Genomic DNA, 115,343 nt, shown 5'->3' with positions numbered 1-115,343 from the left:
CTGCCTTTGCAGGTGCTTCTTCGGATGCCTTCTCCACCTGTATAGCTTCTTTCTTCACCGGCTTCTTCTCCTCTGCAGGAGCTGCTTTCGGTGCAGATTCTTTCTTTACATTCGGAGTAAAAGGCTTTTCTAATTTCTTCTCTTCTTTGATAGCGTCCAGTTTCACGGACTCTACCAGTTCATCGATCTCCTGCATATCAGAAACTGGCTCGATTCTGCGAACTTTGATCACGGCAGGTTTGCTGCCGATTCCGAAGAATCCGGAGCTGCCTTCACTGATAACCTGAATATCAAGCTGGTCACTGGAAGTTCCAAGCTCAAGACACGCTTTTGTGATAGCTTCATTCTTTGTTTTTGCTGAAAACTGAATGTAATCCTCCATTACGAACCCCTCCGTTCCTGATTATTTCTTCTTATTTCTCTCATCAAAGTCTCTTACGAGATTTGCTTTGGCTGTGATGCTGCCCGGTTTTGCACTTCTTGCCTTCTCATAAGCAGTATCAACCTTCTGTGCTCTGTCTGAAGCACCGTTGTTTCCGCTGTTACCCTTATTGATCACAGGTTTATTGATATTCTTGGCGGACTGATGAGCCTGATTGGTGATCTTCTGCGGCGGAAGTCCTTCCTTCGCACGCTTCGCTTCGATCTTCTTCATATTCTCATTAACCAGATCATCAATGTTCATCTTATCAAGATGACGATTGATCGCAAACTGCTGGGCACTTCGAACGACAGCACTGGCGATCCAGTAGATACCAAGACCAACCGGGAATGTGAAACAGAAGAATGCAGACATCAGAGGCATGACCATGTTCATGGTTTTCATGGAGTTTGCCATTGCGCCGGCCTGATCATTTCCGTCTGCCGGCTGTGTTGCAGCCTGTGGCATAAGCTTCAGGTTCAGCATCTGAGTTGCCCATGCAAGAACCGGGATCAGAAGTGCTACGATTGCAAGTAACAGAGAACCATGATTTTTGAAGAATTCCATGATATAATACAGCGGCTGGTCTGCGATATTCAGGCCACAGAAGCCCTGCATCTTGGAAATATTGCCGGATGTTTTTGCGATCGCATCAGAAAATCCTGAAAACTGATCCATCTGTGCCAGCTCTTTCCACTGGGAAGGAGAAAGTGCATACAGAAAATCAACAATAGAGTTACTTGTAGCATTTCCGGCACTGTCCATAACGAGACGTACTCGTGTCATGGAATGGTCTGTGATAAACTGCTGCAGGATATCTGTGTATCCGTTTACAGCTACCAGGTTGTCAACTACACCAGTAAAAATGTTCTTTACACTTCCAACGTAAGCAGGAATCCGGTAGATAACCTGATACAGAGCAAACAGAATAGGCATCTGAATGGCTAACTGTACACAGCTACCGGTTGGAGAAACACCATATTTCTGATAAACAGCCTGGGTTTCTTCGTTCATTTTCATCATGGAGTCCTGATCCTTTTTACCCTGATATTTCTTCTGGATCTTCTGGATCTCGGGCTGCATGATCGCACTTAACTTGGAGAATTTCTGCTGCTTGATCTGCAGCGGTGTCATAAAGGCAAAGATAAGAATACTGAAGATAATGATACAAAGACCAATGTTCTGGATTCCGAACAGGCCGTCAAGCATCTTATATATGCCATCCATGATCCATCCCATCACAGACGCGATCTGTCCGATAATAGGAGTTCCGGTTTTTGTTGCTAAAAACAGTTCCAAATTCATTTCCTCCTAGACTTCTTATTCAATTGTAAAAGTCCGGTAACTGCTCTGCCCGGGAAAAGGCTGAACAGTCACAAAATAATTCATGGCACAGGGTCATAGCCTCCGTGGGAAAAAGGATTGCATCGCAGAATCCTCCATGCCGCAAGAAGACTGCCCTTAAACGCGCCATATTTTTCGATTGCTTCCAAACCATATTGAGAACATGTGGGAATATAAGGACATTTCGTTCTCTTCATCGGCGATATATATTTTTGATAGAGCCTTATCATCTTAATCAGAAATTTCTTTATCATGTTCGTTCCCTGTTATATGATGCTTTCTTGCAAGATGCAGAAAAGCACTCTCGATTTCGTGAAAGCTCTTGCCCTTGGCTGCGGCTCTCGCTACTACTACAATATCAAGGTTACTGTCAAAATCTGTTTCGTTGAGACGATAGCTTTCTCTGATCAATCTGGTGAGTCTGTGGCGAACCACACTGTTCCCTACTTTTTTGCTTACTGATATTCCCAGACGATTCTTCATGTGCTGATTCTTCAGCACGTACATCACCAGAAGCCGATTTGCGTACGATGTTCCGTTCTGATATACAACTTTAAAATCTTGATTTTTCTTTAAGGACTCTGATCTGATCAAACGAATCCTCCTTAATTAAATTCCGCCTGCGCGGATATTTCTCCGGATAGAAGAAAAGACCACATAAATGCGGTCTTGCAGCTTATGCTGATAACTGTTTTCTTCCTTTTAATCTTCTTGCAGCTAATACTTTACGTCCGCCCTTTGTGCTCATGCGAGCTCTGAAGCCGTGAACCTTAGCTCTGGATCTCTTTTTTGGCTGAAATGTCATCTTCATAGGTAAAGCACCTCCTTTATCTATTTTTAATTGTTATGAAATAACTTATCATTCAGAACATCGTTTCAATTATATAAATAAACCTCCTTTTCGTCAAGTAAAAATTGCAAAAAACCCGATAAAATCAAGGGTTCTGTAAAATACCCCCACCTTACGGTATTTATTTTTTTCTCTTATGTGGAAAGCGCTTATGGTTTACGTAACATTATCCACATTTTGTGGATAACTTGTGGATAACTTGTGGATTGACCGGAAATCTATCCACTTTTTCGGAGGGTTTGTTCACATCGTTTTCAAAAAAAACCTTTATTTGCGGTATTTTTAAGGTGGATTTTTTTATACACATAATTCTTCCACATTTTCCACCAATTCTCGACTTATGGAAACCTACAGGACTCTTATCCACAATAATCCACCCTAATCCACAGTAATTTCCCCACATTATCCACATTCTTTTCCCCAAAATCTCAAGGATTTTCCATTGCGAAAACCCCATTTTCATTGTAATATATAAAAGGATATTTATCTCCAGTCGCAGACTGGGGTTATTATAATACTCATGGGAGGAAAAAATGGACGCTGTTATTGAAAAATGGGAGGAGATCCTGCAAACTGTCAAATCTGAATATGAGGTGACTGATGTCCCTTTTAATACCTGGCTCAAGCCGCTGAAAGTTTATGAGGTTGACGGAAAGCTGATAACAGTGGTTGTTCCCTCTGAGCAGGCAGCGATCGGAGTCAATTACATCAGTAAACGCTACAAAATACCTCTCCAGGTTACTATCTGTGTACTGACAGGCATGGAAGAATGCGAGGTTCGCTTCGTTCTGGAAAAAGATCTCCCCAAAAAAACAGAAAAAAACACTTCTTATGATAAACAGGTTCAGGATACACGTTACGAAGAGGCGCATTTAAATCCAAAATACACCTTCGACACCTTCGTTGTAGGAAGTAATAACAAATTCGCCCAGGCCGCAGCTCTTGCAGTTGCCGAATCACCGGGAGATACCTACAATCCACTGTTTATCTATGGCGGAGCCGGTCTTGGTAAGACGCATCTTATGCATTCCATCGCTCATTTCATTCTGGAACACGACGAAAACAGCCGTGTTTTGTATGTAACCAGTGAGGAATTTACCAACGAGCTGATCGAAACCATCCGAAACGGAAATAACACGGCAATGAGTAAATTCCGTGAAAAATACAGAAATATCGACGTTCTTCTCGTCGATGATATTCAGTTTATTATAGGAAAAGAATCCACACAGGAGGAATTTTTCCATACATTTAATAGTCTTCACAGTGCCAAAAAGCAGATCATCATATCCTCTGATAAACCACCAAAGGATATGGAAATCCTGGAAGAGCGCTTCCGTTCCCGGTTCGAGTGGGGTCTGATCGCAGATATCACGCTGCCTGACTACGAAACCCGAATGGCGATCCTTCATAAAAATGAAGAAATGAACGGCTACAGCATCAGTGAAGATGTTATCAAATATATCGCTACCAATATCAAATCCAATATCCGTGAGCTGGAAGGTGCCTTCAACAAGGTCATGGCCGGAGCCAAGCTTGAAAAAAAGGAAGTAACTCTGGAGCTGGCAGAGCAGGCACTGAAGGATATTATTTCTCCGGATGAGAAAAAAGTGATCACACCGGAATACATCATCTCCGTTGTTGCAGAGCATTACGGAGTCACACCTGCGGACTTAAGCGGAAACAAACGAAACTCCAAAATCGTCATGCCCCGCCAGGTTTCCATGTATCTCTGCCGTGAGATCATATCCACACCTTTGAAAAATATCGGAAAAGCTCTCGGAAACCGTGACCATACCACCGTTATGCACGGTATTGAAAAGATCGAAAACGAATTGCAGAACGACGATAACTTAAAAAATACCATTGATATATTGAAAAAGAAGATTAATCCACAAGGTTAGGGAAGTTTTCCACATTACTGGTGTATAACGTGTTGATTGTATGTGGAGAGATGTGTACAACTTTTTTGCCAAAACGCGGCGGTAATTTTATCCCCGGTTTATTCACATGCGAAACTACCACTTTTACACAAAGTTATCCCAACGGAAAACCCCTGAAAACATCAGGCCTGCGGGAGTTTTTCACAAAATCTGGCCCCCTACGGCTGTTACGGCGGATTTTTTCTATAAATATATTTATAAAAACCACAATTTGTTCAGAAAGGGAGTTATACACACTATGAAAATCATCTGCTCCAAATCAAGTCTGTTAAAAAGTGTAAGTATCGCACTCAAAGCAGTTCCATCAAAAACCACAATGCCGATCCTGGAATGTATTCTTATGGATGCAACCACAAACCAGATCAAATTTACCACCAACGATATGGAGCTGGGAATTGAAACTATCGTTGAGGGTATTATTGAAGAAAAAGGTAAAGTTGCTCTTGATGCAAAAATCTTCTATGAAATCATCAGACGACTTCCGGATAATGATATTACCATTAAAACTGATGATAAATATGCAGCAACCATTACCTGTGAAAAAGCAAAATTCAATATCCCCGGAAAATCAGGAGAAGATTTTGCTTATTTACCGATGATCGAAAAGGATGAACCACTGACGATCTCTCAGTACACACTGAAAGAAATGATCCGCCAGACTATTTTTTCTATTGCTGTAAATGAGAACAATAAGCTTATGACCGGTGAACTTTTTGAGATCAAAAATAACTGTCTGAAGGTAGTTTCTCTGGATGGACACCGTATCGCTATCCGAAAAATGCCCCTTAAGAAAGATTATTCTGACCGTAAGGTGGTAGTTCCGGGCAAAACTTTAAGCGAGGTCAGCAAGATCCTTTCCGGAGAGGTGAATGATCAGGTCAGCATTTACTTCACAAAAAACCATATTTTATTTGAATTTGATCAGACTATGGTAGTTTCCAGACTGATCGAGGGAGAATATTTCAGAATTGACCAGATGCTTTCCAGTGATTATGAGACAAAACTGAAGATCAACAAAAAAGAGTTCCTGGATTGTATCGACCGTGCCACACTTCTGGTACGTGAGGTTGACAAAAAACCGATCATCATCAACATCACAGATGATGATATGGAGCTGCGCATTGATTCTGCAATGGGTTCCATGAATGAGGAGATCGATATTGAAAAAGAGGGTAAGGATATCATGATCGGCTTCAACCCGAAATTCCTGATCGATGCTCTTCGTGTTATTGATGATGAAACCGTGACGATCTATCTTGTAAATCCGAAGGCCCCGTGCTTTATCCGTGACGATGAGGAGAACTATACTTACCTGATCCTTCCTGTAAATATCAACCAGAATCAGGCCAGATAAAACCTGGGTATATAAGAAATAAGGGACAAGAGGTGGCGCGGCAGCTTCGGGAGTGCGGGTGTACGTGTGAGACGCACATACTTGAAGCTGTGAACAGAATTGATATCGATAGCCAGGATATGTAAGTGTCCGTATGGTGCGTACAGCCTGACGGCTGGTATCAGGATTGACAGAAACAGGTACACCTAAAATGAGTGACCGTTTTTGACCGATTTTATATGGGAATGCGATCGTGTTCTGAGAAGTGTTTCGTGTGTAAACTACTGGAAGGGGGTATTTAAATTACCACCTTCCGGTGAAATTTGTATTGGGGGATTTTCAAACGGATATCCACGATTGAAGCAGAGGACTTACCTGATGCGGTTAAATACCGCCAGGAGATCAGAAAAGATTGATCTGACGGAGAAAATATCCCCGGAGATAAGAGGAGAAAAAATTGGAGATCAGAATTAAAGACGAATTTATCAAGCTTGGCCAGGCGCTGAAGCTGGCCGGTGTTGTGGAGGACGGCGTTGAGGCGAAATATGCCATCAATGATGGTCTGGTACTGGTGAACGGTGAGGTGGAGAACCGCCGTGGCCGCAAGATCCATCCTGGAGATACCATTTCCTACGATGGAAAAGATATTTATGTGATTGGGTGAAGGAATGTACATTGAATCCATCAGACTGAATAATTTCAGGAATTATGAGTCGCTGGAGATGAATTTTGATCAGGGCACCAATATTCTCTACGGCGACAATGCCCAGGGAAAGACCAATATCCTGGAGGCGGTTTATCTGGCAGGTACCAGCAAATCCCACAAGGGAAGCAAGGACCGGGAGATGATCCGCTTTAAGAATGAGGAATCCCATATCCGAATGATGGTGAAGAAGGGCGAGCTTTCATACAAAATAGACATGCACCTCCGGAAAAACAAAGCAAAGGGAGTTGCCATCAACGGGCTGCCGATCCGCAAGGCAAGGGAGCTGCTGGGGGTGGTGAATCTGGTGTTTTTTTCTCCGGAGGATCTTAATATTATCAAGGATGGACCGGGAGAGAGAAGACGTTTTCTGGATTCGGAGCTTTGTCAGCTGGATGGTGTTTATATCACGGAGCTGGCCGGCTACAACCATATCGTGAACCAGAGAAACCGTCTTCTCAAAGACTGTTATATGAACCCCGGGCTGAAAAGTACCCTGGATGTCTGGGATATGCAGATGGTCGATTACGGAAAGAAGATCATCGGGAAGCGGGAAGCCTTTGTGGAGGAGCTTAACGAGATCGCAAGGGGGCTCCATAAAGGCCTTACCGGCGGGATCGAGGAGCTGGAGATCCTGTACGAGCCAAGTGTTACGGCGGCGGAGTTTGAGGATAAGCTTTCCAGGAACCGGGAGCGGGATCTTCGGATGAAGCTGACCTCTGTGGGACCGCACAGAGATGATTTCTGCGTAAAAGTCAACGGGATCGACATCCGGAGGTATGGTTCCCAGGGGCAGCAGAGGACTGCAGCTCTTTCTCTGAAGCTTTCGGAGATCTATCTGGTGAAGAAAAAGATCCGGGATACACCGGTGCTTCTGCTGGATGATGTTCTTTCAGAGCTGGATAGCAGCAGGCAGACATATCTGCTGGAAAGCATCCACGATATACAGACTCTGATCACCTGTACAGGACTGGATGATTTTGTCAGCCATCAGTTCAAGATCAACAGGGTTTTTCAGGTGGTAAAGGGGCATGTTTATATGCCTAAAGGGTTTTGACAAGCCCGTATGCATATGGTAAACTGATTCTGATTATGGAAAGTTGGTGAATATTTTGGATAAAGAGGAGTTTCGCGTTAAGCTGGGACAGATCAATAAGCTGGTCGAGACCCAGGATTACAAAGGCGCCATGCAGATTGTTGACAGTATTGACTGGCGTCGTGTGAAAAACGTCCGTACCCTTTGTGTAGTGGGCGAGATCTACGCGGCCAACAAGCGTTATGAAGAGAGCAAGGAAATTTTTCTTCTTGCCTACCACAGAGCGCCGATCGGCAAGAACATACTTTACCGTCTGATCGAGGTTTCCCTGAAAATGGGACAGATCAGTGAAGCCACAGAATTCTTTGATGAATACAGAGAAGTGGCAGGTAATGATAACAGCCAGTATATACTGAAATATAAGATCGCCAGAGCGAAGAATGCATCTCTGAATGAACAGATCCGTATTCTTGAGGAATATAAGGAGAAGGAATTTACGGAGCGCTGGTCCTATGAGCTAGCCAAGCTCTATTACAAGGCAGGAGACAAGCAGAAGTGCCTGGATCTCTGCAATGAGATGATCCTTTGGTTCAATGACGGAACTTATGTGATAAAGGCCCTTGACCTGAAACAGCGGATGGGTGTTCTCACTGGCGAAGAGAAAGAGAAATACGAGCAGCGTTTTATCCCGAAGCTGATCCCGCCGGAAAAGGCGCAGGAGATCAGGGAGAGCAAGGAAGCATCCGGCGAGTATGAGGAGGCAAAACCGGTCACAGATACCATCCAGGTAGATGATGAGCGGGATCTGAACAGTGCGGAGACATTCCAGGAGAAGCTTTCCAAGGGATTCCGTGATATCTTTGGCGGACATAAGAAATCCGCGGAAGAGGATATGGAGGAAAAAGAAGCTGCGCAGGATGAAGAGCAGGAAGAGGTTTCCACAGGCTCTGAGGATGTGACGGAACAGGCTGAAGTGCCGGAGGCTGAGACTGCTGCGGCAGCAGAACTGTCAGAGGAGTTTACAGATTCTGAGGAGATCGAAGCAGCAGAAGGAAGTGAGGAAGCTTCTGATGAGCCTTCTGAAGAGCAGGAAGAGTTTTCCGGACAGGAAGTGGATGAGATCCCACTGGCATCAGGTGTTGAGAACCTGTCATCCGGAAGTATGAAGCTGCAGGCTCAGGAAAAGCAGGATAAAGAGGAAGAAGAGGCTTATCAGGAAGCGGAAGAAGCTGAGGCTGAGAAATCTACAGAGATGTCTTTGTCCCAGAGTGTTGCAGAGATCATGAAGGAGAAGGCTGCCGGAAATGAGGAAAGTGAGGAGAAGCCTGCAGGGGTTCCGCTCAATGAGGAAGGCAAGCCTGATTTTTCCGCAACGATCCGTATGCCGGAGCTGAAGATCCCGAAATCCATGATCAATGTGGACCCGGAGAATGCAAGCAGTTCCGCGGAGATGCCGGATGCGTCCGGAATTTTCGGAAGTATCGAGGATATTGCGGCATCTGTAGGTGACAGGTCCGAGAAGGATAAGGATAAAGACTTTAACCTGGAGGATACCATTCTGGTAGCAGCTACACAGCAGGGAATCGATATCCCGGAGGAAGAGAAATCTCCGGATGTCCAGCAGTCCGACGTAACGGAAGAGCCGGCTGGTATTGAGGATCTGGATATTGCGGCTGATGAATTTGTTCCGGAGGAGCCGGATGCGGCAGATATCGAGGATATCATGGCGCAGATCTCCGCTCAGCAGGAGGAAGAGGTAACGGAGACTTCCGATACCAGAATTCCGGATATCGTATTTGATGAAGATGAGGAGCCGGTTACTGAGGAGGATCTTCAGGCTGCAGAAGCAGAGTTCCTGAATGGTCCGTCAGGAGTACAGAAGCCGGTGGAAGAAGATGATGTGCTTCCGGAGATTCCTTCACTGGAATCTGAGGCGCAGGTGCAGAAGTCGGCAGCAGAGCCTTCTGCGAAGCTTCATCATGAGGAACCGGTGGCTGCAGCGGAAGAGGAAAATCTTCTTGATGAGGAAGAAGAATACAGTGATGACGCCTTTGACTTCCAGGAAGAGGATAACGAGGATGACTTTATCAGCAGTCCCATCGGTGATGATTCTGATGAACCCATGGAAGAGGACGATGAGGAAGAGGAGCTCAGCGAGGAAGAGCAGCTTGAGAAATTTATCGCTACGATCCATCCGGAGAAGGATCCTACAAAGATCGTTTCCAGAAAGAAAGAGCTCACAGAGGAAGAGAAGAAGCTTTTCACCTATTTTGTTACAGTTCCCGGAATGAAGGAACAGCTGCTTGATGTACTCTGCAATGTGCAGATGGGCGCAGCAGACAAGACCTCCCAGACCGGAAATGTGATCGTTATGGGCGGCAGAGAAACAGGTAAGACGAGACTGATCTCAAGTCTGATCCCGGCAATCTGTAAAGAGCTGAATATCGAGGCTTCCAAGGTTGCCTATATATTTGCGGATGATCTCAACGGAAAGGATATTCCGGAGATCGTATCCAAGCTTGCCGGCGGTTTCCTTGTTATCGAGGATGCAAACCAGCTTTCCCAGGAAACAGCAGATGAGCTTGAGGAAGCTATGACCGGAAACACAAAGGGAATGATCGTGATCCTGGAGGATGAAAAGATTGGTATGCGTAAGCTGATCGCAAGATATCCGAAGCTTGCGAAGAAGTTTACATCCATGATCAACATTCCTGTATTTACAAACGATGAACTTGTTAATTTCGCCAAGGTCTATACCATGGAGAATGGATTCCGTATCGACCAGATGGGCATGCTTGCTCTGTATAATCTGATCGGGATCAACCAGAAGGAGGATCAGCCGATGTGCATCGGTACTGTGAAGACCATGCTGGATAAGGCTATGGAGAGAGCTCAGAGCGGATTGTTCAAGCGTTCCAAGAAGCGTGTGGACCGTGATGGCTACACGGTACTTTTTGAAAAGGATTTCAGCTGAAAATAAGAAAAAGCAGAGGTAAAAAATATGGCCAGACCTTATCTTGGTAACCCGAAATATACCATTGAAGTCCTTCAAAAGTATCATTTTGTTTTCCAGAAAAGGTTTGGTCAGAATTTTCTGATCGATGAGCATGTTCTGGAAAAGATCATTGAGTCTTCGGGTATCACGAAGGATGATTTTATACTGGAGATCGGTCCGGGTATCGGAACTATGACCCAGTATCTTGCGGAGGCTGCCAGAGAGGTGGCTGCTGTGGAGATCGACAGTTCGCTGATCCCGATCCTTAAGGATACGTTGAAGGACTGGGATAATGTTTCCGTGATCAATAACGATATCCTGAAAACGGATATCAAAAAGATCGCAGATGAGAAAAACGGCGGTAAGCCTGTGAAGGTGGTTGCGAATCTGCCGTATTACATTACGACTCCGATCATCATGGGGCTTTTTGAGAAGAATGTTCCTGTGGATTCGATCACTGTCATGGTGCAGAAGGAGGTTGCAGACCGTATGCAGGTTGGTCCCGGTACCAAGGATTACGGTGCGCTTTCCCTGGCTGTGCAGTATTATGCGAAGCCGGAGATCGTTGCGAATGTACCGCCGAACTGTTTTATGCCGCGGCCGAAGGTTGGAAGTGCGGTGATCAAGCTGACGCGTTATGAGAAGCCGCCGGTGGATGTGAAGGATGAGGGGCTTATGTTCCGTCTGATCCGTGCATCTTTTAACCAGAGGAGAAAGACGCTTGTGAACGGTATCAGAAATTCCGGAGATTTTTCCCTGAGTAAGGATGAGATCGAGGATGTGTTCAACAGGTGTGACCTTCCGCTGAATATCAGAGGTGAGGCGCTGACACTGGAGCAGTTTGCGATGCTTGCCAACTGTATTTATGATGAGAAAAATTAATATATGATAAACGCAAAAAGAGCCCGGGCAGCTGTTCCGGGTTCTTTTTGCGTTTCCGGACGGGAATGTTGGAGAGGTTTCCTGTCCGGATCTATATATCGTCATAGAAAGGAGGTTATGTCTGAGGTGTCAGACATAAGTAAGTAATGAAAAATTTACATTTTCTATTTTACTGATGAGATGTTAGGAAAGTTTGTTTAAAATATGAAAATATTGTGAATATATTTTTGATGATATGTATATAGTCTGAATGGCGTGGATGGGAGTGGGGAAAATTACGGTTTACAGAGGGGTGGGGGTGTGTGGTATACTGAGGGGCGTTGAAGAGGTAATAAAAAGGCCGTAAATGGCAATGTGAAGTCGATGAGGCTGATGGAAGTTTTTTGATAAGGGCTGGTGCCCGTATGGAGGTTGAATATTATGAGAAGATTGAACAAGTTTACAGCTTTGATTGTTGCGGGTGTTATTTCATGTACATCTCCGATGATGGTTATGGCGTCTGATTCCGGTTCTGTTATGAGTCAGGCGGAGGAGATCCTGAAGGATAATGAGGTTGGGTCTCTTGCTTCTGATCCGGATAAGGTTGGGGATATCATTGTTTATGTGAAGGGACTTTTTGATTCTAACCAGATCACGGATGATGAGATTTCTCAGGGGATCGATGAGGCTGCGGATCATTTTGGGGTGAGTCTTAATGAGGATGATAAGAGTTCTCTGGTCAATATTATCAGTAAGTTCCGTGGAATCGAGATGAGTGATGATCAGATCAAGGGGTATGTGAGTGATGCTTATAGTACTTTGAAGGATATGGGTGTTACGAAGTCTGATGTGAAGAATATTTTTGAGAAGGCAATTGAGTTTATTAAGGGGATGCTTTCACGGCGGTGATGGCTGGTTCCTTGGCTGGTGTTTTTGATGGAGTTTGAGTTAGAGGGTGAGGGTTGTGGTTCTTTTGTTGGGGTTATTGTTGGTTTGTTTGTGTGAGATGTACAATATGTACAATATTTAGGACTTTGGTTTTGTTTGTGAATGTGGTGTTTTTATAAATTGTTGGAGGTTGTTTTGGAAAAAATTGTGCAAATGCGCTAATTGTTTACGGGATGTTCATTGTTTGTTCATATTTGTCTGGTAGTATAGGGATAGTTCGAAAGAACGTTACGAAAGACGCTGTAATGGTGTGTATCTGTATCATTACACATACAATTTTTTTCATAATAATCGCCCCGGTAAGCCACTACCGGGGCACTCCTCGTTTTTGGGCCTTTTTTGGGGCTCTTTTTTTTGTGGGAGGGGAGGGAGGGACGGACGGACTGCCGGAGGGGCGGCTGCATGGTCGTGCCTGGTGCGGTCGTTTCGCCGGGTCATACTAAGCACCTGAGTCTTCTGCCGTGCAGGGCGCCCCATAACTCGCCATGTACGCTGATGCGTACCTGGCTCAGACAGATGGGGCTTACTCTGCGGCTTGTGGCCGCAGAGTACCTTCCCGTCAGAAGCCTCAGGCGCTAAGTATGACCAGCGGCTTACTCCGACGCACCGGGTCCCGACCATGCAGCCGCCCCTCCGGCAGTCCGTCCTGTGCGTTGGTTGTGGGAGTGATAAGTCTGTGTGTGGATTTGAGTGGTCTGACGTGAGGTGGTGGGCCATCAGCGCTGCGCTGGATGGCTGCAAGGGCTGAGTTTCCTTGTGGTCTGACGGGGGGATGTGTGGCATCGACGCTGCGCTGGATGCCTGTGAGGTGTGTGTGTCGGTGGTGTGTTGGAGGTGAGTGATGTATGTGTGGCATCGGCGCGTGCTGGATGCCTGTGATGTCTGGGGCTTGTGGAAAAAAATATAGCGCGGGTGGGGTGTGCATGCTATAATGATTAGGATTATAGTGCTGTCGGCTGTTTTGGGGGCGGCGGTGGTTGGTTTTTTGTTTGAATGGGAGGTCTGGATATGGCGGAGTCTATGAAGGATTTTGAGAGGGAGCTGGAGGCTTCTTTTAAGAGGATCGATGAGGGTGATATTATCTCAGGGACTGTTGTGAGTGTGGATGAGTCGGGGGTTGTTCTTGACCTTAAGTTTTATGCCGAGGGTTTTATTCCGGTGGAGGAGTTTTCCCGGGTGCCGGGGTTTAATATTAAAGAGGCTGTTCAGCCGGGGGATGAGGTTCAGGCGATGGTTCTTCGCAGGGATGATGGTCAGGGGAATATTCTTCTTTCCAGAGCGGATGCTGCGGATGTGCTTGCCTGGGACAGGCTGAAGGAGCTTCAGGATTCGGGTGAGGTGCTGGATGTTGTTGTGAAGGGAATCGTTAACGGGGGTGCCATTGCTTATGTTGAGGGTGTCCGTGGGTTTATTCCGGCATCCAGGCTTGATCTGGAGTTTGTTGAGGATACTGAGGTGTTTCTGAATAAGCCGATCCAGGTGCGGGTTATCGAGGCTGATAAGGCGAAGAAGAGGCTGGTGCTTTCGGCCAGGGAGATTCTTCGTGAGAGGGCTGAGGTGGAGAGACGGAATAAGATTTCCAATATCCAGGTTGGTTTTGTGACTGAGGGTACGGTTGAGAGTTTGCAGCCGTATGGTGCTTTTGTGGATCTTGGGAACGGGGTTTCCGGGCTGGTGCATATTTCTCAGATCTGTGAGAAGAGGATCCGGAAGCCTTCTGAGGTTTTGAATGTTGGGGATAAGGTTAAGGTGAAGGTTATCGCGATCAAGGATGGTAAGCTGAGCCTGAGTATTAAAGAGGCATCGGATCTGATGGCTAAGGAGGTTGAGGAGGAGTCTTTTGAGCTTCCGGAGTCGGGGGAAGAGGCTACTACTTCCCTGGGTGCTTTGTTTGCAAATATTAAATTATAATTATTTTGGATGAAAAAGGATGGATGTGTATGAAAAAACCGGAGAGAATATTTGTAATCGGACATAAGAATCCGGATACGGATTCCATCTGTTCGGCTATTGCTTATGCGGATATTAAAAACAGAACTACGCAGAATAAAAAATATATCCCGAAGAGAGCGGGGCAGATCAATGAGGAGACCAGGTATGTGCTGAACCGTTTTGGCGTACAGCCGCCGGCTTATCTGGGGAATATCGGTACGCAGGTCAAGGATATGGATATCCGGACCAGTCCGCAGGCGGATAAGAATATGTCGCTGAAGAATATCTGGGATCTGATGCAGGAGAACGGGATCGTTTCTCTTCCAATCCGGGATAAGGATGGGTGTCTGGAGGGGCTTGTGACGATTGGTGATATCGCAAAGACCTATATGGATACTACAGACAGTTATCTTCTTTCCAATGCGAGGACGCAGTATCAGAGAATTGCCGAGACTGTTGGCGGTGAAGTGGTGGAAGGTAACGGACACGGATATTTTGTGAAGGGGCGTGTGCTTGTCGGTACTGCCAACCCTAAGATGCTGGAGGGCTACGTTGAGGAGAATGATATGATCATCATGGGTGACCGTGAGGAGGATCATCTTCAGGCGATCAGCCAGAATGTAAGCTGTATCATCGTGGGGCTGAATATCGTGGTTTCCGAGAAGGTTGTGAAGCTTGCTCATGAGAAGAATATCGTGATCATCCGGTCTCCGTATGATACGTTTAATATTGCGCGTCTGATCAACCAGAGTATTCCGGTCAGCTTTGTTATGAAGCGGGATGACATGGTTACGTTTAATACCGAGGATTTTACGGATGATATCCAGGATGTGATGATCAAAAACCGTCACAGGGCGTTTCCGGTGATCAATCCTCATGGTAAGTGTATCGGTACGATCTCCAGACGTAATTTTCTGGATATGCATAAAAAGAAAGTGGTTCTTGTGGATCATAATGAGGTGGATCAGGCTGTTGATAATATCGAGAAGGCGGAGATCCTTGAGATCATTGATCATCATAAGCTGGGTACCTTGCAGACCATGACGCCGGTTGCTTTTCGTAATGAGCCGGTGGGATGTACGGGCACGATCCTTTATGAGATCTACGGAGAGCAGAGACTGGAGATCCCGGAAAAAATCGCGGGGCTTCTCTGTGCGGCTATTATTTCGGATACATTGATGTTCCGTTCACCGACCTGTACGCAGACGGATAAGATCGCTGCCAGTGCTCTTGCGCTGATCGCGGGAATCAAGATCGAGGAGTTTGCCCGAGAGATGTTTTCTGCGGGAAGTAATCTGAAGGATAAGTCTCCGGAGGAGATTTTTTATCAGGATTACAAGAAGTTTATCGGTGAGGGTAATGTTTCCTTTGGTGTGGGTCAGATCAGTTCCATGGACAGCGAGGAGCTTAAGGAGATCAAGGAGAAGCTGATGCCGTTTATGGTGAGTGAGTGTGGCCGTCATGATATCACGAGAGTTTATTTTATGCTGACGAATATCCTGGAGGAGTCTACAGAGCTTCTGTTTTACGGGGAGGGCAGCCAGCAGATGGCGGAGATCGCTTTTGAGCGGAAACCGGATGGAGATACCTTCAGTCTGCCGGGTGTGGTTTCCAGAAAGAAGCAGCTGATCCCGGCTATGATGGAGGCTGCTCAGCTGATGAACAGCGATTATGCATAAGAGGTGACGGAAAATGGCGAAACAGTTATGGAAGCCGGGGAACATGATCTATCCGCTGCCGGCTGTAATGGTGAGTGTTACCGATGGTGAGGGTAACGATAATATCATAACGGTTGCGTGGACGGGTACGGTGTGTACCAATCCGGCGATGGCTTATATTTCTGTCCGACCTTCCCGTTATTCCTATGATATGATCCGGAAAACGGGTGAGTTTGTGATCAATCTGACAACGGAGGAGCTGGCGTTTGCAACGGATTTCTGCGGGGTCCGTTCGGGACGTGATGTGGACAAGTTCCGGAAGCTGAACCTTACGAAAGAGAAAGCGCAGTTTGTTTCTGCACCGATGATCGGGGAGGCTCCGGTTTCAATCGAGTGCAGGGTGCGTGAGGTGAAGGAGCTGGGGTCTCATGACATGTTTCTTGCTGATGTGCTTGCGGTCCATGCGGATGAAGCTTATATGGATAAAAATAACAGGTTTCGTCTCAATGATGCAGGTCTTCTGGTCTATTCCCATGGGGAGTATCTGGCGGGTGGCCGGAAAGTGGGAACCTTTGGTTATAGTGTAAAGAAGAAGCAGCAGAAATCAGAGATGGCAGAGATGGCGGGAAAGTTAAAGACGTCGGGAAAGTCAGAGATGTCAGGGAAGTTAAAGACGTCGGGAAAGTCAGGGACGTCAGGGAAGTTAAAGACGTCGGGTAAGCCAGGGATGTCAGGGAAGTTAAAGATGTCGGGTAAGCCAGGGATGTCAGGGAAGTTGAAGACGTCGGGAAAGCCGGGGACGTCAGGGAAGTTAAAGATGTCGGGGAAGGCAGGAACGTCAGGGAAGTTAAAGACGTCGGGAAAGTCCGGGAGAGAGAAACGGTAGGTTCTGCGGAGCTGTAACGTTTGTTGAGATTTGGCAGCTGTTATGCTAAAATGAAAGGGTACAGTATGAATAATATTACACTGATAGGGATGCCTGGTGCGGGGAAGAGCAGCATCGGTGTCGTACTTGCGAAGGTACTTGGGTACCAGTTTATTGACTCAGATCTTCTGATCCAGAAGGCGGAGAAGAGGACTTTGAGTAAGATCATCGAGGATGAGGGTACGGAGGGCTTCAAGGCGATCGAGAATCGTGTGAATGCTTCGATCCAGGTGGAGAATACGGTGATCGCTACCGGTGGAAGTGTGGTTTACTGCGATGAGGCTATGCAGCATCTGAAGTCTGAGGGTGTTGTGGTGTATCTTAAGATCTCGCTGGAGCTTCTTTCCAGGCGTCTTGGTAATCTTAAGGGACGTGGAGTCGTGCTCAAGGAGGGACAGACGCTGGCGAGTCTTTATGATGAGCGTGTTCCTTTGTATGAGAAATATGCGGATATTGTGGTGGATGAAGAGGATAAGGATCTGGAGGGGAGTCTCCAGGTTGTGCTTGAGGCATTGAAGAACAGGGGAGATAAGGCGTAACTGTTGGCTTGTGGAAACGGTTTGCTGGAGTGTTTCGGGTCATGGGTTGTGACAGGTTTTCGTCATAAATTGTTTACAAATCTGAAATATGTGTTATAATATACAACTGACCTAAAAAACGGTATTGCGGAACGTTTGTTCCTGCAGTAAATTCAGAGAAAGTTTCTGCTCATAGAGGAGTAAATAATAGAGGTGTGTTATGGAACAGTATGTGATTAAAGGCGGCAATCCTCTGGTTGGAGAAGTGGATATTGCGGGTGCGAAGAATGCGGCGCTTGCGATATTGTCAGCAGCCATTATGACTGATGAAACTATATTGATCGAGAATCTGCCAGATGTAAGGGACATCAATGTTCTGCTTGAGGCAATCTCCGAGATCGGGGCTCAGGTTGAGCGTATTGATAAGTCTACTGTAAAGATCAACGGTTCTACTATCGGCAATCTCAGCGTGGATTATGAGTTTATCAAGAAGATCCGTGCTTCTTATTATCTTCTGGGTGCTTTGCTTGGTAAGTATAAGCATGCGGAGGTTCCGCTTCCGGGTGGATGTAATATCGGCAGCAGGCCGATCGACCAGCATCTGAAGGGTTTCCGTGCTCTTGGTGCGGATGTTGATATCTGTCATGGTGCTATTGTTGCCAAGGCGGAGAATCTGCATGGAAGCCATATTTTCCTGGATGTGGTTTCTGTTGGTGCTACTATTAATATCATGATGGCTGCTTCTATGGCGGCTGGTCGTACGATCATTGAGAATGCTGCGAGGGAGCCGCATGTTGTTGATGTGGCGAATTTCCTGAACAGTATGGGGGCGAATATCAAGGGTGCCGGTACGGATGTGATCCGTATCCGTGGTGTTGAGACGCTTCATCGTACGGAGTATTCGATCATTCCGGACCAGATCGAGGCTGGTACTTTTATGTTTGCTGCTGCGGCTACTCGTGGCGATGTTACTGTTCGTAATGTTATTCCCAAGCATCTTGAGGCTACTACGGCTAAGCTTGAGGAGATCGGGTGTGAGGTTGAGGAGTTTGATGATGCGGTTCGTGTCCGTGCGCCGCATGTGCTTCATCGTACGCATGTGAAGACGTTGCCTTATCCTGGTTATCCTACGGATATGCAGCCGCAGATCGCGGTTACTTTGGCTTTGGCTGAGGGTACGAGTATTGTTACTGAGAGTATTTTTGAGAACCGGTTTAAGTATGCGGATGAGCTTTCACGGATGGGTGCCAATATTAAGGTGGAGGGGAACTCTGCTATTATTGATGGTGTGAGGAAGCTTACGGGGGCGCGTGTGAGTGCGCCGGATCTTCGTGCGGGGGCTGCGCTTGTTATTGCGGGGCTGGCTGCTGAGGGTGTTACGGTTGTTGATGATATTGTTTATATCCAGCGTGGGTATGAGAATTTTGAGGAGAAGCTCAGGAGTCTTGGGGCTGAGATTGAGAGGGTTTCCAGTGAGAAGGAGATTCAGAAGTTTCGGCTGCGCGTTGGGTGATGGTTGGTGACAACTGGTAACGATTGATGATAATTGGATATTTGAGTTTTGGGAGAGTTCCTGGGTGTTTGGGCCTGGGGGCTCTTTTTTTGTGTGGGTGGGAGGAATGGGGGGGGGAGGGGAGGGGCATCGGCGCTGTGGTGGATGCAGTGGAATGAGGTTTTGGCGGTTTTTGTCGAAGGGTTTTTGTTGACTTTTGCTGGTGGGGTGGTTATACTGAAAGTACATATCTGGGAACATTCTGGGCCGTTCGGCTATCTGATCCCCATATGGTTGGTTGTATAAATATGGCGGGGAGGAGCCGGTTGGTTGTGTGAGGTTTTTTCTTTTGCCATCATAGTGAAAGGAGGAGGCTTATGCAGAGGAAGCGGCTTGAGGATATGAATCTTCTGGATGATTTTTTGTTTAACGCGGTGATGACGTTTCCTGGTATTGGTGAGAGGTTTTGCAGGTTGCTGCTGCAGGTGGTGCTGGGGCGTGAGATCGGGAGGCTGCGGGTTGTTGCGCAGAGGGCTTTTGGTGGCCGGGATGAGGGCTTTCGCGGGGCGCGGCTTGATGTTCTGGCTGAGGAGGAGCTGATGGATGTTTTGGCGGATCCTTCTGTTTTTGATATTGAGCCGGATAATAATGGTGATGTTGTGAGTCTGAAGGATCTGCCGAAGCGGGTGAGGTTTTATCATGCGATCATTGACAGCCGGTGTTTGAAGAAGGGTGAGGGTTTCGGGAAGCTTAAGAGGGTTTTTGTTATTTTTGTCTGTTCGTATGATCCGTTTGATCGGGGTAGGATGGTGTATACGATCCGGAATATGTGTGAGGAGATTCCGGAGATGGAGTATGATGATGGGCTGAGGACGGTTTTTCTGAATACGAAGGGAGATGGTGCGGGTGTGCCTGAGGAGCTGGTGGCGCTGCTTCGTTTTTTGGAGGATACCAGGGAAGTGAATGCGGTAAATGATGTTTTGAGGGAGTTGCTGGAGATGGTCAGGGTTGTTAAAGATGATGGAAAGGTTACGGTGGCGTATATGAAGAGTTTTGAGATTGAGCAGATGTGGATTAATAAGGGGATCGAACAGGGGATCAGTCAAGGAATTGAACAGGGTCGGAGTGAAGAGAGGGCGAATACGTTGAGGGAGAAGGCGCGTGCGGATCGGTTGGAGAGGGAACTGAGGAAGCTGCGGAGAGGTAGAAGAGATGTTTGAGGCGGAAAGGTTATGGTGGCGTATATGAAGAGTTTTGAGATTGAGCAGATGTGGATTAATAAGGGGATTGAACAGGGAATCAGTCAAGGAATCGCCCAAGGAATCAGCCAGGGAATCACTCAAGGGATTGAACAGGGGCGGAGTGAAGAGTGGGCGAATACGTTGAGGGAGAAGGCGCGTGCGGATCGGTTGGAGAGGGAGCTGAGGAAGTTGCGGAGTGGGAGATGATGTTGTTTGGTTTTGGGAGAGTTCCTGGGTGTTTGGGCCTGGGGGCTCTTTTTTTGTGTGGGTGGGAGGAATGGGGGGGGGAGGGACGAACGGACAGGCTGCCAGCGGGGCGGCTGCAGGGGCTGAGTTTTTTTGTGGTGTGTTGGGAGATGGTGTGGCATCGGCGCTGCGCTGGATGTGGGTGGGGTGAGTTTTTTTGGGGGGTGTCGTGAGGGGATTGGGGATAGAGGCTGTTTTGGATAGGGTGTGGTGTTTTTGTGTAATATTTAAATTTATTTTTGGAGTATTTTGGATTATAATTATGGAAAAAGATGGTTGGCCTGATTGGTTGACTGATTGACTGATTGACTGGTTGATTGATATCCGGAGTTTTGGTGACTGTTTTGTGGGACTTGAGAGAAGAGCTTCGGATGTGTGCTGATGAGGGTTGAGAGATGAGCTTCGGATGTATGTTGATGTGGCTTGAGAGATGAGCTTCGGATGTGTGTTGATGAGGGGTGTGTGATGGGCTTCGGATGTGTGTTGATGTGGCTTGTGTGAGGGCTTCGGAGGTTTGTTGGTTTGGTTTTGAGGGTGGTCTTTTGGGGGCTGCCTGGGTTTTGGAGGGAGAGGGTTGTATGTGTGATTATGTGGTTTTGCCGCTTTTGAATTCGTCTTTTGAGCCTGGGAGGGCTCGGGAGGTTGTTGAGGGGTTTGTGGATGTGGATTTGAGGAATATTGCGCGGGCTGAGCTTTTTTATTTTATGGGGCAGGCGGAGGAGTGTTGTGAGATCACGAGGGGGTATCTGTCCAGCAGGGTTATTGAGCTGAAGCTTTCGGCGTGTATTTTGTATGGGTATTCTAATCTGACGCTGGGGAATGTGGCGGCGGCTAAGCGGGGGATGGAGGGAATCCAGTCCTGTGTGAAGCTGGCTATGAAGAAGAAGGTTCCTAAGGATGTTTATGCGTCCTGTCTTCTGGCGGGGTATGTGGGGGCGGTTTTGCTTCATCTGCCTACGGATGGGATGCCTGCTTTTGGGGAGTACAGCAGGATGCTTCCTGAGGGGCTGAGGCTTTTTGCCACGTATGTGATGGCGCACCATACTTATCTTAACGGGGAGATATGGAGTGCTTATGGGATGGGGAAGGCTGCTTTGTTTATGGCGGAGAGGTCGTATCCGATCAGTATGACGTATATCCATTGTATGATGGCGGTGTGTGCGATCAACCGGAAGCATAAGCAGGAGGCACAGGAGGAGATGCTCCGGAGCTGGGAGCTGGCGAAGATGGATGGGTTTCTGGAGCCTTTTATTGAGCATCATGGGCTTTTGCGGGGGCTGATCGAGGCATGTATCCGGAACCGGGATCCGGAGGCGTATCAGCGGATCACGAAAGGGGTGCTTTCTTTCAGCAGGGGCTGGATGGCGCTTCATAATCCTGAAAACCGGAGAAAGGTTACGGGGGAGCTGTCGACGATGGAGTTTTCTATTGCCATGCTGGCAAGTGGGGGATGGACCAATAAGGAGATCGGAGAGCATCTGGGGATTTCCATTAATACTGTTAAGCATTACCTTACGGATATCTTTTGCAAGCTGAATGTCAAGAAGCGGGATGAGCTGAAGAAATTCATGTTAAAATAGTGACAGAGGCACTTTTTTTTGAAAAAACGTGCCTTACAAAACAACTGGTAGTGTTGTATAATAAATACCACAAATAGTCAGATTTTATTGGGAAATCAGACGAAAAGAACCAGTGAACGAGTAAGTTAAGAAGGAGGAGTTGAAGACTGATTCTCGATAGCATCTGATAATGTCAATATCCTTACCAAAAATGCCTGGTATATTGATATTACAATCACATAAGGGTAAAATATTGAAAAGGTGTAACCTGTTTACTCACCGGCTAAAAACATGAAGCTTTTTTAAGAGAAAGGAATATAAACAGAAGTAAAGTAATAAGAAATACAGTACACGTTAATGCACACACAGGAAAGCGGGAAAGGTATGAAAAAATTAAGGAATAATAAGATCAGAAAACTCCTGGCATTTATGGTGGCTTTGGCGTTGATGGTATCCTGTATGCCGAGTGCATATACGATCTCCGCGAGTGAAGCGTTCGGAGATGGAACGGAGGATATATTTACAGATGGCGAAATTACATCTGAACCAGCGGCCGAAGAATCGACACCGGATGTAAGCAGCGCAGACCAGGAGGAAACGGAACAGGCGCAGCAATCGACGCTTACATATGAAAATGATTCTGTTAAAGTAACAGCAGAGGCACTGGAGGACGGAGCTCTTCCGCAGAATACAGCATTGAAGGCTGACGGCGTAAACGAGAATTCATCCGTATCTTATGATACAGTTTCTCAGAAGCTTTCAGCAACAGCTACAGACAAGGGCAGCAGCCTGAGAGGTTTTTTTGCGTATGATGTGTATTTTGCTGATGGCGACGGAAACAGAGTCGAGCCGAACGGCAGAGTCAGAGTAACTTTTGAGTACAAGACACCGGCAGCACCGGAGCTTACCGATGCAGCCAGCACGAGTGTAACCGTTGAGAAGCTTCATTATAACAGCAGTACCGGTGATACTGATGTTAACACCTTACAGGCCAACGAGGATCTGAAGGTTCTGAATGTCAACGAGGGCAAACAGATCCAGACACTTCAGGTTGAGACTGGCAACGCAGCTGTTTTTGCCGTTATGTGGGATTCTCCTGAGACAGCAGATGTCGAGGCGGAAGCTGTTTCCGGTAATGAGGACGAGGTGTCTATCGCATCAGAGGAGCTTACGGACGGAATGGATATTTCGGACGAGCCTGAGCAGGATGCAGCTGAGACACCGGCAGCAGAGAATCCGGAGGTAACTCCTGATGCAGAGCCTTCTGAGGCTCCGGCGGAGAATCCGGATGCTGAACCTACCGAAGCGCCGACAGAGGATCCGGATGTGGTGGAAGAACCGGCAGAGGATATTGCGAGCCCGGAGGATGTTCCGGCAGCAGATGAGAATGGTGAGACAAGCCTGATCGAGGTTCTGGGAGACGATACGAATCTTCGTGTCAGTCCATCTGTCGAGGCAGAGGTTCTGGCAACTGTAAACGCAGGAACACAGCTCACACTTCTGGATACCGTAACAGCAGAGGACGGAGCAACCTGGTACAAGGTTTCCTGGGAAGGAACCGAGGCTTACATAAGAAGTGATATGGCACAGGTTGTTGACAGCAGCGATGAGGCAGAAGAAGTCGAGGATGTTCTGGAAAGCGAAGAAGTTTCTTATTCCCAGGAAGTTGGTAATGTAGTTGTAACTGCAACAGCAGTGAAGGGCGTTATTCCGGAAGGTGCACAGTTTGTTGTGACTCCGATCGAGAAAGGTTCTGACCAGTATGCAGATATCGAGAAACAGCTTCACGAGGGTGCAAAAAATGAGAGTTATACAGTAGCAGGTTTTCTTGCATACGATATTAGTTTTCTGAATGACGATGGAACTAAGATCGAACCGCAGAACGGAAGTGTCAGGGTATCTATAGCCTACAAAGAAGCAGAAATCCCAGAAGATGTAGCTGAAACAGATACAGCACAGGAAAACATGAATGTATCTCTGGTACATTTTGTGGAGGATGCAAATGGTAATGTCACAGAAGTTGTTAATATGAGCAACGATGGACAGGCTAAAGTAAGTACAACCGACAATGGAGAAATTGAAAGTGCAAACTTTGAAACAGAGAGTTTTTCTACTTTCTCAGTTGTATGGTTGGCAGATGATTTCACTTCTGTACAGACAACTAGTAGTTATGATAAGGAGACAACTGTTGATAGTGCTGAAAGAGGTATTACTATCAATATGTTTGATTACGATACTGATAAAATAAATGCAGGTCATTCTTTGCAGTTTAGTGATGGAACGCATGGAGTAAGCGAGGATTATAATAAGTATAGAGGGCCAGCTGATCTCTCTACTGGCATTATGCAAAAGAAATTGGGACAAGATTCATATCCGATAGTAGATAAGGGTAATAATAAAGAGAGTAGTTCGTATTTATTCTCAACGAAGAAAGGTACGGGCAAGGAGTTTTATTCTGGTGCAAATTACTTATTTAAACAAGATGCAAATGGTTACTATGAATATGATAGTGCTAAAAATTTTGCACAGTTTAATAAAAATACAAAAAAGTTTACTGTATATAATGTACCAGGAAGTAGTAAAGATCCAATAGACCTACAACAACCAGGTCCGTACCATGGAAGTTTCTTTCCATTCAATACATTAGGTGGTAGTAAATACTATGATATTCCTCAAATTGCAGAAACATCTCCAGATTTCCATTTTGGTATGACAATGTCAGCTAAATTCATTCAGCCAAAAGACGGAAAAATTAATGATAATAATATGGTATTTGAGTTTTCTGGAGATGATGATGTATGGGTTTACATCGATGGCGTTTTGGTGTTGGATATTGGTGGTATTCATAATGTAGTGTCTGGTTCTATTAATTTTGCTGATGGTACAGTTAAAGTTGGTAGTAACAATTATACTTTAAAAAATTTATTTAAAGAGGCAGGAGCAGAAAAAGAAGGAGATTTTGTTAGCGGAAAGGATATTTTCAAAGATTACACAGTGCATACAATTAATTTCTATTATCTCGAAAGAGGTAAGGGTGATTCCAACTGTAAGCTTAAGTTCAATCTTCCAACAGTTCCGAAGCAGTCGGTTACGGTTGAAAAACAGTTGAGTAATACGGATAAGGAGAAGTATGCAAATGTAGAGTTTAAATTTCAGTTACTTCTTCAGGATGACAAAGGGGAGTATGTTCCATCAAATACTGCAGGTACTTTAAGCGATGATAGCAAAGTTGAGTTCAATCGTGAAGAAATAAATGGCGTTTCCTACGATAATGTGTTTACGTTGAAACCTGGTCAGAAGGCAATTTTCTCTGGACTTGAGGAAAATAAGAATTATAAGGTTCGAGAACTTGATGTATCAGATGACAAATATGCTCAGGTTTTAATCAATGGGAAAGATGATGCAACAAAGCAGAGTGGAAATGTTACTTCTAGTGAAGCTACAGTTAGCAGTAGACCAGTGGTAGTGGTTACCAATGTACTTGCCAGTGTTGCAGAACTTGATCTCAAAAAAGTCAATACAAAAGGTGAGGTTTTATCCGGAGCAAGATTTACTCTTACTTCTCTGGATGACAATTCTAAAACTTATACAGCAGAGTCAGGTGACGATGGAAGCATAAAATTTGAGAATCTTCCTTTAGGAACTTATACTTTAACAGAGGCAGTAGCACCTGATGGATATGTAGCATCTAAAGAAGCTTATGAGGTGAAAGTAACAGTCAGTGGAGATAAGGCAACTGCTAAACTTTATAAAGCAGATGATAAAACTGAAGTTGAGGGAAATAAAATTGTCAACTATACAGAAAAGGAGGAGGCAGAAAAGAGTCTTTCCAGTAATAAAAAAGCAGAAGTAGATGAGTATGATTCCAGGACTTATAAGATTAAACTGCATGCGGAGACAACAGGAGAGACAGAGGGAGTTGCTGCACAGGGAGCCAGTATTGTACTTGTAATGGATGCCAGTGAGTCAATGAAAGGAACGGCGTTAGCGAAAATAAAAGAAGCGGCGGCTAATTTTGTTGATACTGCAGCTGGGCAATCTTCAATCAGTCAAATTTCTGTGATATGGTATAAAGGATATGATAGCAGCGGGACAAATGTTGTTACTGCAAGCAGCGAGTTCATTAATCTAGATAGCCAAGAGAATATTAATAGGTTGAAGAGGATCATAAACATTGAAACTGCCGCTGGTGCAACTCCAATGGGAGCAGCTTTGGAAGCTGCAAATGAAAAATTAGGTTCAGCAAAACATTCGAATAAATATGTTATCTTCTTCACAGATGGAATGCCTGGATATATTGATAACGATTCATATAACTGTCGTGTGGCAAATCGTGCAGTAGATAACGCTTCGAAAATAAAAGAAAAAGCTATTATATATACTGTGAGATATGGTAATGTAAAAGATTCATTTAGGTGGAGCAGGGATCACTCAGGGATTACAGATTATTATCACCATCGGTATTATGATTCTTACCATGTCCATGGCCCCATGTCAGCCAATTCGTTTCTTGAAACTTATATTGCTTCGAAGGGCTGTGCTTATGCTACAGAGAATATATCTGGTTTAAACGGCATTTTTGAGAAAATCGCAGGTCAGGTTGGAAAACTTTTTAGGACTCAGCCTCAACGTATCGTAGATACGATTGACTCAAGATTCAAACTTACAGATGATGGTTTAAATGCTCTGGCAAATAACTGTAATCTGGGACAAGGAAAAATTAATAAGCAGGACGGATCGAAGGAAATTATCTGGAAAGATGAGACTACAAATTCAGAACTGGGAAAAGTAACGATTGTTGAAAACAAAAATGGTACAACTACAATTACCTGGACGGACCAGGCGGCTTTGATTGGTAATTCGAAGGATGAGAATGGTGGATGGAATACAGAATTCCAGATTCAGGCGAAAGATGATTTCATTGGTGGAAATATGATTCCTACTAATGGTGCAGATTCCGGCATTTATCTGGATAGTGGTGGTATTAAAAAGTTTGAGCAACCATCTGTTAATGTTAAGCTTCTTAGTCTGAGCATTAACGATAAAGAAAAGACATTATTTAAAGGCGACAGCATTAATACTCAGAATTTTGAAAATGAGCTTGCTGAAACGATACGTGTTGTAGAACTTGATAATACGACAAAAACATTAACAGCTGTGACTCCCCAGGAGCAGAATTTAGTGAAATTACCGGTTCTGACACCTCAGCAGATTGAAACATTGTCAACAGAGAAATCATTAACTATTGGTGGTGATAAGTCATATGGGTATACCTATCCAGGTTCTAATGAAGCTGTAGGATATTTCACTTATACTTATACATTGGCTAAAGGCGATAATGCTGATAATCATGTTGCTACAGCGGTTGGAAATGAAGTGGAAAAGTATCAACTGACTGTCACTTATCATCCGTACTCCCAATCTGATAGAAGCACTATATTGTCTGGAACAGAAGTTCAGCAGCCAGATGCAGAAAAGGGTGGAACACAGGTTAATTCAAATCTGAAAGCAACTGGTAATTATGTAGTAAATGTAGTAGCCGGTAATATTCAGATTATTAAAAAACTGGACGTAGAGGCTGAGCAGAACGAAACATTTAATTTCACAATTACAGATGAAAATGATCAAACAGTTGCAACTGCAACTGCAGTGATTAAAAAAGACAAAAAAGAAGCAAAAGCGGTATTTACGCTTACAAAGGGAGTCAATGCAAAACTTGAATCTGATAATACAAAATTAAGTGAGTTATCCAGAGGTGATTATAAGGTTGTAGAATCTCTTGGCGCAAATGTTCATTATGAATTGCAGGAGATTGCAACAGTTGATGAAACAAACTGCCACAGTGTAATTGCAAGAAATCAACAGCAGAAGGCTACAGATATTACGTTTACCATGGGAACAGATACTGATAATAAAGTAGTTCTCAAAAATGGAAATAAAGACAAAATTAATGGACAGATTGGAATTGCCAAATTTACAAATAAGAAAACAGTTGTGAATATTAATCTTGAGAAGGTTGATAGTCAGACAGCCGATACAAAATTGTCTGGTGCTAAATTTGATTTATATAAGGCAGATGCAAATGGCGAAAAAACAGGCCAAGTAATTCGTTCTTATACGTCAGGTCAGCATGGAGCGATTTCTATAGAGAATCTTCCAATTGGGCAGTATGTATTGATTGAAACAGAAGCACCAACAGGTTATATGGTATCTGCAAAACCGTGGAATATTGTAGTGGAAAATAACAGAACAGTAACGGTAACTTATAATGGTGAGGATGTAACATTAAGACAAGATAATGATACAATTTATTATCAGATTACCAACGCGAAGGTATATTCATTACCAGAATCCGGTGGTCCGGGAACCTATGGATTTACAATCAGTGGTGTAGCGATTCTTGCAACTGCACTCCTGTTGTTTATAAATAATAAACGAAGGGAGGAAGAAGCAAAGAGATCGTAACACATTAATTGTAAATGGCCGATGAAGGGCGAAAAAGAAAAATGCAGAGAAAGAAAGGAGCAAACCTTATGAAAAATTTATTTAAAAAGATTGGTGCATTATTAGTGGCAGCGGTTATGGTACTGTCTATGTGCACAGCGGTTTTTGCAGATGATGCAACAACGAAAGCAACCATTACAGTGAAAACGTCAGACGGTGCTTTAGGTCTTGGTGGGAGCGATAATACAACAATATGGTGCGTACAGGTTATTGAACCAGATACGACAACAGAGACTGGATGGAAGTTCTCAAATGGTGTAGAGTCAGCTTTTACATCTAAATTTGGTAATAATGTAGAGGCTCAGACAGCAATTAAGATGTTAGCTAATAAAGCAGCACAGGATAACGGACAGAAGTTGAAATATGATGGTGTAGAGGTTGCAACAAGTGCACAGTTTGAAAAGGCATTAGCAGCAGTTAATGTTACAGATGCTAATAAAGTTACGAAAAACCCAATTGATGTAGATAAAGCAGGTGTTTATGCTATTAAAGTAGCGCAGAATGGGTATACTTACAAAGAAATGGCTGCATATGTTGGTTTTAGTGACAACATGGTTGTTGAGGGTAATGTTGATGTTGATGCTAAACGTAGTTCTAAAGTTATAAATAAAGGTGTTAAAGAAGATTCAGATCATGTAGTTGCTATTGGTGATATTAAAACATATACTGTAGAGACTGAAGTTCCAGCATTTACTCCTACAGATGCAAATAAATATTTTGCAGTAAAAGATATCATTAGTGGTGCTGAGTATGTAAAAGCAGAAAATAGTAATGATGTTGCAGTGGATGTAAAGGTTGATGGTAGAGAAGTTTCTGATTACAAGATTGAAATGGGAAAAGGAACTTTTACAATTATCTTAAAAGATAATAGAGCTGATCATACAGCAGTTGATGCTAAAGTAAATAATGAGTTGGTAATTAATGAGTCAAATAGCTACTATGCAAAAAAATTAGTAGTAACTTATCAGGCAAAAATTACAGATGTTACAGCAACAAACAAAGCTTTGGGAAATGTAGGTGAGGCTGAAAACTCCAGTACTCCAGTTAATCTGTACACAGGTACAATCAAAGTTATTAAGAAGGAAACTAACAGTGAGAAGTTACTTCCAAATGCTAAATTTGTAGTATACAGAGAGAATAATGGTAAAAAAGAATATGCGAAATTGACAGACGATGGTAAACTTGCTGGTTGGACAGAGGCTGTTAATTCAGATGTAAAGACAGATATTAAAAATGGTAATACAAAGGGTATTGGAATTATTGTAACTGATGGGAAGGGTGAGGCAACAGTATCAGGCTTAGATTTAGGAGACTATTACTTTGAAGAGGTAGAAGCGCCTACAGGATATAGCCTGGATGCAACTCCAAATAAAGTCACAGTAACACTTAATGAAAAAGTGACTGAAGCAAAAGCTTCAACAGATGTTATTTCAGATCCAATAAATAAATATAACACAAAACTCAACTCCCTTCCATCCACAGGTGGCATGGGAACATACCTCTTCACTATCATCGGTGTTGTAGTTATGGCTGGCGCTGCTGGTGCTTTCTTCATCAGCCGCAGAAAAGGATCTGAGGAGTAATCGTTTGATTGCCGGATCGATTCAATTCAAAAATTATTTATAAGCAACGACAAAGCAAGTATTAAGACAGAATAGTTTCTGATTATTCTGTTGAAGAAATCATTACCGCCCGGCCCCTTCGGGGGCCGGAATGGTAATACAACAGTATGGAGAAACCTATGAGAAAGAATAAGAAGAAAAATTATATTGGACTTGGTTTGCTGTTTCTGATAGGGTTGTCCATACTGCTGTATCCAATGGTCAGTGATGCCTGGAACCGGTACAGGGACAGCCTGCTGATCAGTAATTATAGCAGCAGTGTTTCTTCGGATGATAATTCGGAGAAGATTGACAGCATGTGGAAGGCAGCACAGGAGTATAACGAACAGATCAAGCAGGAAAGTGTGCCGGATGCTTTTTCCGTGAGGGATGGCCAGACGGACAGTACATATGAGTCTCTTCTGAACCTGAATGGTGATGGAATGATGGGGTATGTGGAGATTCCTGTGATCGATGTGAGCATTCCAATCTATCATTACACGACAGATGAGTCTCTGGAGAAGGGCGCCGGTCATTTGTTCGGCAGCAGTCTTCCGGTTGGCGGCAAGAGTACCCATTGTATTTTGTCGGCACACAGAGGTCTTCCAAGTGCGAAACTTTTTACAGATCTGAATCTTGTGGAAGAGGGAGATGTTTTTTACCTGCATGTGCTAGGTAAGACGCTTGCCTACGAGGTGGATCAGATTCTTACCGTTCTTCCGGAGCAGACAGAGTCTCTGGGTATCACGGCTGGGGATGATTATGTAACGCTGGTTACGTGTACGCCTTATGCGGTGAATACGCACAGACTTCTGGTGAGGGGACACAGAGTTCCGATGAAGGCTGCGAAGGCGGTTCAGAAAGCAGAGAAGAAGGTTACCGGAATCACCAATCCGACGCTTCCGATGCTTGCTCTCTGTGTTGTGATCGGAATTGTGATCGCGGTGATCCTGGTTGCCGGTATCAATTCTGTTCAGAACAAAAAACGACGCAGGAAATAGTTTATGGCTAAAAAGAAAAAAAAGAAAAAGAGTAATGTTGTCCTGAACATCATTATTGCCCTGGTGTTTCTGGCAGGGGCGGGTGTGTTCCTTTATCCTACGATCAGTGATATGTGGAACCAGTACCGTAATGCACAGCTGGTCAGTAAGTACGAGGAAGCGGTAACGGAGCTTTCGGACAACGACTATGACAGGCTGTGGAAAGAGGCGAAGGAGTATAATGCCGAGCATCCGGTGAATGCCATTGTAGATGCTTTTGAGGAAGAGGATACTTATGAGCTGAGTCATCCTTATGACAGGGTTCTGGATCCTAACGGTGATGGTCTGATGGGGAGTATCGAGATCCCGAAGATCAAAGCGAAGCTGGCTATCTATCACGGACTGAGCAAGACCGTGCTGGAAAAGGGTGTGGGCCACGTGGAGGGTACCAGCCTTCCTATCGGAGGCAAGAGCACCCATGCGGTTCTGGCGGCGCATCGAGGTCTTCCGAATGCGAAACTTTTTACAGATCTGGATCAGATGGAAAAGGGAGATATTTTTATCCTGCACATTCTTGGCAAGCATCTGGCCTACAAGGTGGATCAGATCAAGACGGTGCTTCCGGATGAGACCAGTGACCTGGATATTATCGAGGGTGAAGATCATGTGACTCTGATCACGTGTACCCCTTATGGAGTTAACACCCACAGGCTTCTTGTCCGGGGAGTGCGGACGAAATATGTGGTGGAAGATACAAAGAATGACGAAACGATACCGCAGAAGCTTGCTGTTGTGGATCCGAAGAGGGTTCTGGCCGGCGGCGCTGCAGTGCTTGTTGTTCTGATCCTGCTGATTTATCTGATCGTCCGTCATAGGGACAAAAAACGGAAAAAGAAGCAGCTTTCAGAAAGGAAAGAGGAGGCAGAGAGCGATGAAAAATAGAAGAAAGCAAGGGAAAATATTCCGGAGCCTTCTGGCTGTTCTGATGCTGACGGCTATGCTGGTCACGAGTGTTTTGCAGCCGGTTTTCGCCGGGGATTATGAAGCTGGAAAAACAGGTAATCTGACGTTGACGGTTCAGCAGGCGGATGAGGAGGGAAACCAGACTCCGCTGCCGGATGTAGGGCTGACGATCTACAAGGTTGGCAGTGTGAATTTTGATGGCAATGTGCATTTCGTGCTGGATGAGGCACTGGCTGCCGCAGCAATCGATTTTGGTTCCATCACGACGGCTGACGGCTGGTATGAAGCAGCAGGGCAGCTGGCAGATATGATCAGCAGCGGAAGCGTGGATGTGTGGGGGCTGTCCAGAACCTCTGATGCAGAGGGTAATATTACTGTTACCGATCTGGCTGAGGGCATGTATCTGGTGGTGCAGACAGATGCGAACAGCAGTGTTGCGGTTTCACCGATGCTGATCTCCGTTCCTTTTGCAGATCAGGAGCAGGGCTGGATGTATGATGTACAGGCATATCCGAAGACTTCAACGAAACAGCATACACAGATCCAGGTTACGAAGAGAATCTATAATGTTGATGAGAACGACAATGTGATTCCTCTGGAAACGAAAGAGGATGTAACTTATAAGGTTGGCGTTTTTTCGGATCAGGAAGGTACGATCCCGTTCCGTGATGATTATTTAAAGGATATCCATATCCAGAATGCTTCCAGTGGTACAGCTACATGGACGGATGTTCCGGATGGCACCTATTATGTATTTGAGCTGGATGAGGATGGAAATCTTCTTCAGCAGAATACGAAGATCGAGGTGGATGAGGAGAATCTTTACTACTACAATGTAACGAAGCTGAATGGCGAGAGTGAAGAGAAGTCCAATCAGGTTGTGATCGGTGGAGATAGTGGTGCTACTGAGGCAGCGGCTTATGTAAATAACTATTATACAAAGATTTCCGATATATTCAGCCGTAACGGATATATCAACATTAAGAAGAATGTGATGATCGATGGTGTTGCTTCTACTGTGGATGATACGTTCTATGCAGGTTTGTTCTCCACTGAAAGTAACGGTGAGCTGACGCTTGAGAAGGTAGTGACTCTGAAACAGAATGATAGTGTTCAGGTAATGGTGGATCTTCCAATGGATCAGGAGATCAACAGTGTTACTTATACTGTTCTGGAGACGGATAAGGATGGAAATCCGGTTGATGATGATACCTTTAAGTATACAGTTACCGGTCAGGGTGAGGTTACACTGAATAATGATAACCGATATACTGTAACAAAGGAGATCACCAACAGTCTTTCTTCCGAGCCGACACCGATTCCGACTGCTACACCTGGAGCAAATCATGGTGGAAATGATCGGATCACTCCGATCCCGAATAATGGTACAGCGGGCGGAACTGCTCCGAACGATACCAGCGGTACAGCAAGACGTTCTGTAAAGACCGGCGATGATACACCGATCGGCGTATGGGTTGGAATCCTTGCAGCAGCGATCATTGTTGGCGGTGGTGCAGCTTATGGAGTTAAGAGAAAGAAGAAAAAATAAATAACGGATCGTTCTGAAGGATGATCAATGGAAGAACCGGGCGATGTGGATGCCCGGTTCTTTTTTTGGAATATTTACGTATTGGGGATGAAAAAGCAGCGGGTGATATTTTTTATCGAAAATTGCTCTTGACATTTTGGTATGATAAGTATATTGTATGTGTTGCAGTAAATTTCATAAAAGATAGCCTTTTATTCAGAGTGGTGGAGATACAAAGGATCTATGAAGCCACGGCAACCCCGGATAACCCAGGAAGGTGCCAACCTGAGCGAGCAATCGAACAATAAGAGGATTGTTTACAGAATTTAAACAGTCCGGATTGTACGGGCTGTTTTTTATGTATATAACCATTGTTTTATTACAAAAGGAGAAGATCATGGAGAAAATTTTATTTACATCTGAATCTGTAACTGAGGGTCATCCTGACAAGGTCTGCGACTCTATTTCCGATGCGATCCTTGATGCTATGATGGCACAGGATCCGATGAGCCGTGTTGCCTGCGAGACTGCTACTACAACAGGTCTTGTACTTGTTATGGGCGAGATCACAACCAAGGCTAATGTTGATATCCAGAAGATCGTTCGCGATACTATCCGTGAGATCGGATATGACAATGCGGATTATGGCTTTGACGCAGATACCTGTGCGGTTATCACATCACTTGACAAGCAGTCCACAGATATCGCTATGGGTGTTGACAAGGCTCTTGAGCAGAAAGAGGACGATATGAATGAGGACGAGCTGGATTCCATCGGTGCCGGTGACCAGGGTCTTCAGTTTGGTTATGCTTCCAATGAGACTGAGGAGTATATGCCATATGCCATCAACATGGCTCACAAGCTTGCTCAGCAGCTGACAAAGGTTCGTAAGGACGGCACTCTGAAATATTTAAGACCAGATGGAAAGACTCAGGTTACTGTTGAGTATGATGAGGCTGGCAAGCCGAAGAGAATCGATGCTGTTGTATGCTCTACACAGCATGATCCGGATGTTACTCAGGAGCAGATCCATGAGGATATTAAGAAGTATGTTTTTGATGCGATCATTCCGGCTGATATGGTTGATGCGGATACGAAGTATTTCATCAATCCGACAGGTCGTTTTGTTATCGGCGGACCTCACGGTGACAGTGGTCTGACAGGTCGTAAGATCATCGTTGATACCTACGGCGGAACAGGACGTCACGGCGGCGGTGCTTTTTCCGGTAAGGATTGCACAAAGGTTGACCGTTCTGCTGCTTATGCTGCACGTTATGTTGCAAAGAACATTGTTGCAGCCGGTCTTGCTGACAAGTGTGAGATTCAGCTTTCCTATGCGATCGGTGTTGCGCATCCGACTTCTGTCAGTGTGAATACCTTCGGAACAGGTAAGCTTTCTGAGACCAAGCTTGTTGAGATCGTTCGTGAGAATTTTGATCTTCGTCCGGCTGGTATCATCAAGATGCTTGACCTTCGCCGTCCGATCTACAAGCAGACTGCTGCTTATGGTCATTTCGGCCGTACAGATGTTGATCTTCCATGGGAGCATCTGGACAAGGTTGAGACTCTGAAGAAGTATCTTTGCAACAGCTACGAATAATCGTTTCAGAAGAATAAAGAGTGAAGCCCCCGGTAGTATCAGTACCGGGGGCTTTTTTATAGAAAATTTAGAGATAGGGAATATAGTTTATGTTATAATACGTGTATGTGAATGTGTGAATTTATAAAGGACGGAGATACAGATGAAGTTAAAAACACGTATTATTGTGGGCTTCGTTGCGATCATCTTGCTGCCGTTGCTTCTTTTTTCCGCAAGTCTGTACGGGTTCAGCCAGACGCAGGCGAGGCATGTGCAGGAGAGCAGCAGCCAGGCTTCGGACTCCAGCCAGATGGTCTATGATATTTCTCTGGCGCAGTCTTCCAGTAACCAGGTGAAGCTGATGGCCAAGGATATGATCCTGACCGCAACGATCATCCTTGTTTTTACTGCTTTGTCAGTGGGGCTGTGGATCTACAGGAGTATTGCGGTTCCGCTGGTGAAGCTTAAGAAGGCTACCAAGAACATCAAGGAGGGGAATCTGGATTTTGTGCTGGAGGTTGAGGGGAATGATGAATTTTCCCAGCTTTGCCAGGATTTTGAGGAGATGCGTAAGCGTCTGAAGGAGTCCACGGAAGAGAAGATCCTGATGGATAAGGAGAATAAGGAGCTGATCAGCAATATTTCCCATGACCTGAAGACGCCGATCACTGCGGTGAAGGGTTATGTGGAGGGAATCATGGATGGTGTGGCGGATACGCCGGAGAAGATGGACCGGTATGTGCGTACCATTTATAATAAGACCAATGAGATGGATCATCTGATCAATGAGCTGACCTTTTATTCCAAGATCGATACCAACCGTATTCCGTATACGTTCAGCAAGCTGAATGTGGAGGATTATTTTTCGGATTGTGCGGAGGAGCTTGGGCTTGAGATGGAGACCAGGGGGATCGAGCTTGTGTATGCCAATTATGTGGAGAAGGGTGTGCAGGTTATTGCGGATGGTGAGCAGATCCGCCGTGTGATCCATAATATTGTGAGTAATGCCATTAAGTATATGGAGAAGCCAAGGGGGATCATCCAGCTCCGGGTGAAGGATGTGGGTGATTTTATCCAGGTGGAGATCGAGGATAACGGCAAGGGTATTGCCGCCAAGGATCTGCCGTATATTTTTGACCGTTTTTACCGTACCGATGTTTCCAGGAATTCTTCCAAGGGAGGAAGCGGTATCGGACTTTCCATCGTAAAGAAGATCATGGAGGATCATGGTGGAAAGGTCTGGGCCACAAGCCGGCTGGGAATCGGAACGATCATGTATTTTGTTCTCAGAAAATATCAGGAGGTACCGATGAATGAGTAGGATTTTGATCATAGAGGATGAGGAAGCGATCGCGGATCTGGAGAAGGATTACCTGGAGCTTTCGGGTTTTGAGGTGGAGATCGAGAATCGTGGTGATACGGGGCTTGTACGTGCCATGAAGGAGGAGTTTGATCTGATCATCCTGGATCTGATGCTTCCGGAGGTGGATGGCTTTGATATCTGCCGGCAGGTCCGTGAGGAGAAGAATACGCCGATCATTATGGTTTCGGCCAAGAAGGATGATATCGATAAGATCCGGGGACTGGGTCTTGGCGCGGATGATTATATGACCAAGCCGTTCAGCCCAAGTGAGCTGGTTGCACGTGTGAAGGCGCATATGGAGCGTTATAACCGGCTGGTTGGTTCCAATGTGCATAAGAATGATGTGATCGAGATCCGTGGTATTAAGATCGATAAGACGGCCAGGCGTGTGTGGGTCAATGGTGAGGAGACTACGTTTACTACCAAGGAGTTTGATCTTTTGACTTTTCTGGCTGAGAATCCGAACAGGGTTTTTACCAAGGAGGAGCTTTTCCGGGAGATCTGGGATATGGAGTCTGTGGGTGATATCGCTACAGTTACGGTGCATATCAAGAAGATCCGTGAGAAGATCGAGTTTAATACGGCCAAGCCGCAGTATATTGAGACGATCTGGGGTGTGGGGTACCGGTTTAAGGTGTGACAGAAATGTGATAAAAATGGAGGGGAATATCGTATGGTGATAGCCCCTCCTTGTTTTTAAGATGAAAAGGACGAACTATGGAAGACAGATTATACAAGAAACTGGAAGCGTATGGTAAGAGTGATTTTTATCCGTTTCATATGCCGGGGCATAAGAGGAATCCGCTGGCTGTGGAGGGGGATTTTCCGGTGGAGAGGGATATTACGGAGATTGACGGGTTTGATAACCTGCATCATGCTGAGGATATTTTGAAAAGGGCCCAGGAGGATGCTGCACGGCTTTATGGTGTGCCGGAGAGTTTTTACAGTATTAATGGAAGCTCCGGGGCGATTCTGGCGGCGGTGTCTGCGGCTGTGGATAAGGGGGGACAGATCCTGGTGGCAAGGAACTGCCATAAGGCGGTTTACCATGCGATTTATCTGCGGGAGCTGAGTGCTACGTATATTTATCCACATGAAGATCCGAAATTGGGGATAAACGGAGGGATTTCACCCGGCCGTGTGGAAATGTATCTGGCGGAAAATCCGGATATCCAGGCGGTGCTGATCACTTCGCCGACTTATGACGGGATCGTGTCGGATGTGGCGAGGATCGCGGAGATCGCGCATCACTATGGTGTGCCGTTGATCGTTGATGAGGCTCACGGGGCGCATTTTCGGTTTTCGGATTATTTTCCGGTGTCTGCGGCGCAGCTTGGTGCGGATGTGGTGATCAACAGTGTGCATAAGACGCTGCCCTGTTTGACTCAGACGGGGGTGCTCCATCTGTGCAGTGATCGGGTGAGCCGGCAAAAACTGAAGCGTTTTCTGGGAATCTATCAGAGCAGCAGTCCTTCTTATATTCTTATGAGCAGCATTGATGCGTGCATGGATAAGCTGGAGCGTGAGGGGGATGAGATGTTCCGTGTGTTTACGGAGAATCTGGAAAAAGCACGCAGGCGTCTTTCCGAGTGTAAGTATATCCGGCTGGTGACGCCGCAGGCCTGTGAGTGCCAGAGAGTTTTTGATTTTGACAGATCCAAGATATTGCTTTCTACTGTGAACAGTTCGCTGAACGGTCGGGAGCTGCATCAGATCCTCCGGAGGGAGTTTCATCTGGAAATGGAGATGGAAGCGGAGAATTATGTGCTGGCGCTGGCGGCTGTGGGTGATACTGCGGAGGGTTTTGAGCGGCTTTGTGATGCTATTGAAGAGATCGACCGTCGTGAATCGTTAAAATACAGAGAAGAGGCTGTGGAGAGGGTGCCCTTGAAAAACGGAAAAATGAAGCAGGTCATGCGGATCTCCCAGGCTATGGATGCGGAGAGTGAGCGGTGTCCGCTGGATGAGTGTATCGGACGGACGTCCGGGGAGTTTGCGTATCTTTATCCGCCGGGGATCCCGCTGATTGTTCCGGGGGAACAGATTTCTGGACATTTCGTAAAAAATGTGAGAAGATACCTGGAACAGGGCTTTGAGGTCCAGGGCCTGAGCGACCAGACCAGTGAGACGGTGTGTGTTGTGAGAAATGAGTGAGGTGCGTGGCAGCAGACTGCTCTGTGTATTACGGAGCAGAGCGTGTATAGTAACGCATATGCAGCAGAGGAGACATATGGGAAAGATTTTTTACATTATGGGAAAAAGCTCTTCCGGTAAGGACAGTATTTACAGACAGCTGGAGGGGGATCAGGAGCTGGGGCTTAAGCGGCTTGTGATCTATACTACCCGTCCGATCCGGGATGGAGAGGTGAATGGGAGAGAATATTTTTTTGCGGATGAGAATAAACTGAAGGAGTTCCGAAGAAACGGGAAGCTGATCGAGGCGCGTACTTATCAGACGGTTTACGGGCCATGGACATATTTTACTGCGGATGACGGGCAGGTGTCTGTGGGAAATGACAGCTATCTGGGGATCGGTACACTGGAGTCTTTTGTGAGGCTCCGGGAGTATTACGGTAATGAAGTGATGTGGCCGGTTTATATAGAGGTGGAAGACGGAGAGCGTCTGGAGCGTGCGCTTGCCAGGGAGAAGACCCAGGAGGTGCCGAAGTACGAGGAGATGTGCAGGCGTTTTCTGGCAGACCAGAATGATTTTTCCGAGGAAAATATTCTTAAAGCAGGTATATGGAAGCGTTTTGAGAATCATAATCTGGATGAATGTGTGAAGGAGATCGTAAATTATATAAAATCTGTGCAATAAGGAAAAATAGTTTTTTTTATACAGAAGATTATGTTATAATTAGTTGAAAGATGTCCGCCGGGTATAACGGAGGGCACAAAAGGCAGAAAGAGGTGATTCTTATGGCAGGATTTCATGACATCATCGGCCATGACGATATAATCAGGCATTTGAAGAATGCGATAGAGACAGGGAAGGTATCCCACTCTTATATTTTTACAGGGGAACCGGGATCCGGCAAGAAGCTTCTTGCGGGGACTTTTGCGGCAGCACTGCAGTGTGAATCGGGAGAGTCTGAACCGTGTATGACTTGTGATTCCTGTAAGAAGGTGATCGGCAAGAATCATCCGGATATCATTACAGTAACTCATGAGAAGCCTGGAAGCATCAGCATTGACGAGGTGCGTGACCAGGTTGTGCGTGATGTGGATATCAAGCCGTACTGCAGTCCGTATAAGATCTACATCATTCCGGATGCGGAGATGATGACGGTGCAGGCGCAGAATGCCATTTTGAAAACTATCGAGGAACCGCCGGAATATGCGGTGATCATGCTGCTGACAAGCAATATCGACAGTCTTCTTCCTACGATCCGTTCCAGATGTGTGCGTCTGGATCTGAAGGTGGTGGATGACAGTCTTGTGAAGGAATATCTGATGGAGCATCTTCAGGTGCCGGATTATCAGGCTGAGATCGATGCGTCTTATGCGCAGGGCAGTATCGGCAAGGCGAAGGAGGCTGCTACTTCTCAGGAGTTTGCGGATATGACTGCCAATGCCCTGAAGATTTTGAAATATGCCAATTCCATGGAGGTTTATGAGCTGACAGAGGCGATCAAGACTTTGACTGCTGATAAGAATAATATCAATGATTATCTGGATATTTTCCAGTTCTGGTTCCGCGATGTTCTGATGTTTAAGGCAACAAGGGAAATTGACAACCTGGTTTTTAAACAGGAGATTAATTTTATCAGAGAGCAGGCCAGCGAGCGTTCTTATGAGAATATCGAAAAAATCCTTGAGGCACTGGAGAAGACGAAGGTGCGTCTCCGTGCCAATGTTAATCTCGAACTTGCCCTGGAGCTCCTGTTCCTGACAATTAGGGAGAAATAGAATGGAAAAGGTAGTTGGAGTCAGATTTCGTAACGTTGGTAAGATTTATTATTTTAATCCTAAGAATTATAAGGTGAAGGTCGGCGATCATGTGATCGTGGAGACTGCCCGTGGTGTGGAGTATGGCCGTGTTGTCCTGGAGCCGCGCAGCGTGAAGGAGGACGAGGTGGTCCATCCGCTGAAGGAGGTTCTCCGTGTTGCAACGAAGGAGGACGAGGACCATGAGGCTGAGAACCGCCGGAAGGAGAAAGAGGCTTTTAAGATCTGCAAGAAGAAGATCCGTGAGCATGGGCTTGAGATGAAGCTGATCGATGCGGAGTATACCTTTGATAATAACAAGGTGCTGTTTTATTTTACAGCGGATGGCCGTATTGATTTCAGACAGCTGGTTAAGGATCTGGCGTCTGTGTTTAAGACCAGGATCGAGCTTCGTCAGATCGGTGTCCGTGATGAGACGAAGATCCTTGGCGGTATTGGTATCTGTGGAAGGACGCTTTGCTGTCATACGTATCTTTCGGAGTTTGCGCCGGTTTCCATTAAGATGGCGAAGGAGCAGAATCTTTCTCTGAACCAGACGAAGATTTCCGGTGTCTGTGGTCGTCTGATGTGCTGTCTGAAGAATGAGCAGGAGACTTATGAGGAGCTGAACCGGAATCTTCCGGGTATCGGTGATATTGTGACGACGCCGCAGGGTGTTTCGGGTACGGTCCAGAGTGTGAATGTTCTCCGGCAGATGGTTAAGATCGTGGTTGAGGTGAATGACGAGAAGGAGATTCAGGAGTTTCCGGTCCGTGATCTGAGGTTCCGCCCTAAGAGAAAAAAGGGTAAGGGTGGTGCCGGTTCTGCTGACCACGAGGAGAAAGAGGTTAAAAAGGGAGATTCGAAGCCGAATGAGAAGTGATCTGGTTTATTGCGGTGAGCGTGTGGATGATCTTCAGAATGGGTTGTTTGTGATCCAGGATCCGAAGAAGTTTTGCTTTGGGATGGATGCGGTTCTGTTGTCTGGCTTTGCCCGGGTGAAGAGGGGTGAGGTTGCTCTGGATATGGGGACCGGTACGGGGATCATTCCGATCTTGCTTTCTGATCGTACGGATGGGGAGCATTTCACGGGGCTGGAGATCCAGCATGAGTGTGCGGAGATGGCTGACCGTAGTGTGAGGTATAATGGTCTTGAGGACAGGGTTCGGATCGTTGAGGGTGATATCAGGGAGGCTGCCGGGATTTTTGGGGCGGCTTCTTTTGATGTGGTGACGTGTAATCCGCCGTATATGATCGGGCAGCATGGGTTGACGAATCCGCATCTTCCGAAGGCGATCGCGAGGCATGAGATTTTGTGTTCGTTTGATGATGTGGCTTGTCAGGCTGCCCGGGTCCTGAAGGACAGGGGGCGGTTTTTTCTGGTGCACAGGCCGTTTCGGCTTGTGGAGCTGATGGCGACTTTGACGAAGTATAAGCTGGAGCCTAAGAGGATGCAGCTGGTGTATCCTTTTATTGATAAGGAGCCGAATATGGTGTTGATCGAGGCTTGTAAGGGCGGGAATTCCAGGATTCGGGTTGAGCGGCCGCTGGTGGTTTATGAGCGGCCGGGGGTTTATACGGAGGATGTTTTGGAGTTGTATCGGATGGTGTGAATGTTGTGATGTTGTGGCTTAGGGAGGCTGCCTGGTTGGTTGTTTGTTTGGTTGTTTGTTTGGTTGTTTGGTTGGTTGTGAGAGATTGGGTGGCTGTGGTACTTCGGTTGGTGAAGGGACGGCGAGGGGAGGCAGGCTGCTGGTGGTGACACGCTGCGCCCCCTGCTCGGCTGCGGCGCCGGTTTGCTGCCATTCGCGCAAACTCGCTTCGCTCAAACAGTGCGCTCGGTGGCAGCAGCTATCCTCACCTCGCTGACGGGGGCTCCGCTAACGTCACCACCAGCAGCCTGCCTCCCCTCACCTGAGATTCAAAGCGAGAGATCGCAGCGCGTAGTGCGCTGAGTATCGAAGAATACAGACACCTTGCCGGAAGTGAATCATAGAGAAAGTGAAGAAATGAAATAATATCGGCATAGAGTAGCGCGCTGAGTATCGAAGAATACAGAGACCTTGCCAGAAGTGAATCACGGAGAAAGTGAAGAAATGAAATAATATCGGCATAGAGCAGCGCGCTGAGTATCGAAGAATACAGACACCTTGCCAGAAGTGAATCACTGAGAAAGTGAAGAAATAAAATAATATCGGCATAGCGTAGTGCGCTGAATACCGAAGAATACAGACACCTTGCCAGAAGTGAATCACGGAGAAAGTGAGGAAATAAAACAACATCGGCACAGCGTAGCGCGCTGAATACCGAAGCATACAGACACAAGTCAACAAATAAGAACAACGAATCCCTTGCACTACTAAAAAAAAGCCCAAGGGGTGTGCAGAGGGGGCGCGGCTTTGCGGCCCCTTTGCGGTTTTCAAAGCTTCCAAACTTAAACAAATCCCCGCGGTCAAGCGGAAACCCCCACGGCCAAGTGGAAAAAAACTCCCCGCGGTCAAGCGAGAAAAGAGGCAAATATGAAACAAAACGGAAAACTATACTTATGTGCCACCCCCATAGGAAACCTCGAAGACATCACCCTTCGAGTACTAAGAACCCTTCGGGAAGTGGATTTAATCGCTGCGGAGGATACCCGCAACAGCATAAAACTGCTGAATCATTTTGATATAAAAACCCCCATGACCAGCTACCACGAATACAATAAGATAGATAAGGGCCATGTCCTTGTGGAAAAGCTGCTGGCAGGTACAAACATTGCGTTGATCACAGATGCAGGTACTCCGGGTATCTCGGATCCCGGGGAGGAGCTTGCCGCCATGTGCTATGAAGCCGGAATTGAAGTGACTTCACTTCCGGGTCCTGCTGCCTGCATCACTGCTCTGACTTTGTCAGGCCTGCATACCAGGCGTTTTGCTTTCGAGGCTTTTCTTCCGGCGGATAAGAAAGAACGAAAAACAATCCTGGAGGAGCTTTCCTGTGAAACCAGGACTATTATCCTGTATGAGGCGCCTCACAGGCTTGTAAGGACCCTTGGTGAGCTCAGAGAGGCGCTTGGCAACCGCCGGATGACTCTTTGCAGAGAGCTGACCAAGAAGCATGAAACGGCATTCCGGACTACGATCGATGATCTGATGGATTTTTATAAAGATGAGAAGCCGTTGGGTGAGTGTGTTCTCGTGATCGAGGGCAGGAGCCGCAGTGAGATGGAGGCGGAGAAGCGTGCTTCCTGGGAGGAGATTTCCATTGCGGAGCATGTGGCGATGTATGAGCAGCAGGGGAATTCCAGGAAGGATGCCATGAAGCTTGCTGCCAAGGATCGTGGTGTTTCCAAGCGGGATATTTATAAGGCGCTTCTGGATGGAGAAGGTTCTGCTGAATGATCAGGTGTAAATTGCGGTATGGATCGTAATAACGTGATCGTGGATGATTGAATAAGCTGCATACTGTGACCAAGGATTTTTTGGGAGCGTATGTGGCTTTTTTTATAGTAATAAAAAGATTACTGTTCACTGGCATCGCGAAGCGTGTTACTGAGAACGGAGTGAACAGTAATATAAAAAGTACTGTACGGATTTTGTCGAAATGATTTGCTTGCAGTACAGACCATATTGTGGTAAGCTGATCTTATCAAAAATAAAAAGCAGTTCCGGGATTCTATGGAAATGCTGTAAAAGCATATTTTCTAAAAATAATCTTATTTTTCTATTACATTTCATATATCAGGCAGATTGCCTGTCATCTCAGAAAATTCATGCTTTTTCCATTTTTCAGCAGGAGTTTTCAGATGAGGCTCCTTGAGATCAAAATAGAGGAGTCGTGTATGATCGTAAACAAAAACAGAACAAACAGCTCTAATCTGCGGCAGTGGCATCCTGCATTTTTTGCTGATATCCAGATAGAACTGGAGTCAGAAAAGGAGAATCTGATTTTTGAGAATGAGCATCAGCTTGGGACGAAACCAATGGAGATCGATGCGCTTGTGATCAAAAAGAAGACCGATATCCCCATTAATAAAAACATCGGAAGGATCTTCCGGAAATATAATATCATTGAGTATAAGAGTCCGACGGATTATATAAGCATCAATGATTTTTATAAGGTGTGCGGATATGCATTTTTTTATAAAGCAGATACGGTAACTGAGGATGAAATCCCAATTGAGGAGATTACGATCTCTTTGGTAAGCAGGGCATATCCCCGGAAGATGCTCCGGCATTTGAGGGAGTTTTGGAAATGCCGGATAAAAAAGATAGAAGAGGGAATTTATTACGTAACAGGGTCTAAGATCCCAATCCAGGTTATTGTAACGGAACAGTTGTCGAAGAAGAAAAATCTGTGGCTGAGAAGTCTGACTGATAGAATAAAAGATAAGAAAGATATGAAACGACTTCTCAATGAATACAGAGAAAAGCAGAAAAATCCTTTGTACGAATCAGTCATGCAGATGATCGTAAGGGCTAATGAGGAAAAATTCAGGGAGGCGGATTGTATGTGTGAAGCATTAAATCGGATCATACAGGATCAGATCGAGGAAAAGATAAGAAAAAGTTTACAGGATGGCTATGATGAAGGTTATGGAATTGGAATGCAGGATGGAATAAAGGATGGGATGCAGCAGGGGATGCAGCAGGGAATGCAGCAGGGAATGCAGCAGGGGATACAGCAGGGGATACAGCAGGGAATGCAACAGGGAGAACATAGTATTAACAGTTTGATCCTCTGCCTTGCTGAGCTGGGCAGAACGTCTGATATTATAAAATCGGCATCAGATCCGGAATACCAGAAGAAATTGTTAAAAGAATTTGGGCTTTTACTGGAGTAGCTGAATATTCCATATATTTTAAGTGCATATTGTGCTGTGTAATTTGAAATTGCATTTAATAAGATACTTTTTTGCCTGTATTTCCTATGATTTTGCGTGGAAATACAGGCTTTTTTGTGCTATAATAAACTTTGTATTCGTATGTAAAAAATATTTATTTTACAGGTATAAATGACACTTCCGGAGCGGGTTTGAGAATTGCTTTCTGCAAAATGAAAATACAGTATTTCCTGAAATTAACAGATCAGTTTATCTTGCTCAGGATTTGATGTAATAATTTCTGAAGCTGCTATGGTTCTGCAGAAATGAATTTTCAAATACGTCCGGATGACAAGAACAGGAGGAATGACATGGGCGCAGAGAATACAGAATACGGCGCGGATCAGATCCAGATCCTGGAAGGACTGGAAGCCGTACGTAAGAGGCCTGGAATGTATATCGGAAGTACCTCCAGCCGTGGACTTCATCATCTCGTATATGAGATCGTAGATAACGCAGTCGATGAAGCACTGGCTGGTTTTTGTACGGAGATCCATGTAGATATCAATCCGGATAATTCCATTACAGTTACAGATAATGGTCGTGGTATTCCGGTTGGCATCAATCATAAGGCTGGTATTCCGGCAGTTGAGGTTGTATTTACCATTCTTCACGCAGGCGGTAAGTTCGGCGGTGGAGGATATAAGGTTTCCGGTGGTCTTCACGGTGTTGGTGCATCTGTTGTAAATGCACTTTCCGAATGGCTGGAGGTTACCATCTACCGAGAGGGTAAGGAATACAGACAGAGATATGAGCGTGGCAAGACTATGTACCCGCTGAAGGTGGTAGGTGACTGTGAACCGGGGCTTTCCGGTACGAAGGTTTATTTCCTTCCGGACAAGGAGATCTTTGAGGAGACTGTTTATGATTATGATATCCTGAAACAGAGACTTCGTGAGATGGCTTTCCTGACTAAGGGTCTTCGTATCGTACTGGAGGATAAGAGAGAGGGTCAGGAGCGCGAGAAGGTATTCCACTATGAGGGTGGTATTCGTGAGTTTGTAAGTTATCTGAACAGAAGCAAGGAGGCTCTTTACCCGGAGATCATTTACTGTGAGGGTGAGAAGGACGGCGTGTCTGTAGAGGTTGCGCTGCAGCACAATGACTCCTATACAGAGAACACCTATGGCTTTGTAAACAATATCAATACACCGGAGGGTGGTACACACATTACCGGTTTCCGTAATGCGATCACCAATACATTTAATGATTATGCACGTAAGAACAAGCTTCTTAAGGACAGTGAGCCAAACTTAAGCGGTGATGATATCCGTGAGGGCCTGACTGCGATCGTCAGTGTTAAGATCGAGAATCCGCAGTTTGAGGGTCAGACTAAGCAGAAGCTTGGAAACAGTGAGGCCAGAGGTGCGGTAGACAGTGTTGTAAGTAAACAGCTGGAGATTTTCCTGGAGCAGAATCCTGCAGTTGCCAAGGCTACAGTTGAGAAATCTGTTCTTGCACAGAGAGCCAGAGAGGCAGCCAGAAAGGCACGTGACCTTACAAGAAGAAAATCCGCACTGGACAGTATGTCACTTCCGGGAAAGCTTGCAGACTGTTCTGACAAGAATCCGGAGAACTGTGAGATTTATATCGTAGAGGGAGATTCTGCGGGTGGTTCTGCCAAGACAGCGAGAAACCGTGCCACACAGGCGATCCTTCCACTTCGTGGTAAGATCCTGAATGTTGAGAAGGCACGTCTGGATAAAATTTACGGAAACAAAGAGATCAAGGCAATGATCACTGCCTTCGGAACCGGAATCCATGAGGATTTTGATATTTCCAAGCTTCGTTATCACAAGATCATCATTATGACCGATGCCGATGTTGACGGTGCACATATCGCAACACTGCTTCTGACCTTCCTGTATCGGTTCATGCCGGAGCTGATCAAGCAGGGATATGTATACCTGGCGCAGCCTCCTCTCTATAAAGTGGAGAAGAACAAAAAGGTATGGTATGCATATGACGATAATGAGCTGAACAATATCCTTACCGAGATCGGACGTGACGGAAACAATAAGATCCAGCGTTATAAAGGTCTGGGTGAGATGGATGCCGAGCAGCTTTGGGAGACTACTATGGACCCTGAGAAGAGAATCCTTCTCCGTGTGACCATGGATGAAGCTGCCACATCTGAGATCGATCTGACATTTACCACTCTTATGGGAGACAAGGTAGAGCCAAGACGTGAATTTATCGAAGAAAATGCAAGATTCGTTAAGAATCTTGATATCTAGGAGAATAAAGAAGAATGGAAGATAATATTTTTGACAAAGTCCACGAAGTGGATCTGGAAAAAACGATGAAGGAATCTTACATCGACTATGCCATGAGTGTTATCGCCTCACGAGCCTTGCCTGATGTAAGAGACGGTCTGAAGCCGGTACAGCGCCGAGTTCTGTACTCTATGATCGAGCTGAATAATGGTCCTGACAAGCCACACAGAAAATGTGCGCGTATTGTCGGTGATACCATGGGTAAATATCATCCGCATGGTGACAGTTCCATCTATGGTGCGCTGGTTAATATGGCTCAGGAATGGTCCACAAGATATCCGCTGGTTGATGGACATGGAAACTTTGGTTCTGTGGATGGTGACGGTGCGGCTGCCATGCGATATACAGAGGCACGTCTCAGCAAGATATCCATGGAGATGCTTGCTGACATCAACAAGGATACGGTTGATTTTCAGCCGAACTTTGATGAGACAGAGCGTGAACCGGTTGTGCTTCCGGCACGTTTTCCGAACCTTTTGGTAAACGGTACTACAGGTATTGCGGTAGGTATGGCAACCAATATTCCGCCGCATAACCTTCGTGAAACTATCAATGCAGTTGTTAAGATCATTGACAACATTGTGGAAGAAGACAGAGAAACAGCTATGGAGGAGCTTCTTGAGATCGTAAAGGGACCAGACTTCCCTACAGGAGCGACCATCCTCGGAACGAGAGGTATCGAGGAAGCTTACCGTACTGGACGTGGCAAGATCCGTGTCCGTGCGGTGACAAATATCGAAACTTTGCCAAACGGTAAAGCCCGTATCGTAGTTACCGAGCTCCCGTACCTTGTAAACAAGGCACGTCTGATCGAGAAGATCGCAGAGCTTGTCCGTGATAAAAAGATCGACGGGATCACAGACCTGAACGACCATTCCAGCCGTGAGGGTATGCGAATCTGTATTGATCTTCGCAAGGATGCCAATGCCAACGTGATCCTGAATCTGCTCTACAAGCATACACAGCTGCAGGATACTTTTGGTGTGATCATGCTTTCTCTTGTTCCAAATCATGGAAGCATGGAACCGAAGGTTCTGAATCTGAAAGAGATGCTGGAGTACTATCTGGAGCATCAGGAGAATGTAGTTCGCAGAAGAACACAGTATGATCTTAATAAGGCACAGGAGAGAGCCCATATTTTGGAGGGTCTTCTGAAGGCACTTGATAATATTGACGAAGTGATCCGCATCATCCGCGGTTCCCGCAACGTACAGATCGCCAAGCAGGAGCTGATCGACCGTTTTGAGCTGACAGATGTGCAGGCACAGGCAATCGTGGATATGCGTCTCCGTGCACTGACAGGTCTGGAAAGAGAGAAGCTGGAGGCTGAGTATGCAGAGCTTATGGAGAAGATCCGCAAGTTCCAGGCAATTCTTGCTGACCGCAAGCTCCTTCTCAGGGTGATCCGTGAGGAGATTCTTGCCATTGCAGAGAAATACGGCGATGACAGAAAGACTTCCATCGGATACGATGTATATGATATCTCTACAGAGGATCTGATCCCGAGAGAAAATACAGTGATCGCAATGACAAAGCTTGGTTATATCAAGCGTATGACCGTTGACAACTTCCGCAGCCAGAACCGTGGCGGCAGAGGAATCAAGGGTATGCAGACTATTGAGGATGACTATATCGAAGAGCTTCTGATGACGACAACGCACCATTATCTCATGTTCTTTACTAATACAGGACGTGTATACAGACTGAAGGCATATGAGATTCCGGAGGCCGGTCGTACAGCCAGAGGAACTGCTATCATCAATCTTCTGCAGCTTGTACCGGGAGAAAAGATCACAGCTGTGATCCCGCTTCGTAAATATGAAGAGGGTCACTATCTGATGATGGCCACCAAGAAAGGTCTTGTGAAGAAAACTCCGATCAAGGATTACGAGAATGTCCGTAAGACAGGTCTTACAGCAATCGTTCTCCGTGATGATGACGAACTGATCGAGGTTAAGGCTACTGATAATAACAAGGATATTATTCTTGTGACCAGGGACGGACAGTGTATCCGCTTTAAGGAAACGGATGTCCGCAGCACAGGCCGTGCGTCCATGGGAGTAAGAGGTATGAATCTTACTGACGGTGATGAAGTTGTTGCCATGCAGCTGAACACCCAGGGAGATTATCTGCTTGTAGCTTCTGAGAACGGAATGGGCAAACGCACAGCCATGAGTGAGTTTGCTGTCCAGAACCGTGGCGGTAAGGGTGTGAAGTGCTACAAGATCACCGAGAAGACCGGAAATGTTGTCGGCGCCAAGGCTGTCAACGAAGAGAACGAGATCATGATGATCACTACAGAGGGTATCATTATCCGTCTGCAGTGTGCGGATATCTCTGTCCTTGGAAGGATCACCTCCGGTGTGAAGATGATCAATCTTACAGAGGGTGTAACCGTTGCAAGTATCGCCAAGGTAAGAGATAAAGATCCGGAAGCAGATACAAATGACAAAAAAACTGACGGAGAAACTGGCGATAACGAAGAAGGCTCTGCAGAGGAAGCTGTCACAGGCAGTGAAGAAGAATAAGGTCGAGGATAAGTCATGACGACGACAAAGAAAAAACGCAGAAAAAAATCTGTAAAGAAGCTGAAATACTCTAATAAAAAACTGAATTTTGTCCACATTGCGACACTGGCGGGGATCATTTTGATCCTGCTGGTGATCGTTCTGGCGGCCAGGGGCTGCGGAAAGATCAGCCACAGAACTCCGGAGGGAGTTGTGGAAGGTTACATCAAAGCGGCAGCAGCAGGCAAGAATAAAAAGATGCAGAGCTGTTACAGTGCGGATAAGTTATCGGACGAGGCGAAAACAGAGATTTCCTCCACGATAAAATATTTCCAGGCCCATGGAGTAAAGGATGTAAATATCGACAGCTGTGGCTCCATTTCTGAAAACAAAAATTATTCTTATGTTTATATCCGCTATAATCTTGTTCTGGAGAACGAGCAGGAATATCCATGTATCAGTACCTATCTTGTAAAGGTCCAGGACAAAAAGTATTATCTGTATGCGCCTTCTGAGATTTCAGATAAGATCAGCCAGCAGGCTGCCCAAGACTATCAGAAATTTATGACTACGAAAACCTATACAGATTATACAAAGGCTTATGAGGTTTTTCTGAAAAAGAATCCGGGATACGAGGATAAGATCGCAGGGAAACTGAACGGATAAAGCAGAGGCGGGAGGATGTAAGAATGAAGCGGATTTTACTGATGGTGCTCAGAAATATAGTCTTTGTTCCTTACTGGTGGATCAAACTTTGCTGGTATGCAGCGCATACAGATGATTATCCGGAAGAGAAGAAATACGCATTCCTGAGACAGGTAGATGAGCGTGCCATTGAAGGCGGAAATATCCATATTGATGTGCATGGAGCTGAAAATATCCCAAAAGAAAAGGGGTTTATGTTTTTTCCGAATCACCAGGGTCTGTTTGATGTGCTGGCGATCATCCGGGCATGCCCGGTTCCTTTTTCGGTAGTTGTAAAGAAGGAAGTTGGAGAGATTCCTTTTCTGAAGCAGGTTTTTGCTTGTATGAAGGCTTTTATCATTGACAGGGAAGACCTGAAGCAGTCCATGCAGGTTATTGTCAATGTAATACGGGAAGTGAAGGCTGGTCGTAATTATCTGATCTTTCCGGAGGGAACCAGAAGTAAAAACGGAAATCATCCGGGACCGTTTAAGGGCGGCAGCTTCAAGACTGCAACCAAGACGAAATGCCCGATCGTTCCGGTTGCACTGATCGATTCCTTTAAGGCTTTTGATACAGGTTCTACAGAGAGGATCACCGTACAGGTGCATATCCTTCCTCCGATGTATTATGAGGAATACAAAGATATGCATACCACAGAGATCGCAGAAGAAGTGAAGAGACGGATCGAAAAGGTGATCGAAGAGAATATCTGAAAATAATAAATATGTTAGTGTAGTAAAAACCACTGCAGACGGCGATATAAAATGTCTGCAGTGGTTTTTTTGCAAAAAATAGAAAAAATATATAAATGAAAACAAGAAACATAAAAGAACAATATTTCATGATGAAATACAAAACTGTCAAAATAAATAATGATAATAAGAAATAACAAATTAACATGTGCATATTAAACAAAAGAATATTGAGAAAATTGTGAAACAATAGGTATATACAACTAAATAGTTTGATGGTAATATATGCTCATACATTAAAAGCGAACAAAAAAGAAAAAGGAGGTAAAAAATAAAAAAATGTCGAAAAATATCTGTTAAAAAAGTGCGTACGTAAAAAAACAGAAAATTTTTCGTAAGGTATTGGGGCAAGAAACAAAAAATGTGAAAGAGAAGGGGGATACAAAATGAAGAAAAAACTATTGGCAGCTGTATTGGCAGCAGCAATGGTAGCATCAACAGGGTGTGTAGTTATGGCCGCAGACGGCGATACAGATTATGATGTGGAAAACAGAGAATATAAGGACGTGACAATTACTCTCCATACCAGATGGGATGCAGCAGACGTAACGGGAACACTCTATCAGAACATCGTAGATGATTTTATGAAAAAATATCCGGGGATTAAGGTAGAGAGCATTAATATTCCGACAGAGTCTGAGTGGTTGAATTCCGAATCTGTTCTTATGGCAGATAAGAGCTCAATGCCAAATATTATTGTAGAGTACGGCGGATCCCGTGTTGCAGGTTATGTACAGGAAAATCTGATCGTAGATATGGATCCGTATTATGAGCAGTATCCGGAGTGGAAAGAAAGATTTAACTCAATTGGTGATGGAATGACAGATTATACAGCGTATGGAGTTGAGGGAACATATGGTGTGCCTTGGTCTGCATATGAAGTAATGTTGTTCTATAATGAAGATATCCTCAATGAAAATGGCATTGATCCCGCATCACTTAAAAGTTGGGATGATTTGATGGATGCATGTGCGAAACTGAAAGAAAACGGTGTACAGCCATTTGATATGGGTGAGAAAGATGACTACCGTTTCGGACATCTTCATTCCGTACTGAATTACAAGACATATGGCTGCGAAATGGCTGAAAAGCTGGGAAGTCGTGAGGTTTCTTACGATGGAGAAGAACAGAAAAAGATATATGATATGATCAAAGATGCAGTAGATAAAGGCTATCTTGGAACAAATCTCCTTGGAAATGATGATGGTCAGGAGAGATCTATCTTTAATACTGGCGGCTGTGCATTTATTACCATGGGAACATGGTTCTGTGCAGAAGATCATGATGCACTTGAGCTTTTTGACAGTCAGAAAGTTCATGCAATTCGTTTCCCATATGTAGATGAAAAATATGAGTTCCACGATATGGGCGGTGGAAACGAAGCTTATTACATTGTTGATACTGGCGATGCAGATGAGGTTGCAGCATCTGTTCTCTTCATGAAATATATGACAAGTGAAGATGTTGTTAATACGTTTTATGAAGGATATCCGGCACCAATGAGTGTTAACGTAACAACAGAGGCCGGTGATTATCTGACAGCAGAGGCAAATCAGATTATTGCTGAAACAAAAGAGGTTCGTGGAGATATTGAGAACTATGACAGTGCAACACATATGATCAATACGGTTCGTCAGGCATTACAGGGTATTGCAATGGGACATTCTTCCGAAGAAGTAGGAAAAACAATTACAGATCTGATTGCTGAATATGAATAAGATAACAGAATAACAGAGTGAGAATGTAAACAGCGGCGGGCAGTGCGGAATATAATGTGTTCGGCATGCCTGCCGCTTCAAATTTTAGGAGGGATGTTCGTGTTTTTTAAATCAGCCAAATATAGAAAATCTTTTCTTAAGTCCCTGCTTTTTGTACTTCCGGGAGTAATTATTACACTGGTGTTCGTTATCTATCCGGTTATCAATACAGCCTGGCTTTCTCTGAACAGCTGGAATGGAATCGGTGGATCTCCGATAAAATGGGTGGGACTTCAGAATTACATAAAAACATTGACAAGTGTCAAGTTCTGGAACAGTATGCTGAATGCATTGTATTTTGTAATTGGTGGTTTTGTCATTCTGATGCCAATTGCGTTTGGGCTGGCACTTCTTGTAACAAGTAAGCTTAAAGGAACTAAATTTTTTAAAGCAGCATATCTGATGCCAGTTATGCTTGGAACAACAGCTGTAGGTCTTATGTGGTCCTTTATGCTGAATGCAAACTTCGGTGTGCTTGCGCAGTTTTTGAAAGCAATCGGACATTCTGAATGGATCATAAACTGGCTGGCAACACCTACAGTAAATATCTGGTGTGTCGTACTGGTAAATGAGTGGATGTACGCAGGCTATAACATGCTGATCTTTGCAGCAGGCATTGTAGCAATTCCGGATGATGTTCATGAGGCAGCACTCCTTGATGGATGTACAGGAATTAAGAAGGTCATTTATATCACAGCACCTCTTTGTAAAAATATGTTCATGGTATTCTCGGTACTGTGTATCACAGGATGTCTGAAGGCTTTCGATATTGTATGGGCCATGACCAATGGAGGACCTATGGATTCCAGTGCAACACCTGCAGTTCTTCTGTATACACAGGGATTCCAGTACAAGCTTATGGGACGAAGCGGATCAATCAGTATCATTCTTCTGGTATTAGGACTGATTCTATCATTATTGCTTAATAACGTGATCTTCAAAGAAAGAGATTGATGTGTAACAGAAGAAAGGATGATGATGTCAATGAATAAAAATAGATTCTGGAGAGGCCTGAAAAAAGGTCTTATGTATTTCATTGCAATATTTGCGGCAATGGTGACATTTTTTCCGCTGATTGTAACATTTGTCTCTTCACTGAAAACAAATGAGGAGATTTTGCTTGGAATGTTTTCCTGGCCTAAAGTATGGAACTTTGGTAATTATCCGGAGGCTGTTCGAGCGGCAAATGCATTTAAGGCAATTGGTAATTCCCTGTTTGTGGCCATTGCCACACTGGTGGTTACTGTTATTATTGCAATGCCTGGAGCTTATGCAATTGCACGTAAGAATTATTCCTATCTGAAAGCAGTATATATCCTGTTTATGGCAGGTGTTATGGTTCCGGTACATTGTACACTGGTTTCTGTAACAAAAATCTCCAGTGCACTGGGAACAAAAAACAGCTATATATTCCTGATTTTAATTTATACAGCGTTTAATCTTTCGCAGGCAGTTTTTTTGTTTACAGGATATATTTCCAGTCTTGATAAAGGATTAGATGAAGCTGCTAAGATTGATGGCTGCAGTGATCTGAGGATTCTTGTTCAGATTCTGCTGCCGATTTGTAAACCGATTATTGCGACAGAAGCAATTCTGGTATTTATTTATGGATATAGCGAATTGATTTTCTCACTGATTCTGATTACAGATAGTACAAAATATACAATTTCAAGAGCAATGCTGAATTTTACATCAAACTTTACTACGGATTATGGTCCGCAGTTTGCATTTGTGATCATGTCTATGATTCCGATGTTAGTTATTTATCTGATCCTTCATGAGAAGGTAGAAGCCGGTATGCTTGCCGGAGCAGTTAAAGGTTGATAAAAATTTGTATGTAAATATAACACGGAGGGTTAAGGAATGGCAAAAACAAGACAACAGTGGTTTGAGGATGCAAAGTATGGTCTGTTTATTCACTGGGGATTGTATTCCATTCTTGCAGGAGAATACAAAGGAAGAAAAACAGATCGTATCGCAGAGTGGATTGAGAACGATTTCGATATTCCGGTAGAGGAATATGAGAAACTTGCAGCACAGTTTAATCCTACACAGTTTGACGCAGATGTTTTTGTAAAGAGAGCAAAAGAACAGTGGGGAGTAAAATATATCGTTCTTACTGCAAAACATCACGAAGGTTTTGCAATGTATGATTCCAAAGTCAGCGATTTCAATGTTGTGAAAGCGACTCCGTATGGAAAGGATATCCTGAAGGATCTTCAGCTTGCATGCGAGAAATATGGTATTCGTATGGGATTCTATTATTCACAGTCTCAGGACTGGGATGACCCAAATGGATATATAGCTCATAAAGATAACTCCGGAAAAGATTTTCAGAAATATTTAGATGAGAAATGTAAACCACAGGTAAAAGAACTTCTTGAGAATTATGGAAAAATCGGCCTGATTTGGTTTGATACTCCAATGGGAATTACGGTAGCTCAGACACAGGAACTGATCGATCTTGTAAGATCTATTCAGCCGGACTGTCTGCTGAGTGGACGTACCGGAAATCAAATGGGCGATTATATGACAACCGGTGATAATTTTATTCCGAGACTGCCATACGAAGATACATGGGAAATTCCTGCAACGGTAAATGATACCTGGGGATATAATAAGTATGATACAAATTGGAAAAGCGCAGACCACATCATCAATCTTCTTCTGAAAATTATCAGCAGAGGAGGAAACTATCTTCTGAATGTGGGACCAACAGCAGACGGTGTTGTTCCGGAGAAATGTGTGGAAATACTGAATGAAGTTGGAAGATATGTAACAGAAAACAGCGAAGCAATTTACGGAACCAAGACGGTTGGCATTTATCCGTATGATATTCCCGGTATCGAGTTTACAAGAAGAGAGAATAAATTATATGTACATGTTCTTTCTCCAAGAATCCGCATCGAACTTCTCAATATAGGAAACCAGCTTACAGGTGCATATCTTGTAAGAAATGGACAGAAGCTTGATTACGGAGTTATGAGAACCTGTGAAGGAGATGGAAAAATTGAGGTAGAGATTCCTGAAGAACTTCACAATGCGAAGAACTACTGCGTATGTCTGGAACTTGTAGAAAAAGAACCAATTTTTGAGGCTATCAAAGGTTGATATGAAAGGAGAATAATGATAGTATGAAAAAAGAAGAATACCTTTCTCTGATTGATGAGGTGATCGCACAGGGACCGTACACGGATACCTGGGATTCTCTCTGTGAGCATCCTGTACCGAAGTGGTATGCAAGAGATAAATTCGGAATTTTTATCCACTGGGGTGTTTACAGTGTTCCGGCATTCGGAAACGAATGGTATCCCAGAAATATGTATATGAAAGGCTCTAAGGAGAACCTGCATCATACAGAAAAATATGGAACTCTGGATAAATTCGGCTACAAGGATTTTATTCCTCAGTTCAAGGCTGAGAAGTTTGATCCGAAGGAATGGGCGGCATTATTTAAAGAGGCGGGGGCGAAGTTCGTAGTTCCGGTAGCGGAGCATCACGATGGATTTCAGATGTATGCCAGTGACCTTTGTCGCTGGAACGCTGCTGAGATGGGACCGAAGAGAGATATTCTCGGAGAACTGAAGACAGAGGTTGAGAAAGAGGGACTGGTTCTCGGTGCTTCTTCTCACAGAGCAGAGCATTACTGGTTCTTTAACGGAGGTCGTCAGATTCCGGAGGCTGATGTCAATGATCCGGAATATGCGGATCTTTATGGGCCGGCAGCAGGAATCACCAGAGATATGACTGATATTTATGACAATCCTCCGACGGAGGAGCATATGCAGGACTGGCTTGTCCGCACCTGCGAGATCGTAGATAAATATCAGCCATCCATCGTATATTTTGACTGGTGGATACAGCAGTATGCATGGAAACCGTATCTTCGTAAATTTGCAGCATATTATTACAACCGTTCTGCACAGTGGGGAAAAGAAACAGCCATTGATGCCAAATTTGACGCATATGTTTACGGCAGCGCAGTCAATGATCTGGAAAGAGGGCAGTTAGACCATATCACACCGGATCTGTGGCAGAATGATACTTCTGTAGCTAAGAATTCCTGGGGCTATACCATTGGAAATGATTATAAGAAGCCTTCCGATGTAGTGCTGGATCTGATCGATGTAGTCAGCAAAAATGGTGCACTTCTTCTTAATATCGGACCGAAGCCGGATGGAACAATTCCGGAAGAGGATGCACATATCCTGAGAGAAATGGGAAAATGGCTGAAGGTAAACGGAGAGGCAATATACGGAACCAGACACTGGAAGATATTCGGAGAGGGACCGACGGTAGTTCCGGAGGGACATTTCACGGATACCTATGATAAGAACTTTACTTCTGAGGATATCCGTTTTACAAGTAAGAGCAATCATATTTATGCGACTGTTCTGCACTGGCCGGAGGATGGAGAGATCCATATCAAAGCTCTTGGCAATGATATGAAGCTTTTGAAATCCACGATCCGGGATATTGAGATCCTCGGAACAGATCTGCATCCGGCATTTGCGAGAAATAAAGAACTGGATATTTCCTGCGGAAGAGGTACGGTTGATGCAGGGGATATGCCGGTTGTGTTAAAGATTACGATAGAATAAGCGACCGGGAAAGACGGCTCTGTTTCGAATAAACCGGATAAACACAGCTGATTGGACAAAAGCCATATATCAAGTATAAATGGGAAATATTGTTGAAATTGGATTTGTTCCGTCAGAAGAAAAATTCAGGAAATCAGCATAAACTTATATATAACAGAAAGGGTTTGGGGATTACACTATGGAAAACAAAAGATTCACAGGAAACTGGAACTCTGTAAATGAACACACAGTTCCAAAATGGTATGATGATTGTAAATTTGGAATTTTTATCCACTGGGGAATTTATTCCGTGCCGGCTTTTGCACCGCATACATGGGAACTGGGAGAGGTTGATTCCAAGGAATGGTTTGCGGATAATCCGTATGCAGAATGGTATTACAATTCTCTGAACATTGGAAAAGGCCCTACATATAAGCATCATATAGAAAAATACGGAAAAGATTTCAAATATGAAGATTTTATTCCTATGTGGAAAGCTGAAAACTGGGATCCAAAGCAGTGGGCAGAGATTTTCAAAGAAGCAGGTGCGGAGTATGTTGTTCTGACAACCAAGCATCATGACGGATTCTGCCTGTTCCCAAGTAAATATACACATTTCAATTCCGTAGAAATGGGACCGAAGAGAAATATCACCGGTGAGCTGACAGAAGCTGTCCGTGACGCAGGAATCCGTATGGGTCTGTATTATTCCGGACTGATCGACTGGCAGTATGCAAACGATCCTATTTTTGAAGATGATGATCTGTTTGGAACAGCCAGCCCGACATTTGCATATGCAGATTATTCCTATAATCAGATGAAAGAGCTTGTAGATGATTATGCACCGAGTGTGTTCTGGAATGATATCGGATGGCCGACACAGAGTGAAGAGATGATGCCGTATTTCTTAGCACATTATTACAATAAGGTTCCGGAGGGTGTGGTAAATGACCGTTTCAACGGACGTTATCACGATTTCCTTACTAAGGAATATAAATCCGGTTCTGTAAACAGAAATGAAAAATGGGAGATGTGCCGTGGAATGGGCTTATCCTTCGGTTATAATGCCAACGAAGGCGATGACAAGCTGATCTCTGTTCCGGATCTGATCTCACTTCTCGTCGGAACAGTGGCAAATAACGGAAATCTTCTCCTGAATATCGGCCCGAAGGCAGACGGAACTATCCCGGAGGAGCAGGTAAGAAGACTGAAGATCCTGGGTGCATGGCTGAAAGTCAACCATGACGGTATTTACGGAACACGTTGCAGTGACCGTGAATCTGAGTTGCTTGAGAATGGAATCGAGCTTCATTATACACAGAAAGACGGAAATCTGAATGTGTTTGCAGATCATCTTAAGGAAGGCGCAAATGAATTCCTGATCAAAGGCTACCACGGAGCGCTGAGACCATTTGATCCGGCAGTGAAGGTAGAAACTGAAGATACTGCAGAGGGACTTCTTGTGAAAATCCCGGAATATAAAGAAGATATGTATGTGGTTGGATTAACCAACAGATTTTAAATGATGAACATGAGGACCGGATGTATGCCGGTCCTTTTGTTGCTGCATGGGAGAAGATCGTGGATATCCGATCGATTCTCAGGGAGGGAGCTTTTATGTTTGGGAAAAAAATCGCAATACTGTTATCAACGGCAATGATCCTGACAGGGTCCTGTGTATCTTCTGTGACTGTACATGCACAGACCGGTTATGCGGCTGAATATGCACAGGAAGCATCGGCAGCAGGCGTGCAGAGCACTGCAAAGCTTGTTGCGAAGGGCTCCTGCGGAAGCAAAGCTGTTTACCGGTTGTACTCCAATGGAAACCTGCAGATACAGGGAAAAGGGGAGGTTAAGGTTACCGATAATTTTTCATACAGATCAGCAATGATAAAAACAGTAACCGTTGCATCTGGGATCACGGGAATCGGTGACAGAACCTTTTCAGGCTGCAGAAATATGAAGAGGATTTCGTTGCCGGGAACTCTGCGGAGTATTGGGGTAAGAGCATTTGGAGATACTGCGATCACCAGGATCAAGCTTCCTGATGGACTGAAAAGCATTGGTGCATATGCTTTTTACCAGAGTAAGCTTACGAGTCTGGATGTACCGAAAACTGTAACAAAAATTGATGAATATGCTTTTAGTTACTGTAACAGTCTGGAATCTGTCAGCATTCCGGGAAGTGTGAAAATATTACCGGAATCGTTATTTGAGGCGGATATGAAGCTGAAAAAGGTTACGCTTGGACAGGGCGTTTCCAGGATAGAAAGAGCGGCCTTTCGGCATTGCGGTTTGACAGGAGTAAGTTTTCCGGACAGTGTCACAGTTATTGGTGAAGGTGCGTTTTCTTTTTGTGCAGATCTCAGAAAGGTGTCGTTGCCGAAGAAGCTTACAGAGATCGGGAACAGTGCATTTAATAATTGTCGAAAACTGGGGAATATTACAGTACCTGCCAGTGTGAAAAAGATCAGAAGCCATGCTTTTTATGATTGCCTGGCTATGAAAAAGATTACGATCCTCAACAGTAAAACAGTGATAGAAAAAGAAGCGATCGGCTATAATTTCAATAGTGGAAAAAATAAAACTTTTGTCATTGCCGGAAAAAAGAGTTCTACTGCTCAGACTTACGCAAAGAAAAATGGGTTCCGTTTTTTGAACAATACTGCCGCAGTAAGGACCGTAAAGATGACCGGCGTGCCCAAAACAAAAACCATACTTCGTGGAAAAACATACACGATCCAGGCAGTGACTGTGCCGTATTACAGCGACGAGAAGATTCTTTTCCGTTCCTCGGATTGCAGGATCGCTACGGTAAATTCCAAAGGTGTTGTAAAGGGAATCCGAAAAGGGACGGCCGTGATCACCGTGCAGAGCGGAGCGAAAAAACTGAACTGTAAGATAACGGTTAAATAATTCAAGGGATATTAGCAATCCGCATTTGTTATTTACTCATAGTTATATCTTATATGTTTGAGCACGCAAAACAGACTGGAGCTTGATAAGAATATATATCAGGTTCTCAGTCTGTTTTTATATATTGCAGGCAAAAAAAGAACACGTTTTCACAAAATAAGATTGACTTTTTTCAAAACTCTTATTATCATATAAAACATATTTAATTACTATGAAATTAGGAATAATAAAAAGTTCTGTTACACAGATGACGTTGAGCAGCTTACAGGACTGGCAGCGGGCAGATTTTTTTTCAGAGGGAGGGGACGGGTACATGTCCATCAAGAAGATTGCAGAAAAAGCAGGGGTTTCTCCGGCGACAGTTTCCAGAGTTTTGAATAACCCCAATTATAAATGTTTCGTTCCCGGACTCCGGGATAAGATATGGAAAACAGCTATCGAGATGAATTACGTACCCAACGAGGCGGCCCGAAATCTGAAAAAAGGTGTTTCCGCAAAGCAGGAGAAAACCTGGTACATCAATATCCTGATGACAAGAACCGATTCTTCCACGACCGATCCGTTTTTTGCGGAGCTCCTTCGGGTGATCGAAAGTGAGATCCATGATAAAAACTGCATTCTTTCCAAAGTATGGTATATGTCTGTGTTTTCCGATGACCGGAAGTGCCGAAGAGAGAATCTGGACCGGTTGATCGACGGAATGTATGACGAGGTGGACGAGAAAAGGGATGGTCTGATCATTATCGGCAGATGTAATAAAGAGGCTTTGAAGAAGCTGAATAAGAAGTATAAGAGTGTGGTATCGGTGAACCGGAATTCTACCAATTATGAAGTGGATGAGGTCCTTTGTGATGGGAAAAAGATCGCAGCAGCGGCAGTGGAATATCTGATCTCCCTGGGTCACAAAAATATCGGATATATTGGCCAGTGCCACAGCGAAGACCGGTATAACGGATATCTGGAAACACTGAAAAAGCATGATCTGGATGTGATACCTGAATATGTTATCGAAACAAAGCAGACTGAGGCCGAGGGTTATGAAGCTATGGAAAAGTTTTTTCAGTCGGACGACATGCCGACCGGAATTTACTGTGCCAATGATATTTCGGCGATCGGAATGCTGAAGTGCCTGAATAAATTTCGGAACCGGTATTATATGCCTTCGATCATATCCAGTGATGATATCCAGGAGGCACAGTTTACCAGGCCGATGCTGACAACGGTGAGCCTGCCTAAGGAAGATATGGGAAAATTTGCATTATACCTGCTGCTGGACCGGCTGAAGGGCGGGCATTCCGGTATTGTGCGAATGGAGCTGGAAGGCAGATTGATGATACGGAACAGCTGCAGCAGTGTGGAGGACAGTATGTGGAGTGATTATTGTATCTGAGGATTGCGGATACGCAGATATAATGACAGACAGGATGCGGTTGCGCTATGGCCAGAATATTTTCTGTGAAAACGTTTTCAAATATTCCTATTTAATTAATGGGAATAATATGGTTTAATGTATTCAATTCAAATAAAAAAATTACAGAACCACAGTAAACGGAAAGAACAGGTATGATTTGACAGCGAAATGAAGCAGTTACATTGGTGGGAAAAGATTTTTAAATAAAAATGTGGTTGTAAAGGAGTACACAGATCATGAAAAGAAAACGCATCGCAGGTGTCTGTATCACACTGGTAGCAGTGGTACTGGCAGGAACTTTTGCAGTATCGGGAAACAATACAAAGGATAAAAATCATGTGGAGATCATCAATGTATCCTATGATCCGACCAGAGAATTTTATGAAGCATATAATAAGATTTTTTCAAAATATTGGAAAGAGGAAACAGGTCAGAGTGTGGATGTGATCCAGTCTCATGGTGGTTCCGGAAAGCAAGCCCTTGAGATTTCCAACGGACTTCCTGCAGATGTGGCGACACTTGCACTGGAATATGACATCGATGCGATCCGGAATGCCGGTCTGATCGACAAGGGATGGATCGATGAATATCCGGATGACAGTGCTCCTTATACTTCCACCATTGTATTTCTTGTTCGGAAGGGAAATCCGAAGAATATCCACGACTGGGATGATCTGACAAAGGATGGTGTGGGGGTGATCACTCCCAATCCGAAAACCTCCGGTGGTGCCCGCTGGAATTACATGGCAGCCTGGGCTTATGCCAATGAGAAATATAACGGCAACGAGACAGAGATGAAAGCCTTTATCAAGAAGCTTTATAAAAATGTCCTGGTTCTGGATTCCGGAGCAAGAGGTGCCACAACCTCTTTCGTGGAAAACGGGCAGGGTGATGTGCTGATCGCCTGGGAAAATGAAGCGTTTCTTTCTGTAAGGGATAATCCGGATGATTACGAGATCGTAACGCCGGGCATCAGTATCCTGGCACAGCCATCCGTTGCTGTTGTAGATGAAAATGTGAAAAAGCATGATAATGCAGAAGCTGCGAAAGCATATCTGAAATATCTGTATTCCGATGAAGCTCAGGAGCTGATCGCGGAGAATTACTATAGGCCGGTTGATCAGACGATCCTGAAAAAGCATGCAGATACTTTTAACCTGAAGGTGAAGCTGACAACGATCAAAGATTTCGGCGGCTGGGATGCAGTTCAGAAAAAGCATTTCGCAGACGGCGGAGTATTTGATGAGATCTATGAAGAGTAGAAGAGCCTGAGATTTGTAACAGATCAGAAACTTAGAATAGAAAAGAGGGGAGACAGAAATGAAGAAACAACAGAGTAAACGTGTGATACCAGGCTTTGGACTGACAATGGGAGTGACTTTGGCGATGCTGAGTATCGTAGTTCTGATTCCTCTTGCGTCTTTGGCAGTATACTCGGTGCGGCTGGGTTTTCGGGAATTTATTGAGGTGATCACACGGCCGAGGGTTTTGTCCGGATTCTATGTAAGCTTTATTACCGCATTTGCGGCCACAGTGATCAATGCCATTATGGGCCTGGTCCTTGCGTGGGTGCTGGTAAGATATGATTTTCCGGGAAAAAGGATCATGGATGGAATGATCGAGCTGCCTTTCGCACTGCCGACTGCAGTTGCCGGTATCTCACTGACATCCCTGACATCCGATAAAGGTCTGGTGGGAAGCTTTTTTGCAAATTTCGGTATTAAGATCGCATATACCAGGATCGGTATCACGGTGGCATTGATCTTTGTGGGAATCCCTTTTGTAGTCAGGGCCATTCAGCCGGTTCTGGAGAAGCTGGACGGTTCTTATGAGGAGGCGGCTCGTGTCATGGGTGCAAAGCCATTCACCGTTTTTCGCAGAGTTATTCTTCCGGAGCTTCTGCCGGCAATGCTTTCCGGGGCGGGACTTGCCTTCGGACGCTGCCTGGGAGAATACGGAAGTGTTGTTTTTATCGCAGGAAACAAGCCTTACTATACAGAGATCACGCCGCTGATCATCATGTCAAAGCTCCAGGAGTTTGACTATGAAAGTGCAACAGCTATCGCACTGGTTACACTGGCAGCATCATTCCTGATCCTGTTTGGTGTGAATCTGGTGCAGGCAAGAAATACGAAACGTATCAGAGGGAGGGATGCATAATGGATGAAAAAAAGAAGCAGGCTTCCGGGCCGGTGAAATGGATCCTTATCGGGATTTCCGCAATCTTTCTTTTTGTGATGCTGGTACTGCCCCTGGTGGTTGTTGTAACCCAGGCGCTGAGCAAGGGATGGCAGTGCTATGTGCAGGCGGTGACAGATGAGTATACACTAAAGGCGCTGAAGCTGACCATTGAGGCGACGGCTGCGGCTGTTGTATGCAACACGATCTTTGGTTTGTGTGCGGCATGGGCAATGACCAGATTTCATTTTCGGGGAAAAAAACTCCTTACCACTTTGATCGATGTTCCGGTTACGGTATCACCGGTTATCGCAGGTCTTATCTATATCCTGGTTTTTGGAAAGCAGAGTCCTCTTTATTCTGTTCTTGAAAGTGCAGGGATACAGATTGTATTTGCAGTTCCGGGAATTATCCTGGCAACGATTTTTGTCACGTTTCCATTTGTGTCCAGAGAGATCATACCGGTTCTGGAATCCATAGGGTCCGATGAGGAAGAGGCGGCAGCACTGATGGGAGCAAAAGGCTGGACGATTTTTACCAGAGTGACATTTCCACATATCAAGTGGGCATTCCTCTATGGCGTTGTGCTGTGTACAGCCAGAGCCATGGGAGAGTTTGGAGCTGTGTCCGTACTGTCCGGACATCTCCGTGGAAAAACAAATACACTTCCGCTTCATGTGGAAATTCTTTATAACGAATTCCAGTATGTTCCGGCATTTGCGGTTTCTTCGATCCTGGTGATCCTGGCGGTGATCCTTCTGATCGCAAGAAATGTTCTGGAGCATAAAGGAAAGGGGGAAAAAGGCGATGTACGTTGAGTTAAAAAATATCAATAAAACATATGGGGATTATAAGGCATCTGATAATGTAAGCTTTGGTATCGAAAAGGGAAAGCTGATCGGTCTTCTGGGTCCCAGTGGAAGCGGAAAGACTACGATTCTCCGTATGATCGCCGGTCTGGAGCAGCCGGACAGCGGAGAGATCATCATCGACGGAAGAGTGGTCAATGATGTGCCTGCCAGCGAGCGAGGCATTGGATTTGTGTTCCAGAATTATGCTCTTTTCCGGTATATGACGGTGTATGATAATATTGCATTTGGCCTGAAGGTACAGAAGGCGGATAAGAAGTATATCAGACAGAGGGTTATGGAGCTGGTAGAGCTGATCGGGCTGAAAGGCCTGGAAAAAAGATATCCAAGTCAGCTGTCCGGCGGCCAGAGACAGCGAGTTGCTTTTGCCCGGGCGCTGGCTCCCAATCCACAGCTGCTTCTTTTGGATGAGCCTTTTGCGGCTATTGATGCGAAGATTCGTACGGAGCTTCGAAGCTGGCTGAAGGATATGATCGAGAAGCTGGAGATCACCAGCATTTTTGTTACCCATGATCAGGATGAGGCTATTGAGGTGGCGGATGAAATTATTATTACCAACCGTGGACGGATCGAGCAGAAGGGAACTCCACTGGAGGTTTACCAGAATCCGGACACTGCGTTTACGGCGGGATTTTTTGGGCAGACTTCCGTGATCGATGATTACCAGGTGTTCAATCATTTCGAGGAAGTTCCGGGAGGCGAAAAAGCCATCGTCCGTCCGGAATTTGTAAAAGTGACAAAGAAGAACGAGGAACAGAAATATAAAAGCTCTGCAACAGAGGGCGTCGTAGAACGAGTATCATTCCGCGGCAGCAGCCTGGAATTGAAAGTCCGTGTAGGAAACACCATACTCAGCGCCAGAAGAAGCCTTGACGAAGAACCTGTCCTGGAAGGTGAAGTTGTGGATGTGTTTGTGCAGAGGATTTTTGTAACGAAGGGAAATGAGGCAGTGCTGCTACATAATACAGCTATGGTTGAGGATTGGCTTGTGATATAAAAAAATGCCGCGGGAGCGGCATTTTTTTATATAGTGCGCCCGGCGGCGCACGTTTCTAACGGGTTAAAGTCCCGAATCCGCCCGGTAGTGGGAAGGATATAGCCGAAGGCAAGGGTGTCCATCGTGAGACGGAATCCGAAGGAAGCCGGATGTGGGAACAGACTAACCACGGGCAAATCTCTGGTCTGACGAACAGAAATCTCATATAAGGTTATGCATGAGGGTAAGGCTGCTATCCAAGTCAAAGCCCAATAACTACACGGAATCATGCGTGATAAATAAGGCAGATGGATGGAGAGGAAGAAACGTGTGGTACCCGGGGAGGTCTGTGCGGTATGCTCCGAAAGGAGTAACCACTGTACAAAGCAGTGCTGAACGCACAGAAGTCAGCAGAGGTCATAGTAGCCGAAAGGTGAAGGACCGAATCAGTAGGAGTCTTGAGTATGACTGGGAAAGGAGGAATGACTGATGATGACAGAAAACACAAAAAGTGGCTGTTCGCAAAGAGATAGTGCGGAACATGAAGGGTATGCGAAAGCGTCAAGGTCATTCAATCGGATATGGAAAGAAAGAGACAGTGCACAGCCGAAACTCTTGGAAGCGATACTGTACAAAGATAATCTAAACAGAGCGTATAAAAGAGTGAAGGCGAATAAAGGAGCGGCAGGTATTGATGGAATGAGTATCGAAGAAACCCTGCCATATCTAAAGGAACATCAACAGGAACTGAAAAACCGGATACTCAGAGGAAAATATACTCCATCTCCGGTAAGGCGGGTTGAAATTCCAAAACCAGACGGTGGTGTGCGAAAGCTTGGCATACCAACGGTGATAGACCGTACCATCCAACAGGCAATAACCCAACAGTTAGTGCCAATCTATGAACCGCTGTTTGCAGATGGTAGCTTTGGCTATCGTCCGGGCAGAAGCGCCAAAGACGCAATACTTAAAGTGAAGGAGTATGCAGAAAAAGGATACACTTATGCAGTATCCTTAGATTTATCGAAATACTTTGATACACTTAACCATGAAATCCTTATTAACTTACTGCGCAAGACCGTAAAGGACGAACGGGTGGTACAGTTGATTAAGCGTTATCTGAAAAGTGGGGTAATGGAGAATGGAGTGGTGATGGAAACAGAGGAAGGTTCGCCACAAGGAGGAAACCTATCCCCATTACTGGCGAATATCTACCTTAATGAGTTTGACCAGGAGTTTGTAAAGAGAGGAGTCCCATGTATCCGATATGCAGATGACATTGTGCTCCTTGCGAAGAGCAAACGGGCATCGGAGAGACTTCTGGAAAGCAGTACGAAATATCTGGAAGAGAAGCTGAAACTTACAGTCAACAGAGAGAAAAGCCGTACTGTCAGCGTGTTTGCAATCCGAAATTTTAAGTTTCTTGGCTTTGCATTGGGAAGGAATGGGAACGGTATCTACGTTCGCGTTCATCCAAAGTCATGGAAGAAGTTTAAGTCGAGACTGAAAGAGTTATCTTCCCGTAAGTCTGTACAGTCAATCAAACCAAGCCTTGAGAAAATCAAGGTATATGCAAGAGGATGGCTGAACTATTACGGAATAGCAAGCATGAAAAACAATATTGAAGACATCAACGGATGGCTCTATCACAGAATACGCATGTGTATATGGAAACAGTGGAAACTTCCAAGAACAAAGAAAAGAAATCTGATAAAGATGGGAGTACACGAATACTATGCGAACATGGCAGCAAACTGCCGGAGAGGACACTGGTATTGTGCGAATCTGACAACAGTTAAGAAAGCCATGACAAAAGAAAGACTGATAAACGGTGGCTTTTATGATTTAGCCACAGCCTATCAGTCTGTGCACATCAACTATTGAAACCGCCGTGTACCGAACGGTACGCACGGTGGTGTGAGAGGACGGGAGCTAATCACTCCCTCCTACTCGATTGTGAAATTTTCACACCGTAATATTCTGCAAGAGAATCTACCAAGTCATCACGGATTTTTTTGTGGTCATTGCCATCCAGGGACATGACACAGGATACCATCTGATGTTTTTTGTCAATGATGCAGTATTGGCCGTAATTGCCGGACAGGATCAGAGTATCTTCCATAGGTCCCATATATATGAAATATCCATAACCATAGCTCTGGTAATCTGGATGTTCCGTCAGTGGATTGTAAGAATCAATGTGTTTCTGACAGGCATCAATAACGAATTTTTTTGGGACGATCTGTTTTCCGTTCAGGGAACCCTCATGCAGAAGCAGATGTCCAAAACGAGCCAGTTCATCAATTGTTAGATACAGTCCGTTAGCTGCCATGCAATGTCCTTGAGGGCAAAGGGTCCAGTCAGGATTCGGAATACCAACCGGTTCAAAGAAACGATATCGCAGATAATTCAGCAGACCCGTTCCGGATTTCTCTTCCAGAAGAACAGACAAAATGTAGGAACAGAAATTGCTGTACACAAAATGAGTACCGGGTGTATAGGGAAAAGAATCATTCTGAAAGAAATATCTTACCCAGTCCTTTTCTCTGTATCGTTCCGGTCCATCGCAGAAAAAGAGCGGATCGTTCTGACCGGATGACATGGTAAGAAGATCACGGATCTTTATTTTGTAAAGATTTTCGGAAGGATTTGACGGAAAATATTTTTCAAACCAGGGATAAATATATTCATCAAGTGTGATCAGTCCTTCACGTTCTGCGATACCTGCAGCCATTGCAACAAAGGGCTTGCTGACAGACCATATATTTAATCTGGTTTTTACCGGAAAAAGTCTGAATTCTTCTTTTAAAACGTCATTTTTGTATATCTGGGCATAGATAATATTGGAATGATGCTGTTTCGATTTTTCCAGGAAAATATCTAAAATTTCATGCATGATAATCCCCCCTGAAATTATTATTCGTAAAAAAGATCAAAGTCTGAATAAAGTTCTTCCAGGTCATGAAGTCGTGTACTGATGGATTTGCACCTGGTTTTTCGGATTTTTGCAACAATACTGTCAAACAGACAATAGAGGCATGAGAAGGAGTTAAATCCCATTTCATTGAGATTGATCTCTGTAATGATAGCGTGGTCTGCCAGCGCCCATGCCGGTGATGAAATGCTGTCTGTGACGGCGAGTATCTTTGCACCATAGTTTTTGGCAATCTGTGCATATTTCAGAGACCATTTGGTATAGCGGGCAAAAGAGATCAGAAGAACAACTGTATCCTCGGATGCTTCTGTGAGATATTCGAAATTGGAATCGTAAAATTCGTGAACCACCTTGGTATTTCCAAGAAGCTGATTCAGCAGAGTTCCCATCCAGAGTGCTGCACTGTAAGAGGAACGGGCACCGACAATCAGACGTTTTTTCGCATTGGTCAGATGAGTAACGATCTGATCCATATCTTCCTGATTCAGGTGGGAAGCCCAGTTTTCCATGGAATGGAGCTCTTTTGCAATGATGTTCTGATAGAAATTTCCGTTATCCAGTGTGTCATCTGATGTAGTTGTGGGAATGGAAAGGATGTCATTCTGTACAGTTCTCTGCATTTCAGAAAAACTTTCAAAACCCAGAGAATAAGCAAGGCGTATGATAGTGGTTTCGCTTACGGAAATTTCCTTGCTGAGTTTCGCAAGGGTGGAATAACTGAAAGAATCAAGGTGTTGTAATATATATTCGGCAACTTTCTTCTGACCGGCAGAAAGAGAAGATATTTTTTCACGGATCAACTGTTCTACTTTCATGAAAAACCTCCTGTTTTGTGTAGTTTGTATAATGAATTATAACAGGTGCGAAGTTTAATTACAATATAATGGAGCAAAAAATTCTTCTAAAACAAAATAAAATGTAAATAATGCACAATTAAAAAGGCGGATTTTTAATGATATTGTCAATAGAAATTCTGAATTTTAAATGATAATATAGCATTAAATAATTCATATGACGTCAGAAAAAGAATTAAATACACTATCGACATTGAAACTTATATGAAAAGGGGGCTTTTATGTTATCAACAGCAAAGGAAGTAAAAGAAAAAACAGGTTATCTGAAACGAAGTGATCTTTATACGATTGGTGTAGGACAGGCAATTGGTTCGGGAGTTCTGACATTGATCGGTCCGGCGATTTTGCTGACAGGACAGTCAGCGTGGCTGGCGTATGTAGCTACATGTATCTGGGGATTTATGATGATCGCACCGATCCCGTGGATCACATCCACACTGAAACTTGGAGGGGGCTTTTATTCTCTGGTAGGAGATATGGCCGGCAAACGAGTAGCCGGTATGTATGCGGTTGGATTTTTACCACAGACGATTAACCTTGCGACTTATGGTGTTGCAATCGGTATGTATGCCAATTCCCTTTGGCCACAGATCAATGCGAAATGGTTTGGTATCGCAGCATTGAGTGTATTCTTTGTAATTAACCTCTGCGGCGTGGATGTAATGGCGAAAGTTCAGAAAATCCTGGTTATTTTACTGTTTGTCGCACTGGGACTGTTTATTATTCTTGGTGTTCTGCAGCTGAAAAATCCGGTATTTGACTTTACAGCACCAGACTTTTTTTCAAACGGACCATCTGGATTTTTCTCAGCAATCCTGCTATATGTATATTCAACAAACGGTTACTCCTGTATCATGAATTATGGTAAACAGGCGAAGGATGCACATAAGGATATTCCAAAGGCACTTCTGTACTGCGTACCGACACTAATGGTTGTATATGGTGGTGTTGCACTTGTAGCCAGTGGTGTGCTTCCATTGGATCAGGTGGCAGGACAGCCACTTACTCTGGTAGCTAAAAATATTTTAAATCCGGCTCTTTTTACAGTATTTATGATCGGTGGTCCGGTGCTTGCACTTTCATCTTCTATTAACTCTACAATTTCCAATAACTGTATTCCGGTTGCTCAGTCCTGTAAAGATGGATGGCTTCCGAAATCCTGGGCAGCACAAAATGGACGCGGTGCTTACTGGAAACTGATGACATTTACTTATCTCATGGGAATTTTACCGGTATTACTGGATTTTTCTATCAGTGATGTTGTAAATAATATTATGCTTCTGGCATCTGCTCTGGCATTTTTACAGATTTACGCATATTTTCAGCTCCCAAAGAAACATGCGGAAGCTTGGGAAAAATCACCAATGCATATTTCTAACGGAAAATATTATTTCCTCTGCTGTTTGAGCCTGCTCGCATATATCTGCATTTTTATCAATTCCTGCAGAAGCCTGAAACTTCCGGTAGTAATCATCAGCCTGATAGCCATTGTAGTATGCATGGCTTACGGATGGTTTAGAAGTGCAAGTCCTGATGTAAAGATGGAAACAAGTGTGTGGGAGGATTGATGTTTATGAATAAAGACCAAAACCTGATCAATGAATTTGCTATCAAAACTTTAAAAGAAAATCTCAATGTTATGTATGCGCAGATATGGCGTGAAGGACAGTTAACGGCAGAATATAAGAGAATGCCGGTGAAAACCCGTTTGAATACCTGGTCTGCATGCAAAGGCGTGGTATCCTGTGCAGTGGGAATTGCACTGGATGAGGGATTGATTCATCTGGATGAGAAGATCGTTGATATTTTTCCGGAATATGCTCCGGAGAAAGCAGAAGGATATCTTGGTGATGTGACTCTGGAAAATATGCTGACAATGACTACCGGTCTGGAAAGCTCGCTATTTTTCTGTGACTGGCCGGAACGTTATACAACGCCGGACTGGATCAGATATTTCTTTGAAAATGCGAAGGTTGTAAATAAACCAGGAACTCAGTGGCTGTACAGTAATTTCAATACTTATATGATCAGCTGTGCTATTGAAAAACGTGCGGGTGTCAATCTTCTGGAATATCTGAGAAATCGATTTTTTGAACCATTGGGAATTGGAAATCCGGACTGGACTTTGTGTCCGAAAGGTCATGTACATGCGGCGAATGGTCTTTATGTAAATATTGATGAGTTCACCAGATATGGACAGATGATTCTTCATAAAGGAAAATACAATGGAAAACAGTTGGTGCCGGAAGAATATATGAAAGTTGCGACTTCCAATCTTGTAGACAATTCAGCGGCAGGAAGCCCGGGAAATCTATATTCCGGTTTTGGATATGGATATCAGTTTGTAATGAATCCGGAAGCTGGTTCCTATCGATCCGATGGAAATTATGGTCAGTTCTGTCTGGCGTTTCCTGACAAGGATGCAGTAGTAACTGTAATGTCTCTGGAGGGGGATTTCCAGAAAATAGGAAATCATCTATGGACTACAGTGGTTCCGGAATTGTAATATATTCTGGTTGACAAATCCGTGGGGAAAGCATAAGCTAATCCCATCTTCGACAGTTAAATAAAAATAAAGTGGCAGAAACCCTTGATTTTACAAGGGCACTGAAAAAAGGGCGTGTGAAAAAATGAGAAATCATTTTGGAGCACGCTCCTTTTTATGCTCTTTTAGGACAAATCGTAGAATTGAGGAGAGATTCAGAGCATACTTTCCCCTCTCCCCATAAATTCGGTTGTTTTTGAAATTGTGCGGCTGTTTTTACTTTCATTCTTTTGTACCACCGGTCATTTTTCATGATTCCAAAAGTTCCTTCCGCCTGGATGGAACGATTCATTCTGAATGATGCTCCCTGAATACTTTCCAGATTACGGATCACTTCCTGGTGCATTACCGTCAACTCCTGATTGACCCGTACTGTACGGTTTCCTTTGACCTTTTTGTATTTCTCTGCATAAGGACGTCCGCTACAGGATATTTTGGATAAAAGCCATAGGCCTCATGAAATTTTTTCATGAGAGGAATAAAACAGTCCATATCTGAACGGTACCTGGATTTTTCAGTTGCTTTTTTCCATACCCAGGAATGCTTGTTTGCAGTTGCTTCAAATTTTGATCCATCTATATATAAGTGCTGCAGATCGACGTGCTCGGTTTCAAAGATCTTTTTGTAGGCTATGTTTTTTTACAGCCCCTTTTTATGCCATTGTAAAAACTGCCGAATTTCACCGAAAGCCCCGATTCGGCGAAAAATATCATAGCAGGAATATTTTTTATAATGTATACTATATTTGTTGAGAAATCCAGATACACCACAAAGCAGAAAGGAAAAAAGCGTATGAAAAGAAATTGGAAAAAAGCTTTATGTGGCATTTTGACAGGTTTTATGCTTGCGACGGCGGCACCAGCTGCGGTTCCGGAGCTGATCAGCGTGGCAGAAGTACAGGCGGCAGTAACTGTAGCAGCGCCGGCCATGTCTTCTATTAAGATCTCCGGCAGGAATAAGATCATTTTCAGCTGGAAACAGGTAAAAGGAACAGCCGGATACCGTGTATACCGCAAGACCGGAAACAGCGGATGGAAAGCAGTAAAAACCATCACAGGAAGTAAGAATGTTGCATTTACCGACACAAAAGTAAGCACCGGAGCACGTTATACTTATACGGTAAAAGCTTACCGGAAATCCGGAAAAAATATAATCTGGAGCGGTTATAATAAAAAAGGTCTGACAGCGATCGCAGGTCTGAATTATCTCACCCTGAATAAGACCAGCCTGACACTGGCACCGAAAAAAACTTATACACTGAAGATCAACGGCACCAGTCTGAAACCGTCATGGAAGAGCAGCAACACAAAGGTTGTCAGTGTAACTTCAGCCGGAAAGGTCACCGCAGTAAAAACAGGAACAGCGAATATCACAGCGATCCTTGGCGGCAGAAAATTCACCTGTAAGATTACTGTAAAGAATCCTGCATCGGCTAACGCAAAAATGACGCAGAATTATGCCAAACTGAAAAAATATATCAGTCAGAAAGGCAGATATACCGAAGACGGAAGTCAGTTTATAAATGTCAAAGTAAATGAAGAAAGTACTCTGATAATCGGTTATCTGAAGAAAGAAGATAAGATAGATATTGGAATGCTGATTTCTGTGCCTTCAGATGGAGTACTTGCCGGACTGGATATTATCGGAAACTGTGTGAAATCTGATACGGTCAGTGTGAAGTCCGCCCTGTCTTCGGATGGAGTCTTTGTGCTGCTGACTTCTTCCACAAAAGCATCTGCTTATAAAGGTCAGAATCTGACTTTCCTGTATACAAACGGAAAAAAAGCGATGACAGATCTGCAGGATACTTCCAACATTATGATGAAAGCGACAATGATAGCAGCAAATGCTTATCTGAAAAAGAATTTAAACCTGACAATGAATGATCTGGGATTCACTGCTTATAAATTATAAATAAGACAAAAATTTATTATTCTTGACATGAAGCAGGATCGGAATTATACTAAATCATGTAAATAACGGGGGAGCTTGTGACGGCAGGCTGAGAGGAAGTCTTCAACTTCGACCCTTATACCTGATTTGGATAATGCCAACGTAGGAACGTATAAGATGAATTTACGGGAGATACCTTGGTGTATCTCCTTTTTTATTGGATGCGGATGTTTTATCCGACTGAATATACGTAAGATCAGGATTTACAGAGAAATATTTTACAATTAAACATGGGAAATTTTGAGAGTGAACAGAGTTCATGAAGGGGTGCACCACCGCGGGTGTATTTCTTTGTGAACTCTTTTTTTACGGATTGCGAATATCCGATTGACCGGAAGAGATTGCGAATTACTTCTGACTTGGCGAAATTTCCGGAAAGGAGAGAACATGATCACAGTAAACGGTGAGAGCAGAACCCTGGAAGCTCCGGTGACCGTAACGGAATATCTGGAAGCATGTAACTATGTTCCGGTGCAGGTGGTAGTAGAACTGAATGAAGAGATCATCAAGAGAGAGACTTACGACACGACCGTGCTGAAAGACGGAGACGTTGTGGAAATCCTGCAGTTTATGGGCGGCGGAAGCTGCTGAGACAGAAAGAATAAGAACGGATACAGAAATTCCTGTTCAGAAGTCTGAAGATGGGCAGGAATATCCGGCTGTGGGATGGGCAGAATCGCAGAAAATTGCTGCCTTGAAATTGAATAGCTGAGCAGTTATTGAAGCTGAAATACAATGCAGATAAATAACAGAAAGGTGGACATAAAAAATGACAACAGCAAACACAAATGAAGACAAACTGATCCTGGGAGGCCATGAGTTTACTTCCCGTTTTATCCTTGGTTCCGGAAAATTTTCTCTGGAGCTTGTAAAAGCATGTATCGAAAAAGCAGGAACTCAGATCGTAACACTTGCCCTGCGCCGTGCAAATGAGGGCGGACTTGCCAATATTCTTGACTATGTGCCGAAGGATGTTACGCTTCTTCCGAACACATCAGGAGCCAGAAATGCTCAGGAAGCAGTACGCATTGCAAGGCTTTCCCGCGAGCTTGGCTGCGGAGATTTTGTAAAGATCGAAGTTATCCATGACTCCAAATATCTTCTTCCGGATAACTATGAGACCATCAAGGCAACAGAAATCCTTGCAAAAGAGGGCTTTGTAGTTATGCCGTACATGTATCCGGACCTGAATGCAGCCAGAGATCTGGTGAACGCAGGAGCTGCCTGTGTAATGCCACTGGGCTCTCCCATTGGTTCCAATAAAGGAATCTGCACAAAAGAATTCATACAGATTCTGATCGACGAGATTGACCTTCCGATCATCGTGGACGCTGGAATCGGCCGTCCGTCACAGGCATGTGAGGCTATGGAAATGGGTGCTGCAGCAGTTATGGCAAATACGGCTATTGCAACAGCAGGAGATGTTCGCGTTATGGCAGAGGCATTTAAGAAAGCTATTGAGGCAGGAAGAAGCGCATACCTTTCCGGCATGGGAAGAACTCTGGAGAGAGGTGCAAGCGCGTCCTCACCGCTGACCGGATTTTTGCATGAGTAAAATAATGACAGTATATTGAAAGATTCGGAAATATACGGTTATTAAGGGGAAATCTGTGTAGTGAAAGCGGATTACGAATATTCACTTGATACAGATTAACCAGAGCAGAAAAGAAAACAAATGGCTAAAAACAGATACTGAAATATTACAAATTTGAAAATAATAAAAGTACGAGAGGAGAGACACAGCAACAATGGCAGAAACAGTACAGGCCGGTCAGCAGGACGGCCATTTTAATGAAAGTATCATGAGTGAGGAAATTCTGGAAGATATGAAAAAGAACCGTATCGATCACATGAAGTACCTTCCGGATATGGAACAACTGGAAGAATCTGATGTAATGGATCAGGTTATTTCCGCAATGAACGCATATGATTATGATAAGTACACAGAAGCGGATGTACGGAGAGCGCTTGCTCATGATAACCGTACACCGGAGGATTTTAAAGCATTGCTTTCACCGGCAGCACTGCCTCTTCTGGAAGAAATCGCACAGGCTGCACGGATCGAAACAAGGAAACATTTCGGAAACAGTATCTGCATGTTTACACCGATCTACATTGCAAATTACTGTGAGAACTACTGTATTTACTGTGGATTTAACTGCCACAACAAGATCCGCCGTGCACAGCTGAATGCAGACGAGATCGAGAAGGAGATGGCAGCCATTGCAGAAACCGGACTCCAGGAGATCCTGATCCTTACCGGCGAGAGCAAATCCAAATCCAATGTAGAATATATCGGAAAGGCCTGTGAGATCGCCCGAAAATATTTCAAGGTAGTCGGTCTTGAGGTGTATCCGATGAATTCTGATGAGTACGCATATCTTCACAAATGCGGCGCAGATTATGTAACCGTTTTCCAGGAGACCTATAATTCCGATAAATACGAAACCCTGCATCTTGCAGGTCACAAGAGGATTTTTCCATACAGATTAAATACACAGGAGCGTGCACTGAAAGGCGGCATGCGAGGTGTTGGCTTTGCGGCACTTTTGGGACTGGATGATTTCCGCAAGGATGCTTTTGCAACGGGATATCATGCATATCTTCTGCAGAGAAAATATCCACATGCAGAGATCGCTTTTTCCTGCCCGAGACTTCGTCCGATCATCAATAATGACCGGATCAACCCGAAGGATGTCCACGAACCACAGCTTTTGCAGGTAGTCTGTGCGTATCGTCTGTTTATGCCGTTTGCAAGTATTACCGTATCCACCAGAGAGTGCGAGCGTGTCCGTGACAATCTGGTAAATATCGCAGCAACCAAGATCTCTGCAGGTGTCAGCACAGGAATCGGAAGCCATGTGGATGATATCGAGGATAAAGGTGATGATCAGTTTGAAATCTCAGACGGAAGATCCGTGGACGAAGTCTTTAACGCCCTGAAAGACCATGGCCTTCAGCCGGTGATGAATGATTATATTTATCTGTGAGATGAAGGCGACGAAATCGGATCGCACAGACAACAGAGGATAACTTCTGTGGAATATGTGGAAAACCATCCGCCCGGAAGAGCGATTTTTCAGGGTGAGTGTGGATAACTGTTTCAGGGAAGTTCACTGCTTCGATCGTAGATATCCGTCTGACACTGACCCAAAATTTCACAGATGAAGGAAAACATCCCGCAAAAACAAGATATACTTTGGAAAAATTCCCGAAAAACACGGAAATTACAAGACTGATGACGTTTTCACATATACTCCGGGAACAATAAAATACGATGCAAAAATCAACAAAAACAACATAATATCAGGTGGAATCAAATACAAAAATATGTGAAACTAGCATAAACAGCCATATTTTCGAAAACTCCTGAAAACGGTTTCCAATCTAATAGTTTTCTTATGGACTTACTCCTGTTTATAATAGCCCCAACAACAAAACACGAGGTAAAACACAGGAGGTAAGTATTATGAAAAGAAGATGGAAATCAGCAGCAGTTCTTGCAGCAATAGCAACAATTGGAAGCTTTACAGGCGTAACCACCTATGCGGCGGACAGTGTCAGCATCACCAATGTATCTTATGATCCGACTAGAGAGCTTTACGAGCAGTACAACAAGATCTTCCAGAAGCACTGGAAGGAAAAAACAGGCCAGGATGTGGAGATCACACAGTCCCATGGCGGTTCCGGCAAGCAGGCACTTGAGGTTGCCAACGGACTGGAAGCAGATGTGGTAACACTGGCATTGGAGTATGATGTGGATGCGATCCAGGATGCAGGACTCATCGATGACGGATGGGTGGATGAATTTCCGGAGGACAGCTCTCCCTACACTTCGACTATTGTGTTTCTTGTGAGAAAAGGAAATCCGAAGAACATCAAAGACTGGGACGATCTGGTAAAAAAAGACGTAGGTGTGATCACACCAAACCCGAAAACCTCCGGCGGAGCAAGATGGAACTATCTGGCAGCCTGGGCCTATGCAAAAGATAAATATAACGGAGACGAGGACAAAATTAAAGAATTCATCGGAGACCTTTACAAAAACGTACTTGTCCTGGACACCGGAGCCAGAGGCGCAACGACCTCTTTCGTGGAAAACGGACAGGGTGATGTACTGATCGCCTGGGAAAATGAAGCCTATCTTTCCGTAAAAGATTATCCGGATGACTACGAGATCGTAACACCAAGCATCAGCATCCTTGCACATCCATCTGTAGCAGTAGTCGATAAAGTCGTAGACAAAAGAGGCACCAGGGATGTGACAGAGGAATATCTGAATTATCTCTATTCCGATGAAGCACAGCGGATCGCCGGTGATAATTATTACCGTCCGTCAAACCAGGATATTCTGAAGGAGTACTCCGATGTGTTTGACTTGGATATCAATCTTGTCACCATTGATGATTTCGGTGGATGGAAAAAGGCACAGGAAACACATTTCTCAGATGGAGGGATTTTTGATCAGATTTACGAAGGATAAACAGTAGAAGATATAGTCGGACGGAATAACATAAAGAAGCTGCAGAACAGTGGAAAAACAGAGTCTGCAGCTTCTTTTATGTAAATATGATGTGCCTTTTGCAACTGAAAAATCTGTACCTGATATATAGCAACTGTCAACATCTCATGCAGCTATGGATTTTCCGGTCTGCAAAATAACGGCAGAGGGGGCAATGTGAATCACAAGGTGGATCAGGCATGCCGGCATGCCGCCACGATAACCGCCGCTGGTAAAAAACATCACCGGAAAAACGAGCAGAAAGATCACGACAATGGTGATCAGGTAGCAGCGCTGATATTTTCCACTGTAATAGGAATAAAGAAAAAGCCCTCCGGAGATTGCAACCAGCGCAAAATTGATCAGTACATTTTCCCAGGAACCGGTCCCGAGACTGAGAAAGGCCATGATCAGGCTGATCACAGTACCTCCCAAGGCGAGGATGTTGAACAGCCGGACGCGGAAATCAAGGGTGGGACTGAATAAAGAATGAAAAATATTCCGGAGTTTCGGGTTTATATTGATAGGGATCACCTCCTGTTCTTAATGTAGGTTTGTATGCCTGCGGGCATCTTTCTTTTGGTGCTGTAATTATCGTAACTGTTATAATTGTATCATGTTGTCATATAGTTGTGTACACAAAAAAATACATTTAATACAGTTTTCCTATTGACATACTATGAATAGTAGGTTAATATAAGTGTCAACAAAAGAAAGGGCAGAGGCTATGAACGAATACGGCTTTAATACAGGACTGCTCCACGGCACCAACGAGAAATATCCGCAGGGAGCCACACAGGTTCCAATCTATCAGAGCAGCGCATTCCGACATGACAGCGCGGAAGACCTGGAGAAAATTTTTGACAATAAAAAAATGGGCTTTTCCTATACAAGGATCAACAATCCTACGGTAGAGTCCTTTGAGAAGAGAGTGACCATGCTGGAGGATGGGATCGGCAGTGTGGCCTGTGCATCCGGAATGGCAGCGCTGACCAATGCGTTTCTGAACATTCTTCAGGCGGGAGATGAGATCGTGGCAGCCTGCGGACTGTATGGCGGAACTGTGGAATTGTTCGATGATCTGAAGCCTTTCGGGATTTCCGTAAAATATGTGAAAGAGAATAAGCCGGAAGCTTTTGAGGCAGAGATCACAGAGAAGACGCGACTTGTTTTTGCGGAGACCATTGGCAACCCCAAGCTGGATGTTACCGATATCCAGGCAGTTGCGGAAGTGGCACATAAGCATGACGTACCGCTGATCGTAGACAACACGGTGGCAACCCCGTATCTGATCCAGCCACTGAAGCTTGGAGCTGACATTGTGGTTCATTCCTCTTCCAAATATATCAATGGAAGCAGCGATGCCATCAGCGGTATTCTTGTCTGTGGTAAGGGTCTGAAATGGGACCCTGACCGATATCCGGGACTTGCTCCATACCGGAAATTCGGACCATTTGCATACATCGCCAAGCTTAGAAACGGACTTTTCCGGAACACTGGCGCGTGTCTTGCTCCGCAGAATGCTTTCCTTAATAACCTGGGACTGGAAACCCTGGGACTTCGAATGCAGAGACAGTGTGACAATGCACTGGAGCTTGCGAGATTTTTACAGGGCCTGGGTGGTGACATTGAAGTAAATTATCCGGGACTGGAAGAAAGCCCTTATCACGAAATTGCGGAAAAGCAGTTTAAGAATGGCTACGGAGCTATCGTAACCGTAAGAACCGGAAGCAAGGAGAAAGCTTTTTCCATTATTAATTCATTGAAGATCCCGCTGATCATCTCCAATATCGGAGATACGAAGACCCTGGTGATTCATCCGGAATCCACCATCGCGGCACACATCTCCGACAAAGAGAAGCAGCAGTCCGGAGTATTCGAGGATCTGATCCGTATCAGTGTGGGAATTGAAGATATTGAAGATTTAAAAGAAGATTTCAAACAAGCGATAGAAAATAACCGATAAAATCTGGTACACCGAAAACGATGTACCAGGAGCTGCACCAGCAGAGAAATGGAGAGTTCGTTATGGCAAAAGTAGATTACGCTACATTAAAAAAAGGTGGTTTCATGAGACAGAAGCAGAAAAATAATTTTTCTCTTCGTCTTGCCTGTGTAGGCGGTACATTTACCGCAGAAAACCTTAAGAAGATCGCAGAGGTAGCTGAGAAATACGGTGACGGATATGTACATCTTACTTCCAGACAGGGAGTTGAGATCCCGTTCATTAAATTAGATGATATTGATGATGTAAAGGATGATCTTGCAAAAGGCGGATGCAAGCCTGGTGTCTGCGGACCGAGAGTCCGTACAGTTACAGCCTGCCAGGGCAACGCTGTCTGTCCAAGCGGAAATATCAACAGCTATGACATTGCGGTGAAATTAAATGAGAGATATTTCGGAAGAGAGCTTCCTCATAAATTTAAATTCGGTGTTACCGGATGTCAGAACAACTGTCTGAAGGCAGAGGAGAATGATGTAGGGATCAAGGGAGCAGCTGAGGTCAGCTGGAAAGAGGATGCATGTATCCACTGCGGTGTCTGCGAAAAGGCCTGCAGAGAAAACGCCATCTCTTTTGAGGATGACAAGCTGGTGATCGATACAGAGAAATGTAACTACTGTGGCAGATGTGCAAAATCCTGTCCTGTGGATGCATGGGATGTAAACGAAGCATATATCGTTTCCTTTGGAGGAACGTTTGGAAATCACATCAGCAAGGGACAGGAATTCCTTCCGCTGATCACCTCTGAGGAGCAGCTTTTCAGAGTGACCGATGCAGCGATCCGTTTCTTTGAGGATCATGCAAATCCGGGAGAGCGTTTTAAATTTACCATCGACCGGGTAGGCGCTGAAAAACTTCAGGAAGTTTTGAAAGGAGCATACAATGGCTGATATTAAGATTGATGATACAGTAGATATTACTGATGTAGTTTGCCCGGTAACCTTTGTAAAAGCAAAAGTAGCACTTGAGGAGCTGGATGACGGACAGATCCTGGCGATCAAAATGAACGATGGCGAGCCGGTACAGAATGTGCCGAGAAGCGTGAAGGAAGAAGGACATCAGATCCTGAAGCTCGAGGACAATGAAGACGGAACTTATACACTGATCGTAAGAAAAGTTGAAGAATAGGAGAACAGAGAAATGACAATCACAGTTGCAGGAAATAAAAAAGAGTACGAAGACGGACTGAAGCTTACAGAGCTTATTGAGAAAGAGGATATTGAAAGTCCTGAGTATGTAACCGTAACTATCAACGATGAATTCATCAGCAAGGCAGACGTTCCGGAAACAGAGGTAAAGGACGGCGACGTTGTTGAGTTCCTGTACTACATGGGAGGAGGCGCAAGATAATGGCTTTTACAAATGAGCAGCTTGAGCGGTACTCCCGTCATATCATCCTGAAAGAGGTTGGAGTAAAAGGTCAGAAAAAGCTTCTGAATGCCAAGGTTCTGATCATCGGAGCCGGCGGACTTGGATCACCGGCAGCCCTTTACCTTGCAGCTGCAGGTGTGGGAACCATCGGGATCGCGGATGCAGATGAGGTGGATCTTTCCAATCTTCAGCGACAGGTCATCCACACAACTGCAGATGTCGGCAAGCTGAAGGTAGAGTCCGCGGCTGAGACCATGAAAGCAATCAACCCGGACGTTACTGTAAATACATATCATACCTTTGTAGATTCCAGCAACATCATGGATCTGATCAAAGATTACGATTTCATTCTGGACGGAACGGACAATTTCCCTGCAAAATTCCTGATCAACGATGCCTGTGTAATGGCTGAGAAACCATTTTCACATGCAGGTATCATCCGTTTTCAGGGACAGCTGATGACTTACGTTCCGGGACAGGGACCATGCTACAGATGTGCATTCCAGAGCCCGCCACCAAAGGACGCCGTACCGACCTGTAAGCAGGCTGGCGTGATCGGAGCCATGGGCGGCGTGATCGGAAGCCTTCAGGCAATGGAAGCGATCAAGTACATCATCGGACAGGGTGATCTTCTTACAGGAAGACTTCTCACCTACGATGCACTGAAGATGACCTTCCGTACCGTGAAGCTTCCGAAGAATCATCATTGCCCGGTATGCGGCGATGATCCGACGATCACAGAACTGATCGATTATGAGCAAGCTGTGTGTGAATTAAAACACTAAAAATTAAGTATAGAAACCCATTGGAGGCTGCGAAGATAATGCTGAAATTAAAAAAAGAAGATTACGAGAAAATATTAGACCACTGCAGAAAAGGACTTCCCAATGAGTCCTGCGGCCTTCTGGGCGGGACCATTGAGGACGATGTAAAAACCATCGAGAAGGTGTATCTGCTGACAAATATCGATGAAAGCAACGAACACTTTTCCATGGACCCGAAGGAACAGCTGAGCGCGATCAAAGATATCCGTCAGAACGGATATCAGATGATCGGAAACTTTCATTCTCATCCGGAGTCTCCGTCAAGGCCTTCCGAAGAAGATAAACGACTTGCATTTGACCCGAACATCGAATATCTGATCCTCTCCCTTATGGATGCAGAAAATCCGGTGTTGAAGGCTTTTGGCGTAGATAAAGAGAAAAATGTAACTGTACATGAGCTTCAGATAACAGAGTGATGAGTATGAAAAACAGATTAAACACAAAGGAAATTACAACAGACGTGCTGATCATAGGCGGAGGTACTGCAGGCTGCTATGCGGCGCTGGTTCTCTCAGAACAGAAAGCCGGCAGAGTACTGATCGCAGAAAAAGCAAATATCAGACGAAGCGGCTGTCTGGCAGCAGGTGTTAATGCAATCAATGCCTACATTGTAAAAGGCCGCAAGCCGCAGGATTATGTAGATTATGCCACAAAGGATGCCGCCGGTATCGTAAGGCAGGACCTTCTTCTTACAGCAGCGGAGAATTTCAACGAAGTTACCGCAAAAATGGAGAAGCTTGGGCTTGTGATCCTGAAGGATGAAAATGGTGATTATGTAGCCAGAGGAAACCGTAATATCAAGATCAATGGCGAAAATTTTAAACCTCTTCTTGCTGATGCAGTTCATAAAGCTGAGAACGTAGACGTTCTGAATTATGTAAATATCACAGACCTTCTTGTAAAAGACGGACAGGTTTACGGAGCGGTTGGTTTCTCTATTATGGAAGAAACCGCATACATTATCCGGGCAAAGGCAGTTCTTGCTGCAACAGGCGGAGCGGCCGGACTTTATAAACCAAACAATCCCGGATTTTCCAGGCATAAGATGTGGTATCCGCCGTTTAACACAGGTGCCGGATACGCAATGGGAATTCTGGCAGGTGCGGAGATGACGTCCTTTGAGATGCGTTTTATCGCACTTCGCTGCAAGGATACCATTGCTCCTACGGGAACCATCGCACAGGGTGTCGGCGCAAAACAGATCAATGCAGCTGGCGAGATCTATGAGACAAAATACGGACTGACCACAAGCGAGAGAGTTTACGGAACAGTTCGGGAAAATCAGCTTGGCCACGGCCCGTGTTACCTGAAGACTACAGGGATCACGAAGGAACAGGATGAAGATCTTCTGAAGGCTTATCTCAACATGGCACCGAGCCAGACTCTGAAATGGATCGAAAGCGGAAAGAACCCCAGCGAGCAGGATGTGGAGATCCAGGGAACAGAGCCATATATCGTAGGCGGTCATACAGCCAGCGGTTACTGGGTAAATACAGGCCGTGAAACTACGGTAAAGGGACTATATGCAGCAGGTGATGTTGCAGGCGGATGCCCGCAGAAATATGTAACAGGAGCTCTTGCAGAAGGAAAGCTTGCAGCATTGGATATGGTGAAACAGTTTAAGGCTGGAACTCTGAAGGAAGCAGATGTTCAGACTGAGACAGAGATCAAGGTTCAGGAAGAGGAGATTCTTTCCCAGTACGAAAAGTTCCGAAATGAAGACGCACCGGCATTTTCCGTGGAAGAGCTGGAAGAGGCTATGCAGAAAGTCATGGATGAATATGCGGGAGGAATTGCTTCTAATTATCAGTTTAATGAGAAGCAGCTTGCTCTTGCAGATGAAAAAATCGTTCAGCTTCAGGCTCTTGCCGAAAAAACAGCGGCAGCAGATATGCATGAGCTGATGTTTGCATATGAACTTCGTGAGCGTCTCATTGTGTGCCGTTCACTGATCGCTCATCTGAAAAACCGCAAAGAGACCAGATGGCATTCTTTTAACGAAAATCTGGATCATCCGGAAACAGATGAGAAATTTTATAAATATGTAAATTCGAAACTGGAAAACGGCGATATCAGGATAATTTTCCGTGACATTGTAAAGGAGGACACATATGAGCATACGAATTGATCAGAAAAAATGTGTTGGCTGCAGAAAATGCAGTGAAGTATGTCCGGGAACCCTGATCGTCATGGAAGACAAAAAAGCCGTGATGAAATATCCGAAAAACTGCTGGGGCTGCGTTTCCTGTGTAAAGGAATGTAAAGCCGGTGCCATCGACTTTTTCCTTGGTGCAGATATCGGCGGTAACGGAAGTATCATGAATGTAAAAAGCGAAGGGGATATCCTTCACTGGATCATTACAAAAACGGACGGTTCTACATCCGTGATCGATGTGGATCGACGGAATTCGAATAAATATTAGACCAGAAGATAAGTGCTGCCGGTTCTGGCGGCCGGAACAGGAGGATGAGATCAGATATGAGTGGATTATCACATTTGGATGAGCTGGAAGCAGAGGCAATTTATATCATCCGTGAAGTTGCAGCAGAGTGCGAGAAGCCGGTAATGCTTTATTCTATAGGAAAAGACAGTTCTGTAATGCTTCATCTTGCAATGAAGGCTTTTTATCCTGAGAAACCGCCATTCCCGTTTCTTCACGTAAATACGACATGGAAATTTAAAGAGATGATTGAGTTCCGTGACAAAACCGCGAAGGATCTGGGGATCGAAATGCTTGAGTACATTAATCAGGATGGTGTGAAGCAGGGAATCAATCCTTTTGACAGTGGCTCCGCATACACAGATATCATGAAAACGCAGGCTCTGAAGCAGGCTCTTAAGAAATATGGTTTTACAGCTGCTTTTGGCGGCGGTCGTCGTGACGAGGAGAAAAGCCGTGCAAAAGAGCGTATCTTCTCCTTCCGTAACGCAGAGCAGGCATGGGATCCGAAGAACCAGCGTCCGGAGATGTGGAAGCTTTATAATACGGAGATCAATAAAGGCGAAAGCATCCGTGTTTTCCCGATTTCCAACTGGACTGAGACTGATATCTGGCAGTACATTAAGAGAGAAAATATCCCGATCGTTCCTCTTTATTTTGCAAAAGAGCGTCCGGTTGTATACAGAGACGGAAATATTATCATGGTGGATGACGACAGGATGCGCCTGAACCCGGGTGAGGAGCCGCAGATGAAAAAGGTGCGTTTCCGTACTCTCGGATGCTATCCTCTGACAGGTGGTATCGAGTCTGACGCGGAGACACTGGACGAGATCATTGACGAGACTTTAAGCTCTGTGGAATCTGAGAGAACCACACGTGTTATTGATTCCGACGGCGGAGCTGCAAGCATGGAAAAAAGAAAGAGAGAGGGGTACTTCTAGGATGAGCGGATTACTGAAATTTATCACTTGCGGAAGTGTGGATGATGGAAAATCTACACTGATCGGTCATATTCTTTATGATTCCAAGCTTTTATATGCGGACCAGGAAAAAGCCCTTCTTCTGGACAGCAAGGTAGGTTCCAGAGGTGGTGCCATTGATTATTCTCTTCTTCTGGATGGCCTGATGGCAGAACGTGAGCAGGGAATCACCATTGATGTTGCGTATCGTTATTTTACAACCGATAAAAGAAGTTTTATCGTTGCGGATACTCCCGGACATGAGGAGTACACAAGGAACATGGCGGTTGGAGCTTCCTTTGCTCAGCTTTCCATTATTCTTGTGGATGCGAAGCAGAGGGTTCTGGTTCAGACAAGGCGTCATGCACGTATCTGCGCTCTGATGGGTATCCATCATTTTGTATTTGCTGTTAACAAAATGGATCTTGTTGATTACAGTGAGAATCGTTTTAATGAGATTGTAAAGGATATCAATGAGCTTTCTGAGACTCTGGGGCTTCAGGATGTTGTGATTATTCCTGTCAGTGCTACAGAGGGTGATAACGTAACGAAGAAGTCTCCGAATATGCCCTGGTATACGGGTAAAGCTCTTTTGGAGCATCTTGAGACTGTGGATGTTTCAGAGGCTGAGAATGTCAGCGAATTTTATCTTCCTGTTCAGCGTGTTTCCCGTCCAAACCATGAATTTCGCGGTTTCCAGGGCCAGATCGAGAGTGGCCGGGTTCATGTAGGCGATATCATCACAACGCTCCCAAGCAACGAGACAGCGGCTGTTAAGACGATCCTGGTGGGTAGTGATGATCGTGAGGAGGCTGTTGCCGGCCAGGCTGTTACGATCCAGCTGGATAAAGAGGTTGATGTAAGCCGTGGATGTGTTCTTACCAATAATAATGAGATTCCTGTTGCAAAGGGATTTGAGGCTACTCTTCTATGGATGGATGATTCCAGGCTTGAAGTGGGCAAGGAGTATCTTGTGAAGCTTGGTACCAAGAAGATCGCAGGTGTGGTTAAGAGTATTGAGTTTAAGACGGATGTAAATACCGGGGAGCATCTGCATGCGGATACGATTGAGAAGAATGAGATCGCTCTTTGCAAAATCGGTCTTTCTGATAAGGTTGTGCTGGATGAGTTTAAGAGGAATAAGACTCTTGGTGAGCTGATCCTGATCGACCGTGTGAGTCATATGACTTCTGCATGTGGTGTTGTGGAATCGGTTGATACTGAGGGGGAGAAGCCTTATTTCCAGAAGGATGATGTGAAGGTTGGCGGTTATGTTTTTGAGGAGTTTTATTTTAACCTTGAGAATGCGCTGCTTTCCAAGGCGGATAAAGAGGTTAAGACTTACCATGTAGGGGACGTGGTGCCTGTTGAGGGTGACAGCTTTGAGTATCCGGGCTATTTTGATATTGTTTCTCTGGAGGATAATGCGGCTGTTCTGATCCGTGATAAAAAGGTACTGGATATTATTACGTTAGACAAGTATGCCTTTATGGGACTTCCTGTTGTGGATGAGAGAGGCTTTGCCCTCGAAATCCGCAGCGATGCCGATTACCAGCAGTTCCTGGATGAGTTTAAATCAACTGATAATAAGTCAGAGTTCCATAATAAGTGGTTCAAGTTTGAGACATACAGAAAGATTGTCTGCACAGATAATTTCTGGATGATCTGATAAAAAATATATCTTTCATTTGCATCCAGCTCTTCATTTCAGCCTCTGTTTTCGCTGTATTCAAGCCAAAACATGCATCCTCCGTGTCAATTAGCGAAGTGATTGACACGGGAGTGAACAGTAACCTGTATGCTACTGCAATTTCTCCAACAATTCCAGATAAAGTTTCTGCACCTTAATCTTTTATTTTTGTATATTCACTCTTTGAGTGGACTTTCCTCCTTCGATTTTCTTTAAAGCTTTATGCTTCATAAACTCTTCTTTTATATAGTTTTTTCAAAACAACTATAGTAATATAGAGTTATCACAATCTTAGCTTCCTACTATTCAACGGTTCCTTTTCGCCATATCCAGTGGGGTGGGTAAAGATGACCCAATAAGTGAATGTAATTGAAGAAATTAAAAAAAGGACTATTTTTTATGAACAATATAAAAGAAAGAATAAAAATATTTTCAGGGGCACAGCTTAAATACATTGCTTTTCTATCTATGCTTATCGATCACACAAACAAAGCGTTAATCTATCCGAATTTGGATGGAGGAGCATTGAATCGGTTGAGTGACTTTTTTGATATTTTAGGAAGAATCGCATTTCCAATATTCATCTTCCTTCTCGTGGAAGGCTATTTCCACACAAAAAATAAATGGAAGTATTTAATTACACTTCTTGTATTTGGAGTAATATCAGAAATTCCTTTTGATATGTGTACAACAGCTACATTTTTTGAAGCCAACTGGAACAATATTATGTTTACGTTAGCCTTGGTGCTTGCCATGATCTGGCTGATTGATGTACTCAAGGAAAAGATGGCAGCATTGCCGAAAGCTTTATGGTATTTCGTATCATTTCTCATTGTGGCAGTATTGTGCTTTGCTGCAATGAATCTAGGATTAGATTATGAACACCATGCGGTGCTGATTGGATATTTCTATTATATTTTTCATGACCGACAGGCACTTGCGATTCCATTTTCCTATCTTTCCATGTTCAAAGAACCATGGGCTTTGCTTGGATTTGGCCTGACACTTACTTATAATGGAGAACGTGGAAAACAGAATAAGTGGTTTAATTATCTTTTTTATCCAGTACATTTGCTGATTTTAGGAATTATAAGAATGTGCCTTAAGATTTGAATATGAAATTTTAAAAAGGACTTTTCTTTTAAAATGAACGAAAAGTCCTCTTTTTGCGTAGATGACTGTTATTTTACAGCCCCTTTTCTAATGGATCTAAAGGCTGTAAAGCCATTAGCACTACAGTATATCTCTTGTTCGATTCCATATCTATCATAGTAGAATAAAATTAATGTAAAAAAAATAAAAAAAGTGTTGACAAATTATAGTACGTTCAGCTATAATTAACCATGCGTTTCGGATGAAACACAGAAGAAATGTGCTCCAATTTAATAAGAAATTATAAGTTCGGAGTCTGGAGAAGTACTCAAGAGGCCGAAGAGGTGCCCCTGCTAAGGGTATAGGTCGCTAACGCGGCGCGAGGGTTCAAATCCCTCCTTCTCCGTTGTTTTTTTGAAAAAAATAAATTTTTCAAAAAAATGAAAAAACTTGTTGACAAATGCTTGCAGACATGATAAAGTAAACAAGCTGTCAGCGAGACAGAGATTCATCAAAAAAGAGTTTGAAAAAAGTTGAAAAAAGTTGAAAAAAGTACTTGACAAACGATTTGAGATGAGATAAAATAAATGAGCTGTCTGAGAGACAGATACAACAAACCTTGATAACTAAACAGTGAAACACATACGATTCTCGAAAATTTCTTTACATTTAAAGAACGGTTTAAACAAACCAAAAGCAGTAAAAACGAGAGATAGCCAAACGGTTGTCTTGAGTAAATGAATCAAACATTTTATCAGAGAGTTTGATCCTGGCTCAGGATGAACGCTGGCGGCGTGCTTAACACATGCAAGTCGAACGGGAATTACTTTATTGAAACTTCGGTCGATTTAATTTAATTCTAGTGGCGGACGGGTGAGTAACGCGTGGGTAACCTGCCTTGTACAGGGGGATAACAGTCAGAAATGACTGCTAATACCGCATAAGCGCACAGAGCTGCATGGCTCAGTGTGAAAAACTCCGGTGGTATAAGATGGACCCGCGTTGGATTAGCTAGTTGGTGAGGTAACGGCCCACCAAGGCGACGATCCATAGCCGGCCTGAGAGGGTGAACGGCCACATTGGGACTGAGACACGGCCCAGACTCCTACGGGAGGCAGCAGTGGGGAATATTGCACAATGGGGGAAACCCTGATGCAGCGACGCCGCGTGAAGGAAGAAGTATCTCGGTATGTAAACTTCTATCAGCAGGGAAGAAAATGACGGTACCTGACTAAGAAGCCCCGGCTAACTACGTGCCAGCAGCTGCGGTAATACGTAGGGGGCAAGCGTTATCCGGATTTACTGGGTGTAAAGGGAGCGTAGACGGATGGACAAGTCTGATGTGAAAGGCTGGGGCTCAACCCCGGGACTGCATTGGAAACTGCCCGTCTTGAGTGCCGGAGAGGTAAGCGGAATTCCTAGTGTAGCGGTGAAATGCGTAGATATTAGGAGGAACACCAGTGGCGAAGGCGGCTTACTGGACGGTAACTGACGTTGAGGCTCGAAAGCGTGGGGAGCAAACAGGATTAGATACCCTGGTAGTCCACGCGGTAAACGATGAATGCTAGGTGTCGGGTGACAAAGTCATTCGGTGCCGCCGCAAACGCATTAAGCATTCCACCTGGGGAGTACGTTCGCAAGAATGAAACTCAAAGGAATTGACGGGGACCCGCACAAGCGGTGGAGCATGTGGTTTAATTCGAAGCAACGCGAAGAACCTTACCAAGTCTTGACATCCCCCTGACCGGAACTTAACCGTTCCTTCCCTTCGGGGCAGGGGAGACAGGTGGTGCATGGTTGTCGTCAGCTCGTGTCGTGAGATGTTGGGTTAAGTCCCGCAACGAGCGCAACCCCTATCCTCAGTAGCCAGCATTTAAGGTGGGCACTCTGGGGAGACTGCCAGGGATAACCTGGAGGAAGGCGGGGATGACGTCAAATCATCATGCCCCTTATGATTTGGGCTACACACGTGCTACAATGGCGTAAACAAAGGGAAGCGAACCTGCGAGGGTGGGCAAATCCCAAAAATAACGTCCCAGTTCGGACTGTAGTCTGCAACCCGACTACACGAAGCTGGAATCGCTAGTAATCGCGGATCAGAATGCCGCGGTGAATACGTTCCCGGGTCTTGTACACACCGCCCGTCACACCATGGGAGTCAGTAACGCCCGAAGTCAGTGACCTAACCGCAAGGAAGGAGCTGCCGAAGGCGGGACCGATGACTGGGGTGAAGTCGTAACAAGGTAGCCGTATCGGAAGGTGCGGCTGGATCACCTCCTTTCTAAGGAAAAAGTAGAGAAAAGAAATGTGTTTTACTGTTGAGTTATCAAGGAAATTGAATAGTGATATTTCTGGTAGCGATGCGCTTAGGGGACACACCCGTTCCCATCCCGAACACGACGGTTAAGACCTAAGCGGCCGATGGTACTGCACTGGAGACGGTGTGGGAGAGCAGGTGGCTGCCAGATCAAATGGGGATGTAGCTCAGTTGGGAGAGCACCTGCCTTGCAAGCAGGGGGTCGAGAGTTCGAATCTCTTCATCTCCACTAGGATTTAAAAATCCTAAGATGGGCTTATAGCTCAGCTGGTTAGAGCGCACGCCTGATAAGCGTGAGGTCGGTGGTTCGAGTCCACTTAAGCCCACTCGGGTTTTAAGTATTAAAGCCCGGTATATTGTACCTTGAAAACTGCATACATGAAATTTGATTAAGTTAATCAAATATCCTTAAACGCAAAGTATTAAGAAATTAATGCAAACGCAAAGATAGGAAGACATCGATTTATCTGTTATGAACAGAGTAATCAAACACATGTCGGAAGATACGTGAGTATCGGAAGACACGAGAATCAAGAGACCGCATCACCTACGCTAGGGTGATGAAGCGAAAGGTCAAGCAATAAGGGCACAGGGCGGATGCCTTGGCACTAAGAGCCGATGAAAGACGTGATAAGCTGCGAAAAGCTTCGGGGAGGAGCAAATATCCCGTGATCCGGAGATGTCTGAATGGGGAAACCCGCATGAGCAGACCTCATGCATCCATACGCCAATCCATAACGTATGGAGGGGAACCCGGGGAACTGAAACATCTAAGTACCCGGAGGAAAAGAAAGAAACATCGATTCCGTAAGTAGCGGCGAGCGAACGCGGAGGAGCCTAAACCGGTGTGCGTGCATGCCGGGGTCATGGACTGCATTTAAGATTCAGCGAAGTTAACAGAACGGTTTTGGGAAAGCCGGCCGGAGAGGGTGAAAGCCCCGTACGTGAAAGCAGAGCTGACTGAGCAGGATCCGGAGTACCACGAGACACGAGGAACCTTGTGGGAAGTAAGGGGGACCACCCCCTAAGGCTAAATACTACTTAGTGACCGATAGCGCATAGTACTGTGAAGGAAAGGTGAAAAGGACCCCGGGAGGGGAGTGAAAGAGAACCTGAAACCCTGTGTCTACAAGCTGTGGAAGTACTTTATATGTACGACCGCGTACTTTTTGTAGAACGGTCCGGCGAGTTACGCTTACTGGCAAGGTTAAGCACTTCAGGTGTGGAGCCGTAGGGAAACCAAGTCTTAACAGGGCCAGAGTCAGTAGGAGTAGACCCGAAACCGGGTGATCTATCCATGTCCAGGTTGAAGCTGCCGTAAGAGGTAGTGGAGGACCGAACCCACATCCGTTGAAAAGGGTGGGGATGAGGTGTGGATAGGGGAGAAATTCCAATCGAACCCGGAGATAGCTGGTTCTCCTCGAAATAGCTTTAGGGCTAGCCTCGGTGTGAGTCTTGCGGAGGTAGAGCACTGAATTTCCTAGGGGGCGTCAAAGCCTACCGAAGAATATCAAACTCCGAATGCCGTGTAGATATCACCGGGAGTCAGACTGCACGAGATAAGTTGGGCGGTCAAAAGGGAAAGAGCCCAGACCTACAGTTAAGGTCCCAAAGTGCGCGTTAAGTGGAAAAGGATGTGGGATTTCGAAGACAACCAGGATGTTGGCTCAGAAGCAGCCATACATTCAAAGAGTGCGTAATAGCTCACTGGTCGAGAGGTCCTGCGCCGAAAATGTCCGGGGCTGAAACGCGCCACCGAAACTAAGGAATCTAGTAATAGATTGGTAGAGGAGCATTGCATGCGGGAAGAAGCAGTACCGAAAGGAGCTGTGGACTGCATGGAAGAGAGAATGCCGGAATGAGTAGCGAGATAGAGGTGGGAATCCTCTAGGCCGAATATCCAAGGTTTCCAGGGTAAAGCTGATCTGCCCTGGGTGAGTCGGGACCTAAGGTGAGGGCGAGAGCCGTAGCCGATGGACAACAGGTTGATATTCCTGTACTGCAGTATGACAGAACTGTGGGGACACGTAAGGAGAGCGGGAGCCGGGAATGGAAAGCCCGGTACAAGCGAGGTACCAGTATGGTAGGAAAATCCGCCATGCAATGGGAAGACGTGATGTGGAGCGAAGACTAGTAGCGAAGCCCGTGAGCCATGCGTCAAGAAAAGCCGCTATCGTTCATATTGTACCCGTACCGTAAACCGACACAGGTGGATGAGGAGAGAATCCTAAGGCCGGCGGAAGAAGTATTGCCAAGGAACTCGGCAAAATGGCCCCGTAACTTAGGGAGAAGGGGTGCCTGCGAGAGCAGGCCGCAGAGAATAGGCTCAAGCAACTGTTTAGCAAAAACACAGGTCTATGCGAAACCGAAAGGTGAGGTATATGGGCTGACGCCTGCCCGGTGCTGGAAGGTTAAGAGGAGAGGTTAGCAGCAATGCGAAGCTTTGAATTTAAGCCCCAGTAAACGGCGGCCGTAACTATAACGGTCCTAAGGTAGCGAAATTCCTTGTCGGGTAAGTTCCGACCCGCACGAAAGGCGTAATGATTTGAGCGCTGTCTCGGCAATACATCCGGTGAAATTGAAGTGCCAGTGAAGATGCTGGCTACCCGCGCCAGGACGGAAAGACCCCATGGAGCTTTACTCCAGTTTGGCACTGGGGTCCGGTGTTGCATGTACAGGATAGGTGGGAGGCTGAGAAACGGTAACGTCAGTTGCCGCGGAGCCGCTGTTGGGATACCACCCTTGTGATATTGGGCTTCTAACCAGCCGCCGTAATCCGGCGGTGGGACAATGCCAGGCGGGGAGTTTGACTGGGGCGGTCGCCTCCGAAAGGGTATCGGAGGCGCCCAAAGGTTCCCTCAGAATGGACGGAAACCATTCGAAGAGTGCAAAGGCAGAAGGGAGCTTGACTGCGACACCGACGGGTGGAGCAGGTACGAAAGTAGGGCTTAGTGATCCGGTGGTATTAAGTGGGAATGCCATCGCTCAACGGATAAAAGCTACCCTGGGGATAACAGGCTTATCACTCCCAAGAGTTCACATCGACGGAGTGGTTTGGCACCTCGATGTCGGCTCATCGCATCCTGGGGCTGTAGTAGGTCCCAAGGGTTGGGCTGTTCGCCCATTAAAGCGGTACGCGAGCTGGGTTCAGAACGTCGTGAGACAGTTCGGTCCCTATCCGGCGTGGGCGCAGGATATCTGAGAGGAGCTGTCCTTAGTACGAGAGGACCGGGATGGACGGACCGCTGGTGGACCGGTTGGCTTGCCAAAGCCATGGCCGGGTAGCCAAGTCCGGAAGGGATAAACGCTGAAGGCATCTAAGCGTGAAGCCCCCCTCAAGATGAGATATCCCATTCTTAGTGAAGTAAACCCCCTTGAAGACGACGAGGTAGATAGGGCAGAGGTGGAAGTGTGGTAACACATGGAGCTGACTGTTACTAATCGGGTGAGGGCTTGACCAAGAAACGCAGGTTAAGAATTGATTCAAGAGTTTGATTAACAATCAACAAGCATGTATGTAGTTTTTAAGGTACAAACCTTAAAATGGCCCAGTGGCTCAGTTGGTTAGAGCGCCGCCCTGTCACGGCGGAGGTCGAGAGTTCGAGTCTCTTCTGGGTCGTTACAGCTTAGCTGTAATGAATTAAATATGGGATCTTAGCTCAGCTGGGAGAGCATCTGCCTTACAAGCAGAGGGTCATAGGTTCGAGCCCTATAGGTCCCATAGATTATGGATGGATTCCCGAGTGGCCAAAGGGGGCAGACTGTAAATCTGTTGGCACCGCCTTCGAAGGTTCGAATCCTTCTCCATCCACTTAAATGCCGATGTGGCTCAATTGGCAGAGCAGCTGATTTGTAATCAGCAGGTTATCGGTTCGAGTCCGATCATCGGCTTTTAACATTTAATAACGCGGGGTGGAGCAGTCTGGAAGCTCGTCGGGCTCATAACCCGAAGGTCATAGGTTCAAATCCTGTCCCCGCTACTTATGCCCAGATAGCTCAGTTGGTAGAGCAGAGGACTGAAAATCCTCGTGTCGCTGGTTCGATTCCGGCTCTGGGCATGTTTTAATGTGAAACACACAAACGGCTGGTTAGAAAAAGCCTGAGCGTGTTTTGATGCAAAACATACGAATGGCTAGTTGGAAAAAGCCTGAGCGTGTTTTAGTATAAAATATGGGGTATTAGCTCAGTCGGTAGAGCACTTGACTTTTAATCAAGTTGTCCGGGGTTCGAATCCCCGATGCCTCACTTTTTAATTGGATCAGATAAATTCCCGTTTGTTGCTCAAGGCAGCAGGCGGGAATTTTGTTTTATATCTGTGCGAATGTAGCATAGAGGATAGTGAGAGTACGGAGAAACTGCCGGTGGAAGATATTTATGAGGGATCAGAGGAATTAGGTCTGGCAGGATAAAAATGTACTGTGATCGAGCAGATCTCACTGTTTGTGGCAGTACGCATATTCGGGCCCCATATGCCGGCGCCGGAAGTAACGATGTTGTGCATAGTCCCTTTTTTCAGGTAACCGCAGGAATTTTCCCAGATCAGGCCGGTGATGATGTTCAGAGGGAACAGCTGACCGTCATGAGTATGACCGCAGAGATCAAGATCTGCGCCTGCGGCTGCCACTTCATCCAGCTGACCGGGCTGATGATCCATAAAAATAATCGGGAGTGTTTTGTCAAGGCAGGCTGTAAGCTCGTCAGGATCCTTACGGGTGTCGGACATTTTTCGGCAGCGTGAAGGATCCTTACGGCCTGTCAGAGAAAACCGTTTATCTATGAGGACGGTTTCGTCATCGAGAAGCCGAATGTTGGCAGATTCCAGAAAATTCCGCATTCTGGGATCATCATAATCTTTTTTTGCATTGCGGAAGGTAAAACCGGCCAGAATCGGTTCGCTGAGATCATGGTTGCCCCAGCAGGCATAAACGCCGTATCTGGATTTCAGCGAACGGAGAATGGCCGCTGTTTTTTTGGGGTTTTTGATCCCCTCATATTCGTTATCAAAAATATCGCCGGCAATACAGATCAGATCCGGATTTTCGGCGTTGATCTTTTTTACAAGAAGCCCGGCATGTTTTTCTCCGATGCTGTAACCGAAATGAATGTCTGCGAGCAGGACGATCTTCAGGGAGTCCATTCCCTTCACCTGCTTGTCTATTTTCACATCATAAGTTTTTGTCTTAATATTCCACTGGTTAAAAATCCCATAGAGACTGACACCGATGATCAGAAGGGTGCAGACAGCGCCTGTTATTACGAAGGCTTTCCGGGAATACATCCAGGCCGGATGAAGCGTATGCTTCAGGATCAGTCTGCAGAGATCTGTAGTTACGATTACGATCAGGATGTAAAGAAATGTTCCCTGAAAATAATTTGCCGTATTTTTCAGGAAGCGATGGAGCGCAGGAGGCTTCCGGATGAGAAAACAGGTCAGAAGAGAAGTGGACAGAAAAATATAAACACCTGCAAAGCATGCCCGGAACGTAAAGGTCTGCAAAAAATGAGTGCAGGCAGCCATCCACAAAATCATCCAACGGACGATATAAATATTAATGAGAATATATAATGGTGCGAGAAAGATGGCAAGCATGGTGTGTGATACCTCCATTCGTGGAAAGCAATAAGCTGTGAGCAGGATTGATCGCTGCAGATACTTTTTGAATTGATATATAGTATTTCCATAAATTACTGCAGCATGTTCGGAATAACTTTTTTTGATGCATTGATTCATGGAACTGCTATAGTATACAGCAAATAATAATTTTTGGCAAAAGAACATATATTAGGAAAAAGAACGCTTATGGTGTTTTTATGAAAAAATATGCGCTTCTTCGATATTGTCTGGTGTTTCTGGCAATTGTTCTTCCTTATTTTTCGGCGGCAACCATTAATGGACCGGAGATGGTTCTGGCAGAGAGAGTACCGGATATGGAAGAATATCTCCCGGTCATTGTTTTTTCGCAGATTTCCCCGGATATGAAAAAAGAAACCATAAAAGCGCAGACTGTGATCACACGGTCGAATATTCAAAGGTGGCTGGGCGAGGGGAAAAATCTCGCAGAGATCCTGAGGGAAAACGGAAATACAGAGGAAGTCTGGAGATATTTTTTTGCAGAAAAAAGGCAGATCTATGAACAGACAGCAAAAGAGACGGGTGGTCAGGTACTTATATATGAAGGAAAAGTGAGACTGACTCCCTGGCATAAGAGAAGTGCCGGGAAAACCCGCAGCGGGGAAGAAGTTTTTCATGATGAGGCGTATACATATCTGAAATCGGCAGATAGCAGTGAGGACAAAAAATCTCCGGATCATATAAAAATCGTGGAAATTCCTGCGGGACAGCTTTCCGGGGAGCTGAAGATCAAAAAGCGGGACAGTGCCGGTTATGTGACAGAGCTTACGATTGGGGAAACACTTTTGGAGGGAGAAAGCTTTGCAGCGGGAATGGGACTGGAATCAGCGAATTTCAGTTTGAAGAAAAAGGATGATATTTATTATCTGAGAGTGCGTGGCAGCGGTCATGGTGTGGGATTTTCCCAGTTTGGTGGAAATGAGATGGCAAAAAACGGAAGCAGTGCGGAGGAGATCCTGAAAAGATATTTTCCGGAGATGGAGTTGAAAGCTGAGGATTAAAGAAAGTCAGGCATCAGAAGCAACGTCTGATAAAAAAATATTCAGAAAATGAATAGACAGCCATATTCTGGACACTCTATAGATATAGAAATGGTGACCGAAACGGCAGCAGCGGGAAAGAAAGATGTCCGTTTTACTGTTTTTTCTGTTACTGAAAATGAACATATCAGACAGAGGTGGAAAGAATATGAAAAGTAAAATCGTGAGAGGTATTATCAACGGAGGAGTTCTGGCAGCAGTAGCGGCACTTGGGATTACTGTTTATCAGTTTGGAACAAAGCCCATCGCAGAAAATCCCCAGGAGGAAAATTCTGCACAGGTAGAAGAGACCGGGCTGGAGGAGGAGCTTTCGGACGGAGAAAACGCAGAAGATGCTGCAGCTGCGGGAGATGGCTGGCAGGATGCAGTACAGGATGAGATTTCTGATGGAGAAAACGGAGATGAAGCAGGTTTGTCAGGAGCTTCAGAAGCCGGAGCAGATGCAGACGGAGTGACCGGAAGCATCCGTGAGACTGCAGGAAGTGGTACAGCCGAAAATGCAGCGGCATATGCAGATAATGGAAGTGGTACGGAGGATAGGAGCGTGTCTGCGGCAGCAGGTGCAGAAGGTGCTGGAAATACAGCAGATAATGTCGGAAATGCAGCGGCAGAGGGAGCGGTGAATAACGGAGCTGGAGCTTCCACAGATACCGCGGAGACCTCAGCTGTCGGAATTGCGGCACAGGTCTTGGATTTTACGGAGGATTCCATTATGGAATGGCCGGTCAGAGGAACAGTTCTAGTGGATTATAATATGGATGAAACCGTATATTATCCGACTTTGGATCAGTATCGTGTAAGCCCTGCCATTGCTTTGCAGGCAGTGGAGGATGCGCCGGTGTATGCGGCGGCAGATGGTCAGGTGCTTTCTGTTGTACAGGATGCCTGTACGGGAACGACTGTGACTATGGAGCTGGGAAATGGTTATCAGGCAGTATATGGGCAGCTGAAGGACCTTACTGTGGCAGAAGGTGACACAGTAAAGGAGGGTGAAGTGATCGGAAATATCAGTGCACCTACAAAATATTATTCTGTAGAAGGCCCGAATCTTTATTTTGCAATGAAAAAGGATGGCGTGCCGGTAGATCCGTTTGAATATCTGGAATGACACGGAAAACCGAAAAACAGATATGCCGGGGAGCTTTCTGGAAACAGAACATGGAGGATAACAGCCGGAAGGTAATCCGTTTATTATAGTAAAAGGTACAGACAAAGGCAGAGGATACGGGATGGGAGGTATATGCATCCCGTATCTTCTGCCTTGTGAATCATGCTGCCGGTTACGGAGAGAATGGAGTGAGCAGTAACCAAAAATTTCCATTTATATAGGAAAAGAATCTTTTTTACCGGAAAGAAACCGTGTATAATCTATATTATAAATATGCATACAAGGACAGATATAACAGGATAAAAGAAGAGGTACATAAGTTATGAACATTAATGAAATAGCCAGGCTTGCCGGAGTTTCCAGAGCTACGGTATCCAGATATCTGAATAATGGATATGTCAGCAGTGAAAAAAAAGAAGTCATCCGCAGGGTGATCCAGGAGACAGGATATCAGCCATCCTCCCAGGCACAGACACTGCGGACTAAAAAAACCAGTCTCATCGGTGTCATCCTTCCAAAGATCAATTCAGATACTATAAGCCGTGAGGTGGAAGGGATCAGTGATATTCTTACACGGAGAGGATATCAGCTTATCCTTGCTAATACCAATAATGATGTGGAAGAAGAACTGAAATACCTTTCTCTGTTTAAAGAACGCCAGGTGGACGGAGTGGTTCTTATTGCTACCATGTTTACTAGAAAGCATAAACAGATGCTGAAGGATTACAAGGTGCCGATCGTGATCCTGGGACAGCATCTGGACGGATACCCATGTATTTATCAGGACGATCATAAAGCAGCTTTTCAGGTCACGGAGAAGCTGTCAGAGAAGGGAAAAAAGTTTGCCTATATCGGCGTTACAGATAAGGACGAGGCAGTTGGTGCCTGCCGGAAAAAGGGTTTTATGGATGCTATCCATAAAGCTAAGCTGGAGGTCGTGCCGGAGAGGATGAAGATAGGAAACTTCACCATGGATTCCGGTTATGAGATGGCGAAGGAGCTTTTTGAGGAGGAGCCTTCCATAGATTCTCTTGTGTGTGCTACGGATACTATGGCGGTGGGAGCCATGACTTATTTGAAGGAAATCGGGCTTCGCATTCCCGAGGATGTTCAGATCGCAGGGATTGGGGATGGAGTTCCGGGTAAGATCGTGGAACCGAAGCTGACAACGGTACATTTTTATTATAAGACCAGCGGAATGGAGGCAGCAGCCATGCTGGCTGATCTTATTGAGAACGATACCGGGATCAGCAAGGAAATAAAAATGGGATGTGAACTTGTGGAACGGGAATCTCACAGGTAACAGAGAATATCCTCGCAGACAGAGGAAGAAATTATAAGTTATTGTGGAACAGGAGCAGATCTTTTGGGAGAAAAAGACCTGCTTCTTTTTGTGTGTTTATGTGTTATGGCTGGGCAAACACAAAAAAATGTCAGATTTTTTCTGTGATGTCCCGACTGATTTGTCTGTCTTGCATCTGTTCTTATAGAATATTTACAATTTTGAACGAAGAAATTTGTGAGATGTTGCGGATTTACAAATAAGAATGTAGTGGTTATAATACAAGCAAGATATGAGAACGATTCCACATAAGAACACAAGCGACAACATAAAACAAACCATTGAAAAATGGAAAAATCATCATTCATTGTATGAATAGATATATGAAATCAATCTCATAAATAAATGAAAAATAATGGATCAGAGATAATAGATCCCGGGAAGCTGAAGAAAGAACAGACAGATCTGATCCGAAGAAAGGGAAAGAAGAAAGAGATGACTGTCCGGGAACAGTAGCAGAAAAGGAGGAAGGACATGGATTACAGAAAGACAGCACAGGAAATCTATGATCATGTAGGAAAGAAAGAAAACATCATTTCCGCGGCGCACTGTGCAACAAGGCTTCGTCTGGTCATTGCGGATAATGACAAGGCGGATAAGGAATATGTGGAGAATATCGACGGTGTGAAGGGTGTGTTTTTCGCACAGGGACAGATGCAGATCATCCTGGGAACAGGAGTTGTAAACAAGGTTTATGATGAATTTATCCAGATCGCCGGAATATCAGAGAGCAGTAAGGATGAACTTAAGAAGGTGGCAGCATCCAAGGCCAATCCGGTACAGAGGCTGATCAAGACACTGGGAGATATTTTTGTCCCGATCATCCCTGCTATCGTAGCCAGCGGATTCCTGATGGGAATCATGGAAGCCCTGAACTTCATGGTAAACAACGGCTTCCTGAATATTAACACAAATGGTTCCATTTATGTATTTGCACAGCTTTTCAGCAACACAGCGTATACATTTCTGCCGATCCTTATCGCTTACAGTGGTGCGAAGGTATTCGGTGCCAACCCTTATCTGGGTGCGGTTATCGGTATGATCATGATTCATCCAAATCTGCAGAATGCCTGGACTGTTGCAACAGAGGGTGTGCAGGCAACGCAGAAGGTATGGTTTGGACTTTACTCCATTGACATGGTGGGATATCAGGGACATGTGATCCCGGTTATCATTGCAGTATGGGTACTGGCACAGATCGAGAAAAGACTTCATAAGGTCGTACCTGCAATGTTCGATCTTTTTGTAACACCACTTGTCAGTGTTTTTGTAACCGGTTATCTTACACTTTCCATTATTGGACCGATTTTCGTAGCTGTTGAGAACGGACTTCTGGATGGAATCCAGTGGCTGATCGCACTGCCATTTGGAATCGGAAGCTTTATCATGGGTGCCTTTTATGCACCGACTGTTGTTGCTGGTGTTCATCACATGTACACCATCATTGACCTTGGACAGCTGGCCAAATTCGGCGTTACCTACTGGCTGCCACTTGCATCTGCAGCTAACGTTGCACAGGGTGGTGCAGCTCTTGCTGTAGGCCTGAAATCCAGAAATCAGAAGATCAAATCCATGGCTGTTCCTTCTGCTTTAAGCGCATGCATGGGAATCACAGAGCCGGCAATCTTCGGTGTAAACCTCCGCTTCGGAAAGCCGTTTATCATGGGCTGCCTGGGTGGTGCATGCGGAGCACTTTTTGCCTCCATCACCAGTCTTGGTGCCACAGGAACAGGTGTTACCGGTATCTTTGGAATACTGCTGTGCCTGAATAATCCAGTTGGTTATATCCTGATGTTTGTCATCGCATTCGGTGTGGCTTTTGTGCTTACCTGGATGTTCGGATATAAGGATGAGGTACAGGAAACAGCTGAAAAAAATATTGAAGCAGAGAAAAAATCAGATGCTCCGGCAGAAATTGCCCGGAAGGAAACTTCAGAGACAGGCGTACAGACCCTCTACAGCCCGCTTGAGGGAATTGCGATCCCGCTTTCAAAAGTAAAGGATGCAACCTTTGCATCCGAAGTCCTTGGAAAGGGTGTGGCAGTGATTCCGTCCAAAGGTGAAGTAAAAGCACCCTGTGATGCTGCGGTTTCTACAATTTTTGACACAAAGCATGCCATCGGGCTTGCGACAGAAAGTGGTCTGGAGCTGCTGATCCATATCGGCGTTGACACCGTTGAGCTTGGCGGTAAATTCTACACCGCTCATGTAAAGGACGGTGACGTGGTCAAAAAAGGCCAGACACTGATCACCTTTGATATGGATGCTATTAAGGCAGCCGGCTATGATGTGACCACACCGCTGATCGTAACCAATACCGATGATTATGAAGAAGTAAAAATGCTTGCAGAAGGAACAGTAAATAATGGTTCTGAAGTACTGGAGGTTAAATAAATGAGTTCTTTGACCAAGGTCCTTGCGGAGGAAGTTCGAAAAACCGAGGAAACGGCAGCAGTTGCCAGGACGATGCAGACAAATCGTCTGACACATCATCTGATGCCGCCTGTGGGATGGCTCAATGACCCGAACGGATTATGCTGGTACAAGGGAAGATATCACGTGTTTTTCCAGTATTCTCCGTTTGAGGCCAACGGTGGACTGAAATTCTGGGGACATTACTCCAGTGAAGATATGATCAGCTGGAGATATGAAGGGGTTCCGCTTCTGCCGGACAGCATTTATGACTGTCATGGTGTTTACTCAGGCTCTGCCATTGCGGAGAAAGATAAGCTTCATCTTTTCTACACAGGAAATATCAAGATGGATGGAGATTATGATTATATTAATAACGGAAGGCAGTCCAGCACTCTTCATGTGGAGAGTGCGGACGGCCTTCATTTCGGAACAAAGGAAGTTGCGGTTTCCTGTGAGGATTATCCGGAGAATTACACCTGCCATATTCGTGACCCGAAGGTCTGGAAGGAAGGTGAAGAGTACCGGATGATCCTTGGCGGCCGTCAGAAAAGCGACCAGGGTGCCGTACTTTTTTACAGCTCCGAAGATCTGAAAAACTGGAAATTTGACTGTGAGCTTACTACGGAGAAGGCATTCGGATACATGTGGGAGTGCCCTGATTTTTTTACTCTTGAGGGACAGGAAGTGCTTTCGGTATCTCCCCAGGGACTGACCAGAGAAGAATTCCGTTTTCAGAACATCTATCAGTCGGGATACTTTATCCTGAAAGATGGAAAGCCGGAGGAAAAAGCTTTCCGGGAATGGGATCACGGCTTTGATTTCTATGCACCCCAGACATTCCAGGATGGAAAGGGCAGACGGATCCTGATCGGCTGGATGGGAATGCCGGATGCAGATGAGGAATATGTGAATCCTACAGCAGAGAGCGAAGGCTGGCAGCATTGCCTGACTGTTCCGCGAGAAATTACGTATAAAAACGGAATGCTTTATCAGTATCCGGTGGAAGAACTGAACGGGCTGAGAAGGGCTGGCGTTTCTATCAGCGGTTCCGATGTGGAGATTCCGGTAAATGGACCGTTTGATCTGGATGTTCAGGTAAGGGGGGATCAGGGCAAGGTAAGCCTTGGGGAAAACCTCTTCCTGGAGTATCAAGACGGAGATGTGAGCTTAACTCTCTCCGAGAAGGCCGGTGCCGGACGAAAAGTACGTAAGGCGCATGTTCCGTTCGGTAGGATCGAAAGCATCAGAGTTCTTGTTGATACTACAGCTGTGGAAATCTATGTGAATGGCGGAGAGGTTGTTTTCTCTTCCAGATACTATCCAGAAACGCAGGAGCAGGCTGTGAAGGTGGAAACTGCGGAGGCTGATGGAAAGCTTTATGCGTTGAAGAATTATGTGATGGAGTAGGCTGGGCTCGTTGATCTGGAAATACAGCAAAATCAGAATACGAATACCTATATAGCAGCTATGCAGTGAATTCCATATTCACAGAAATAAGAAATGACCGTATAATAAAGCAGGTGGGAAAATCCGCAGCCGGAATCCCGACCTGCTTTATTTTTTGATGTAAGTGAAATACATGAATTGTGCCGGCTGCTTGAGAATAGAAGGACGGCTGCTGAAGAAATGCCGGTGGCTGTCTTTACATAGAAGGAAGGATATCAGCCTTACAGGACGACAACGATCTGTGTGGATACTGCCGGAAATATACTGGTGTACTGGTATTACATTGCCGAAATTTTTTACAGAAGAGGAAACTGACATGAACTATACATACATCGTGCAGTGTGCGGACGGCACACTTTACACCGGCTGGACAAACTGCCTTGCCAGGCGGATGAAAGCCCATAATGAAGGCAAAGCAGGCGCCAAATATACCCGGGCCAAAAGGCCGGTGAAGCTGGTGTATTACGAAGGCTTTGCCACAAAGGAGGAGGCCATGAGCCGGGAGTACCGGATCAAGCAGCTGACCAGAGAGAAGAAGCTGGAGCTGATGAAGTTTTGAATGACGATAAAGGTCATAACCGGAAACTGATGGAAACCTGCAGGACCCTTGAAGACTATGCGGAATACACCTTCCGTGTGAGAGAATATGCAGCAGAGATGCCACTGGATGAAGCGGTAGAGCGGGCGAGCACAGAATGCATCAGCGAAGGAATCCTGGCAGATTTTTTGAGAAAAAACCGAGCGGAGGCGAAGAAAGTGAGTATATATGAGTACGATGAAGAACGACATATGAGACAGACTCGTGAGGAAGGCATGGAAGAGGGGTATGCTAATGGGCTTAGTCAGGGAATTATCCAAACCGCAGTTAATATGCTGAAGCTCAAAGAATTTACGGATACTCAAATTCGAGAAGTTACAGGACTTGCTCAGGAGCAGTTGGATGAACTGAAGAAAAATATAAATAAAAATCAGATAGGCTAAAAAGTTTATAGAGAAGTTCAATAAGAGCGAAAAGTTCTGCACGATACCAATACCAGAGCTTTTCGCTCTTTTTGTGTATACACGGCAGGCGGACAGCTGCAACGGAGGCAGAAAAAGACGCTTTATGATAATAAAAATCAAGTATTTGGAATTGTGTGAATATTGTGAATATGGTAGAATAAACACAAAAATCAAAGAACTCAGTCAGCTGAGAAGAGGAAAGGAAAGAGGATGAAAAAGACAAAAGATTTTTGTCTCCGGCTTATGTGCTGTTTTCTGTTTCTGGGGTTATTTTGCGGAACAGATGTTTTTGCAGCAGTTCAGGAAGGGAAGCCAGGAGAAACATTTTCCGGGGAATATGCAGTTATCATTAACACAGATACCACAAATCCCGGAAATACGGGAACCTTGCAGTTTGACGGGACATCGGCACAGGCGGCAGCTGCAGAGGAAACTGCGGGAGAGGCAGCAGATGTGGGACAGGTACAGAGTCTGGAGGATGAGCAGCTGCAGGCATACATGCAGGATGATCAGCCGATGCTGACTGCTGTACAGGCTGCGGCGACCACCTATCAGGTAGGTGAAAAAAAGTACATTTATAGAACTAACGGCCATGATACATATGGAAAAACATATGTCTGCATCGGGGTTGGTGAACACTGCTATGTGTGGATGGATGAGAACATGAAGGCAGATTACGATACTGCAGGGAAAACATCTCTGATCGCCGCGGATATGGCAGCTGTCTACGATGGTCAGCCTTACCGTATCCTTAACCAGCTCTGTGCAGGTGATTTTCCGGCACAGGATGGCTCCGGCAAGTTGTCAATCCTGCTGGAGTCTTTAAGCAGCGCCAGCGGTATGTATATGTATGATGAGGGGATCACAGCGATCCATATCAACACACCGTCAGCATCCTCTTATTTTCGGGGGAAATGTCAAAGAGAAATGGCCTTCTTGTTCATGAGGGACAGCATGCAATCCTCTGGCTGAAAACCGGATTTATGAGTACCGGCAGATATTCGTGGCTGAATGAGGGTCTTGCAGTGGCTGTCATGGACTATCTCTGGGGAGGAACGGACAGCAGCGGCTGGCTGAATGGTATTGGAAGTAATACGACCATCCGTTCAGGAGCTTCGCTGATCTATGAGAATTACCGGGATGACAATGCACAGGACTATGGAATGCCGTATCTTTTTGTAAGATATGTTATTGACCGGATGGCAGGAAGCTATCAGCCTATGAAGGTGCTTCCGAAGTTTTATACGATCGATGCTTCTTCTCTCAGCTGTGAGCAATATCTGGAGAAAGTAACCGGAGTTTCGTTTAAGGAGCTTATGGCGGATTTTTATACGGCAGTTGCAGCCGGTGAGAGCTCCGGTAAATACAGCTTTTACGGGGATACCATTGCTGCGGCAAAGGCTGCAACATTCCCGGTTTATGCAGGAGACAGTAATGAAAAGCATACATTGCCGGCAGCATCGGCAATTCTGGTGAAGCTGTCGAATGGCAAGTTTACCGTTCCGACGGATGGCTCAGCAGGGATTGTTTATCGTATCATTGGAAGCAGAAGTTCTTCCCTTGCACCGGCAGAGGGAGATGGTACGTCTGCAAATCCATATAAGATATCTTCGATTGATGATCTTAATCTGATCCAGGCGAACCAGGGAGCATACTATCGTCTGACAAAAAATATCAGTACAGACGGAAGGACAAATTTTTCGGCATCGTATTTCAGTGGAACGCTGGACGGAGCCGGTTTCACAATAACCGGTCTCCAAAAGCCTCTGATCCAGCAGAACGCAGGAACGATAAAGGATTTGAATATTGTTGCGGATTTTGATTATGACAGTCATGATATCCATGGTGTTGTGGCACAGTATAATACCGGTAAGATCCAGGATTGCAAGGTGACCGGAACGATAACAGGACATATGGGCTCTACCAGTTCCATGAGCCACCCGGCTTTTGGCGGGATTGTCGGAGAGAACGAGGTGGCCGGTACTATCAGCGGCTGTTCGTCCGGAGCAGATATTTCCATATCCATGACAGCTACAGACAGCTATGTTGGTGGTATCGCAGGAGTAAACATTGGTACTATTGAAAAATGTGTTGCAGGAGGAAATCTTTCTGTCACACAGGCTAACGGAAATTCTTATCAGGTTTACCTTGGAGGCATTGCCGGCCGGATCGAACAGTTTGGAAACATGGGCGGATATGTGAAACAGTGTGCTTTTACAGGTACGCTTCACGTGACTGGCGGAACAGCAGTTACAGGTCAGATCTGTGCACAGGTAAATGCAAATGTACTCAATTCTGCTATCGGTCTGAACGGACATGTTTCGGAATGTTATGGTAAAAACGGCCAGGGAGCGCTCATCGGGACAAACACGGAACAGACGTTTACAACAGGCGGTGTTCTTACAGCAGAGCAGATGAAAAATCCGAACTCATATAAAGGCTGGAGCTTTGACGGAGACTGGCAGATTTCCAAGGATGGACTGCCGGAACGTGCAGATGCATCGGCGATCAGATCGCTTTCTGTTTCCGGTGTACCGACAAAATGTTACGTGGGAGAAGTTCCGGCGTACTGGGGAACGCTTATCGTTAATAATTCTACATCAGTAACGATCACGAAGGATATGATCACCGGATTTGAAAATTCGGAAATGGGGACCAGGGAACTGACGATCAATTATAAGGGAAAACAGACCAGCTGGTCGATGACAGTCGAAAAACCATCTGCCAGTGATATTACAAGTATTGTGCTTTCCGGGCATCCGAAGACGACATACAGTGAAAACCAGAAGTTTGATCCTTCAGGCGCCAGCTTTTTTGCCACAATAGGTGGACGTTATGTATATATTTACAGTGGCTTTTCCTATGATAAAACAGGTCCGCTGAAGTCTGCGGATACCTCCGTGATATTCAATTATTTTGGAAAAGAAATTCCGGTAAGAATTACGGTAACAGCCAGAAAAGCAACGAAGCTTTCCGTGCTTGCAGCACCGGCAAAAACTCAGTTTACAGTTGGGAATACGCTGGATCTGTCCGGTGTGAAACTGCAGATCACATATAATGATGGGACGCAGACTCCGATATTTAAAGCGGATGAGCTGGAGAAATATGGCGTTCATGTTGCTTTTGGAAAGAATGGATCTTTTACAACGGTTGCAGCAGATAAGGTTCTGGAAAGTGATGACAGCGGAAGTACGATCGTATTTTATGCGACGGATAAACTGCCGTCAGAGTATGGCTCGGTAGTTGCGGCGTCATCAACGATCACGGTGCGGAGTCCGCTGACTGTACCGGCACTGGATTTGTATGTCAGTGCAGGAAAAAGTGCGGCGCAGCATCCGTGCACAGATAATGTGACTGGTGGAAGTGGAACGTATGCGACTACAGTAATTGAGGAAAAGCTGCCGGCAGGATTGACACGCACGAATCTGCCCGGAGAAAAATATAATGCTTTTGGCTATACGGGTGTTGTTACGGCGTCAGCCGGAGATTACAGTTCACAGTATAAGATCAGCGATACAGAGACACAGGAGAGTATTCAGGTGACTGTGACGATCCATGTGGTTCCTTCTGATCAGGCTGCATTTTACAGTTTTGTGCTTAAGAAGGTGGAAAATCCTGGACTGAAGCAGGATGTTATCGGTGCGATCGGGGAGGATACGATCGTTCTTCGGGTGCCGAGGGGGACGAATGTTACAGAATTGAAGCCTTCGATTGACTATGGCTCAGGCATGGGAACTGAACTTCCTTCAGGATTCTGGAATGGTTCGAAGCATGATTTTACCAGTCCGGTTGTATATACGCTTACAGCACCGGATGGGGTTACAAAGAAGTCTTATACGGTAAGTGTGGAATTTTATGATGATACTTCGGAGGAAGTACAGTCTGGTGACGAGATCCTTTCACCGGCTGATAATACGAAGATCAGCTGTAAGGACAGTGAGGAGATTATCCTTAAAGGATGGGCCGGAGACAGTTCAAAAGAGATTTCACTTTTTAAATATGTGGTAAATGGAATCAGTTATACTACATCCGCGAATGCCACTACACAGACTATCCCGAATGCCAGGGCATATGAAGTGAAGATTTCCGGAAGCAGCTTGAAGGAAGTAAATAATACTCTGGAAATCTGGGTGATGTATGCTGATAATTCAGGCACCGGAAGCGGTGGCACTTTAAAGAAACTCGGCACAAGAACTGTTGTTAAGGAAGGCCACAAGGCAGTGAAAGACGCGGCGATAGCAGCCACCTGCGAAACAGCAGGAAAAACCGAAGGAAGCCACTGCAGCGTTTGTAACACGGTAATAAAAGCCCAGACCACAGTGGCAGCGTTAGGTCACAGCTGGGATAACGGAAAAGTAACAAAAGTAGCGACCTGCACCACAGCCGGAACGAAGACCTACACCTGTACCCGCTGCAAAAAGACACGCACAGAGACGATCGCAGCCACAGGCCACAAGGCAGTAAAAGATGCGGCGGTAGCAGCTACTTGCGAAACAGCAGGAAAAACCGAAGGAAGCCACTGCAGCGTCTGCAACACAGTAATAAAAGCCCAGACCATAACAGCAGCACTAGGCCACAGCTGGGATAACGGAAAAGTAACAAAAGTAGCGACCTGCACCACAGCCGGAACGAAGACCTACACCTGCACTCGCTGCAAAAAGACACGCACAGAGACGATCGCAGCCACAGGCCACAAGGCAGTGAAAGACGCAGCGGTAGCAGCCACCTGCGAGACAACCGGAAAAACCGAAGGAAGTCACTGCAGCGTTTGTAACACGGTAATAAAAGCCCAGACCACAGTGGCAGCACTAGGCCACAGCTGGGACGGCGGAAAGGTAACAAAAGCAGCGACCTGCACCACAACCGGAACAAAGACTTACACCTGTACCCGCTGCAAAAAGACACGAACAGAAACGATCGTAGCAACAGGCCACAAGGCAGTAAAAGACGCGGCGGTAGCAGCTACCTGTGAGACAACCGGAAAGACCGAAGGAAGCCACTGCAGCGTCTGCAACACAGTGATCAAGGCTCAGACCACAGTGGCGGCATTAGGCCACAGCTGGGACAGCGGAAGGGTGACAAAAGCAGCGACCTGCACCACAGCCGGAACGAAGACCTACACCTGTACCCGCTGCAAAAAGACACGCACAGAAACGATCGCAGCCACAGGCCACAAGGCAGTGAAAGACGAGGCGGTAGCAGCCACCTGTGAGACCGCAGGAAAGACCGAAGGAAGCCACTGCAGCGTTTGTAACACGGTAATAAAAGCCCAGACCACAGTGGCAGCACTAGGCCACAGCTGGGACGGCGGAAAGGTAACAAAAGCAGCAACCTGCACCACAACCGGAACGAAGACCTACACCTGCACCCGCTGCAAAAAGACACGCACAGAAACGATCGCAGCCTCAGGTCATAAGGAAGTAAAAGACGCGGCGGTAGCAGCCACCTGTGAGACAGCAGGAAAGACCGAAGGAAGTCATTGCAGTGTCTGCGGAACCGTGCTCAAAGCCCAGACCACAACAGCAGCGCTTGGACACAGTTGGGATAACGGAAAAGTAACAAAAGCAGCGACCTGCACTGCAGTCGGAACGAAGACTTACACCTGTACCCGCTGCAAGAAAACACGCACAGAAACAATCGCAGCCACAGGCCACAAAGCAGTAAAAGACGCAGCGGTAGCAGCCACCTGCGAAACAGCAGGAAAGACCGAAGGAAGTCATTGCAGCGTCTGCGGAACCGTGCTCAAAGCCCAGACCACAACAGCAGCGCTTGGACACAGTTGGGATAACGGAAAAGTAACAAAAGCAGCGACCTGCACTGCAGCCGGAACGAAGACCTACACCTGCACCCACTGCAAAAAGACACGCACAGAAACGATCGCAGCCACAGGCCACAAGGCAGTGAAAGACGCAGCGGTAGCAGCCACCTGCGAAACCACAGGAAAGACCGAAGGAAGTCACTGCAGTGTCTGCGGAACCGTACTCAAAGCCCAGACCACAACAGCAGCGTTAGGTCATGATTACGGAGAGTGGAAAACAATAAAGGCTGCAACTTATACAGAACCGGGACAGGCAGAAAGAGTTTGCAGAAGAAATGCATCACATAAAGAATACCGCCAGCTTCCGATATTGGAAAAAGCGAAGATCGCTCTGTCAGCCTGCAGCATTCAGCTGTCAGAACAGACCTATGTATACGATGGAACTGAAAAAGCACCAACAGTAACCATCACTTACAACGAAAAAACACTGACAGAAGGAAAAGACTACCAGGTATATTTTGCAGATAATGTAAATCCGGGAACAGCAAAGATCACCGTGATCGCCAAAATCGACAGCGATTATACAGGAACAGCAACAAAAAACTTTGAGATCCGAAAATCACTTCCGGAAAATGCAACGGTGATCGAACCGGGCGCATTCAGCAACTGTACAAACCTGGTGAATCTGAATATCAAAGAAAACGTAACAGAAATAGGCGACAACGCATTTGCAGACAGCAAAAATCTGCAGAATATCTATTTCTACGGTAACAGCCCGAAACTCGGAAATAACATCTTCAAAAATGTAACTGCAACCGTATACTATCCATACACAGACAAAACCTGGTCCCTGGATATCCTCCGGGATTACGGTGGAAATATTACCTGGGTACCATGGGATCCAAAGACAGGCAGTCCGGCAAAACGAAGCCTTGCATTGTGTGATATCAGGATCGCAGAGCAGAAATACACCTATGACGGAACTGAAAAAACACCGGAAATGATCATCATGGATGGAAACTATACACTGCGGAAAAACACAGATTACACTGTAAAATGCAGCAATAACATCAATGCGGGAAATGCAGAGCTGGAGATCACAGGAGCCGGAAATTACAGCGGAACCTACAAAGCAGGATTTCTTATCGAGCAGACAAAGCCGAGCCTGAAATTTGACAGAAAAACAATAACTGTAAAATACGGCACAAAACCATTCCTCTGTGCACTGTCTGAAAAAACAACAGACGGAACCATAACCTACAGCTCCAGTAACCCCAAAGCTGCCGTTGTAGATCCAGCCACCGGTAAAGTAACCATCAAAGGCGGAGGAACCGCGGCGATCATGGCATACGCTGCAAAGGGAACCAATTATACCTCCGGCTCCACCTTCTGCACCATCAAAGTAACAAAACGCAGCAATACCATCAAAGCCTCCAATATCCGGCAGACCTGGTATGCAAAAGCCCGGAAGATCAGCATCAATGCAAAAGTTTATGGGAAAGCTCCGCTGAAATATTCTTCCAGCAGTAAATCTGTAAAGGTAGATAAACAAGGAAGGATCACGATTGCGGCAAAATTCACCGGCAGTGCAAGGATCACGATCCGTTCTTCCGCCACAGCAGGATATAATGCCGCCACAAAGCACATTACAGTCACAGTCAACCCGGCAGGAACTACTCTGACGACGGCAAAGAACCTGTCAGGCAGAAAAGCGCAGATCACATGGAAGAAAAACGGATATGTGACCGGATATGAGATCCAGTATTCCGTAAACAAAAATTTCAGATCCGGAAGCAAAAAAACAGTGTCCGGAGCATCCAAAACGAAATACACGCTGACAAAGCTTCAGAAAAACAAAACGTATTACGTAAGGATCCGCACATACAAAAAATCAGGAACAAAGAAATATTATTCTTCCTGGAGCAAGGTAAAAGCAGTAAGGATCAGAAAGTAGAGGCATGGAAATGAAGATAGATAAAAAAATACTCGCAGGGCTTACAGCTGTCAGTATGCTGACCTGCGGGATATGGATGGAAAGTGTTTTTGCAGCGGATACATTCAGTGCGGAGGAGACAAAGGAAGCTGTATCGGATACTGTGACGGATCTGTCGGCAGAATCCATTACAGGGACTGAAACGGAAGATGTCCCGGTAATGGACGCAGCAGAACCGGAAAATAAATCTGAGATTTCAGAAACTCCAGAGATGTCAGATGAGCCGGCAGCACCGGATGATCCAGAGACACAAGATACATCAGAAACACCGGAAGAAACAGAGCTTCCGGAAAATGAAGAAGCGGATATTCCGCAGGAAATGCTCCCGGATAATCAGGAAGATCAGCCGGAAGCAGCATTTGAGGAGAACGCAGCATCGGAAGATATGGAAACAGAAACCGATCAGGCAGAAGAAAAGAGCGGTTTTTGCGGAGCGGAGGAGAATACCATATCCTGGAGCCTTGATGAAAGCGGAGTTCTCGAGATCGCAGGACAGGGAGCCATGAATGAATGGCAAAATGAGGAAGAAGTCCCCTGGAACGGATACCGTGACCAGATAACAGAGGTCCGGATCAAGGAGGGCATTACCAGCATCGGAGCCTATGCATTTGCAGACTGCGAAAAGCTTGTAAAGCTTGACATTGCGGACAGTGTTCAGACTATAGGAGCATTTGCATATTTTAACTGCAGTGGTCTTTCCACACTGACCATCGGCTGAGATCATCGGGATTACAGGCTGGATCAGACATAATAAGAAGCCCCGGAACATGAGGCAGCTTCAGAGAAGTCATAATTTCGACTTCCTGAGGTCTGTCCGCGTTCTGGGGCTTTAAGTTTTTTTGGTATCCGAAAGGTGAGATTGTTATCTATCTGATTACAGAGCAACTCAGTGGATCGCCATACCGGCTACAAAGAAATACATTACAACAAAATGGCACACACTTCCCAGCATCACAAAAACATGAAATACTTCGTGGGAGCCGAAATTCTTATGCTTCGCATTGAAGATCGGAAGCTTCAGGGCATAGATCACACCGCCGATGGTATAGATGATGCCGCCGGCAAGGAGCCATCCGAAGCCTGCGCGGGGCAGACTATGGAAGATCGGAACAAAAGCAAGTACACACAGCCAGCCCATTCCAATGTAGATCACAGAGGAAAGCCATTTCGGGCAGTTGATCCAGCAGCCCTTGAGGATCATTCCGATGATGGCAACAGTCCATACGAGGGCACAGAGGATATAGCCGGTGCGTCCGTGGAGAACGATCAGGCATACAGGAGTGTAGCTGCCGGCAATCATCACGAAGATCATCATGTGATCCATTTTTTTCAGACGGCGGTTCACCTTGGCTGTGGAGTTTACGGAATGGTAAAGTGTGCTTGCCAGGTAAAGAAGAATCATGGTAAGGATAAAAACACTTACTGCAAAAACATGGAGAACATCCGTGCTTCTGGCCGCCTTCACGATCAGCGGAGTGGCTCCGGCCACGGCAAGAAGCATGCCGATTCCGTGGGTTATGGCGCTTCCCGGATCTTTTAATTTAAATTTCATATAAAAACACCTCCTGCAAAAAATCTGCTGTTTATATCATATGGACAACTTCATGATCGGTTCATCAATGATGGATCATTGTGACAGTTTATGACACAACAACGTAGAAATTGATAAAATAACATGTAGTATTCAAAACTACATATCAAGTATACGAATACTATACCACTATTATTCAAAAATGCAACCCTATTTTCAAAAAAACTTTATCAGGATTTATTTCTGCAACAGGCATACGACAATGTGGCTCCTGCGACAGATAAATAAGAGATTTTTATGCATATTTCTCCCAGTTTTTCGCATAATAACCATATGAAAAACAAATAGTTGACATAACATTGACGTACGATA

The 115,343-nt window shown here is 45.2% G+C and carries 85 protein-coding genes, 10 tRNA genes, 3 rRNA genes, 2 pseudogenes and 2 riboswitches (1 of these 102 only partly in view); of the genes and pseudogenes, 88 read left to right on the top strand and 12 right to left on the bottom strand.

Annotated elements, in window-relative coordinates; translation table 11 throughout:
• From jag to EYS05_RS06815, 6 genes are all read right to left on the bottom strand, one after another.
• Positions 1 to 382, bottom strand: the 5' portion of a protein-coding gene (gene jag / locus EYS05_RS06840; RefSeq protein ID WP_138276869.1) for an RNA-binding cell elongation regulator Jag/EloR. Its footprint begins 626 nt before the window's first position; 382 of the gene's 1,008 nt are visible here — the first part of the coding sequence; its start codon is at positions 380 to 382; its stop codon lies beyond the left edge, outside the window.
• Positions 383 to 403: 21 nt separating this feature from the next.
• On the bottom strand, positions 404 to 1,720 hold the full coding sequence (gene yidC, locus EYS05_RS06835) for a membrane protein insertase YidC (RefSeq protein WP_330575584.1): 1,317 nt from the start codon (positions 1,718 to 1,720) through the stop codon (positions 404 to 406).
• 86 nt (positions 1,721 to 1,806) lie between these two features.
• Positions 1,807 to 2,019 carry a membrane protein insertion efficiency factor YidD gene (yidD, locus tag EYS05_RS06830; protein WP_015526553.1) on the bottom strand — a complete coding sequence of 71 codons (213 nt, stop codon included), beginning with the start codon at positions 2,017 to 2,019 and terminating at the stop codon, positions 1,807 to 1,809.
• Positions 1,997 to 2,359, bottom strand: a complete 363-nt coding sequence (gene rnpA / locus EYS05_RS06825; RefSeq protein WP_021650160.1) for a ribonuclease P protein component — start codon at positions 2,357 to 2,359, stop codon at positions 1,997 to 1,999. The genes yidD and rnpA overlap by 23 nt, the downstream gene beginning before the upstream one ends.
• A gap of 82 nt (positions 2,360 to 2,441) precedes the next feature.
• The gene (rpmH, locus tag EYS05_RS06820; RefSeq protein WP_005423866.1) at positions 2,442 to 2,576 is read right to left on the bottom strand and encodes a 50S ribosomal protein L34; all 135 of its coding nucleotides are present in this window, start codon (positions 2,574 to 2,576) and stop codon (positions 2,442 to 2,444) included.
• A 205-nt stretch (positions 2,577 to 2,781) separates the two neighbouring features.
• On the bottom strand, positions 2,782 to 3,027 hold the full coding sequence (locus tag EYS05_RS06815; protein ID WP_138276867.1) for a hypothetical protein: 246 nt from the start codon (positions 3,025 to 3,027) through the stop codon (positions 2,782 to 2,784).
• 121 nt (positions 3,028 to 3,148) lie between these two features.
• Between EYS05_RS06815 and dnaA the strand changes: the two genes are divergently transcribed.
• The 47 genes and pseudogenes from dnaA (at position 3,149) to ltrA (ending at position 68,104) form a co-directional block, all read left to right on the top strand.
• Positions 3,149 to 4,516 carry a chromosomal replication initiator protein DnaA gene (gene dnaA, locus EYS05_RS06810; protein ID WP_118516181.1) on the top strand — a complete coding sequence of 456 codons (1,368 nt, stop codon included), beginning with the start codon at positions 3,149 to 3,151 and terminating at the stop codon, positions 4,514 to 4,516.
• Between the two features lie 277 nt (positions 4,517 to 4,793).
• The gene (gene dnaN / locus EYS05_RS06805; RefSeq protein WP_138276866.1) at positions 4,794 to 5,909 is read left to right on the top strand and encodes a DNA polymerase III subunit beta; all 1,116 of its coding nucleotides are present in this window, start codon (positions 4,794 to 4,796) and stop codon (positions 5,907 to 5,909) included.
• 436 nt (positions 5,910 to 6,345) lie between these two features.
• The gene (locus EYS05_RS06800; protein ID WP_021650164.1) at positions 6,346 to 6,552 is read left to right on the top strand and encodes an RNA-binding S4 domain-containing protein; all 207 of its coding nucleotides are present in this window, start codon (positions 6,346 to 6,348) and stop codon (positions 6,550 to 6,552) included.
• Between the two features lie 4 nt (positions 6,553 to 6,556).
• Positions 6,557 to 7,648: a DNA replication/repair protein RecF gene (gene recF, locus EYS05_RS06795; RefSeq protein WP_118625799.1), complete on the top strand. Its 1,092-nt coding sequence runs from the start codon at positions 6,557 to 6,559 to the stop codon at positions 7,646 to 7,648.
• Positions 7,649 to 7,703: 55 nt separating this feature from the next.
• Positions 7,704 to 10,601, top strand: a complete 2,898-nt coding sequence (locus EYS05_RS06790) for a hypothetical protein (RefSeq protein ID WP_138276865.1) — start codon at positions 7,704 to 7,706, stop codon at positions 10,599 to 10,601.
• A 27-nt stretch (positions 10,602 to 10,628) separates the two neighbouring features.
• Complete coding sequence (gene rsmA / locus EYS05_RS06785; protein ID WP_118516177.1) at positions 10,629 to 11,504, top strand: 16S rRNA (adenine(1518)-N(6)/adenine(1519)-N(6))-dimethyltransferase RsmA; 876 nt, start codon at positions 10,629 to 10,631, stop codon at positions 11,502 to 11,504.
• Between the two features lie 420 nt (positions 11,505 to 11,924).
• Positions 11,925 to 12,392 (top strand): DUF1002 domain-containing protein, encoded by a 468-nt coding sequence (locus tag EYS05_RS06780; RefSeq protein ID WP_118516176.1) that lies wholly within the window; start codon positions 11,925 to 11,927, stop codon positions 12,390 to 12,392.
• 1,047 nt (positions 12,393 to 13,439) lie between these two features.
• A complete protein-coding gene (locus EYS05_RS06775) occupies positions 13,440 to 14,342 on the top strand; it encodes a 30S ribosomal protein S1 (protein WP_129975740.1) in 903 nt (300 codons plus the stop codon).
• Between the two features lie 29 nt (positions 14,343 to 14,371).
• A complete protein-coding gene (locus EYS05_RS06770) occupies positions 14,372 to 16,042 on the top strand; it encodes a putative manganese-dependent inorganic diphosphatase (RefSeq protein ID WP_138276864.1) in 1,671 nt (556 codons plus the stop codon).
• 13 nt (positions 16,043 to 16,055) lie between these two features.
• A pseudogene (locus EYS05_RS06765) lies at positions 16,056 to 16,625 on the top strand (flavin reductase family protein); the annotation flags it as partial.
• A 347-nt stretch (positions 16,626 to 16,972) separates the two neighbouring features.
• The gene (locus tag EYS05_RS06760; protein WP_059086952.1) at positions 16,973 to 17,485 is read left to right on the top strand and encodes a shikimate kinase; all 513 of its coding nucleotides are present in this window, start codon (positions 16,973 to 16,975) and stop codon (positions 17,483 to 17,485) included.
• Positions 17,486 to 17,684: 199 nt separating this feature from the next.
• Positions 17,685 to 18,977 carry a UDP-N-acetylglucosamine 1-carboxyvinyltransferase gene (locus EYS05_RS06755; RefSeq protein WP_021651440.1) on the top strand — a complete coding sequence of 431 codons (1,293 nt, stop codon included), beginning with the start codon at positions 17,685 to 17,687 and terminating at the stop codon, positions 18,975 to 18,977.
• 356 nt (positions 18,978 to 19,333) lie between these two features.
• Positions 19,334 to 20,176 (top strand): Rpn family recombination-promoting nuclease/putative transposase, encoded by an 843-nt coding sequence (locus EYS05_RS06750; protein WP_138276862.1) that lies wholly within the window; start codon positions 19,334 to 19,336, stop codon positions 20,174 to 20,176.
• A gap of 24 nt (positions 20,177 to 20,200) precedes the next feature.
• Positions 20,201 to 20,404, top strand: coding sequence for a hypothetical protein (locus EYS05_RS06745; RefSeq protein WP_138276861.1), 204 nt, complete (start codon positions 20,201 to 20,203; stop codon positions 20,402 to 20,404).
• A gap of 617 nt (positions 20,405 to 21,021) precedes the next feature.
• The gene (locus EYS05_RS06740; RefSeq protein WP_138276860.1) at positions 21,022 to 22,023 is read left to right on the top strand and encodes a helix-turn-helix transcriptional regulator; all 1,002 of its coding nucleotides are present in this window, start codon (positions 21,022 to 21,024) and stop codon (positions 22,021 to 22,023) included.
• A gap of 363 nt (positions 22,024 to 22,386) precedes the next feature.
• Positions 22,387 to 28,467: a SpaA isopeptide-forming pilin-related protein gene (locus EYS05_RS06735; RefSeq protein ID WP_158293313.1), complete on the top strand. Its 6,081-nt coding sequence runs from the start codon at positions 22,387 to 22,389 to the stop codon at positions 28,465 to 28,467.
• A 68-nt stretch (positions 28,468 to 28,535) separates the two neighbouring features.
• Entirely contained in the window at positions 28,536 to 30,089 is a 1,554-nt protein-coding gene (locus EYS05_RS06730) for a SpaH/EbpB family LPXTG-anchored major pilin (RefSeq protein ID WP_158293312.1), read from the top strand.
• A gap of 158 nt (positions 30,090 to 30,247) precedes the next feature.
• Complete coding sequence (locus tag EYS05_RS06725; RefSeq protein ID WP_243119252.1) at positions 30,248 to 31,108, top strand: class C sortase; 861 nt, start codon at positions 30,248 to 30,250, stop codon at positions 31,106 to 31,108.
• Between the two features lie 3 nt (positions 31,109 to 31,111).
• Positions 31,112 to 32,029, top strand: coding sequence for a class C sortase (locus EYS05_RS06720; RefSeq protein ID WP_114001974.1), 918 nt, complete (start codon positions 31,112 to 31,114; stop codon positions 32,027 to 32,029).
• Complete coding sequence (locus EYS05_RS06715) at positions 32,019 to 33,599, top strand: pilin N-terminal domain-containing protein (RefSeq protein ID WP_138276856.1); 1,581 nt, start codon at positions 32,019 to 32,021, stop codon at positions 33,597 to 33,599. The genes EYS05_RS06720 and EYS05_RS06715 overlap by 11 nt, the downstream gene beginning before the upstream one ends.
• A 188-nt stretch (positions 33,600 to 33,787) precedes the next feature.
• A riboswitch (SAM riboswitch) is annotated at positions 33,788 to 33,889 on the top strand.
• Between the two features lie 86 nt (positions 33,890 to 33,975).
• A complete protein-coding gene (gene metK, locus EYS05_RS06710) occupies positions 33,976 to 35,178 on the top strand; it encodes a methionine adenosyltransferase (protein WP_022427323.1) in 1,203 nt (400 codons plus the stop codon).
• Positions 35,179 to 35,320: 142 nt separating this feature from the next.
• Complete coding sequence (locus EYS05_RS06705) at positions 35,321 to 36,478, top strand: sensor histidine kinase (protein ID WP_118625737.1); 1,158 nt, start codon at positions 35,321 to 35,323, stop codon at positions 36,476 to 36,478.
• The gene (locus EYS05_RS06700) at positions 36,471 to 37,160 is read left to right on the top strand and encodes a response regulator transcription factor (protein ID WP_015526575.1); all 690 of its coding nucleotides are present in this window, start codon (positions 36,471 to 36,473) and stop codon (positions 37,158 to 37,160) included. The genes EYS05_RS06705 and EYS05_RS06700 overlap by 8 nt, the downstream gene beginning before the upstream one ends.
• A gap of 77 nt (positions 37,161 to 37,237) precedes the next feature.
• Positions 37,238 to 38,674, top strand: coding sequence for an aminotransferase class I/II-fold pyridoxal phosphate-dependent enzyme (locus tag EYS05_RS06695; protein ID WP_138276855.1), 1,437 nt, complete (start codon positions 37,238 to 37,240; stop codon positions 38,672 to 38,674).
• Between the two features lie 76 nt (positions 38,675 to 38,750).
• On the top strand, positions 38,751 to 39,338 hold the full coding sequence (locus tag EYS05_RS06690; RefSeq protein ID WP_118516008.1) for a guanylate kinase: 588 nt from the start codon (positions 38,751 to 38,753) through the stop codon (positions 39,336 to 39,338).
• A 101-nt stretch (positions 39,339 to 39,439) separates the two neighbouring features.
• Positions 39,440 to 40,429 carry a DNA polymerase III subunit delta' gene (holB, locus tag EYS05_RS06685; protein WP_015526578.1) on the top strand — a complete coding sequence of 330 codons (990 nt, stop codon included), beginning with the start codon at positions 39,440 to 39,442 and terminating at the stop codon, positions 40,427 to 40,429.
• Position 40,430: 1 nt separating this feature from the next.
• The gene (locus tag EYS05_RS06680; protein ID WP_118516007.1) at positions 40,431 to 41,330 is read left to right on the top strand and encodes a PSP1 domain-containing protein; all 900 of its coding nucleotides are present in this window, start codon (positions 40,431 to 40,433) and stop codon (positions 41,328 to 41,330) included.
• Positions 41,320 to 42,060 carry a tRNA1(Val) (adenine(37)-N6)-methyltransferase gene (locus EYS05_RS06675; protein WP_059086497.1) on the top strand — a complete coding sequence of 247 codons (741 nt, stop codon included), beginning with the start codon at positions 41,320 to 41,322 and terminating at the stop codon, positions 42,058 to 42,060. Before EYS05_RS06680 ends, EYS05_RS06675 begins: the two co-directional genes overlap by 11 nt.
• A 906-nt stretch (positions 42,061 to 42,966) precedes the next feature.
• Positions 42,967 to 43,830 carry a 16S rRNA (cytidine(1402)-2'-O)-methyltransferase gene (gene rsmI, locus EYS05_RS06670; RefSeq protein WP_044962018.1) on the top strand — a complete coding sequence of 288 codons (864 nt, stop codon included), beginning with the start codon at positions 42,967 to 42,969 and terminating at the stop codon, positions 43,828 to 43,830.
• 440 nt (positions 43,831 to 44,270) lie between these two features.
• Positions 44,271 to 45,272 carry a hypothetical protein gene (locus EYS05_RS06665; protein ID WP_138276854.1) on the top strand — a complete coding sequence of 334 codons (1,002 nt, stop codon included), beginning with the start codon at positions 44,271 to 44,273 and terminating at the stop codon, positions 45,270 to 45,272.
• A 350-nt stretch (positions 45,273 to 45,622) separates the two neighbouring features.
• Positions 45,623 to 47,548: a DNA topoisomerase (ATP-hydrolyzing) subunit B gene (gyrB, locus tag EYS05_RS06660; RefSeq protein WP_118516005.1), complete on the top strand. Its 1,926-nt coding sequence runs from the start codon at positions 45,623 to 45,625 to the stop codon at positions 47,546 to 47,548.
• A gap of 14 nt (positions 47,549 to 47,562) precedes the next feature.
• Positions 47,563 to 50,115 (top strand): DNA gyrase subunit A, encoded by a 2,553-nt coding sequence (gyrA, locus tag EYS05_RS06655; protein WP_138276853.1) that lies wholly within the window; start codon positions 47,563 to 47,565, stop codon positions 50,113 to 50,115.
• A 15-nt stretch (positions 50,116 to 50,130) separates the two neighbouring features.
• A complete protein-coding gene (locus EYS05_RS06650; protein ID WP_243101222.1) occupies positions 50,131 to 50,760 on the top strand; it encodes a hypothetical protein in 630 nt (209 codons plus the stop codon).
• A 23-nt stretch (positions 50,761 to 50,783) separates the two neighbouring features.
• The gene (locus EYS05_RS06645) at positions 50,784 to 51,494 is read left to right on the top strand and encodes a lysophospholipid acyltransferase family protein (RefSeq protein ID WP_138276852.1); all 711 of its coding nucleotides are present in this window, start codon (positions 50,784 to 50,786) and stop codon (positions 51,492 to 51,494) included.
• A 425-nt stretch (positions 51,495 to 51,919) separates the two neighbouring features.
• Positions 51,920 to 53,251 carry an ABC transporter substrate-binding protein gene (locus tag EYS05_RS06640; protein WP_138276851.1) on the top strand — a complete coding sequence of 444 codons (1,332 nt, stop codon included), beginning with the start codon at positions 51,920 to 51,922 and terminating at the stop codon, positions 53,249 to 53,251.
• 99 nt (positions 53,252 to 53,350) lie between these two features.
• A complete protein-coding gene (locus tag EYS05_RS06635; RefSeq protein ID WP_138276850.1) occupies positions 53,351 to 54,244 on the top strand; it encodes a carbohydrate ABC transporter permease in 894 nt (297 codons plus the stop codon).
• Between the two features lie 30 nt (positions 54,245 to 54,274).
• On the top strand, positions 54,275 to 55,114 hold the full coding sequence (locus EYS05_RS06630) for a carbohydrate ABC transporter permease (RefSeq protein WP_138276849.1): 840 nt from the start codon (positions 54,275 to 54,277) through the stop codon (positions 55,112 to 55,114).
• Positions 55,115 to 55,153: 39 nt separating this feature from the next.
• Positions 55,154 to 56,401, top strand: a complete 1,248-nt coding sequence (locus EYS05_RS06625; RefSeq protein WP_138276848.1) for an alpha-L-fucosidase — start codon at positions 55,154 to 55,156, stop codon at positions 56,399 to 56,401.
• Positions 56,402 to 56,424: 23 nt separating this feature from the next.
• Positions 56,425 to 57,891, top strand: a complete 1,467-nt coding sequence (locus tag EYS05_RS06620) for an alpha-L-fucosidase (RefSeq protein ID WP_138276847.1) — start codon at positions 56,425 to 56,427, stop codon at positions 57,889 to 57,891.
• A gap of 178 nt (positions 57,892 to 58,069) precedes the next feature.
• Positions 58,070 to 59,392, top strand: a complete 1,323-nt coding sequence (locus tag EYS05_RS06615; RefSeq protein WP_138276846.1) for an alpha-L-fucosidase — start codon at positions 58,070 to 58,072, stop codon at positions 59,390 to 59,392.
• A gap of 95 nt (positions 59,393 to 59,487) precedes the next feature.
• Entirely contained in the window at positions 59,488 to 60,786 is a 1,299-nt protein-coding gene (locus tag EYS05_RS06610) for a leucine-rich repeat protein (protein WP_158293311.1), read from the top strand.
• A 313-nt stretch (positions 60,787 to 61,099) separates the two neighbouring features.
• Positions 61,100 to 62,176 carry a LacI family DNA-binding transcriptional regulator gene (locus EYS05_RS06605; protein ID WP_138276844.1) on the top strand — a complete coding sequence of 359 codons (1,077 nt, stop codon included), beginning with the start codon at positions 61,100 to 61,102 and terminating at the stop codon, positions 62,174 to 62,176.
• Between the two features lie 257 nt (positions 62,177 to 62,433).
• Positions 62,434 to 63,459 (top strand): sulfate ABC transporter substrate-binding protein, encoded by a 1,026-nt coding sequence (locus EYS05_RS06600; protein WP_138276843.1) that lies wholly within the window; start codon positions 62,434 to 62,436, stop codon positions 63,457 to 63,459.
• A 58-nt stretch (positions 63,460 to 63,517) separates the two neighbouring features.
• A complete protein-coding gene (cysT, locus tag EYS05_RS06595) occupies positions 63,518 to 64,357 on the top strand; it encodes a sulfate ABC transporter permease subunit CysT (RefSeq protein WP_138276842.1) in 840 nt (279 codons plus the stop codon).
• Positions 64,357 to 65,193, top strand: a complete 837-nt coding sequence (gene cysW / locus EYS05_RS06590; RefSeq protein WP_138276841.1) for a sulfate ABC transporter permease subunit CysW — start codon at positions 64,357 to 64,359, stop codon at positions 65,191 to 65,193. The genes cysT and cysW overlap by 1 nt, the downstream gene beginning before the upstream one ends.
• On the top strand, positions 65,183 to 66,241 hold the full coding sequence (locus EYS05_RS06585) for a sulfate/molybdate ABC transporter ATP-binding protein (RefSeq protein ID WP_138276840.1): 1,059 nt from the start codon (positions 65,183 to 65,185) through the stop codon (positions 66,239 to 66,241). The genes cysW and EYS05_RS06585 overlap by 11 nt, the downstream gene beginning before the upstream one ends.
• Before the next feature lie 468 nt (positions 66,242 to 66,709).
• Positions 66,710 to 68,104, top strand: a complete 1,395-nt coding sequence (gene ltrA / locus EYS05_RS06570; protein WP_330575480.1) for a group II intron reverse transcriptase/maturase — start codon at positions 66,710 to 66,712, stop codon at positions 68,102 to 68,104.
• A gap of 52 nt (positions 68,105 to 68,156) precedes the next feature.
• On the opposite strand, the gene EYS05_RS06565 is transcribed toward ltrA, so the two are convergent.
• Positions 68,157 to 69,116, bottom strand: coding sequence for a serine hydrolase domain-containing protein (locus EYS05_RS06565; protein ID WP_138276839.1), 960 nt, complete (start codon positions 69,114 to 69,116; stop codon positions 68,157 to 68,159).
• Between the two features lie 20 nt (positions 69,117 to 69,136).
• Complete coding sequence (locus EYS05_RS06560) at positions 69,137 to 69,970, bottom strand: MurR/RpiR family transcriptional regulator (RefSeq protein WP_138276838.1); 834 nt, start codon at positions 69,968 to 69,970, stop codon at positions 69,137 to 69,139.
• Between the two features lie 260 nt (positions 69,971 to 70,230).
• Between EYS05_RS06560 and EYS05_RS06555 the strand changes: the two genes are divergently transcribed.
• Positions 70,231 to 71,577, top strand: a complete 1,347-nt coding sequence (locus tag EYS05_RS06555) for an APC family permease (protein WP_138276837.1) — start codon at positions 70,231 to 70,233, stop codon at positions 71,575 to 71,577.
• A gap of 5 nt (positions 71,578 to 71,582) precedes the next feature.
• Positions 71,583 to 72,515: a serine hydrolase domain-containing protein gene (locus tag EYS05_RS06550; RefSeq protein WP_158293310.1), complete on the top strand. Its 933-nt coding sequence runs from the start codon at positions 71,583 to 71,585 to the stop codon at positions 72,513 to 72,515.
• Positions 72,516 to 72,777: 262 nt separating this feature from the next.
• Here EYS05_RS06550 and EYS05_RS18170 read toward each other — a convergent pair.
• Positions 72,778 to 72,981: pseudogene (locus EYS05_RS18170) on the bottom strand (transposase); the annotation flags it as partial.
• Between the two features lie 365 nt (positions 72,982 to 73,346).
• Here EYS05_RS18170 and EYS05_RS06540 point away from each other — a divergent pair.
• The 5 genes from EYS05_RS06540 (at position 73,347) to EYS05_RS06520 (ending at position 78,990) form a co-directional block, all read left to right on the top strand.
• Positions 73,347 to 74,468 (top strand): Ig-like domain-containing protein, encoded by a 1,122-nt coding sequence (locus tag EYS05_RS06540; protein WP_243119249.1) that lies wholly within the window; start codon positions 73,347 to 73,349, stop codon positions 74,466 to 74,468.
• A 57-nt stretch (positions 74,469 to 74,525) separates the two neighbouring features.
• Positions 74,526 to 74,633: riboswitch (TPP riboswitch) on the top strand.
• 261 nt (positions 74,634 to 74,894) lie between these two features.
• Positions 74,895 to 75,098, top strand: a complete 204-nt coding sequence (gene thiS, locus EYS05_RS06535; protein WP_118515991.1) for a sulfur carrier protein ThiS — start codon at positions 74,895 to 74,897, stop codon at positions 75,096 to 75,098.
• A gap of 178 nt (positions 75,099 to 75,276) precedes the next feature.
• Positions 75,277 to 76,062 (top strand): thiazole synthase, encoded by a 786-nt coding sequence (locus EYS05_RS06530; protein WP_118170203.1) that lies wholly within the window; start codon positions 75,277 to 75,279, stop codon positions 76,060 to 76,062.
• A 193-nt stretch (positions 76,063 to 76,255) separates the two neighbouring features.
• Positions 76,256 to 77,497: a 2-iminoacetate synthase ThiH gene (gene thiH, locus EYS05_RS06525; RefSeq protein WP_138276835.1), complete on the top strand. Its 1,242-nt coding sequence runs from the start codon at positions 76,256 to 76,258 to the stop codon at positions 77,495 to 77,497.
• A 479-nt stretch (positions 77,498 to 77,976) separates the two neighbouring features.
• Positions 77,977 to 78,990, top strand: coding sequence for a sulfate ABC transporter substrate-binding protein (locus tag EYS05_RS06520; protein ID WP_138276834.1), 1,014 nt, complete (start codon positions 77,977 to 77,979; stop codon positions 78,988 to 78,990).
• A gap of 144 nt (positions 78,991 to 79,134) precedes the next feature.
• On the opposite strand, the gene EYS05_RS06515 is transcribed toward EYS05_RS06520, so the two are convergent.
• Entirely contained in the window at positions 79,135 to 79,431 is a 297-nt protein-coding gene (locus EYS05_RS06515; protein ID WP_243119247.1) for a hypothetical protein, read from the bottom strand.
• A gap of 304 nt (positions 79,432 to 79,735) precedes the next feature.
• Between EYS05_RS06515 and EYS05_RS06510 the strand changes: the two genes are divergently transcribed.
• From EYS05_RS06510 to EYS05_RS06395, 24 genes are all read left to right on the top strand, one after another.
• Positions 79,736 to 80,974 carry an O-acetylhomoserine aminocarboxypropyltransferase/cysteine synthase family protein gene (locus EYS05_RS06510; protein WP_138277695.1) on the top strand — a complete coding sequence of 413 codons (1,239 nt, stop codon included), beginning with the start codon at positions 79,736 to 79,738 and terminating at the stop codon, positions 80,972 to 80,974.
• 62 nt (positions 80,975 to 81,036) lie between these two features.
• The gene (locus EYS05_RS06505) at positions 81,037 to 81,900 is read left to right on the top strand and encodes a 4Fe-4S binding protein (protein WP_138276833.1); all 864 of its coding nucleotides are present in this window, start codon (positions 81,037 to 81,039) and stop codon (positions 81,898 to 81,900) included.
• On the top strand, positions 81,893 to 82,138 hold the full coding sequence (locus EYS05_RS06500; protein ID WP_015526613.1) for a sulfurtransferase TusA family protein: 246 nt from the start codon (positions 81,893 to 81,895) through the stop codon (positions 82,136 to 82,138). Before EYS05_RS06505 ends, EYS05_RS06500 begins: the two co-directional genes overlap by 8 nt.
• Before the next feature lie 12 nt (positions 82,139 to 82,150).
• Entirely contained in the window at positions 82,151 to 82,360 is a 210-nt protein-coding gene (thiS, locus tag EYS05_RS06495; protein ID WP_021650460.1) for a sulfur carrier protein ThiS, read from the top strand.
• The gene (gene thiF / locus EYS05_RS06490) at positions 82,360 to 83,166 is read left to right on the top strand and encodes a thiazole biosynthesis adenylyltransferase ThiF (RefSeq protein ID WP_118515984.1); all 807 of its coding nucleotides are present in this window, start codon (positions 82,360 to 82,362) and stop codon (positions 83,164 to 83,166) included. The genes thiS (EYS05_RS06495) and thiF overlap by 1 nt, the downstream gene beginning before the upstream one ends.
• Before the next feature lie 38 nt (positions 83,167 to 83,204).
• Positions 83,205 to 83,621, top strand: a complete 417-nt coding sequence (locus EYS05_RS06485) for a M67 family metallopeptidase (RefSeq protein ID WP_059086473.1) — start codon at positions 83,205 to 83,207, stop codon at positions 83,619 to 83,621.
• 5 nt (positions 83,622 to 83,626) lie between these two features.
• Positions 83,627 to 85,333 (top strand): adenylyl-sulfate reductase subunit alpha, encoded by a 1,707-nt coding sequence (locus EYS05_RS06480; RefSeq protein WP_118625787.1) that lies wholly within the window; start codon positions 83,627 to 83,629, stop codon positions 85,331 to 85,333.
• Entirely contained in the window at positions 85,317 to 85,628 is a 312-nt protein-coding gene (locus EYS05_RS06475; RefSeq protein WP_015526617.1) for a 4Fe-4S dicluster domain-containing protein, read from the top strand. The genes EYS05_RS06480 and EYS05_RS06475 overlap by 17 nt, the downstream gene beginning before the upstream one ends.
• Before the next feature lie 56 nt (positions 85,629 to 85,684).
• Positions 85,685 to 86,587: a sulfate adenylyltransferase subunit CysD gene (gene cysD, locus EYS05_RS06470; RefSeq protein ID WP_015526618.1), complete on the top strand. Its 903-nt coding sequence runs from the start codon at positions 85,685 to 85,687 to the stop codon at positions 86,585 to 86,587.
• A 1-nt stretch (position 86,588) separates the two neighbouring features.
• Positions 86,589 to 88,274: a sulfate adenylyltransferase subunit 1 gene (locus EYS05_RS06465; RefSeq protein WP_138276832.1), complete on the top strand. Its 1,686-nt coding sequence runs from the start codon at positions 86,589 to 86,591 to the stop codon at positions 88,272 to 88,274.
• Between the two features lie 420 nt (positions 88,275 to 88,694).
• Positions 88,695 to 89,408: a TraX family protein gene (locus EYS05_RS06460; RefSeq protein WP_021885873.1), complete on the top strand. Its 714-nt coding sequence runs from the start codon at positions 88,695 to 88,697 to the stop codon at positions 89,406 to 89,408.
• A 297-nt stretch (positions 89,409 to 89,705) separates the two neighbouring features.
• Positions 89,706 to 89,793 (top strand) — tRNA-Ser (locus tag EYS05_RS06455).
• A 345-nt stretch (positions 89,794 to 90,138) separates the two neighbouring features.
• A 16S ribosomal RNA gene (locus tag EYS05_RS06450) occupies positions 90,139 to 91,668 on the top strand.
• A 69-nt stretch (positions 91,669 to 91,737) separates the two neighbouring features.
• A 5S ribosomal RNA gene (rrf, locus tag EYS05_RS06445) occupies positions 91,738 to 91,855 on the top strand.
• 5 nt (positions 91,856 to 91,860) lie between these two features.
• Positions 91,861 to 91,933 (top strand) — tRNA-Ala (locus EYS05_RS06440).
• Positions 91,934 to 91,956: 23 nt separating this feature from the next.
• Positions 91,957 to 92,030 (top strand) — tRNA-Ile (locus tag EYS05_RS06435).
• Between the two features lie 245 nt (positions 92,031 to 92,275).
• Positions 92,276 to 95,165: ribosomal RNA gene (locus EYS05_RS06430) — 23S ribosomal RNA — on the top strand.
• Together the 16S, 23S and 5S rRNA genes with 10 tRNA genes alongside form the textbook arrangement of a ribosomal RNA operon.
• An 84-nt stretch (positions 95,166 to 95,249) precedes the next feature.
• Positions 95,250 to 95,323, top strand: a tRNA-Asp gene (locus EYS05_RS06425).
• 29 nt (positions 95,324 to 95,352) lie between these two features.
• Positions 95,353 to 95,425, top strand: a tRNA-Val gene (locus EYS05_RS06420).
• Between the two features lie 8 nt (positions 95,426 to 95,433).
• Positions 95,434 to 95,515: transfer RNA gene (locus EYS05_RS06415), tRNA-Tyr, on the top strand.
• A 7-nt stretch (positions 95,516 to 95,522) separates the two neighbouring features.
• A tRNA-Thr gene (locus tag EYS05_RS06410) sits at positions 95,523 to 95,595 on the top strand.
• 15 nt (positions 95,596 to 95,610) lie between these two features.
• Positions 95,611 to 95,684 (top strand) — tRNA-Met (locus EYS05_RS06405).
• A gap of 5 nt (positions 95,685 to 95,689) precedes the next feature.
• A tRNA-Phe gene (locus EYS05_RS06400) sits at positions 95,690 to 95,762 on the top strand.
• 114 nt (positions 95,763 to 95,876) lie between these two features.
• Positions 95,877 to 95,949, top strand: a tRNA-Lys gene (locus tag EYS05_RS06395).
• Between the two features lie 127 nt (positions 95,950 to 96,076).
• Here the strand turns inward: EYS05_RS06395 and EYS05_RS06390 are convergent.
• Positions 96,077 to 97,222, bottom strand: coding sequence for a metallophosphoesterase (locus tag EYS05_RS06390; RefSeq protein WP_330575576.1), 1,146 nt, complete (start codon positions 97,220 to 97,222; stop codon positions 96,077 to 96,079).
• 293 nt (positions 97,223 to 97,515) lie between these two features.
• Between EYS05_RS06390 and EYS05_RS06385 the strand changes: the two genes are divergently transcribed.
• From EYS05_RS06385 to EYS05_RS06340, 10 genes are all read left to right on the top strand, one after another.
• The gene (locus EYS05_RS06385) at positions 97,516 to 98,337 is read left to right on the top strand and encodes a SpoIID/LytB domain-containing protein (protein ID WP_138276830.1); all 822 of its coding nucleotides are present in this window, start codon (positions 97,516 to 97,518) and stop codon (positions 98,335 to 98,337) included.
• Positions 98,338 to 98,524: 187 nt separating this feature from the next.
• Entirely contained in the window at positions 98,525 to 99,484 is a 960-nt protein-coding gene (locus EYS05_RS06380) for a M23 family metallopeptidase (protein ID WP_138276829.1), read from the top strand.
• A gap of 322 nt (positions 99,485 to 99,806) precedes the next feature.
• Positions 99,807 to 100,787, top strand: coding sequence for a LacI family DNA-binding transcriptional regulator (locus tag EYS05_RS06375; RefSeq protein ID WP_118516213.1), 981 nt, complete (start codon positions 99,807 to 99,809; stop codon positions 100,785 to 100,787).
• A 513-nt stretch (positions 100,788 to 101,300) separates the two neighbouring features.
• The gene (locus tag EYS05_RS06370; protein WP_138276828.1) at positions 101,301 to 103,220 is read left to right on the top strand and encodes a PTS beta-glucoside transporter subunit IIBCA; all 1,920 of its coding nucleotides are present in this window, start codon (positions 101,301 to 101,303) and stop codon (positions 103,218 to 103,220) included.
• Complete coding sequence (locus EYS05_RS06365) at positions 103,221 to 104,648, top strand: glycoside hydrolase family 32 protein (RefSeq protein WP_138276827.1); 1,428 nt, start codon at positions 103,221 to 103,223, stop codon at positions 104,646 to 104,648.
• Between the two features lie 355 nt (positions 104,649 to 105,003).
• Positions 105,004 to 105,246 (top strand): GIY-YIG nuclease family protein, encoded by a 243-nt coding sequence (locus tag EYS05_RS06360; protein WP_022426137.1) that lies wholly within the window; start codon positions 105,004 to 105,006, stop codon positions 105,244 to 105,246.
• Positions 105,243 to 105,668, top strand: coding sequence for a hypothetical protein (locus tag EYS05_RS06355; protein ID WP_138276826.1), 426 nt, complete (start codon positions 105,243 to 105,245; stop codon positions 105,666 to 105,668). The genes EYS05_RS06360 and EYS05_RS06355 overlap by 4 nt, the downstream gene beginning before the upstream one ends.
• A gap of 231 nt (positions 105,669 to 105,899) precedes the next feature.
• Complete coding sequence (locus EYS05_RS06350) at positions 105,900 to 106,661, top strand: hypothetical protein (RefSeq protein WP_138276825.1); 762 nt, start codon at positions 105,900 to 105,902, stop codon at positions 106,659 to 106,661.
• A complete protein-coding gene (locus tag EYS05_RS06345; RefSeq protein ID WP_138276824.1) occupies positions 106,604 to 113,401 on the top strand; it encodes a leucine-rich repeat protein in 6,798 nt (2,265 codons plus the stop codon). Before EYS05_RS06350 ends, EYS05_RS06345 begins: the two co-directional genes overlap by 58 nt.
• 10 nt (positions 113,402 to 113,411) lie before the next feature.
• Positions 113,412 to 114,158 carry a leucine-rich repeat domain-containing protein gene (locus tag EYS05_RS06340; RefSeq protein WP_158293309.1) on the top strand — a complete coding sequence of 249 codons (747 nt, stop codon included), beginning with the start codon at positions 113,412 to 113,414 and terminating at the stop codon, positions 114,156 to 114,158.
• A 168-nt stretch (positions 114,159 to 114,326) separates the two neighbouring features.
• Here EYS05_RS06340 and trhA read toward each other — a convergent pair whose 3' ends face one another.
• The gene (trhA, locus tag EYS05_RS06335) at positions 114,327 to 114,992 is read right to left on the bottom strand and encodes a PAQR family membrane homeostasis protein TrhA (RefSeq protein WP_118515178.1); all 666 of its coding nucleotides are present in this window, start codon (positions 114,990 to 114,992) and stop codon (positions 114,327 to 114,329) included.
• Between the last annotated feature and the right edge of the window lie 351 nt (positions 114,993 to 115,343).

It is taken from the genome of Blautia sp. SC05B48 (genome assembly GCF_005848555.1).
GTDB lineage: Bacteria > Bacillota > Clostridia > Lachnospirales > Lachnospiraceae > Blautia_A.
The sequence above is the reverse complement of the archived record's forward strand: the minus strand, read 5'-3'. Positions and strand labels throughout refer to the sequence as shown.

Bases quoted from the DNA above. Each gene is read 5' to 3' on its own strand.
- yidD (WP_015526553.1), bottom strand. From the start codon at position 2,019: ATGATAAAGAAATTTCTGATTAAGATGATAAGGCTCTATCAAAAATAT.
- rpmH (WP_005423866.1), bottom strand. From the start codon at position 2,576: ATGAAGATGACATTTCAGCCAAAAAAGAGATCCAGAGCTAAGGTTCAC.
- EYS05_RS06815 (WP_138276867.1), bottom strand. From the start codon at position 3,027: ATGTGGATAATGTGGGGAAATTACTGTGGATTAGGGTGGATTATTGTG.
- dnaA (WP_118516181.1), top strand. From the start codon at position 3,149: ATGGACGCTGTTATTGAAAAATGGGAGGAGATCCTGCAAACTGTCAAA.
- dnaN (WP_138276866.1), top strand. From the start codon at position 4,794: ATGAAAATCATCTGCTCCAAATCAAGTCTGTTAAAAAGTGTAAGTATC.
- recF (WP_118625799.1), top strand. From the start codon at position 6,557: ATGTACATTGAATCCATCAGACTGAATAATTTCAGGAATTATGAGTCG.
- rsmA (WP_118516177.1), top strand. From the start codon at position 10,629: ATGGCCAGACCTTATCTTGGTAACCCGAAATATACCATTGAAGTCCTT.
- EYS05_RS06780 (WP_118516176.1), top strand. From the start codon at position 11,925: ATGAGAAGATTGAACAAGTTTACAGCTTTGATTGTTGCGGGTGTTATT.
- EYS05_RS06775 (WP_129975740.1), top strand. From the start codon at position 13,440: ATGGCGGAGTCTATGAAGGATTTTGAGAGGGAGCTGGAGGCTTCTTTT.
- EYS05_RS06770 (WP_138276864.1), top strand. From the start codon at position 14,372: ATGAAAAAACCGGAGAGAATATTTGTAATCGGACATAAGAATCCGGAT.
- EYS05_RS06760 (WP_059086952.1), top strand. From the start codon at position 16,973: ATGAATAATATTACACTGATAGGGATGCCTGGTGCGGGGAAGAGCAGC.
- EYS05_RS06755 (WP_021651440.1), top strand. From the start codon at position 17,685: ATGGAACAGTATGTGATTAAAGGCGGCAATCCTCTGGTTGGAGAAGTG.
- EYS05_RS06750 (WP_138276862.1), top strand. From the start codon at position 19,334: ATGCAGAGGAAGCGGCTTGAGGATATGAATCTTCTGGATGATTTTTTG.
- EYS05_RS06745 (WP_138276861.1), top strand. From the start codon at position 20,201: ATGAAGAGTTTTGAGATTGAGCAGATGTGGATTAATAAGGGGATTGAA.
- EYS05_RS06740 (WP_138276860.1), top strand. From the start codon at position 21,022: ATGTGTGATTATGTGGTTTTGCCGCTTTTGAATTCGTCTTTTGAGCCT.
- EYS05_RS06735 (WP_158293313.1), top strand. From the start codon at position 22,387: ATGAAAAAATTAAGGAATAATAAGATCAGAAAACTCCTGGCATTTATG.
- EYS05_RS06730 (WP_158293312.1), top strand. From the start codon at position 28,536: ATGAAAAATTTATTTAAAAAGATTGGTGCATTATTAGTGGCAGCGGTT.
- EYS05_RS06725 (WP_243119252.1), top strand. From the start codon at position 30,248: ATGAGAAAGAATAAGAAGAAAAATTATATTGGACTTGGTTTGCTGTTT.
- EYS05_RS06720 (WP_114001974.1), top strand. From the start codon at position 31,112: ATGGCTAAAAAGAAAAAAAAGAAAAAGAGTAATGTTGTCCTGAACATC.
- EYS05_RS06715 (WP_138276856.1), top strand. From the start codon at position 32,019: ATGAAAAATAGAAGAAAGCAAGGGAAAATATTCCGGAGCCTTCTGGCT.
- metK (WP_022427323.1), top strand. From the start codon at position 33,976: ATGGAGAAAATTTTATTTACATCTGAATCTGTAACTGAGGGTCATCCT.
- EYS05_RS06705 (WP_118625737.1), top strand. From the start codon at position 35,321: ATGAAGTTAAAAACACGTATTATTGTGGGCTTCGTTGCGATCATCTTG.
- EYS05_RS06700 (WP_015526575.1), top strand. From the start codon at position 36,471: ATGAGTAGGATTTTGATCATAGAGGATGAGGAAGCGATCGCGGATCTG.
- EYS05_RS06695 (WP_138276855.1), top strand. From the start codon at position 37,238: ATGGAAGACAGATTATACAAGAAACTGGAAGCGTATGGTAAGAGTGAT.
- EYS05_RS06690 (WP_118516008.1), top strand. From the start codon at position 38,751: ATGGGAAAGATTTTTTACATTATGGGAAAAAGCTCTTCCGGTAAGGAC.
- holB (WP_015526578.1), top strand. From the start codon at position 39,440: ATGGCAGGATTTCATGACATCATCGGCCATGACGATATAATCAGGCAT.
- EYS05_RS06680 (WP_118516007.1), top strand. From the start codon at position 40,431: ATGGAAAAGGTAGTTGGAGTCAGATTTCGTAACGTTGGTAAGATTTAT.
- EYS05_RS06675 (WP_059086497.1), top strand. From the start codon at position 41,320: ATGAGAAGTGATCTGGTTTATTGCGGTGAGCGTGTGGATGATCTTCAG.
- rsmI (WP_044962018.1), top strand. From the start codon at position 42,967: ATGAAACAAAACGGAAAACTATACTTATGTGCCACCCCCATAGGAAAC.
- EYS05_RS06665 (WP_138276854.1), top strand. From the start codon at position 44,271: ATGATCGTAAACAAAAACAGAACAAACAGCTCTAATCTGCGGCAGTGG.
- gyrB (WP_118516005.1), top strand. From the start codon at position 45,623: ATGGGCGCAGAGAATACAGAATACGGCGCGGATCAGATCCAGATCCTG.
- gyrA (WP_138276853.1), top strand. From the start codon at position 47,563: ATGGAAGATAATATTTTTGACAAAGTCCACGAAGTGGATCTGGAAAAA.
- EYS05_RS06650 (WP_243101222.1), top strand. From the start codon at position 50,131: ATGACGACGACAAAGAAAAAACGCAGAAAAAAATCTGTAAAGAAGCTG.
- EYS05_RS06645 (WP_138276852.1), top strand. From the start codon at position 50,784: ATGAAGCGGATTTTACTGATGGTGCTCAGAAATATAGTCTTTGTTCCT.
- EYS05_RS06640 (WP_138276851.1), top strand. From the start codon at position 51,920: ATGAAGAAAAAACTATTGGCAGCTGTATTGGCAGCAGCAATGGTAGCA.
- EYS05_RS06630 (WP_138276849.1), top strand. From the start codon at position 54,275: ATGAATAAAAATAGATTCTGGAGAGGCCTGAAAAAAGGTCTTATGTAT.
- EYS05_RS06625 (WP_138276848.1), top strand. From the start codon at position 55,154: ATGGCAAAAACAAGACAACAGTGGTTTGAGGATGCAAAGTATGGTCTG.
- EYS05_RS06620 (WP_138276847.1), top strand. From the start codon at position 56,425: ATGAAAAAAGAAGAATACCTTTCTCTGATTGATGAGGTGATCGCACAG.
- EYS05_RS06615 (WP_138276846.1), top strand. From the start codon at position 58,070: ATGGAAAACAAAAGATTCACAGGAAACTGGAACTCTGTAAATGAACAC.
- EYS05_RS06610 (WP_158293311.1), top strand. From the start codon at position 59,488: ATGTTTGGGAAAAAAATCGCAATACTGTTATCAACGGCAATGATCCTG.
- EYS05_RS06605 (WP_138276844.1), top strand. From the start codon at position 61,100: ATGTCCATCAAGAAGATTGCAGAAAAAGCAGGGGTTTCTCCGGCGACA.
- EYS05_RS06600 (WP_138276843.1), top strand. From the start codon at position 62,434: ATGAAAAGAAAACGCATCGCAGGTGTCTGTATCACACTGGTAGCAGTG.
- cysT (WP_138276842.1), top strand. From the start codon at position 63,518: ATGAAGAAACAACAGAGTAAACGTGTGATACCAGGCTTTGGACTGACA.
- cysW (WP_138276841.1), top strand. From the start codon at position 64,357: ATGGATGAAAAAAAGAAGCAGGCTTCCGGGCCGGTGAAATGGATCCTT.
- EYS05_RS06585 (WP_138276840.1), top strand. From the start codon at position 65,183: ATGTACGTTGAGTTAAAAAATATCAATAAAACATATGGGGATTATAAG.
- ltrA (WP_330575480.1), top strand. From the start codon at position 66,710: ATGATGACAGAAAACACAAAAAGTGGCTGTTCGCAAAGAGATAGTGCG.
- EYS05_RS06565 (WP_138276839.1), bottom strand. From the start codon at position 69,116: ATGCATGAAATTTTAGATATTTTCCTGGAAAAATCGAAACAGCATCAT.
- EYS05_RS06560 (WP_138276838.1), bottom strand. From the start codon at position 69,970: ATGAAAGTAGAACAGTTGATCCGTGAAAAAATATCTTCTCTTTCTGCC.
- EYS05_RS06555 (WP_138276837.1), top strand. From the start codon at position 70,231: ATGTTATCAACAGCAAAGGAAGTAAAAGAAAAAACAGGTTATCTGAAA.
- EYS05_RS06550 (WP_158293310.1), top strand. From the start codon at position 71,583: ATGAATAAAGACCAAAACCTGATCAATGAATTTGCTATCAAAACTTTA.
- EYS05_RS06540 (WP_243119249.1), top strand. From the start codon at position 73,347: ATGAAAAGAAATTGGAAAAAAGCTTTATGTGGCATTTTGACAGGTTTT.
- thiS (WP_118515991.1), top strand. From the start codon at position 74,895: ATGATCACAGTAAACGGTGAGAGCAGAACCCTGGAAGCTCCGGTGACC.
- EYS05_RS06530 (WP_118170203.1), top strand. From the start codon at position 75,277: ATGACAACAGCAAACACAAATGAAGACAAACTGATCCTGGGAGGCCAT.
- thiH (WP_138276835.1), top strand. From the start codon at position 76,256: ATGGCAGAAACAGTACAGGCCGGTCAGCAGGACGGCCATTTTAATGAA.
- EYS05_RS06520 (WP_138276834.1), top strand. From the start codon at position 77,977: ATGAAAAGAAGATGGAAATCAGCAGCAGTTCTTGCAGCAATAGCAACA.
- EYS05_RS06510 (WP_138277695.1), top strand. From the start codon at position 79,736: ATGAACGAATACGGCTTTAATACAGGACTGCTCCACGGCACCAACGAG.
- EYS05_RS06505 (WP_138276833.1), top strand. From the start codon at position 81,037: ATGGCAAAAGTAGATTACGCTACATTAAAAAAAGGTGGTTTCATGAGA.
- EYS05_RS06500 (WP_015526613.1), top strand. From the start codon at position 81,893: ATGGCTGATATTAAGATTGATGATACAGTAGATATTACTGATGTAGTT.
- thiS (WP_021650460.1), top strand. From the start codon at position 82,151: ATGACAATCACAGTTGCAGGAAATAAAAAAGAGTACGAAGACGGACTG.
- thiF (WP_118515984.1), top strand. From the start codon at position 82,360: ATGGCTTTTACAAATGAGCAGCTTGAGCGGTACTCCCGTCATATCATC.
- EYS05_RS06485 (WP_059086473.1), top strand. From the start codon at position 83,205: ATGCTGAAATTAAAAAAAGAAGATTACGAGAAAATATTAGACCACTGC.
- EYS05_RS06480 (WP_118625787.1), top strand. From the start codon at position 83,627: ATGAAAAACAGATTAAACACAAAGGAAATTACAACAGACGTGCTGATC.
- EYS05_RS06475 (WP_015526617.1), top strand. From the start codon at position 85,317: ATGAGCATACGAATTGATCAGAAAAAATGTGTTGGCTGCAGAAAATGC.
- cysD (WP_015526618.1), top strand. From the start codon at position 85,685: ATGAGTGGATTATCACATTTGGATGAGCTGGAAGCAGAGGCAATTTAT.
- EYS05_RS06465 (WP_138276832.1), top strand. From the start codon at position 86,589: ATGAGCGGATTACTGAAATTTATCACTTGCGGAAGTGTGGATGATGGA.
- EYS05_RS06460 (WP_021885873.1), top strand. From the start codon at position 88,695: ATGAACAATATAAAAGAAAGAATAAAAATATTTTCAGGGGCACAGCTT.
- EYS05_RS06390 (WP_330575576.1), bottom strand. From the start codon at position 97,222: ATGGCTGCCTGCACTCATTTTTTGCAGACCTTTACGTTCCGGGCATGC.
- EYS05_RS06385 (WP_138276830.1), top strand. From the start codon at position 97,516: ATGAAAAAATATGCGCTTCTTCGATATTGTCTGGTGTTTCTGGCAATT.
- EYS05_RS06380 (WP_138276829.1), top strand. From the start codon at position 98,525: ATGAAAAGTAAAATCGTGAGAGGTATTATCAACGGAGGAGTTCTGGCA.
- EYS05_RS06375 (WP_118516213.1), top strand. From the start codon at position 99,807: ATGAACATTAATGAAATAGCCAGGCTTGCCGGAGTTTCCAGAGCTACG.
- EYS05_RS06370 (WP_138276828.1), top strand. From the start codon at position 101,301: ATGGATTACAGAAAGACAGCACAGGAAATCTATGATCATGTAGGAAAG.
- EYS05_RS06365 (WP_138276827.1), top strand. From the start codon at position 103,221: ATGAGTTCTTTGACCAAGGTCCTTGCGGAGGAAGTTCGAAAAACCGAG.
- EYS05_RS06360 (WP_022426137.1), top strand. From the start codon at position 105,004: ATGAACTATACATACATCGTGCAGTGTGCGGACGGCACACTTTACACC.
- EYS05_RS06350 (WP_138276825.1), top strand. From the start codon at position 105,900: ATGAAAAAGACAAAAGATTTTTGTCTCCGGCTTATGTGCTGTTTTCTG.
- EYS05_RS06345 (WP_138276824.1), top strand. From the start codon at position 106,604: ATGTCAAAGAGAAATGGCCTTCTTGTTCATGAGGGACAGCATGCAATC.
- EYS05_RS06340 (WP_158293309.1), top strand. From the start codon at position 113,412: ATGAAGATAGATAAAAAAATACTCGCAGGGCTTACAGCTGTCAGTATG.
- trhA (WP_118515178.1), bottom strand. From the start codon at position 114,992: ATGAAATTTAAATTAAAAGATCCGGGAAGCGCCATAACCCACGGAATC.